Annotated in this window: 93 protein-coding genes and 1 pseudogene (1 of these 94 cut by a window edge); 48 read left to right on the top strand and 46 right to left on the bottom strand. The window is 65.8% G+C overall.

Annotated features, from left to right (window positions below; translation table 11 throughout):
* The 4 genes from H9639_RS00965 to H9639_RS00950 all read left to right on the top strand — a co-directional run.
* Positions 1 to 756, top strand: the 3' portion of a protein-coding gene (locus tag H9639_RS00965) for an extracellular solute-binding protein (protein WP_191806286.1). It extends 573 nt beyond the left edge of the window; only the last 756 of its 1,329 coding nucleotides appear in the window; its start codon lies off the left edge, out of view; the stop codon is at positions 754 to 756.
* A 109-nt stretch (positions 757 to 865) separates the two neighbouring features.
* Positions 866 to 1,729 carry a carbohydrate ABC transporter permease gene (locus H9639_RS00960; protein ID WP_191806844.1) on the top strand — a complete coding sequence of 288 codons (864 nt, stop codon included), beginning with the start codon at positions 866 to 868 and terminating at the stop codon, positions 1,727 to 1,729.
* A gap of 3 nt (positions 1,730 to 1,732) precedes the next feature.
* Positions 1,733 to 2,587 (top strand): carbohydrate ABC transporter permease, encoded by an 855-nt coding sequence (locus H9639_RS00955; protein WP_191806285.1) that lies wholly within the window; start codon positions 1,733 to 1,735, stop codon positions 2,585 to 2,587.
* 8 nt (positions 2,588 to 2,595) lie between these two features.
* Positions 2,596 to 5,610, top strand: coding sequence for an alpha-mannosidase (locus tag H9639_RS00950; RefSeq protein WP_191806284.1), 3,015 nt, complete (start codon positions 2,596 to 2,598; stop codon positions 5,608 to 5,610).
* A 14-nt stretch (positions 5,611 to 5,624) separates the two neighbouring features.
* Here the strand turns inward: H9639_RS00950 and H9639_RS00945 are convergent, their stop codons facing one another.
* A complete protein-coding gene (locus H9639_RS00945) occupies positions 5,625 to 6,776 on the bottom strand; it encodes an acetyl-CoA C-acetyltransferase (protein WP_191806283.1) in 1,152 nt (383 codons plus the stop codon).
* Between the two features lie 86 nt (positions 6,777 to 6,862).
* Positions 6,863 to 7,888 carry an amidohydrolase family protein gene (locus H9639_RS00940; RefSeq protein ID WP_225219042.1) on the bottom strand — a complete coding sequence of 342 codons (1,026 nt, stop codon included), beginning with the start codon at positions 7,886 to 7,888 and terminating at the stop codon, positions 6,863 to 6,865.
* 225 nt (positions 7,889 to 8,113) lie between these two features.
* Here H9639_RS00940 and H9639_RS00935 point away from each other — a divergent pair, with 225 nt between their 5' ends.
* The 9 genes from H9639_RS00935 to H9639_RS00895 all read left to right on the top strand — a co-directional run bounded on the left by H9639_RS00935 (position 8,114) and on the right by H9639_RS00895 (position 17,274).
* On the top strand, positions 8,114 to 9,742 hold the full coding sequence (locus tag H9639_RS00935) for a peptide chain release factor 3 (protein ID WP_191748628.1): 1,629 nt from the start codon (positions 8,114 to 8,116) through the stop codon (positions 9,740 to 9,742).
* Between the two features lie 20 nt (positions 9,743 to 9,762).
* On the top strand, positions 9,763 to 10,524 hold the full coding sequence (locus tag H9639_RS00930) for an ABC transporter permease (RefSeq protein ID WP_191806282.1): 762 nt from the start codon (positions 9,763 to 9,765) through the stop codon (positions 10,522 to 10,524).
* Positions 10,525 to 10,587: 63 nt separating this feature from the next.
* Positions 10,588 to 11,319, top strand: coding sequence for a VC0807 family protein (locus H9639_RS00925; RefSeq protein ID WP_191806281.1), 732 nt, complete (start codon positions 10,588 to 10,590; stop codon positions 11,317 to 11,319).
* A gap of 106 nt (positions 11,320 to 11,425) precedes the next feature.
* Positions 11,426 to 12,802, top strand: a complete 1,377-nt coding sequence (locus tag H9639_RS00920) for a DUF6421 family protein (protein WP_191806280.1) — start codon at positions 11,426 to 11,428, stop codon at positions 12,800 to 12,802.
* Positions 12,799 to 13,533, top strand: a complete 735-nt coding sequence (locus tag H9639_RS00915) for an SDR family NAD(P)-dependent oxidoreductase (RefSeq protein WP_191806279.1) — start codon at positions 12,799 to 12,801, stop codon at positions 13,531 to 13,533. Before H9639_RS00920 ends, H9639_RS00915 begins: the two co-directional genes overlap by 4 nt.
* Before the next feature lie 43 nt (positions 13,534 to 13,576).
* On the top strand, positions 13,577 to 14,641 hold the full coding sequence (locus H9639_RS00910) for a threonine aldolase family protein (RefSeq protein ID WP_191806278.1): 1,065 nt from the start codon (positions 13,577 to 13,579) through the stop codon (positions 14,639 to 14,641).
* Between the two features lie 124 nt (positions 14,642 to 14,765).
* Complete coding sequence (locus H9639_RS00905) at positions 14,766 to 15,392, top strand: DUF3000 domain-containing protein (protein WP_191806842.1); 627 nt, start codon at positions 14,766 to 14,768, stop codon at positions 15,390 to 15,392.
* Between the two features lie 55 nt (positions 15,393 to 15,447).
* Positions 15,448 to 16,722 carry an HRDC domain-containing protein gene (locus H9639_RS00900; RefSeq protein WP_191806277.1) on the top strand — a complete coding sequence of 425 codons (1,275 nt, stop codon included), beginning with the start codon at positions 15,448 to 15,450 and terminating at the stop codon, positions 16,720 to 16,722.
* 123 nt (positions 16,723 to 16,845) lie between these two features.
* Positions 16,846 to 17,274, top strand: coding sequence for an MmpS family transport accessory protein (locus H9639_RS00895; RefSeq protein ID WP_191806276.1), 429 nt, complete (start codon positions 16,846 to 16,848; stop codon positions 17,272 to 17,274).
* Positions 17,275 to 17,285: 11 nt separating this feature from the next.
* Here H9639_RS00895 and sigJ read toward each other — a convergent pair whose 3' ends face one another.
* Positions 17,286 to 18,209, bottom strand: coding sequence for an RNA polymerase sigma factor SigJ (gene sigJ, locus H9639_RS00890; RefSeq protein WP_191806275.1), 924 nt, complete (start codon positions 18,207 to 18,209; stop codon positions 17,286 to 17,288).
* The gene (locus tag H9639_RS00885; protein WP_191806274.1) at positions 18,152 to 19,279 is read right to left on the bottom strand and encodes an NAD(P)/FAD-dependent oxidoreductase; all 1,128 of its coding nucleotides are present in this window, start codon (positions 19,277 to 19,279) and stop codon (positions 18,152 to 18,154) included. The genes sigJ and H9639_RS00885 overlap by 58 nt, the downstream gene beginning before the upstream one ends.
* A gap of 234 nt (positions 19,280 to 19,513) precedes the next feature.
* Here H9639_RS00885 and H9639_RS00880 point away from each other — a divergent pair, with 234 nt between their 5' ends.
* The 8 genes from H9639_RS00880 to H9639_RS00845 all read left to right on the top strand — a co-directional run bounded on the left by H9639_RS00880 (position 19,514) and on the right by H9639_RS00845 (position 28,985).
* The gene (locus H9639_RS00880; RefSeq protein ID WP_191806273.1) at positions 19,514 to 20,884 is read left to right on the top strand and encodes a hemolysin family protein; all 1,371 of its coding nucleotides are present in this window, start codon (positions 19,514 to 19,516) and stop codon (positions 20,882 to 20,884) included.
* Positions 20,877 to 21,917 (top strand): hemolysin family protein, encoded by a 1,041-nt coding sequence (locus H9639_RS00875; RefSeq protein WP_191806272.1) that lies wholly within the window; start codon positions 20,877 to 20,879, stop codon positions 21,915 to 21,917. Before H9639_RS00880 ends, H9639_RS00875 begins: the two co-directional genes overlap by 8 nt.
* A 102-nt stretch (positions 21,918 to 22,019) precedes the next feature.
* On the top strand, positions 22,020 to 22,517 hold the full coding sequence (locus H9639_RS00870; RefSeq protein ID WP_191806271.1) for a hypothetical protein: 498 nt from the start codon (positions 22,020 to 22,022) through the stop codon (positions 22,515 to 22,517).
* A 98-nt stretch (positions 22,518 to 22,615) separates the two neighbouring features.
* Complete coding sequence (locus H9639_RS00865; RefSeq protein WP_191806270.1) at positions 22,616 to 23,242, top strand: DUF305 domain-containing protein; 627 nt, start codon at positions 22,616 to 22,618, stop codon at positions 23,240 to 23,242.
* Positions 23,239 to 24,096 carry a F510_1955 family glycosylhydrolase gene (locus tag H9639_RS00860; RefSeq protein WP_191806269.1) on the top strand — a complete coding sequence of 286 codons (858 nt, stop codon included), beginning with the start codon at positions 23,239 to 23,241 and terminating at the stop codon, positions 24,094 to 24,096. The genes H9639_RS00865 and H9639_RS00860 overlap by 4 nt, the downstream gene beginning before the upstream one ends.
* A 138-nt stretch (positions 24,097 to 24,234) precedes the next feature.
* Positions 24,235 to 25,476, top strand: coding sequence for a thiolase family protein (locus H9639_RS00855; protein ID WP_191806268.1), 1,242 nt, complete (start codon positions 24,235 to 24,237; stop codon positions 25,474 to 25,476).
* Entirely contained in the window at positions 25,476 to 27,614 is a 2,139-nt protein-coding gene (locus H9639_RS00850; protein ID WP_191806267.1) for a 3-hydroxyacyl-CoA dehydrogenase NAD-binding domain-containing protein, read from the top strand. The genes H9639_RS00855 and H9639_RS00850 overlap by 1 nt, the downstream gene beginning before the upstream one ends.
* Before the next feature lie 414 nt (positions 27,615 to 28,028).
* Positions 28,029 to 28,985, top strand: coding sequence for an FUSC family protein (locus H9639_RS00845; protein ID WP_191806266.1), 957 nt, complete (start codon positions 28,029 to 28,031; stop codon positions 28,983 to 28,985).
* Positions 28,986 to 29,141: 156 nt separating this feature from the next.
* On the opposite strand, the gene H9639_RS00840 is transcribed toward H9639_RS00845, so the two are convergent.
* Positions 29,142 to 29,687, bottom strand: a complete 546-nt coding sequence (locus H9639_RS00840) for an SRPBCC domain-containing protein (protein WP_191806265.1) — start codon at positions 29,685 to 29,687, stop codon at positions 29,142 to 29,144.
* Positions 29,688 to 29,782: 95 nt separating this feature from the next.
* Between H9639_RS00840 and H9639_RS00835 the strand changes: the two genes are divergently transcribed.
* Positions 29,783 to 30,865: a hypothetical protein gene (locus H9639_RS00835; RefSeq protein WP_191806264.1), complete on the top strand. Its 1,083-nt coding sequence runs from the start codon at positions 29,783 to 29,785 to the stop codon at positions 30,863 to 30,865.
* Between the two features lie 93 nt (positions 30,866 to 30,958).
* Positions 30,959 to 31,915: a ketopantoate reductase family protein gene (locus H9639_RS00830; RefSeq protein WP_191806263.1), complete on the top strand. Its 957-nt coding sequence runs from the start codon at positions 30,959 to 30,961 to the stop codon at positions 31,913 to 31,915.
* Positions 31,916 to 31,958: 43 nt separating this feature from the next.
* On the opposite strand, the gene H9639_RS00825 is transcribed toward H9639_RS00830, so the two are convergent.
* Positions 31,959 to 32,573: a dihydrofolate reductase family protein gene (locus tag H9639_RS00825; protein WP_191806262.1), complete on the bottom strand. Its 615-nt coding sequence runs from the start codon at positions 32,571 to 32,573 to the stop codon at positions 31,959 to 31,961.
* A 196-nt stretch (positions 32,574 to 32,769) separates the two neighbouring features.
* Between H9639_RS00825 and H9639_RS00820 the strand changes: the two genes are divergently transcribed.
* Positions 32,770 to 33,300: a DUF2231 domain-containing protein gene (locus tag H9639_RS00820; protein WP_191806261.1), complete on the top strand. Its 531-nt coding sequence runs from the start codon at positions 32,770 to 32,772 to the stop codon at positions 33,298 to 33,300.
* Here H9639_RS00820 and H9639_RS00815 read toward each other — a convergent pair.
* From H9639_RS00815 to H9639_RS00805, 3 genes are read right to left on the bottom strand one after another with little or no spacing between them, the layout of a single operon-like run.
* Positions 33,297 to 33,983, bottom strand: a complete 687-nt coding sequence (locus tag H9639_RS00815; RefSeq protein WP_191806260.1) for a DNA alkylation repair protein — start codon at positions 33,981 to 33,983, stop codon at positions 33,297 to 33,299. The genes H9639_RS00820 and H9639_RS00815 overlap by 4 nt on opposite strands.
* Before the next feature lie 31 nt (positions 33,984 to 34,014).
* The gene (locus tag H9639_RS00810; protein WP_191806259.1) at positions 34,015 to 34,530 is read right to left on the bottom strand and encodes a hypothetical protein; all 516 of its coding nucleotides are present in this window, start codon (positions 34,528 to 34,530) and stop codon (positions 34,015 to 34,017) included.
* Between the two features lie 24 nt (positions 34,531 to 34,554).
* Positions 34,555 to 35,529 carry an arsenic resistance protein gene (locus tag H9639_RS00805; protein ID WP_191806841.1) on the bottom strand — a complete coding sequence of 325 codons (975 nt, stop codon included), beginning with the start codon at positions 35,527 to 35,529 and terminating at the stop codon, positions 34,555 to 34,557.
* Positions 35,530 to 35,657: 128 nt separating this feature from the next.
* Between H9639_RS00805 and H9639_RS00800 the strand changes: the two genes are divergently transcribed.
* Positions 35,658 to 35,927, top strand: coding sequence for a hypothetical protein (locus H9639_RS00800; protein WP_191806258.1), 270 nt, complete (start codon positions 35,658 to 35,660; stop codon positions 35,925 to 35,927).
* A 36-nt stretch (positions 35,928 to 35,963) separates the two neighbouring features.
* Here the strand turns inward: H9639_RS00800 and H9639_RS00795 are convergent, their stop codons facing one another.
* The 10 genes from H9639_RS00795 to H9639_RS00750 form a co-directional block, all read right to left on the bottom strand.
* Positions 35,964 to 36,422 carry an RHS repeat protein gene (locus tag H9639_RS00795; RefSeq protein ID WP_191806257.1) on the bottom strand — a complete coding sequence of 153 codons (459 nt, stop codon included), beginning with the start codon at positions 36,420 to 36,422 and terminating at the stop codon, positions 35,964 to 35,966.
* 72 nt (positions 36,423 to 36,494) lie between these two features.
* Positions 36,495 to 37,262, bottom strand: a complete 768-nt coding sequence (locus H9639_RS00790) for a hypothetical protein (protein WP_191806256.1) — start codon at positions 37,260 to 37,262, stop codon at positions 36,495 to 36,497.
* Positions 37,263 to 37,286: 24 nt separating this feature from the next.
* Positions 37,287 to 37,883 (bottom strand): hypothetical protein, encoded by a 597-nt coding sequence (locus H9639_RS00785; protein ID WP_191806255.1) that lies wholly within the window; start codon positions 37,881 to 37,883, stop codon positions 37,287 to 37,289.
* Between the two features lie 166 nt (positions 37,884 to 38,049).
* The gene (locus tag H9639_RS17125; RefSeq protein ID WP_191806254.1) at positions 38,050 to 39,261 is read right to left on the bottom strand and encodes an RHS repeat-associated core domain-containing protein; all 1,212 of its coding nucleotides are present in this window, start codon (positions 39,259 to 39,261) and stop codon (positions 38,050 to 38,052) included.
* A 172-nt stretch (positions 39,262 to 39,433) separates the two neighbouring features.
* On the bottom strand, positions 39,434 to 39,862 hold the full coding sequence (locus tag H9639_RS00775) for a hypothetical protein (protein ID WP_191806253.1): 429 nt from the start codon (positions 39,860 to 39,862) through the stop codon (positions 39,434 to 39,436).
* A 489-nt stretch (positions 39,863 to 40,351) separates the two neighbouring features.
* Entirely contained in the window at positions 40,352 to 40,804 is a 453-nt protein-coding gene (locus H9639_RS00770; protein ID WP_191806252.1) for a hypothetical protein, read from the bottom strand.
* Positions 40,805 to 40,833: 29 nt separating this feature from the next.
* Positions 40,834 to 46,374: a DUF6531 domain-containing protein gene (locus tag H9639_RS00765; RefSeq protein ID WP_191806251.1), complete on the bottom strand. Its 5,541-nt coding sequence runs from the start codon at positions 46,372 to 46,374 to the stop codon at positions 40,834 to 40,836.
* Between the two features lie 245 nt (positions 46,375 to 46,619).
* Positions 46,620 to 46,901 carry a pyrophosphorylase gene (locus H9639_RS00760; RefSeq protein ID WP_191806250.1) on the bottom strand — a complete coding sequence of 94 codons (282 nt, stop codon included), beginning with the start codon at positions 46,899 to 46,901 and terminating at the stop codon, positions 46,620 to 46,622.
* 408 nt (positions 46,902 to 47,309) lie between these two features.
* Positions 47,310 to 49,808, bottom strand: a complete 2,499-nt coding sequence (uvrA, locus tag H9639_RS00755) for an excinuclease ABC subunit UvrA (protein WP_191806840.1) — start codon at positions 49,806 to 49,808, stop codon at positions 47,310 to 47,312.
* Positions 49,809 to 49,883: 75 nt separating this feature from the next.
* Positions 49,884 to 50,900 (bottom strand): oxidoreductase, encoded by a 1,017-nt coding sequence (locus tag H9639_RS00750; RefSeq protein ID WP_318241934.1) that lies wholly within the window; start codon positions 50,898 to 50,900, stop codon positions 49,884 to 49,886.
* A gap of 123 nt (positions 50,901 to 51,023) precedes the next feature.
* Here H9639_RS00750 and H9639_RS00745 point away from each other — a divergent pair, with 123 nt between their 5' ends.
* Entirely contained in the window at positions 51,024 to 51,458 is a 435-nt protein-coding gene (locus tag H9639_RS00745; RefSeq protein ID WP_191806249.1) for a winged helix-turn-helix transcriptional regulator, read from the top strand.
* Between the two features lie 22 nt (positions 51,459 to 51,480).
* Here H9639_RS00745 and H9639_RS00740 read toward each other — a convergent pair whose 3' ends face one another.
* From H9639_RS00740 to H9639_RS00715, 6 genes are all read right to left on the bottom strand, one after another.
* Entirely contained in the window at positions 51,481 to 52,458 is a 978-nt protein-coding gene (locus H9639_RS00740) for an aldo/keto reductase (protein WP_191806248.1), read from the bottom strand.
* A 135-nt stretch (positions 52,459 to 52,593) separates the two neighbouring features.
* Positions 52,594 to 52,911 (bottom strand): primase-like DNA-binding domain-containing protein, encoded by a 318-nt coding sequence (locus tag H9639_RS00735; protein WP_191806247.1) that lies wholly within the window; start codon positions 52,909 to 52,911, stop codon positions 52,594 to 52,596.
* A gap of 53 nt (positions 52,912 to 52,964) precedes the next feature.
* Positions 52,965 to 53,816 (bottom strand): SDR family oxidoreductase, encoded by an 852-nt coding sequence (locus H9639_RS00730; protein ID WP_191806246.1) that lies wholly within the window; start codon positions 53,814 to 53,816, stop codon positions 52,965 to 52,967.
* Between the two features lie 38 nt (positions 53,817 to 53,854).
* A complete protein-coding gene (gene dxs / locus H9639_RS00725; protein ID WP_191806245.1) occupies positions 53,855 to 55,828 on the bottom strand; it encodes a 1-deoxy-D-xylulose-5-phosphate synthase in 1,974 nt (657 codons plus the stop codon).
* 170 nt (positions 55,829 to 55,998) lie between these two features.
* Complete coding sequence (locus tag H9639_RS00720) at positions 55,999 to 58,824, bottom strand: aconitate hydratase (RefSeq protein ID WP_191806244.1); 2,826 nt, start codon at positions 58,822 to 58,824, stop codon at positions 55,999 to 56,001.
* Between the two features lie 306 nt (positions 58,825 to 59,130).
* A complete protein-coding gene (locus tag H9639_RS00715; RefSeq protein ID WP_225219041.1) occupies positions 59,131 to 60,450 on the bottom strand; it encodes a class I SAM-dependent RNA methyltransferase in 1,320 nt (439 codons plus the stop codon).
* Between the two features lie 155 nt (positions 60,451 to 60,605).
* On the opposite strand from H9639_RS00715, the gene H9639_RS00710 reads away from it, so the two are divergent.
* Positions 60,606 to 61,280: a potassium channel family protein gene (locus H9639_RS00710; protein ID WP_191806243.1), complete on the top strand. Its 675-nt coding sequence runs from the start codon at positions 60,606 to 60,608 to the stop codon at positions 61,278 to 61,280.
* Positions 61,277 to 61,951: a potassium channel family protein gene (locus tag H9639_RS00705; RefSeq protein ID WP_191806242.1), complete on the top strand. Its 675-nt coding sequence runs from the start codon at positions 61,277 to 61,279 to the stop codon at positions 61,949 to 61,951. Before H9639_RS00710 ends, H9639_RS00705 begins: the two co-directional genes overlap by 4 nt.
* Before the next feature lie 6 nt (positions 61,952 to 61,957).
* Here the strand turns inward: H9639_RS00705 and H9639_RS00700 are convergent, their stop codons facing one another.
* Genes H9639_RS00700 through dut form a run of 4 tightly spaced genes read right to left on the bottom strand, consistent with a single transcriptional unit; the run spans position 61,958 to position 64,286 of the window.
* Entirely contained in the window at positions 61,958 to 62,668 is a 711-nt protein-coding gene (locus tag H9639_RS00700) for a DUF3159 domain-containing protein (protein WP_225219040.1), read from the bottom strand.
* Positions 62,665 to 63,009, bottom strand: a complete 345-nt coding sequence (locus tag H9639_RS00695; protein ID WP_191806241.1) for a hypothetical protein — start codon at positions 63,007 to 63,009, stop codon at positions 62,665 to 62,667. Before H9639_RS00695 ends, H9639_RS00700 begins: the two co-directional genes overlap by 4 nt.
* 4 nt (positions 63,010 to 63,013) lie before the next feature.
* Positions 63,014 to 63,757, bottom strand: a complete 744-nt coding sequence (locus H9639_RS00690) for a DUF3710 domain-containing protein (protein ID WP_191806240.1) — start codon at positions 63,755 to 63,757, stop codon at positions 63,014 to 63,016.
* Positions 63,758 to 63,815: 58 nt separating this feature from the next.
* The gene (gene dut / locus H9639_RS00685; protein ID WP_404799697.1) at positions 63,816 to 64,286 is read right to left on the bottom strand and encodes a dUTP diphosphatase; all 471 of its coding nucleotides are present in this window, start codon (positions 64,284 to 64,286) and stop codon (positions 63,816 to 63,818) included.
* Positions 64,287 to 64,445: 159 nt separating this feature from the next.
* On the opposite strand from dut, the gene H9639_RS00680 reads away from it, so the two are divergent.
* Positions 64,446 to 64,910, top strand: coding sequence for a DUF3093 domain-containing protein (locus H9639_RS00680; RefSeq protein ID WP_191806239.1), 465 nt, complete (start codon positions 64,446 to 64,448; stop codon positions 64,908 to 64,910).
* 21 nt (positions 64,911 to 64,931) lie between these two features.
* Here H9639_RS00680 and H9639_RS00675 read toward each other — a convergent pair whose 3' ends face one another.
* Positions 64,932 to 65,231, bottom strand: a complete 300-nt coding sequence (locus tag H9639_RS00675) for a DUF4193 domain-containing protein (protein ID WP_066301157.1) — start codon at positions 65,229 to 65,231, stop codon at positions 64,932 to 64,934.
* Positions 65,232 to 65,554: 323 nt separating this feature from the next.
* Here H9639_RS00675 and sepH point away from each other — a divergent pair, with 323 nt between their 5' ends.
* Positions 65,555 to 66,781: a septation protein SepH gene (gene sepH, locus H9639_RS00670; RefSeq protein WP_191806238.1), complete on the top strand. Its 1,227-nt coding sequence runs from the start codon at positions 65,555 to 65,557 to the stop codon at positions 66,779 to 66,781.
* A gap of 81 nt (positions 66,782 to 66,862) precedes the next feature.
* Here sepH and H9639_RS00665 read toward each other — a convergent pair whose 3' ends face one another.
* The 4 genes from H9639_RS00665 to H9639_RS00650 form a co-directional block, all read right to left on the bottom strand.
* Positions 66,863 to 67,579, bottom strand: a complete 717-nt coding sequence (locus H9639_RS00665) for a thymidine kinase (protein ID WP_191806237.1) — start codon at positions 67,577 to 67,579, stop codon at positions 66,863 to 66,865.
* A gap of 2 nt (positions 67,580 to 67,581) precedes the next feature.
* The gene (locus tag H9639_RS00660; RefSeq protein ID WP_191806236.1) at positions 67,582 to 68,763 is read right to left on the bottom strand and encodes an alkaline phosphatase family protein; all 1,182 of its coding nucleotides are present in this window, start codon (positions 68,761 to 68,763) and stop codon (positions 67,582 to 67,584) included.
* Positions 68,764 to 68,767: 4 nt separating this feature from the next.
* Positions 68,768 to 69,439, bottom strand: coding sequence for a DUF5998 family protein (locus H9639_RS00655; RefSeq protein ID WP_191806235.1), 672 nt, complete (start codon positions 69,437 to 69,439; stop codon positions 68,768 to 68,770).
* An 88-nt stretch (positions 69,440 to 69,527) separates the two neighbouring features.
* Positions 69,528 to 72,299, bottom strand: coding sequence for a bifunctional acetate--CoA ligase family protein/GNAT family N-acetyltransferase (locus H9639_RS00650; RefSeq protein ID WP_191806234.1), 2,772 nt, complete (start codon positions 72,297 to 72,299; stop codon positions 69,528 to 69,530).
* A gap of 139 nt (positions 72,300 to 72,438) precedes the next feature.
* Here H9639_RS00650 and H9639_RS00645 point away from each other — a divergent pair, with 139 nt between their 5' ends.
* From H9639_RS00645 to H9639_RS00630, 5 genes are all read left to right on the top strand, one after another.
* Positions 72,439 to 74,934, top strand: coding sequence for a DNA gyrase/topoisomerase IV subunit A (locus H9639_RS00645; protein ID WP_191806233.1), 2,496 nt, complete (start codon positions 72,439 to 72,441; stop codon positions 74,932 to 74,934).
* A gap of 369 nt (positions 74,935 to 75,303) precedes the next feature.
* Positions 75,304 to 76,605, top strand: a complete 1,302-nt coding sequence (locus H9639_RS00640; protein ID WP_225219039.1) for a quaternary amine ABC transporter ATP-binding protein — start codon at positions 75,304 to 75,306, stop codon at positions 76,603 to 76,605.
* Positions 76,602 to 77,462, top strand: coding sequence for an ABC transporter permease (locus H9639_RS16725; protein WP_225219038.1), 861 nt, complete (start codon positions 76,602 to 76,604; stop codon positions 77,460 to 77,462). Before H9639_RS00640 ends, H9639_RS16725 begins: the two co-directional genes overlap by 4 nt.
* Positions 77,463 to 77,510: 48 nt before the next feature.
* On the top strand, positions 77,511 to 78,407 hold the full coding sequence (locus tag H9639_RS16720) for a glycine betaine ABC transporter substrate-binding protein (RefSeq protein ID WP_225219037.1): 897 nt from the start codon (positions 77,511 to 77,513) through the stop codon (positions 78,405 to 78,407).
* Between the two features lie 76 nt (positions 78,408 to 78,483).
* A complete protein-coding gene (locus H9639_RS00630; protein ID WP_318241933.1) occupies positions 78,484 to 79,152 on the top strand; it encodes a metal-dependent transcriptional regulator in 669 nt (222 codons plus the stop codon).
* An 80-nt stretch (positions 79,153 to 79,232) separates the two neighbouring features.
* Here the strand turns inward: H9639_RS00630 and H9639_RS00625 are convergent, their stop codons facing one another.
* From H9639_RS00625 to H9639_RS00610, 4 genes are read right to left on the bottom strand one after another with little or no spacing between them, the layout of a single operon-like run.
* Positions 79,233 to 80,225, bottom strand: a complete 993-nt coding sequence (locus H9639_RS00625) for a GNAT family N-acetyltransferase (protein WP_225219036.1) — start codon at positions 80,223 to 80,225, stop codon at positions 79,233 to 79,235.
* A 5-nt stretch (positions 80,226 to 80,230) separates the two neighbouring features.
* The gene (cydD, locus tag H9639_RS00620) at positions 80,231 to 83,641 is read right to left on the bottom strand and encodes a thiol reductant ABC exporter subunit CydD (RefSeq protein ID WP_191806230.1); all 3,411 of its coding nucleotides are present in this window, start codon (positions 83,639 to 83,641) and stop codon (positions 80,231 to 80,233) included.
* On the bottom strand, positions 83,638 to 84,654 hold the full coding sequence (gene cydB / locus H9639_RS00615; protein ID WP_191806229.1) for a cytochrome d ubiquinol oxidase subunit II: 1,017 nt from the start codon (positions 84,652 to 84,654) through the stop codon (positions 83,638 to 83,640). The genes cydD and cydB overlap by 4 nt, the downstream gene beginning before the upstream one ends.
* Before the next feature lie 18 nt (positions 84,655 to 84,672).
* The gene (locus H9639_RS00610) at positions 84,673 to 86,274 is read right to left on the bottom strand and encodes a cytochrome ubiquinol oxidase subunit I (protein ID WP_191806228.1); all 1,602 of its coding nucleotides are present in this window, start codon (positions 86,272 to 86,274) and stop codon (positions 84,673 to 84,675) included.
* Between the two features lie 228 nt (positions 86,275 to 86,502).
* Between H9639_RS00610 and H9639_RS00605 the strand changes: the two genes are divergently transcribed.
* Positions 86,503 to 86,874: a BlaI/MecI/CopY family transcriptional regulator gene (locus H9639_RS00605; RefSeq protein WP_191806227.1), complete on the top strand. Its 372-nt coding sequence runs from the start codon at positions 86,503 to 86,505 to the stop codon at positions 86,872 to 86,874.
* 21 nt (positions 86,875 to 86,895) lie between these two features.
* Positions 86,896 to 87,876 (top strand): M56 family metallopeptidase, encoded by a 981-nt coding sequence (locus H9639_RS00600; protein WP_191806226.1) that lies wholly within the window; start codon positions 86,896 to 86,898, stop codon positions 87,874 to 87,876.
* A gap of 112 nt (positions 87,877 to 87,988) precedes the next feature.
* On the opposite strand, the gene H9639_RS00595 is transcribed toward H9639_RS00600, so the two are convergent.
* Positions 87,989 to 90,115: a DNA gyrase/topoisomerase IV subunit B gene (locus H9639_RS00595; RefSeq protein ID WP_191806225.1), complete on the bottom strand. Its 2,127-nt coding sequence runs from the start codon at positions 90,113 to 90,115 to the stop codon at positions 87,989 to 87,991.
* A 269-nt stretch (positions 90,116 to 90,384) separates the two neighbouring features.
* Here H9639_RS00595 and H9639_RS00590 point away from each other — a divergent pair, with 269 nt between their 5' ends.
* On the top strand, positions 90,385 to 90,606 hold the full coding sequence (locus H9639_RS00590) for a DUF7455 domain-containing protein (RefSeq protein ID WP_191748532.1): 222 nt from the start codon (positions 90,385 to 90,387) through the stop codon (positions 90,604 to 90,606).
* A 251-nt stretch (positions 90,607 to 90,857) separates the two neighbouring features.
* On the opposite strand, the gene H9639_RS00585 is transcribed toward H9639_RS00590, so the two are convergent.
* From H9639_RS00585 to H9639_RS00570, 4 genes and pseudogenes are all read right to left on the bottom strand, one after another.
* The gene (locus H9639_RS00585; RefSeq protein WP_191806224.1) at positions 90,858 to 92,108 is read right to left on the bottom strand and encodes an RNA polymerase sigma factor; all 1,251 of its coding nucleotides are present in this window, start codon (positions 92,106 to 92,108) and stop codon (positions 90,858 to 90,860) included.
* Positions 92,109 to 92,418: 310 nt separating this feature from the next.
* Positions 92,419 to 93,627 (bottom strand): DUF4192 domain-containing protein, encoded by a 1,209-nt coding sequence (locus H9639_RS00580; RefSeq protein ID WP_191806223.1) that lies wholly within the window; start codon positions 93,625 to 93,627, stop codon positions 92,419 to 92,421.
* Positions 93,628 to 93,977: 350 nt separating this feature from the next.
* Entirely contained in the window at positions 93,978 to 95,336 is a 1,359-nt protein-coding gene (locus tag H9639_RS00575; RefSeq protein WP_191806222.1) for an MFS transporter, read from the bottom strand.
* A gap of 216 nt (positions 95,337 to 95,552) precedes the next feature.
* Positions 95,553 to 96,446 (bottom strand): annotated as a pseudogene (locus tag H9639_RS00570) (proteasome assembly chaperone family protein); the annotation flags it as partial.
* A gap of 229 nt (positions 96,447 to 96,675) precedes the next feature.
* Here H9639_RS00570 and H9639_RS00565 point away from each other — a divergent pair.
* The 5 genes from H9639_RS00565 to H9639_RS00545 all read left to right on the top strand — a co-directional run bounded on the left by H9639_RS00565 (position 96,676) and on the right by H9639_RS00545 (position 102,726).
* On the top strand, positions 96,676 to 98,202 hold the full coding sequence (locus tag H9639_RS00565; protein WP_191806220.1) for a leucyl aminopeptidase: 1,527 nt from the start codon (positions 96,676 to 96,678) through the stop codon (positions 98,200 to 98,202).
* A 193-nt stretch (positions 98,203 to 98,395) separates the two neighbouring features.
* Complete coding sequence (lpdA, locus tag H9639_RS00560) at positions 98,396 to 99,778, top strand: dihydrolipoyl dehydrogenase (protein WP_191806219.1); 1,383 nt, start codon at positions 98,396 to 98,398, stop codon at positions 99,776 to 99,778.
* Positions 99,779 to 99,898: 120 nt separating this feature from the next.
* Positions 99,899 to 101,641, top strand: a complete 1,743-nt coding sequence (gene sucB, locus H9639_RS00555) for a 2-oxoglutarate dehydrogenase, E2 component, dihydrolipoamide succinyltransferase (protein WP_191806218.1) — start codon at positions 99,899 to 99,901, stop codon at positions 101,639 to 101,641.
* Between the two features lie 145 nt (positions 101,642 to 101,786).
* A complete protein-coding gene (locus H9639_RS00550; RefSeq protein WP_191806217.1) occupies positions 101,787 to 102,134 on the top strand; it encodes a hypothetical protein in 348 nt (115 codons plus the stop codon).
* 163 nt (positions 102,135 to 102,297) lie between these two features.
* Positions 102,298 to 102,726 carry an OsmC family peroxiredoxin gene (locus H9639_RS00545; protein ID WP_191806216.1) on the top strand — a complete coding sequence of 143 codons (429 nt, stop codon included), beginning with the start codon at positions 102,298 to 102,300 and terminating at the stop codon, positions 102,724 to 102,726.
* Positions 102,727 to 102,782: 56 nt separating this feature from the next.
* On the opposite strand, the gene H9639_RS00540 is transcribed toward H9639_RS00545, so the two are convergent.
* Together H9639_RS00540 and H9639_RS00535 are read right to left on the bottom strand one after the other, a co-directional pair.
* The gene (locus H9639_RS00540; RefSeq protein WP_191806215.1) at positions 102,783 to 106,289 is read right to left on the bottom strand and encodes a S41 family peptidase; all 3,507 of its coding nucleotides are present in this window, start codon (positions 106,287 to 106,289) and stop codon (positions 102,783 to 102,785) included.
* A 10-nt stretch (positions 106,290 to 106,299) separates the two neighbouring features.
* On the bottom strand, positions 106,300 to 108,306 hold the full coding sequence (locus tag H9639_RS00535; protein WP_191806214.1) for a serine/threonine-protein kinase: 2,007 nt from the start codon (positions 108,304 to 108,306) through the stop codon (positions 106,300 to 106,302).
* A gap of 111 nt (positions 108,307 to 108,417) precedes the next feature.
* Here H9639_RS00535 and lipB point away from each other — a divergent pair, with 111 nt between their 5' ends.
* From lipB to H9639_RS00520, 3 genes are all read left to right on the top strand, one after another.
* Positions 108,418 to 109,131, top strand: a complete 714-nt coding sequence (lipB, locus tag H9639_RS00530) for a lipoyl(octanoyl) transferase LipB (protein ID WP_191806213.1) — start codon at positions 108,418 to 108,420, stop codon at positions 109,129 to 109,131.
* A complete protein-coding gene (lipA, locus tag H9639_RS00525) occupies positions 109,128 to 110,132 on the top strand; it encodes a lipoyl synthase (protein ID WP_191806212.1) in 1,005 nt (334 codons plus the stop codon). Before lipB ends, lipA begins: the two co-directional genes overlap by 4 nt.
* Before the next feature lie 100 nt (positions 110,133 to 110,232).
* Positions 110,233 to 110,985, top strand: a complete 753-nt coding sequence (locus tag H9639_RS00520) for a DUF4191 domain-containing protein (RefSeq protein ID WP_191806211.1) — start codon at positions 110,233 to 110,235, stop codon at positions 110,983 to 110,985.
* Between the two features lie 830 nt (positions 110,986 to 111,815).
* Here H9639_RS00520 and H9639_RS00515 read toward each other — a convergent pair.
* Positions 111,816 to 112,265, bottom strand: a complete 450-nt coding sequence (locus H9639_RS00515; protein ID WP_191806210.1) for an RDD family protein — start codon at positions 112,263 to 112,265, stop codon at positions 111,816 to 111,818.
* Between the two features lie 262 nt (positions 112,266 to 112,527).
* Between H9639_RS00515 and glnA the strand changes: the two genes are divergently transcribed.
* Positions 112,528 to 113,952, top strand: a complete 1,425-nt coding sequence (gene glnA / locus H9639_RS00510) for a type I glutamate--ammonia ligase (RefSeq protein WP_191806209.1) — start codon at positions 112,528 to 112,530, stop codon at positions 113,950 to 113,952.
* Between the two features lie 134 nt (positions 113,953 to 114,086).
* A complete protein-coding gene (locus tag H9639_RS00505) occupies positions 114,087 to 115,214 on the top strand; it encodes a serine hydrolase domain-containing protein (RefSeq protein ID WP_191806208.1) in 1,128 nt (375 codons plus the stop codon).
* Positions 115,215 to 115,343: the final 129 nt, after the last annotated feature.

Genomic DNA, 115,343 nt, shown 5'->3' with positions numbered 1-115,343 from the left:
GTGGTGCCGTTCAGCATGTACGCAGGCACCATGCAGAGTTTCTACGAGCTGCTCTACGGCACCGAAGACGGTGGCCTGTACAACGAGGAGGAACAGAAGTGGGTGGTCGGCTCGCAGGGCTTCGTCGATTCATTGACCTTCCTGAAGACCATCTACGACGAGGGCTTGGCTGTCTCGCCGGCGGAAGCCCTTGATCCCAACATCTGGCAGCAGATCGTGGGAGAAATGCTCCCGCAGGACCGGATGGGTGCCACCGTTGAAGGCTCCTATGCCCCGCAGTTCTGGCAGGAGGGAGCGGATTACGAATGGCCGGAGTACGGCGATGTTATGGCCACCGCTCCGTTCCCGACACAGGATGGACAGGGGCCCGGTGCCGTGAGCATGTCCGGCGGCTGGACCCTCGCCGTCGGTGCCGGGAGCAAAAACCCCGATCTGGCCGTGGAGTTTCTCAAGACGGCCATGAACTACGACAACTCACTGGCGTACACAGTGGACGCGTCGAAGATCGCCGTCCGTACCGATGTGGCCGAAGCTTCCGAGTACCAAGAGATGAACCCCTTCGCCAGTGAGGTCACCGAAGTCCTGAATGTGAGCAACTACCGCCCTGCGACGGCTGACTTTGCAGAAATCGACACTGCCGTACTCACCGCCACCCAAGAGGTGGTGGCTGGCGGCAAGAGTCCGGAGGAGGCCGCAGCCACCTATGACGAGACCCTGAAACGGATCGTCGGCGAAGACAACGTCATTGAAGAGTAGCCAGGCACCTTCAAGCGCTTCCCCCTCCCGGGCCTCCGCCACACCGGAGGCCCGGGCCCGGAAGCCGAAGCAGGCACCCCGGACGCGGCCGCCAGCAGCATCGGTACGGCTGCGGCGAAGCGCCCGCCTCCTGCCCCTGTTGCCGGCGGTGGTGCTGTTGCTGGTGTTCCTTGGCGGTCCCATCCTGTGGGCTCTCTATGGTTCCTTCACCGACGCGGGCCTCACGGGTGCGAGCGCCCGGAACCCGGAATGGATCGGACTGGAGAACTACCGCAGTCTATTCACCGATCCGCAGTTCCCGCGCTCACTGTGGCTGACTTTCCTGTTCGTTCTCGGATCCGCCGTCATCGGCCAGAATTGCCTGGGCCTGACCTTGGCCCTGGTGATGCAGCGCGCCAACCGCGTGGTGGCAGGCGTCGTCGGAACCTGTGTAGTTGCCGCATGGGTGCTGCCTGAAATCGTCGCCGCATTCATCGCCTACGCGTTCTTCTTCCGGGACGGGATGCTGAACCAGCTCACCGGCCTGGCCGGGCTTCCCGCCGTGGACTGGCTCTATGAATACCCCATGCTTGCCCTGGTCCTGGCCAACATCTGGCGGGGCACGGCGTTTTCGATGATGAACTACCAGGCTGCCCTGAACGACGTCCCGCCGGAGATCACCGAATCAGCAACCATCGACGGTGCCGGCGGACTGCAGCGGCTACGGTTCATCACGCTCCCCATGATCAAACGCAGCATCGCCACCAACCTGATGTTGATCACCCTGCTGACCCTGGGTACCTTCACGCTCATCTACGTGGTGACACGCGGCGGGCCGCTCAATGCGAGTACCACCCTGCCGATCATGGCCTACGAGCAGGCATTCCAGTACGGAGACATCGGCTACGGCACTGCGATCGCCGTCGTGATGCTGTTCATTGGAGCCGTGTTCTCTATCGCCTACATCCGCATGCTGCGGGAAAGGAAGGACTAGGCCATGACTGCCGTCGTCACCGCCCGCCCCGCCATGAGGGCGGCCAAAGCCCGCAGTGCGCGGACAGCCAATACCGCGCTGGTGTTGCTGGCTGCCTGCTTTGTGCTGCCGCTGACCTGGCTCCTGGCTGCCTCCGTCAATGCGGACGCCACCTACGAGCTCGCGGTGCCGTCCACGCTCACGCTGGAGAATTTTGGCGCCATCATGACCGCTCAGCAGACCTTCATTCCGCTGTTGAACAGCTTCATCCTCGCCGTCGGTTCCGCCTTCGTAACCGTCATTGCCGCAGTGCTGGCCGCCTATCCCCTCTCCCGCTACCAGATGCGGTTCAAGCGCCCGTTTATGTACACCGTCCTTTTCGGCACCTGCCTGCCGATCACAGCAATCATGGTCCCCGTGTACAGCCTGTTCGTGCAGCTGAACCTGCTCGATTCACTGGGAGGAACCATCTTCTTTATGGGTGCGACCTTCCTGCCGATCGCGATCTGGATGACGAAGAATTTCATGGACTCGGTGCCCGTGTCCATGGAGGAAGCCGCCTGGATTGACGGGGCTTCGTCCATGAAGGCGCTGTTCTATGTGGTGCTCCCGCTCATGCGGCCCGGACTTGGGGTCGTTTTCATCTTCGTGTTCCTTGAGGGCTGGGGTAACTTCTTCGTTCCCTTTATCCTTCTGTTCTCTCCGGACAAACAGCCTGCGTCCGTGAGTATTTTCCGCTTCTTCGACCAGTACGGCGGCGTCGCCTACGGCGAACTCGCTGCATTCTCCATCCTGTATTCAGTGCCGGTGATCGTCCTCTACATCGTTTCCCGCGCGATGGGCGGCTCGTTTGCGCTCAGCGGTGCCATGAAAGGCTAAGGTGCCAGATGCACGAGAACCGCGAACTTGTTGAAGCCCGGATCACACGCTTCCTGCGCGAACGGCTCGAGCCGGCTCAGTGGCGGGAGCGCCGCCCCCTGGAAATCACGGCGTGGACAGCCCCGGGTGAACCGGTGCCCTTCGCAGAGGCCGTCCGACAGGACTTCCTTCCTTTCGCAGCGGGCCAGCCGTGGGGCGCGCCGTGGGACACCACCTGGTTCCGGGTCAGCGGGACGGTTCCGGCGGACTGGGATGTGGGCGACGGAGTCCGGACAGAACTGGTGATCGATCTGGGTTTCGACGGCGAAGGCCCGGGGTTTCAGGCCGAGGGACTCGTGTACACGGCCGACGGGTTAATCGTGAAGGCGGTGGAACCGCGGAACCTGAGCGTTCCGCTCCCCCACCGTCCCGGCGAAGCCTTCACCTACTACATTGAGGCCGCTTCCAACCCGAACGTCATTGCAGGCTTCACTTTCGCGCCGACGCCGCTGGGCGACCGGACGACGGCGGGAGAGGAACCGCTGTACACCTTCCGCGCAGCGGACCTTGCCCTGCTGGATGTGCCGGCCTGGAACCTGGCCCGGGACTTCTGGACGCTGAACGGGCTGATGCACGAACTGCCGATGGACCTGCCCCGCCGGTACGAGCTCCTGCGCGCCATGGAACGCGCGGTCAATGCCGTTGACCCCGCCGACATTCCCGGCACGGCCAGTGCCGGACGTGCCGCGCTCGCCGCCGTACTGGAGAGCCCGGCGTACGCGAGCGCTCACCGGGTGCATGCCGTTGGCCACGCCCACATCGACAGCGCCTGGCTGTGGCCGGTCCGGGAAACCGTGCGGAAAGTCGCCCGGACTTTCTCCAATGTGCTGGAACTGATGGAAAAGAACCCGGACTTTGTCTTCACAGCTTCCTCGGCCCAGCAGTACGCCTGGCTGAAGGAACACTATCCGGAGCTGTTTTCCCGGGTCGCAGAAAAGGTACGCAGCGGACAGTTCGTGCCCACCGGCGGGATGTGGGTTGAATCGGACACCAATCTTCCCGGCGGTGAAGCCCTGGCCAGGCAATTCGTGGCCGGAAAGCGCTTTTTCCAGGAAGAGTTCGACGTCGACCCCGAGGTGGTCTGGCTGCCGGACTCGTTCGGTTACTCGGCCGCCCTGCCGCAGATCGCCCGGGCCGCCGGCGCCCGCTGGTTCCTGACGCAGAAAATTTCCTGGAACGAAACCAACACCATGCCGCACTCCACGTTCCTCTGGGAGGGCATTGACGGCAGCCGCCTGTTCACGCATTTCCCACCCGTGGACACATACAACTCCGAACTCTCCGGACAGGAACTGGCCCGCGCACAGCGCCAATACGCGGAGAAGGGCTTCGGGAACACCTCCCTGGTGCCCTTTGGCTGGGGCGACGGAGGCGGAGGCCCCACCCGGGAGATGCTTGCCGCCGCCGAACGCACAGCGGACCTGGAAGGCTCGCCAACGGTGCAGCTCTCCAGCCCGGAACGCTTCTTCACCGCAGCCGAAGCGGAGCTGGCCGAGCCTCCGGTCTGGTCCGGCGAGCTCTACCTGGAGTTCCACCGCGGCACCTACACCAGCCAGGCCAACACCAAAAGAGGCAACCGGCGCTGCGAGCACCTGCTGCGGGAAGCGGAACTCTGGGCCACGGCATCCGCCGTGCGGACCGGCACCCCGTACCCCTACGAGGCACTGGAGCAGGCGTGGCATACCGTCCTGCTCCAGCAGTTCCACGACATCCTGCCCGGAACCTCCATTGCCTGGGTCCACCAGGAAGCCGAGCACAACTACGCCCGTGTGGCGGCAGAGCTGGAGGCAGTGATCGACGACGCCGCCCGGGCCCTGCTGGGCACCGGCAGCACCACTGCGGTGCTCAACGCCGGCCCCTATCCGCAGCAGGGCGTGCCGGCAGGAGGTGCGGGACCGGCGGCTGCAGCAGCTTTCTCCGGCCACTGGAAACGCACCGAATCCGGCTGGCAGCTGGCAGGGCCCACGCTTCGGCTCACAGTGGACGAGTCCGGACTGTTTACCTCATTGCTAGCCGCCGGGCGCGAGGTATTCCCGCCCGGCCAGCCCGGTAACCAGTTCCAGCTCTTCCGCGACACCCCGAACCAGTGGGACGCCTGGGACCTGGACGCGCACTACCGGTTCAGCACCAGCGCCCTGATGCAACCCGACGCCATGGAACCGGAGGACGACGGGCGGACGCTGCGCATCGAGCGGACCTTCGGGTCCTCCACGCTCATTCAGCGGATCTCACTCAGCCCGGGCGGCACAGCCGTGGACCTGGTGGTGGACGTGGACTGGCACGAGCGGCAGAAGCTGCTGAAACTCGCTTTCCCGCTGCACGTGCACGCTGACCGCGCTGCGTCGGAGATCCAGTTCGGGCACCTGTACCGCCCCACCCACGCCAACACCTCCTGGGACGCGGCGCGGTTTGAGACCGTGGCGCACCGCTGGATTCATGTCGGTGAACCCGGCTTCGGCGTCGCCCTGGCCAACGACCGCACCTACGGACATGACACGGTCCGCAGCGACGTCGGCGGCCGGACCTGCACCACGGTCCGGTTCTCGCTGCTGCGCGCCCCACTGTTCCCGGATCCTGGCGCGGACCAGGGCGCCCACAGGTTCCAGTTCTCCCTGCGTCCGGCGGCCGAAATCCCCGAGGCGGTGGCCGAGGGTTACCGGCTGAACCTGCCGCTGCGCACGGTGTCCGGCGTCGGAACCGCCGAAGCCGCACCCCTGCTGACCGTGGACAATCCGGCGGTGGTGGTGGAGGCCGTCAAGCTGGCCGAGGACCGCAGCGGCGACGTCGTCGTCCGGCTCTATGAGGCATTCGGCGGGCGGGCGGCGGCCCGGCTCACCCCCGGGTTCGGTTATGCCGGGGTAACCGCAACGGATCTGCTGGAACGCACGGTGGAGTCCGGCGCCCTGCGCGTCTCCGGAGACGACGCAGTTGAGCTGTTCCTGCGCCCGTTTGAAATTCTTACCCTGCGGTTCCGGCGGAGTTGATAGAGCCCCAGCCCTCAGCCAAGCCGTTCGATGATGGTGACATTGGCCTGGCCGCCGCCCTCGCACATGGTCTGCAGCCCGTAACGCCCGCCGGTCCGCTCCAGTTCATGCAGCAGGGTGGTCATCAGCCGGGCGCCGGTGGCGCCGATGGGATGGCCCAGCGCAATACCGCCGCCGTTGACGTTGACCCGGGAAAGATCGGCGTCGAGCTCGCGCTGCCAGGCCAGAACTACGGATGCAAAGGCCTCGTTGATTTCAATCAGGTCCATGTCCGCCAGTGACAATCCGGTGCGTTTCAGCGCGTGCCGGGTGGCTTCGATCGGGGCGCTGAGCATCATCACCGGATCGTCCCCACGGGCGGTGATGGAGTGGATCCGCGCGCGGGGCCGCAGCCCGTACCGGCGTACCGCGTCCTCCGACGCGAGCAGCAGGACAGCGGCGGCGTCGGAAATCTGCGACGACGTCGCGGCCGTGAGTTTTCCGCCTTCCCGCAGCGGCGCCAGGGATTCGATCTTGGCCCGGTCCGGGGTCCTCGGCCCTTCATCGGCGCTGAGACCGGCGACGGGAAGGATTTCCCGGTCGAAGCGGCCCTCGGCCTGGGCCGCGAGCGCCCGGGTGTGGGATTCGACGGCGAAGTCCTCCAGCTCGCTCCGGAATAGACCCCACCGGTCCACCATCATCTCCGCGCCAATGAACTGGGAGATCGGCTGCGTCCCGTACCGCGCCTCCCAGCCGGCAGATCCCGCGAATGGATTGGGGAACCCCAGCTCCGCGGCCGCCGTGTTGGCGTACCCGATCGGCACGGCAGACATGTTCTGCACGCCCCCGGCCACCACCAGGTCCGCTGTTCCGCTCATCACGGCCTGCGCCGCGTAGGAAATCGCCTGCTGGCCGGAGCCGCACTGGCGTTCCACCGTGGTTCCCGGAACCCGTTCGGAGAGCCCGGCAGCCAGCCACGCAGTCCTGGCGATGTCCATCGACTGCGGACCCACCTGGTCAATGCAGCCGAGAATGACCTCGTCGAACTCTGCCGAGTCAATGCCGGTGCGCCGAACGGTTTCGCCGATCACCGCAGCGGCCAGATCGGCCGGGTGCACTCCGGCCAGACCGCCGTTGCGCCGGCCTACCGGTGTGCGGACTGCGTCAATGATGAAGGCTTCAGCCATGCGGGGAGACCTTTCGTCTGGGGAAGACGGCCGGGTGCCGTACCTCACAGACTAGGCCAACCCCGCCCCCGGCGGTCCCGTCGCTGTCAGGTTACCGGTGGAGACGATTCTTCTTCGGGGGTGGAAAGGCCGAAGAGTGCCCTGGCGTTGCCTGCCGTGAACTTCTCCCTGTCCGAGTCGCTGGCGAAAGCGTCCAGCAGGGTGGAGATATCCTGGCCGCCGGGCCGCTGGAACGGGTAGTCGGTGGAGAAGATCAGCCGGTCCGGGGTGGTGACCTCCAGGGCATGGCGAAGCAGCACCGGGTTCAGCATGCCGGAACAGGTGATGTGCACGTTGGAACGGACGTACTCCGAAATCGTCCGTTCCAGATGCGCGACGCCGGAGAGGGTGTCCGCCCGGTCCAGCCAGAACAGCAGCAGCTCCCCCCAGTGGCCCAGAATCAGCTGCAGGTCCGGGTGCCGGTCCAGTGTGCCGCGGACAATCAGCCGCAGGGCAGCGAGTCCAGCCTCCACATGCCAGCCCCAGCCGATAGTGGCGAGCGCCAGATCCGTAGCCGGGTCAAAACCGCTGTAGACGCTCTGCCGCAGAGTCTCCGATGGCGCCTGCGGGTGGATGAAGATTGGCTGGCCGAGCGCTGCCGCCACCCCAAAGAGGTCGTCGTACCGCGGGGAGTCCAGGGGTACGTCCCCGGTGCGGCCGTAGACCATGGCCCCGACGAAGCCGAGGCTGGCGGCGCGTTCCAGCTCAGTTGCCGCTGCTGCGGGATCGGGCATGGGGAGGGAAGCGAAGGCACGCAGTTTGTCCGGATGCTGCTGTACGGCTGCCGCGGCGGCGTCGTTGGCCAGCCTGCTCAGCTGCACGGCGTCCGCAGGATCGAGCGGTTGGGTTCCCGGGGGTGCCAGGGAAAGGACCTGCAGGTCCACCCCTTGCGCCGCCATGAACTCGAGCCTGCCTGCGCCGAGATCTTCGAGACGGGCTTTGTTTTCGCCCATCTCGTCGAAGGCGATGCTGGGATCGGACCGGTCCGCGGGCAGCGCCTTCACGGCAAGGGCCAGATCCGGCAGGTTCCAGTGTTCTTCGATCGCAATAAGTGCCACGGCAGGGAACTCCATCCCCGGGCAGGCTGGCTGCCCGGCGCGGTTCGTCGTTCCTCCTTTATACGCCGCAGGCCAGGCGCGCACACGGGGTTCGGGAGGGATTCACGGGCCCCGTAGCCCGCCCGGCAATGGGATCCGCGACTGACGGTAGAATGAAAAGGCTGTGTTGAGCACAGCCGGCTGCAGGGCAACTAGCAGTCCCCCTAAGCAGTACCAACCTCAGAGTCTGAAAGCAGCGGAGTGTCCCAACAGGTTTCCACCACCGTCAGCGCCACCGCCACCAAGGAGATCGTTAAGGAAGCCGCCCGCCGGCGGACCTTCGCAGTGATCTCCCACCCTGACGCCGGCAAGTCCACGCTCACCGAGGCGCTGGCACTGCACGCCCGCGTTATCGGTACGGCCGGTGCCACCAACGGCAAGGAAAACCGCCGGGAAACGGTCTCCGACTGGATGCAAATGGAGAAGGACCGCGGCATCTCCATCAGCTCCACCGCACTGCAGTTCGCCTACCGGGACACCGTCATCAACCTGCTGGACACCCCCGGCCACGCTGACTTCTCCGAGGACACCTACCGCGTCCTGGCCGCCGTCGACTGCGCCGTGATGCTCGTTGACGCGGCCAAGGGCCTGGAAACCCAGACCATGAAGCTCTTTGAGGTCTGCCGTGCCCGGAACCTGCCGATCATCACCGTGATCAACAAGTGGGACCGGCCCGGCCTTGATCCCCTGGCCCTGATGGACGAAATCACCGAACGCACGGGCCTGACCCCCATGCCCCTGACCTGGGCGGTGGGCATCGCCGGCGATTTCCGCGGCGTCTGGGACCGGACCAAGGACGAATACGTCCGCTTCACGCGGCAGAACTCCGGCGCATCCCTGGCGCTGGAGGAGCATTTCAGCACCGAGGAGGCAGCCGCCGCCGAAGGCGATGCCTGGGACGAATCCCTCGGCGAAGCGGAACTCGTCATCGACGGCCGCGAATTCGACCGCCAGGCCTACCTGGACGCAAAAGCGACCCCCATTCTCTTCTCCTCCGCAGCACTGAACTTCGGTGTGAAGCAGATCCTGGACACCCTGGTGGACCTCGCTCCGCCGGCCGGCCCCCGTGTGGACGACGCCGGAAACCAGCGCCCCGTCGAGGCACCGTTCTCCGGCTTCGTCTTCAAGGTCCAGGCCGGCATGAACAAGGCCCACCGGGACCATGTGGCGTTCATCCGGGTCTGCTCCGGCATCTTCGAACGCGGCATGGTGGTTACCCACTCGAACACCGGCAAAACCTTCGCCACCAAGTACGCCCAGCACCTGTTCGGCCGCGAACGCGAGGTGATTGACCAGGCGTACCCGGGCGACGTCGTCGGGCTGGTTAATGCCTCCGCCCTCCGCGTTGGTGACAGCCTCTACGTTGAGGAGCCGGTGCAGTACCCGCCGATCCCCTTCTTCAGCCCCGAGCACTTCCGGGTGGCCCGGTCCCAGGACCCCAGCCGGTACAAGCAGTTCCGCCGCGGGATCGACCAGCTCGAGCACGAGGGCATCATCCAGGTGCTGCGTTCGGACCGGCGCGGCGATCAGGCACCGGTGCTGGCCGCCGTCGGTCCCATGCAGTTCGAAGTGGTTGAGGACCGGATGACGCAGGACTTCAACGCCCCGATGCGCTACGAGCAGCTCTCCTACTCACTGGCGCGGCTCACCGACGCTTCGGCGGCGGAGAAACTGAACAATGTGCACGGCGCTGAGGTCCTGGTCCGCACCGACGGAGCCTACGTGGCGGTGTTCAACGACATCTGGGCGCTGCGCCGGGTCGAAAAGAACCACCCGGAGGTCCCGCTGGCCGTGATCGGAACCGAGTCCCCCAACAGCCGCGGCTACTAGACCGGACTTCCCGAACCGCCGTGGATTCGACCCTGCTGAGCATTGGCCCCGCGGCGTGGCTGCTGCTGGCGGCCCTGCTCCTGACCGCGGCGCTGGTCTCGGCTCTGCTCCTGGCCCGGTCGCCGTGGGCCGTGCTGGCCGCCGGCGCCCGGGCGGTGCTGCAGCTTGCGGTAGTCGCCCTGCTCATCAGCGAGCTGGCCGGGCACCCGGCTGCCGCCGCGGCATTTGTGCTGCTGATGTTCGGCGTCGCGTCCTTCACGGCCGGACGCCGCGTCACCACTGGACGCCGCGGACTGCTGATGGCCGTGCCGATTGCTGCCGGCGTACTGCCCGTGCTTGGCCTGATGCTCGCGAGCGGGGTCCTGCCGCTTTCCGCCCTGGCGCTGATCGCCGTGGCCGGCCAGCTGATCGGCGGCGCCATGACGGCCTCCACTCTGGCGGGGCGCCGTCTGCTGGGGGAACTCCGGCAGCGCTCCGGGGAAGTTGAGGCCGCACTGGCACTGGGCTTCCCGGACCCGGAGGCACGCACGCTGATCCTGCGGCCGGTGGCCGGCGAAGCCCTGATTCCGGCCCTGGACCAGACCCGGACTGTAGGCCTGGTGACGCTCCCGGGCGCATTTGTGGGCCTGATCCTCGGCGGTGCCTCCCCTGTCGACGCCGCCTTGGTGCAGCTGCTGGTCCTTGTGGCCCTTCTGGCCGTTGAAGCCTTGGCCATCGCAGTTGTGCTGCACGGCTGCGCGGCTGGCTGGTGGGCACCCGGGAATGCTCGCGCACGCAGGTAGCCCCCGCGGGGGTTTGCGTGCTGCCCCTAGCCGCGTGAACCCTGCCCGGCGTAGTTTGCTGCCATGGAACCTACGGGGACCGGCTCCTCCCGCAGGATACCGACAGCTTCCCGGTTAATCCGGCTGGCGCTGGACTTCCTGCTACCTGTGGGTCTCTTCTACGGCCTGCGGGCGGCCGGCATCGATGCCTATACGGCGCTGCTGGCGGGAACCGCCCTCTCAGTGGCGAGCTCGCTGGTGGACTTGATGCGGAGCCGCCGGATGTCTCCGTTCGCACTTTATGCCCTTTCCCTGATGGTCCTGAGCACCGTCGTCTCCCTCATCCCGGGGGACGAGAGGTTCCTCCTGGCCCGCGGCGCCCTGGTCATAGGAGTCTCCGGGCTGTGGTTCCTCATCAGCGCGGCTACGCGGCGGCCGCTGGTCTACGTCATGAGCAAACCGTTGCTTCAGGGCCGATTCGGCTGGCCCAGGGAATGGGACAGGCTCTGGGAACACCTTCCGCGCTTCCGCAGGGTGTGGCGGGTAAGCAGCATTCTGTGGGGCCTCGGCCTGTGCCTCGACGCCGCCCTGCGGATCATCATGGCGTGGAACCTGCCGGTGGACAGCGTCCCGGGCCTGACAACCGCACTGACAACGGTCATGGCCATTGCGCTCATTTTGGTCAACAACATCTACTACCAGGTCTGCGGAGCTGCCCGGGCCTGGTCGTACTTTTACGCGGACATTCCCGGCATGGTGGTGGACTACCCGCAGAGCCACTGGCCCAAACGGCAGCGCGCCCAGCGCGAAGCATAAGGATTACTTACTTGCCATGGGATCGAGCCTAAGAATAGGTGATTTGTGGCTACGCTGGGGACGTCAGCTTCCCGCTGGGGGATCCTGCTACCGGAAGGTCTCTGCCATGTCATCCACCACGCTGCATTCTGCGGCCACCCAGCTCGCGCCGGCCCCGGAGGATTCCGCAGCCTGGCAGCGGCTGAAGGGCGCCGCGACAAAGTTTGCGCAGCTGCAGGAGCCGGACGGCTCCGTCCCCGCAGAGCACCACGGCACCGCCGAACCGCTGCTGAAAACCGTCCGCGATGCCATCCGGGACCTCGCCCCGGGCTTCGCGCACGACGCCGAATACCTCCGGCTTGTGGTCCGGGACCTGGACCGCTGGCTCGACGCAGGGCTGGGCGTTCCGGACTTCCTGGATTCCCTGCTGGTCTTCGCGCCGCAGCAGAACCGCACCAACGGCTTGCTGCACCTGGTCATCTTCCCGATGTACACCCAGAATGGCTCCCGTTCCCGCCTGCTCGAAGCCGTGATCGTGGAGGTCATCTGGCCGGAGTTCATCGCCGGCCTCGAAGCCGGAGACTACTCCAACAAGCTCTTTGTCCCGATCCGCTTCCGCGACTTCACCCCCGGCTATGACACCAACTCCGCCGTCCTGTTCCCGGAAACGGTGGCGGTCCGCGAGACGCCGGCCTTCACCTGGGGCGCGATCTTCGCGGACCGGGAAGCCGCCCGCTTCCGCCGGGTGCTGGCCGCCGCCGCGGAGATCACCTCGCTGGAACTGCCGGAGGAAGCCGCCGAGTTCCTGGACAACCAGGCACTCACGGAAGAAACCTTCGTGATGTGGGACCTCATCCACGACCGCACCCACATGCGCGGCGACCTGCCCTTCGATCCGTTCATGATCAAGCAGCGCATGCCGTACTTCCTGTACTCCCTGGAAGAGCTGCGCTGCGATCTCACCGCCTTCCGCGAGTCGGTCCGGATCCAGCACGACGACGACGCCGACCCCCAGGCCCGCCGCACCGCCGCCCTGGTGCAGTACGCCGTGATCTTCGACCGGATCTTCCGGTTCGCGATCACCGGCTCCCGGGTCCGCAACTACGACGGCCTGGGGGGACAGCTGCTCTTCGCCTGGATGCACCAGCACCATGTGCTGCACTGGACCGACGGAAAACTGAGCATCGACTGGGACGAAGCCCCCGCCGTCGTCGTCCGCCTGGGCGAGGAAATCGAGGAACTTTACTGGCGATCCATCGACCGCCCCAAGACAGCACACTGGCTGGCTGCCTACGATCTGGTGTCAGGGACGCTGACCCCCAACCCCGCCTCGCGCTGGGCCAAGGGACCGGATGCCCTGCCGTTGGACGGTCCGCCGCGCGCGCTCACGGATGAAGTGCTCGACGACGAATTCCCGCTGTCCATGTTCTACGAAGCACTGTCCAGGAAGATGGCACCGGTGATCGAATCCACCGCCGGAATCACAGGGAGCAGCACGCTATGACCGCAGCCGGGGCCGAGGAAACAACCGCACTCCAGGGGCTAACCGTCCTCGTCGCAGGGGCGTCCTCGGCCTCCGGCAGGGCTGTCTGCGGGGCGCTGGCAGCCGGTGGTGCCACCGTGGTGGCCGTCGGCTCGGATGCGGCCCGGCTGGAGACAGCATTGGGCTCGGTACCCGGGGCGGAGCTGCGCACCTGCGACCTCAGCCGCCCAGGCGACGTGGGTAATCTCGCCGCGGACCTGCAGGAAACCCACGGCGGCATCGACGGCCTGCTCCACCTCGTCGGCGGCTGGCGCGGAGGCAAAACCCTGACCGGGCAAAGTGATGCCGACTGGGACTTCCTGCAAACCCACATCCTCACCACCCTGCGCAACACCAGCCGCAGTTTCTACGATCAGCTGGCAGCCTCCCCGCGCGGCCGGCTGGCGATCGTCTCCTCCACCGCCGTCGACGCTCCCACCCCCGGCAACGCGAACTATGCTGCGGCCAAGGCCGCGGCCGAAACCTGGGTGCAGGCCATCGCCGCCGGGTTCACCGGCACCGGCGCCGCCGCCGCCGTGTTTGTGGTCAAGGCCCTGGTGGACGAGGCCATGCGTGCCGCAGAGCCCGAGCGGGCGTTCCCCGACTTCACCGACGTTGCCGAGCTGGGCAGGGCCGCCGTCCGGCTGTTCACCACACCCGCCGAGCCGCTCAACGGCAGGCGGATCAGCCTGCTCCCTTCTGACTACGTCTGAGGCCTGTTTCCGGCCCTGCACCTTCGTAAGGAATACTGACACCGTGACTGAAACCGCATCCCTGCATGACCCTGCCCTCCGCGCCTTCGCCTCAGATAACTACTCCGGGGTCCACCCCGAGATCCTCGACGCGATGGCCGCCGCGAACCTCGGCCACCAGGTCGCCTACGGAGAGGACGCCTACACCGCCAAGCTGCGGGACGTCCTCACCGCACACTTCGGCAACCGGATGCGCGCCTTCCCGGTCTTCAACGGCACCGGCGCCAACGTCATCAGCCTGCAGTCCCTGCTGCCCCGCTGGGGCGCCGTCATCTGTGCCTCCACCGCCCACATCAACGTTGATGAGAACGGTGCCCCCGAGCGCGTCGGCGGCATGAAGCTGCTCAACGTCCCCACGCCGGACGGCAAGCTGACCCCGGAACTGATCGACCGCGAAGCCTGGGGCTGGGGCGACGAGCACCGCGCCCAGCCGCTGGCCGTGTCCATCACCCAGTCCACCGAACTGGGAACCCTCTACACGGTGGAGGAAATTCAGGCGATCTCCGAGCACATCCATGCACGCGGCATGAAACTGCACATGGACGGTGCCCGCCTGGGCAACGCCGCGGCAGCCCTGGGCGTCCCCCTGCGCGCCATGACCACCGATGCCGGCGTCGACATCCTGTCCCTGGGCGGAACCAAGAACGGGATGATGTACGGCGAATGCATTGTTGCCCTGAACCCGGACGCAGCCCCGGGCCTGGACTACCTGCGCAAAATGAACATGCAGCTCGCGTCCAAAATGCGGTTCGTCTCAGCCCAGTTCATCGCGCTCTACGGCACGGATCTCTGGCTGCGCTCGGCATCCACCGCCAACGCCATGGCAGCCCGGCTGCGCTCCGCTGTGGAGAAGATCGACGGCGTTACCCTCACCCAGGCCACCGAGTCCAATGCCGTCTTCGCCACCCTGCCGGCCGGCGTGGCGGATAAGCTCCGGGACAGTTTCCGTTTCTACGACTGGGATGCATCCACCGGTGAGGTGCGCTGGATGTGCACGTTCGATACCACCGAGGCGGACGTGGACGCGTTTGCCGCGGCCATCGCTTCAGAGGTTTCCGCCGCCCGCTAAAGGCCCGCCCCCTGTCGGCGCGCAGGTGCGGGTACGTAAGCTGTTGCGCGTAACGAATAGGACACTTCGGCGAGCCTGCACCGCTTAGGTAATCGGCCCGCCGTAATCTTCGAGGGTGAGTGCGATTGGTGACCTGTCTCAGGTTCCCCCGGAATTCCTGACAGCCTTGGGGGCGCTGCGCCGAGCCAAGTGCCGGCCGGAACTGCGGCTGGAGGAGATACCAGCCCCCACCCGGCTGGCGCCCTTCGCTGTGTCACTGGCGGCCGACGTCGTGTGCTCCGGTCCGCAGCCGACGGACGGAACCTTTCACGGGCCGGTGGGACAGGTGCTTCCGCAGGCCCAGGAGCTGGCCACCGGACGGTTCATCCTGCTCTACGATCCCGAGGGCAGCGACGTCTGGAACGGCAACTTCCGGATTGTCACCTACATCCGCGCCGAGCTGGAACCGGACATGGGCAACGATCAGATGCTCGGCTCGGTGGCCTGGGCCTGGCTGGTGGACGCCCTGCAGGAGCACGGTGCCCGGTATTCCTCCGCGGGCGGCACGGCAACCCGGATCCTCTCCGAAAGCTACGGGACACTCGCCGGGCGCAGCGACGCGATCGACATTGAGCTGCGCGCGTCCTGGACCCCGGACGGCGCCGATGTGCAGTCCCATCTGGAAGCCTGGTCCGACATGGTGTGCACTTTCGCCGGACTTCCTCCGCTTCCCGACGGCGTTTCCCCGCTTCCGCGCCGCCGGCTTAACTAGCTCCAGCGCCCCGGAGGACGGGACCACCCGCTGCACTCGATAGACTGGAAGCCTTATGACCGCGCAAACTTCCGGCAACGCCCTTTCCGAATCGCCCGCAGACGAGCCCGGGGCAGCAGTCCCCCTGCCCGTCCTCGAGACTCCGCGTGACGGTGTACCACTGGTCATCGACACCCAGTCGGGACTGGAACGGGCAGCTCGTGCCCTGGCCGCGGGAACGGGTCCGGCAGGCGTTGACGCGGAACGGGCCTCCGGATTCCGCTACGGCCAGCGCGCTTTCCTGGTGCAGATCCGCCGCGAAGGGGCCGGCACCTGGCTGATCGATCCCGAGCCGCTGCGCGATCTCAGCATCATCAACGAGGCGCTGAGCGGGGTGGAATGGATCCTGCACGCCGCCACCCAGGACCTGCCCTGCCTGTCCGAACTGGGAATGTGGCCGGACAAACTCTTCGATACCGAACTCGCCGCCCGCCTCGCCGGACTGCCGCGGGTTGGCCTCGCCGCCGTCATCGAACACCTGCTCGGCTTCAGCCTGGCCAAGGAACACTCGGCAGCAGACTGGTCCACGCGGCCCCTGCCGGAACCGTGGCTGCGGTATGCCGCCCTGGACGTCGAGGTCCTGGCGGAGCTGCGTGAAGAGCTGGTCAAACTGCTTGAAGCCGATGGGAAGCTGGCCTTCGCCGAGGAAGAGTTTGAAGCGATCCGCACCGCTGATCCCGCGCCGCCGCGCACCGACCCGTGGCGGCGCACCTCCGGGATGCACCAGCTGCGCGACCGCCGGCAGCTGGCAGCCGTGCGTGAGCTGTGGACGGAGCGTGAGCAGCTGGCCGAGCGACGGGACACCGCTCCCGGCCGGCTCATTCCGGACTCGGCGATTGTCGCCGCTGCCCGGGCCATGCCCCACACGGTTCCGCAGCTGCTGGGCACCCCCGGATTCCACGGCCGGGCGGCCCAGCGCGAAGCACCGCGCTGGCTGCGCTGCATCGCCGCCGCCCGGGACACCAAAGACCTGCCGGCGCTGCATGTTCCCACCCACGCCCCGCCGCCTCCGCGCGTCTGGGCGCGGAACGATCCCGCCGCTGCGGCGCGCCTGCAGACGGCCAAGCCGCGGCTGGCCGCGGTGGCCGAACGGTTGAACCTGCCGGTGGAGAATCTGCTGACCCCGGACCATTTGCGCCGGGTGGCGTGGCGTCCGCCGTCCGAGATCAACCTGGACACCATCAGCGCTGCCCTGCGGGACCTGGGTGCCCGGGAATGGCAGATCGACCAGACCGCCGCGGTGCTGACCGTTGCCTTCCTGGACCCGGACCCGCTGGTGGAGAAGGAGTAGGACACCGCGGTATCCCCGCAGGGCTCGGTCCGTCGACGGAGAGCAGCAATACCCGGCAAAACCTGCCGCTGCCCTTGTCAGTGATAGGGTTTTTTCGAACATTTCCGAGACCTGGGGGGATCCATGAAGAAAACACTGGCAACAGCTGCCGTCCTGCTCCTGACCGCTTCGCTGTCCGCCTGCGGCGGAGGGAACGAACCGGAGAACGCCGGTGCTGCGCCCTCTCCTGAAGGAAACAAGGAGCACACGGTTGTCTACGAAGTGACCAGCGACGCCGGGGTAGCCAGCACCATTTCATTCGTGACCGAGTCCTCCACCGCAAAGGCGGAGCGTGTCGACAACCCTCCGCTGCCTTTCACCAGGGAAATCAAGGACACCAACACCGGGGAGTATGACACGGTCTACCGCGTCTCACCCGGCCCGGCTGAGGGTGCGACGTCCCTCTCCTGCAAAATCACCGTGGACGGAGAGGTAATGGCCGAGGAAACCTCGAAGGACCCCCTGTCACCTCCCGTCTGCCTGGCTCTGCCGGATTATCTGGGTGGCAAATAAGGGACTGACCGCTACTGCAGCCCGACCAGTTTGTCGGGATTGCGCATCGCGAACACGCCGGTAATCTTTCCGCCCTCCGTGCTGGCCTGGAAAACGGTGGTCACTGTGCCGTCCTCGCGGAAGGCGACCGCCGGCAGCCCGTTAAGCTCAATAATCTCCGGAACGGTGCCGGCGCTGTATTTGCTGGCCAGTCCCAGCAGCAGTGCTGCCACCCGCTCCGGCCCGCGGACCGGTTTCCGGGCGGCCGTGACTTTGCCACCGCCGTCGGACACCAGCACCACATCCGGGGCCAGCACATCCAGCAGCGCCTGCACCTGCCCGGTCATAGCCGCTTCCAGGAAACGTTCGACGGCGGCCCGGTGCTCCGCTTTGTCCGGCACGGTTCTTGGTGTGCCCGCGCGGACCCGCTCCCGTGCCCGGTGCACCAGCTGACGGGCTGCCGCTTCGCTGGATTCCAGCGCGGCGGCGACCTCGGCGTAGGCGAAACCGAACACCTCGCGCAGCAGGAACGCCGCACGTTCGGGACCGGACAGGTTCTGCATCAGGACCAGCATGGCGGTGGATACCTCCGCCGCCGTCAGCGCTGCGATCTGGGGATCGAATCGCTCACCGCTGCCGGGGCCGGTGCGGAGGGGTTCCGGCAGCCAGTCACCGATATAGTCTTCCCGGCGCCGCGCGGAGTTCCGCACCGAGTTAAGCGCCTGCGTGGCTGCGGTCCGGGCGAGGTAGGCGCGCGGGTTGGCCACCGGCCCCGGCACGGCAGCGAACCGCAGGTAGGTTTCCTGCACCACGTCCTCCGCATCGGTGACCGTGCCGGTGATGTCGTATGCGACGGCGAACACCAGTCCACGATGGGCCAGGAAATCGGCTTCCCGGGTCAGCTCCAAAGCACCTGAGGGCTCGGCTCCGGCGTCATCCTGGGACCGGCTGGCCATGTGTAGGCTCCACTCTTTTTGGCTTCCCCGCGGATCCACCGCAGTGTCATTCGGCAGAGTACCTCCTTGAGCACCGCAGCGGAGCGGCCATGAAGGTGGAAACTCCGTGCCGTGTAGTCCGCTGTCAGGAACTGGACCGCTCCGTCCCGCCGTCCCAGGCTGACGCACTGGCCCAGGAACCCGCTGTTGTGGCGGGCCGGTGGTGTTCCGGCGGCGGAGCGCAGGATGTTCCCGGCGGCCTCGGCCCCCATGGGCATGGCGGAGGCACAGGTCATGGGCAGGTAGCCGTACCCGGGATCAGTGATCACCGCCGCGTCTCCGGCGCCGTAGATCCGGTCCTGCCCGGGCACACGCAGCGTGGCGTCCAGCGCCAGCCGTCCCGCGGCGTCGACCGGCAGTCCACTCCGGGCGGCCAACTGGGGAACACCGAATCCTGCACACCAAAGCACGACGCCGGCTTCCGGAAGCCGGTCCGGGTTGACCGTGCCGGTCTGGACCCTGACGCCGGCGCTGCGCAGGCCCCGCAGCAGACCCGCCCGCGCTCCCGCGGAGAAATGGGGCACCAGATTCCCCGCGGTGTACAGCGTGAGCGGGTTCTCCGGATAAGCCCCGGCCGTTTCGGCCGCCACCTCAACGGCAGTGAGACCGCCGCCAACGACGGCGATCCGCTCCCCCGGCGCCAGCCGCGAGAGCCGTGTCCGTGCTTCCACGGCACCGGAAAACCGGTCGGGTGCGACGGCGCCGGGCGGTACCCGGCCTTCGCCGCTGCCCACGGCATACACGAGGTACCCGTAATCCAGCCGCACGCCGGACACCAAACGCACGGTGCGGGTTACCGGTCTGATGGCTTCCGCCCGGCCGGCGAGCAGCTGGACCTTCGGGTTCAGCAGGGTTGCGTAATCCACCCTCGGGTCGGCCCGCGTTCCTGCGGTGTATTCGTGCAGCCGGATCCGCTGCGTGAACCGTTCGTCCGGGGTTACCAGCATGACCGGGTGCCCCTGCCCGGCCAGCCGGTTGGCGGCCATCACGCCCGCGTATCCGCCGCCGAGGATAACTGCCGTGGTGTCCATGAGGTGTCTCCCTTGCCGCTGAGTTCCGCCGGAATTTCCGGCCTGCCCATAAGACACCGCTGCGGCCGTTTTTGTGACAGGTCTGCAACAATTTCCTGCGAATGCGGCTGCCACCTGCGCTTTTCAGGAATCTCCAAGCCGGCCCCGTTATGCTTTTTCCTACTATGGACGACCCTTCTCATAAACCCATGCCCTCCTGTGCTCCAGTTGTTTTGGATCGGGGAGGGCAGCCCCATGAATGACTCCTATGAATGGATCATGGTCGGCATCGGCCTGCTCCTGACCGTTGGCACCGGATTGTTCGTTGCCTCGGAATTCGCCCTTGTCAACCTTGACCGCAACGACCTTGAGTCGCGTCAGGCGGCCGGTGAAAAGCGGCTGGGCCCCACCATCAAGGCCCTGAAGATCACCTCGACTCATCTGTCAGGTGCCCAGCTGGGCATTACTCTGACCACGCTGCTCACCGGTTACACCTTCGAACCGGCCATCAGCTCCCTGCTGCGCAGCCCAATGCTCGCTGCAGGTGTTCCCGAAGCCGCTGTCGGCGGTGTGGGCACCGTGATCGGCGTCCTGCTGGCCACCCTGTTCTCGATGATCATCGGCGAACTGGTGCCTAAGAACTTCGCACTGGCACTCCCCCTGGCCACGGCCAAGCTGGTTGTCCCCTTCCAGGCCCTTTTCACCACCGTCTTCAAACCCGTCATCCTCCTCTGCAACAACACCGCCAACGCGGTCATCCGCTCCTTCGGCATCGAGCCGAAGGAAGAGCTCTCCGGCGCACGCAGCGCCGAGGAACTCAGCTTCCTGGTCCGCCGCTCGGCGATGGAAGGCGTACTGGACCAGGACCACGCCGAGCTGCTGCACCGCACACTTCGGTTCTCGGACCACACCGCTGAGGACGTGATGACCCCGCGCGTGCGGATGGTCGGCATCCCCGGAACCGATTCGGCGGAAGAGGTTATCGCCACCGCCGTCTCCACCGGCTATTCACGCTTCCCGGTCATTGGCCGGGACTCGGATGACATCCTCGGTGTGCTGCACGTCAAGCAGGCGTTTGCCCTGCCGCTCTCCGAGCGGGCCACGACGACGGCTGCCGACCTCATGGTGGCGCCGCTGCGCGTCCCCGAATCAATGGGTGTGGACAGCCTGCTGGGCGTCCTGCGCGGCCAGGGACTGCAGATCGCGATCGTGACCGACGAACACGGCGGAACCGCCGGCGTCGTCACCCTCGAAGACCTTGTCGAGGAAATCGTGGGTGAACTCGAAGACGAACACGACCGCGCGAGGGTCGGCGTGGTCCGCACCGGACGCTCCGTCACCTTCGATGCCTCGCTGCGCCCCGACGAGCTCCTTGACCGCGCCGGAATTACCGTGCCTGAAGGGGAGGATTACGAGACGCTGGCCGGCTTCGTTACGCACAGCCTGGACCGGATGCCGGAGCTCGGCGACGAGGTGGAAGTCGACGACGGCGTCCTCCGCGTCGAACGTGTCCTCGGCACCCATGTCGAGCGGCTGCGCTACACACCGAATCCCGGCTCCGAATCACCGCGCAGTGCGCACGACCGCCTGGTCGACACCCTGACGAAGGACATCATCCATGAGTGAGTACCTGCCCGGCATTATCTGGCTGGTGGTGCTGCTGGCCGTCAACGCGTTCTTTGTCGGCGCCGAATTTGCCGTCATCTCTGCCCGCCGTTCACAGATTGAGCCCAAGGCCGCGCAGGGCAGCAAGGCCGCCAAGACCACCCTGTGGGCGATGGAACACGCCACCCTGATGCTGGCCACCAGCCAGCTCGGCATCACTGTCTGCTCGCTGCTGATCCTGAACGTCTCCGAGCCGGCCATCCACCACCTGCTGGAGATCCCGCTGGCCAACACACCGCTGACACCGGAAGCGATCAGTTTCACCGCGTTCATCGTGGCGCTGCTGCTGGTGACCTTCCTGCACGTGGTGGCCGGTGAGATGATCCCCAAGAACATCTCCTTCTCCGTTCCCACCCGGGCCGCACTGCTGCTCGCTCCCCCGCTGGTGATTGTGGCCCGCACTTTCAAGCCGGTGATCTGGAGCCTGAACGCCATCGCCAACACTGTGCTGCGCCTGTTCAAGGTGGAGCCGAAGGATGAGGCAACCAGCACCTACACTCTGGATGAGGTAGCCACGATTGTGGAGCAGTCCACCCGGGAAGGTGTCCTGGAGGATTCCAGCGGAACACTCACCGCGGCATTTGAATTCACCTCCAAGACCGTGGCCGACGTTGAGGTGCCGATCGGGGACATGGTTCTGGTGCCGGCCGGGGCCACCCCCGCCGACATCCAGCAGGCGGTTGGCAGCCACGGCTACTCCCGCTACATCCTGGCCGACGACGACGGCGATCTCACCGGCTACCTGCACCTCAAGGACGTGATGGACCTGGTGGAACCGGAACGCTTCCACGCTCCGGTTCCGGCCAAGCGCATCCGCCGCCTGGCCAGCGCCTACCGCGGCAGCGAGCTGGAAGACGCACTCGAAACGATGCGCCGCACCGGCTCCCACGTCGCCCGCGTGCTGGATGCCGATGGCACGATCACCGGTGTCCTGTTCCTGGAGGACATCATCGAAGAGCTGGTGGGCGAAGTGCAGGACGCCACCACCGTCTAGTTCGTTTGTGCTGACGCCGGGGAGCCGGGGCTGCCGTGGGGCGGTCCCGGCTCTCCGTGCCTGGGCCGACCCGTCCGCCCCCCTGTTAGACTGGCGCTCATTATGAGGGCAGGTATTCGGGCCGCAGCCGGCCATGCGTTGACCATACGGTCGACGCCGCAGCTGCTCACCACCGCCCTCGGCCTCCTGGCGGTCCTGGCCGGAATCCTCGGCATGCATATGCTCGCCGACCCCCATGCTGCCGCCGGTCACGCCGCAGGCCACCCGGCAGCCGCTCATTCGGCCGCCAGCCCGTCCGGCACCTCAGCGGACTCCAGCGGGACAGCCCTCCGTCACAGTGCCGATCCGGCAGCCGCAGCTGCTCCGGCCTCCGACGGCGGGCACAGTTCCGGAGCGTGCCCCGAATGCGGACCGGCCGGCTGTGCAGCGGGCCTCTGCATGATGTTCCTGGTGCTTCTCAGCATTACGGCGCTCATCGGTGCGCTGGTATCCCGCCGGCACCGGAACCCGGACCGTCCGGACCCGCCCTCGGCCGTTCCCGCCAGGCTGGCTCCCCCGGCTGCTCCTTCGCTCGTTCAACTCTGCATCAGCCGCACGTAAATTCCCGGCTCCACCATTCTCCGGAGCCCCCCTTTGCGTGCCTGCCCAGCGCGGCAGTGCTGATTAGTCAACGAACGTACTGACCGAAGGAAAACACCTTGAAGAAGAAGCTTGCCCCTGTTTCTGCAGCCGCCCTCGCCGCCGCCATCGCCCTGGCGGGATGCGCGGCCACCAGCAGCGCCCCGGATTCGAGCCCCGCGCCGGAGAGCAGCATGCCCGGCATGGACCACCACGGCAGCGGGGAATCCACCGATACCCCTGCTGCAGACCACAACAGCGCGGATACCATGTTCGCCCAGATGATGATCCCGCATCATGAACAGGCCGTCACCATGAGCGACCTCATGCTGGCCAAGGAAGGACTCGATCCCCAGATCGAGGAACTGGCCACCAAGATCAAGGCCGCCCAGGGACCGGAAATCGAAAAGATGGACGAATGGCTGGAAGCCTGGGACGAGCCCCGGGAAATGCCCGGACACTCCATGGAGATGGACGGCATGCTCTCCGACGAGGACCTGGCCGCGTTGGAAAGCGCCCAGGGAACCGACGCCGCCAAGCTGTTCCTCTCCCAGATGATCGAGCACCACGACGGCGCGGTGAAGATGGCCGAAGAGGAAGCTGCGTCCGGCTCCAACCCCACTGCCGTGAAGCTCGCCGAGGACATCATCGCCAGCCAGAACGCCGAAATCGCCGAAATGCAGAACCTGCTGCAGGGCCTGGCATGAGGCTGAGTCACGGCGTGCGCGCCGGCGCGGCTGCCGCCGTCGTCATCCTGACGCTGACCGCCTGCTCCCCTCCCGTTGACGCGCAGGACCAGGCGGCAGCACCGCCCTTCCCCAGTCATGTCCATGCCCTGGCCCTCAAACCCGGCACCACGGATGTACTCGTCGCCTCGCACGAGGGCGTCTTCGAGGTTTCCGGGAACAGCCTGGTCCCCAGGGGCGCCAACATCGACCTCATGGGCTTCGCCGTCGACGGCAACGGCGACTACCTAGCCTCCGGGCATCCTGGGCCCGGCGTTGACCTGCCCGATCCGGTCGGCCTGATCCGGTCCGCCGACGGCCATAACTGGACGCAGGAGTCGCTGGCCGGCGAATCCGATTTCCATGCCCTCACTGTCACCAGCGGCGGCATCATCGGCTTCGACGGGACCCTCCGGCTAAGTGAGGACGGCACGGCGTGGACCGATGCTCCCACGCAGCTCACTCCTTACAGTCTGGCCGGATCGCCGTCGGGCACGCTGGCTGTCGCCACCACGGAACAAGGCCCGTATCTGTCGGAGGATGCAGGCAAAAGCTGGACCCAGCTTCCCGACGCCCCGGTGATCATGCTGGCCGCGGTGACGGAGCAGTCCAGACTCGTTGGAGTGAAGCCCGACGGCGGCGTCCTCACCAGCACGGACCAGGGCACCACCTGGTCCGAAGCAGGAACCCTTGCCGGCTATCCGGTGGCAGTGACCGCAGCGGAGACGGCTGACGGGCTGCAGATCTGGGCCATGACCGATGCCGGCCTGGAACACTCCACAGACGGCGGGCAGAGCTTCACCGTGATCGTCGAGCAGCCTGCCGAAACACGATGATATTCGCGTAACGCCGCTGTAGTCTCCGGGGCGGGGGCGGCGGCGGACCCACCGCTCCCGCCCCGGGCCCTTGCAGCCTAAGTTACTGACGAGTAACATCGAGAGCGAGCTTGTCCACATCTCAAAGAGGAGCAGTACGTGAGCCCACAAAGCCGAGCACGGCAGATCAGGGACGTTGTTTTCGTAGACGGCGTCCGCACCCCCTTTGGACGCGCCGGCGAGAAGGGCATGTACGCCGATACCCGCGCCGATGACCTGGTGGTCAAGTGCATCCGCGAGCTCCTGCGCCGCAACCCGTCGCTGCCGCCCGAGCGCGTCGATGAAGTAGCCATCGCCGCCACTACCCAGACCGGGGACCAGGGCCTGACCATCGGCCGCACCGCAGCGCTGCTGGCCGGACTCCCCCGCAGCGTTCCCGGCTTTGCCATTGACCGCATGTGCGCCGGCGCCATGACAGCCGTCACCACCACCGCGTCCGGCATCGGCTTCGGCGCCTACGACGTCGTCATCGCCGGCGGCGTGGAGCACATGGGCCACCACCCGATGGGCGACGGCGCGGATCCGAACCCGCGGTTCGTCACCGAACGGCTGGTGGACCCCGCCGCCCTGAACATGGGCAATACCGCCGAGAACCTGCACGACCGCTTCCCGGACATCACCAAGGAACGCACCGACGCGTACGCCGCTGCCAGCCAGGAAAAGCTGGCCAAGGCCTACGCCGGCAACCAGATCCAGCCGGACCTGGTTCCCGTTGCCACCAAGAAGGCCGGCGCCGGCTGGACCCTGAGCAGCGTCGACGAAGGCCCCCGCCCCGGAACCACGGTCGAAGACCTGGCCACCCTGCGCACCCCGTTCCGCCCGCACGGCCGGGTCACCGCCGGCAACGCCTCAGGCCTGAACGACGGCGCCACCACGGCCCTGCTGGCGTCCGCCGATGCTGCGGAGGAACTCGGCCTGCCCGTGAAGATGCGCCTGGTCGGCTACGCCTTCGCCGGCGTCGAGCCCGAAGTCATGGGCATCGGCCCGGTCCCGGCCACGGAAAAAGCCCTGAAACAGACCGGCCTGTCCATCGAGGACATCGGCCTGTTTGAAATCAATGAGGCCTTCGCCGTCCAGGTGCTTTCCTTCCTGGATCACTTCGGCATCGCTGACGATGATCCCCGCGTGAACCGCTACGGCGGGGCAATCGCCGTCGGACATCCGCTGGCCTCCTCCGGCGTCCGGCTGATGACACAGCTGGCCCGCCAGTTCGAGGAAGATCCGTCCGTGCGCTACGGCATGACCACCATGTGCATCGGCCTGGGCATGGGCGCCACCGTCATCTGGGAAAACCCCAACCACCCCGAATACAACACCGAGTCCACGGAGGCATCGAAGTAATGACTGCTAGCGACTACCAGCGCCTCGCCGGGCTCTTCCCCAACGAGATTGTCACCCACTCCTACGTCTCCGACGTGGAACTGCCCGGAGGTGCCGGGACCTTCGCGCTGATCACGCTGGATAACGACGTCGATCACTCCCGCCCCACCACGCTGGGCCCGAACACGCTGCTGGAACTGGGCAGCGTGCTGGACTCCCTTCAGGAACGGGCCGGCCGGGGCGAAATCGTAGGTGTCGGCGTGACCGGAAAGCCGCACTACCTGGTGGCCGGTGCCGATCTTTCCGCCGTAAAGTCCCTGGGCGAGTACGACGACGGCGTGGCCATGGCCGCCCTGGGCCACGAGGTCTATGCCAAGCTCGGCAGCCTGGGCGTTCCCAGCTTCGCGTTCATCAACGGTGTGGCCCTGGGCGGCGGCCTGGAGATTGCCCTGCAGTCCGATTACCGCACGGTCTCCACCGGTGCCGGCGCCCTGGCCCTGCCGGAGGCGTTCATCGGCCTGGTGCCGGGCTGGGGCGGGGTCTACCTGCTGCCGCGCCTGATCGGTCCGGAGAACGCCGTCAAGGTGATGATCGAGAACCCGCTGAGCAACAACCGCACCCTCTCCGGGCCGGCCGCCTACAAGCTCGGTATAGCCGATGCCCTGTTCGAACCTGCCGACTTCCTGGAGCAGTCCCTCGCCTGGGCCTCCCTGGTCATCACCGGCGCCGAGACCGTGAACCGGCCGAACGCCGTCGAGCCTTCCGACGTCAGTGACCGCTGGGACGCCGCGGTTGCGGCTGGCCGGGCCTTCGTGGAAGCCCGCACCTCCAATGCCGCCCCCGCGCCCGCCAAGGTGCTGGACCTGCTCGAAGCCGGCAAGGACTGGACCCGCGAGCAGTCCCGCGAAGCCGAGTGTGACGCGCTGGCAGAGCTGATGCAGACCCCGCAGTTCCAGGCCACGGTCTACGCGTTCCTGGACCTGGTGCAGAAGCGCGGCAAGCGTCCCGCCGGTGCTCCGGATAAGAAGCTGGCCCGGCCGGTGACCAAGGTCGGCGTCGTCGGTGCCGGCCTGATGGCCAGCCAGCTGGCACTGCTGTTCGCGAAGAACCTGAAGGTGCCCGTGGTGATGACGGATATCGACCAGGCCCGCGTGGACAAGGGCGTGGGCTACGTTCACGCCGAGGTGGACAAGCTGCTGGGCAAGGGCCGCATCTCGCCCGACGCCGCGAACCGCACCAAGGCGCTGGTCACCGGCTCGGTGTCCAAGGAAGCCTTTGCTGACGCGGACTTCGTGATCGAGGCCGTGTTCGAGGAAATGTCGGTCAAGAAGCAGGTCTTCGCCGAGCTGGAGGCCGTGGTCTCCTCCGAGTGCATCCTGGCGACCAACACCTCCTCGCTCTCCGTCACCGAAATGGCCGCTGACCTGCAGCACCCGGAGCGCGTGGTCGGTTTCCACTTCTTCAATCCGGTGGCCGTGATGCCGCTGCTGGAGATCGTTCGTGCCCCGAAGACCGACGACGCCGTGCTGGCCACCGCGTTTGTCCTGGCCAAGCAGCTGAAGAAGACCGCTGTGCTGGTCAAGGACGCGGCCGCGTTTGTGGTCAACCGGATCCTGGGCCGGATGTTCGGCGAGATCACCAAGGTCTTCGATGAGGGCACCGACGCCGCCACCGCGGACAATGCACTGCGCCCGATGGGCCTGCCGATGACCCCGTTCAACCTGCTGGCCCTGGTCGGCCTGCCGGTTGGCCAGCACGTCCAGGAGTCCCTGCACGCTGCCTTTGGCGACCGGTTCCACGTCTCGGAGAACTCGCAGAAGCTGATCGACGCCGGCATCAAGTCGCTGTGGCAGCAGGACGCCGACGGGAAGCCTTATGTGCCGGAGGAAACTTTGGCGCTGCTGTCCTTCGGCGACTCGCCGTCCACCTCGGAGGAAGTCCTGCGCCGCACGCAGGATGCCCTGGCCGAGGAGATCGGCCTGATGCTCGACGAGGGCGTGGTGGCAGGTCCTGAGGACATTGACCTCTGCGTCATCCTCGGTGCCGGCTGGCCGATGCATCTGGGTGGCATCACCCCGTATCTGGACCGCGTTGGCGCCTCTGACGGGGTCAACGGCCGGCTCTTCAACGCCGGTGCTGTTCCGGTGGCTGCTGCCTAGCTCTTTCTCCGTTTCATTCGCTTGGCATGCGCCGGGCGGACCGGAACGGCGGCATTCCTGCCGCCTAACCAGGTCCGTCCGGCGCTTTCGTACGCTCCGCCGAGTTCGCGCCCAAAACGAGGTTCTCGACGGCGCTCATGCTGGCACCGGAACGGCTTCAGGTCTCCAGCGGCTCTCCCAGATCCGGATCACCTACCCGGTACTGGACCAGAAGTGGGCAGCTGCGGTGCGAGATGAATCACAAGGGTGGGTGCCGCGCTGGTGGAGATCGCTCTCATAGGGTGTAAAGGCGGCAATTTCCTGTTTGCTGCCGCAGCGAAAGGCTCCTAACCCGTGACGCAAGACCTCCGTGGCTTCTTGGCCGTCCCAGCTGGCCGGGGGCATCGGTTCCCCGCTGTGCGGGTGGCGGCAGGGATGCTCATCCCGCTGCTGGTGCTGATTCTGCTGGACCGCACCAACCTGACCATGTGCGCCATCTTCGGCTCGCTAACGGGTGTATTTGGTCGCTCGGAACCCCACTGGCGAAGGCTGCGGCATCAGACCCAGTCCGGCTTACTGATGTGCATGACTGTGGTGGCCGGAGTATCCATGTCCATCGCCGGGCGCAGTGACTGGGAATTGGTGGTCAGCGCCACCGTTGTCGCCTTGGTGATATCGCTGGTGGCAGACGTCCTGCGGATCCGGCCCGCGGGGCCCTTCACCTACATCTTCGCGTTTACCGCCACTGCTGCCGCACCGTTTTCAGGATCCATGGGAGAAGCAGCCCTAGCCGTGTCCGGAAGCGCCGCAACCGCCGTTCTGCTGGGAATTGCCGGCCGGGTGCATGCCCGCCGCCATACTCCGGTAATACTGCGCCCGCATGCTCCGCCGCCGAAAGCAGCCCGCGTCTTGGCCCATTCCGGAAGGTACGCTGCCGCCGTCGCAGCCGCCGGCTCACTGGCCCTGCTCTTGGGGCCGGGCCACAGCTACTGGGCGATGCTCGCGGCCTGTGCCCCCATTTCCGCCGCGGACGCCGCTCATGCTCCAGCACGGGCCGGACATTTCATTCTGGGAACTTATGGCGGCGTGCTGCTCTCCGCGCTGCTGCTGCAGCCCGATTGGAGTCCGGTGCAGCTGGCAATCCTGCTTGCAGCTCTCCAGTTTGGCGGAGAGGTATACGTCATGAGGCACTACGCTCTCGCCATGGTCTTCCTGACACCCGTGGCTCTGCTGATGACCGGATTCGTCTCGGCGCAGCCGGTGTGGGAGTTGACCCTGGACCGGGCGGTAGAAACCACCATCGGCGCACTGGTCGCCGTCGTCGTAATTTTTCTGACGACGGGCCGCGGCGCGGTTGGGGCACAGAAACTCAGACTGCACAGCGAAGAATAAACCGAGAGCAACCGCGATGGCGCCCGCCCATTCGGCCCAGTTCGGTCATTCCGTGGCCCGCGGAATATAGTTGCGATCTAGCACCTGCAGCCTTTACAGCCTCTACCGGTTTGACCTGGCTGATTAGCTCCAGGTCACTGAGTTCGCGGGTACTCCCTATCGCGTTAACGGCGGTAAAGGGGCCGCAGCTGAATACACCGTCGCATGGGTAGTGCCCGTGGCAGCGGGCCTTCTATCGTTGTAGAGCGCCTCGACAGTGGCGTGTAGCTGCCAGAACTGTGCCGTGACCAGTGGAGTGCCACTGATCGCGGCTTCCAGATACGTCAGATGCGTGATCCAGCCAGGACCGTAAGAGCCGACAAAGCTGCCCAGATCTTGGTGCGTGAGCTCCAACCTGGTACCCGGGTCCGAGGGGTGCAGTTCGAAGAGGAGCCGGGATTCGGGTTCATCGGGAAAGTTCCACGTCATGGCAAGCCTGTGCGGCGGATCTGCCTCCATGATATCGCTGTGGGATGCGTAGCCCTCCCCATGCTCGACGACGAGCCTCCCACCCGCCCTCATGTCGCATTCGATGGGCTGGCCCAACCACTGGGACAGCAGCGTCCGGTCAGTCAGCCCGTCCCACAGATCACGCGTGGGGCTCGGGAAGGACCAGCCGATGAGAAGGCTGTCCTCGTGGGTCGAGATGGATTCCAGCGGCATGGGCACGATTGTGGCACACCGACGCGGCGCCGGCTTCTTGGCCGGGCGTGGTCCTGGCACCCTTGGATCAGGGTCCGACGTGCAAGGATGAGCGGATGAATGCCGAACCGGAGTTGCTCCTTGACGGCCCCCGTGGCAGGCGCCTGTGCCTTGAACTCGCGGCGGAACTCAGTCCTGATGTCAGGAACGCCGCCTTCTCCCTGGCGTACGAACTCGACCCCGGCAAGGGAACCTCCACTGTTATGTTCGCCTTGTCGAGCGACGACTCCGGCGATCCTGGTTTCCCCGGTGGCGCCCCGTCGCTGGAAGATTTGGCAGCAGAACTCCAATCCATCGATGCTTCCAGTCTCACTTCGGGGCAGCTCGCGGCTGCACGTGAGTGCTCGGTCAGGAACGCCCGCTACTGGCAGGAACCCGCAGGGGAAGACGTACTCGCCAGCCTTCCGGCCGTCGTCGACGCTTTCCGCCCGCTTGCCGAGCAGGTCCTGGCCTCGCCCACCTGGCGGAGCTGGTCCCAGCCCCGCCGGCCTGAACAGTGGGCCATTGACTGGCGCTCAGCCGAGGACCCGGCACCGCTGCCGCGGGATCCGCACCAAGCGTTGAGTAGATGGGCGAAAGAGATACGCGCCGAGGAAGCCCAGGCCGCCCGCGATCGCCCTCAGAACGTTTACGCCAACTTCTCTGGCAACTGGTGGTCCTTCCCCGGCCGTCTCCTCCGGACAGTCGGCGCCATTCCGGCCGCTTTGAACCTAGTGGAGGATTCCTTCGGCGAGAAGCAGGCCACCGTGATTCCGGTCTACGGATCCGGCAGGACATTCGAGATCCAAACGGCGGAGGACTGGATCCTTCTCTGCCGCTCCTTCCCTCTGGAGGTCACGGCTTCCCGCCGGCACGACTGGTTCCACACCACCGGACGCGATGGCCGTTGGGTCATCCCGGATTGGCAGTTGCTTGCCGGGGAGTGGGACGCGGTGCACCTGACGACCGCCGGCTACCTGCACACCGCAGGCCGTGCGCTGCAGGTGGGTGCAGACACAGCGTCTGTGCTCGCTGGGTTGGATCCGGACAGTACGCTGTGGCTTGGGGACGTTGCCCGTGAAGCAGAGGCACCGCGGCAGCTATGGCGCCAGAACCCAAACAGCGACGACTGGAGTCTGGTACACAGCCCCGGGCGGTAACGTCGACCCGCAAGGCGGATCATCCCCACCCGGGTTTGCACCACTCAGAGTGCCTGCCGCACCACCGCGGGGGAACGGCACTATGTTGGGGGCATGACAACTGCACCCGAGGCACAGACCAGCGGAAACACCCTAAAGATCGGGATAGTGGGGGCCGGAGGCGTCGGCGCGTATTTCGCTGCCGCGCTGGCCCGCGCCGGCCACGAAGTCCACGTGGTGGCGACTCCGCGGCATATCGAGCCCATCCGGACCAATGGAATCCGCGTCACCAAAGGAGACGGGTCCGACGGGTTCACGGCTAGGCCGGCCAGCATCAGCACGGACGCGGCAGATATTGGTGTCTGCGATGCGGTCGTTGTTGCCAGCAAAGCCGGGCAGGTCCGCGAAGCGCTGTTGGAGGCCAAGGCCCTGGTGGGGACCGACACGGCTGTCCTCCCGCTGCAAAACGGGGTGAGCGCCACCCAGCAGATTACCGACGCCGTCGGTGCCGGGCATGCACTGGGCGGGGTCTGCCTCATCATCTCCTATCTGACCGAACCGGGGATTGTGCATCATGTGGGCGGCCAACCAAGCATCACCCTGGGAGAACTAAACGGGAAGGTGACCAGCCGGGTCGAGAGACTTGCAGCGGCGCTCTCGGACGCCCGGGTACAGACCACCATCTCCCAGCACATCGCTGCTGACATGTGGCGGAAGTTCATGCTCATCACCTCCTACGGCGGAGTGGGAGCCCTGTCCCGGGAACCGGTGGGTCGGACGCGTGCCAACCCGCTCAGCCGCAGCCTCGTCCGGGACGCCATGAGTGAAGTGGCCCACCTCGCCACGGCTGCCGGCACTCCCCTGGATGAAACCGACGTCGAGGCCATGATGCGGCAGTACGACACCTTCGATCCCAGCAGCACGTCCTCGATGCAGCGGGACCTGGCTGCCGGCAGGCCCTCGGAGCTGGACGAGCAGACGGGGGCGGTAGTGCGCATCGCCGCTCAATACGGAGTTCCGGTGCCGATCCATGACACGATCTACCGGGCCCTGAAACTGCGTGACGGCTGACCCGACTTCTTTCTCTGCTCCGGCCCCCGGCATCCGCGCACTGCTACTCCTGGCCGATAGTGATTCCCGTGATGGGGGTGCCCGCAAGTTCGTAGACCAGAGAGACCGCTCCCTTGGGGAAACCCCTGGGTGGCTGGGCGAGGGTGAAGGCCGCCGGCACCCCCGTCCCGTCAGCGAAAAGCCGTTTGCCGGTGCCGAAGGTCAGTGGATACAGGAAGAGGTTCAGCCGGTCTATCAGGCCATCCTTGAGCAGCGACCGGGCCAGGTCTCCGCTGCCAATAATGTGGATGTCGCTGAACCGATCCTTGAGCCGGGCAACATCCGCTGGTCCTGCCAGCACCTCGGTGCCTTCCCACGAGGGGTCGGCCAGGGACCGGGACACTACGAATTTAGGCATGGCGTTGAACTTGGCGGCGATGGGGTCATCGGGGCTTTGAACGGGCCAGAACGCAGCAAAGATGTCATAGGTTTTGCGGCCGAGAAGTAGGGCGTCCATGCTGTCGATGTTCGCCATGATGGACTGGCCTGCTTCGTCGTCGGAATAGGCAGCCTGCCAGCCGCCGTATTCGAAGCCTCCCTCCGGGTCCTCTTCGGGCCCTCCGGGCGCCTGGTAGACGCCGTCGAGCGTGATGAACAAGTCCAGGGATAGAGTTCCCACGGTGTGCTCCTTTGCCTGCGCGGCGGCCTTTCGCACAGACCGGTGGACCCGGCCAGGGATCGCCGCGCTTAGGGGTGCCACAATAACGGCGAAGGCCGTGGCAGGTCGAGGTTTCTACCCTGTGCAGCAGGCTCATGCGGAGGTATCGTCTGCTGGCGTGAACCGTCTTTCAAGGCCGCAGCGCTTCGTTCGGGCCGTGGGTGAAAGCCCCGCGGCCGAACGGGTGGCTGACGCCCAGGCCGCCTTCTACAAACCGGTTATTGACTGGGCCCGCCGGGGACCGCTGCACACGAACGTGCTTGGCTACTCGATCCATCCGGTACTCACGCACCTGACGCTCGGGTGCTGGGTTAGTGCCTCCATCCTGGATGTGACCGGGGGTGAGCAGGCACAGCGCAGTGCAGGGCTGCTCACCGGCGTCGGGGTCGCGGGAGGCCTGGTGGCGGGGTTTGCGGGCGCGGCCGACTGGGCTGATCTGACGGGAGCCGAGCGGCGCGTCGGCGCAATCCACTCACTGGGCACCGACGTGTCCATGTTCCTGATGATCGGCTCCCTGCTCGCCCGGGGGCGCGGCCGTCACGGAATTGGCATGGGCCTTGGCCTGGCCGGCAACGCTGCTGCTGCCGGAGCAGGGTTCCTGGGCGGCCATCTGGCATTCCGCCAGGGTGTGGCCCGCCGCGACGCTACGGTGATCGAGTTGCGGCCGGACCCGGACAGCGGACCTTAGTTCTCCTGCTGCCGGCGCACGATTTCCGTGATCCACACCGGAGCGTACGGCGAGGTGCAGTTTGCCGGTGTCGGGTAGTCCTTGAGGACCTCCAGCCGCTCCCCGATGCCGATGGCCTGGGAGCGAAGCTCAGGATGGGTGATGCCGATCTGGGCCAGGCAGTTATTCATCGCCCACTGCAGCCGGTCCGGAGCATCCTTCATCTCGGCTTCAATCGTGTCCAGCAGGCCGCGCAGATCCAGTCCGTCAGGACCCTTGGACACCCGCTCACCGGTCAACGCCCAGCCGGCACTGGCCACCACCGGGTCCGGGTCCTCCATCCAGGCGACCCGCAGTTCCTCTGCACAGGAACTCTTTTTTACGACATAGTTCACCAGCCAGTCGTGGACTTTGGGGACGCGTGCTTCGCGCAGCATGGTGTCGAGTTCGCTGCATTCGAAGGCTTTCGGCCGGCAGGTCAGTAATGCCACCAGCCGGGCCGGGGTATCGCCCGTCTTCCACAGCTCCCGGGCCAACTCCTGCTGGGTCTTCAACTGCTTGGCGACAGCGCGCAGCTTGCTCAGATTCACACCGTGATCGTCGCCGTGCTTTTCGTTCACGGCACGAACCTTCGGATCCTCCAGCGCGGCCAGCTGGGCCAGCACCTCATCCACCGTGGTGGCGGTCGTCCCTGTCACAGCCATTTGTGTGCTCTCCGATCGGTGAAATTCCAGCCTACCTTCGGTCAGCTTGCAGGGCGCCTTCGTTGTACAACGCCTCCACACTGCGCCGGCCCACGCCGACCTGCGGCGCCGGTGCAAGAGCGACGTGACCGTAAAGCTCGATCGAGTTTTCGCCAGGGGTCCAAAACGCCGAGTGGTTGCCGTTCGCGTCATCGCCTGAGTCCACAGGTGGACCGAATTCAGCACTGAGACGTTCCCGAACAGCTTCGAATCCAACTTCAGCTAATGCCTCCGAGTCCCGCCTGCCGGAGTAGAGGAAGAAGTTTAGGGAAAACAACTGCCCGCGGAACGCCGCCCATGACCCGTTCTCCAGGAAAATACTCTCGCAGCTGAAAGGGCCGCCGGCACTCCCCGGCACCGGATCGGTGTACTCCAGCGACTCCCCCGGGGTACACCCGAGCCGGTCAAAATAGGCCATGAAGGCGCCGGATTCCCGAGGCCAGGGCGCATCAACCACCCTGGCAATGAAGTGAACAACTGCCTCGGGGGTGGGATCGGTCAACTGCACCAGTGCGTCGCTCGTGGGAGCACCCTACGCCTCTGCTTTGCGCTCACAGGCACTCAGCGGCGCCTCGGGGACAAGCCGCGGGATGAGCCGCACCAAAAGCACCATTCCGGCGAGTTCTACCAGTGTTTGGGTGACGACGGCGAGCGGTGCCAACGCCAGCGGCGCCGGGAGGGCGAGGGCCAGCGGAAGGACCACCAGGGAATTCCGGGTCGCTCCGCTGAAGATGACGGCCCGGCTAGCAGGAACATCCAGCTTCAGTGCGCGGGCCGTTCCCAGCCCGATGGGAACCATGAGGATCAGGAAGGCCGCGTACAGAGGCACGACGGCGAGCAGAGACGGGAGTTCCCCGCCCACAGCACTGATCTGGGAACCAACCACCACGGCCAGGGTAAGCATCATGAGCGGCACCATCAGGTCCTGCACGAACCGCGCGAACCTCGCCGCAGTGCCTGATCTCCGGCTGGCCGACTGCGTCATCGCTGCCAAAGCCAGAGGAACGAGGATCAGCCACACCAGAGCGGCGACAAACGGCCCGGGGTCCAGGAGCGCGCCAATGTCCGGGCCCACAAAGACCAGCAGGTAAAGGGGCAGCAGAAGCATCTGGAGCACCATCAGGACGGGCGCGGCAGCCAGAAGCCGGTCACTGGAGCCACCAGCCAGGCCGGAGAACACGATGACGTAGTCGATGCAGGGGGTCAGCAGGACCATCGACATCCCGATCAGCAGTGCCTGCTCCCCCGCGATAAAGCGGGTCAGGCTCAAAACAACAACCGGTACCAGCAGGAAGTTCAGGACCAGGACGGCGGCCATAAACCTGCCGTCACGCACGGCCTCGATCAGCCTGCCGAAAGGAATGCCCAGAAACGTCGCGTACAACAGCGCGCCGAGGGCCGGGTTAACGGTGGACTCGAATACCGGCGCGGTCTTCGGGAGGAACCACCCGATCAGGGCCCCCGCGAGGAGCGCGCCGAGATAGAGCGAAATCTGGTGCCGATCCATGCGGTCAATGAGTCCGGGGAAGTTCACTCCCCTATCCTTCCACCTCAGTTCCACCCGGTCCGGCTGTGAGTCAGGGTTGCCCCTGCCACCTGCGTGACAGGGTTCCGCAACCGTCGTAGGCTCAGCCGATGAGCGAACCCGGAGAACGCGCTAAGGGCAGGCACACTACGGGCATGCTGGCTGTGACGGGGACCGGATCACTCGTCCTTTTGTGGACCAACAACCATTTCGCCGAACCTTGGAGCTGGGTTCTGCTCGGCGGCGGCATCATCCTGCTCGCCGCTACCATTGCACTCCTGGCACGGCTGGTTCTCCAGCAAAGGGACGACTACTGGCAGGAACGTGGCCGGGACCCAAGGCATCCGGATGCCCATCGGGTGGGTGACGAGGAGATGTAGCCTTCTGGCCCTGCGGAGAGTCCGGGTCAGGCGGCTTTAATACCCACGGCGAGCTCTGCGAGCGGAGAGTTTCGTTGCCGGTAAGTTTTGGTGGCCCCCGCCCAGCGGGTCAGTGATCCGGACCAGCCGGCCCCGGGAGTCGTACTCGAACCGGGTCCGCCTGCCCACACCGTTGAGGGTCTCGACCAGTTCCCCGACCGCGTTGTACTTAAACCGGCGGGTCCCGTACCAAGAATCCTGCGAGAAACTCAGCCGCCCGGCCTTGTCATACCCGTACCGGGCCACCCCGGAGCCGGAGCCGGGGCTGCGGCGCAGCACCAGCCACCCGCACGCGTCATAACCGAAGGACTCGGTGTCCCCGGTCGGCAGGATCCGGGCCACCACCCGCTGATCGACGTCGTACACCAGTTCCGTCACCGCACCCAGCGGGTCCACGGTCTTCCACGGCCGGCCGCAGTCGTCGTACAGCCCTCCCTCGCCGTCGAGCAGCTCCACCGGATTCCCGGCCGCGTCATACAGGTGGCTGCGCCTGCGCCACGACAGGACCCCAGCGGAAGGGGTGTCCGCCTAAACGGCCGATTCCTTGCCAGCGACACCGCGAACTCGAAGCGCTTTACCCCTATCAGGTTGGAGAACGCCCCGTTCTTTCCTGATTTTCGAGGCACGGTACTCATCACGGCAAAACACAAAAGCCGGGCGCCCACCATAAACGCACGCCACGGCGCCCACCGGCAGCACCCAGGCAGGGTAATTTTCACCGTCGCCCACAAAGAACATCACCGCACAAAAGACTGCGAATCCTAGGTAGATCGACGAAATGAGAATTCCGACGGGGAGTGATCGTAGGTTGTATGGGTCGTCGGAAGGCGAGACCTGCTCATCCTTGCGGTAGCTGTGCAGCGTTCCAGCAACAGTCCTCCGAAGGACCCGCTCCTCTCCCCGGGCAAGCGCTTCCCTGTGTTCGTCAAACACTGCCTGATCAGGGCGATGCCCTCCGTCGGGGGCCGCAGACGACCCGCCGGAACTGATCACAAAGGCAGGCCCGGCCTTCGCGATAATGGGACGCATCCCCGAGGCGGCGACGACGAATGCGATGGTGGCGACGTAGGCCGCCACTTCCGTATAGACAGCCAGCGCCAGTGCCCCACACAAGCAGGCCCAGATGACAGCCATCAATAGGGCTACCGCACCGACGCCTCTGGGCCGCATCTGCACCCGGACCCCAGCGATCTCCACCCGGCGTCGCTGCCAGACTTTCGCCAGATAGAGCACTAACAGGATCAGACCAAAGCCCACCACGGCGACAACAGTCGCCACCACCAGACCCTCCAGCACGCAATACCCCCCCGTGTCAGTGGATTACCCCGGAAGGGCTCCGCTCTCGATCATCAGCAATTCAGCCATCACAAACTGCCCGTACACCGCCCCAAGAAGCATCGGCGGCAGCAGAATGTAATAGCCTATACGTGACTTCTTGCCCATATGGTGCGCCCTGCGGCTGGTGCTGGGACGCACGAGGACGATCAGCGCCACCGGGATGACACCTATCGCGAAGGGCATAGGCATTCCGCTGCGCCCGAATCTGCCCGAGTACGGCAACCTCGTGTCCACAGGCACGTTTTGAAAAACGTATACGGCCATTCCTACACACACCACGAACGCGACAACGCCGAGGATAGTTACGATCCTTATCGCCCTCTTCCCCAACAGCAGGTCGCGCTCGGTCAGGGAACCACGCAATGCGCTGCTCCCGCCTTCGGAAACAACGTTTCGCCTAGTCACTAAAAAGTTCTCCTCAATGACGTACTTTCCGCTGTCAACAATAACGGCTGCATGTATTTCCGTATATGTGGAGGCAGCATGAGCGCCTCGGGGGGTACCGAGTTCAGAAACTGTCAGTCCACCGCCGGCGTCTAACAGCAGTCGTTCTGGACCGTACCCCTGACCGGATATCATTCCGTCAACGAAACCTCCAGCCGCAGAACTACCCGCCGTGGCTGTGTGCCGGATCGTTCTTTCAAAGTTCGTGCTGGAATGACCAAAGATGTGCTGAGCAGGCGCATTGGTCACGTTGCTGACGGCACCGTTGGCAGCTGCGCCCGCGAGACCCAGAGGACTCCTGTCATCCGCGGTGACCAGGTACTGCCCGGAATTGATGATTGCTCCAGTAGTACCATCGGCGATTGCGTGGTTCGCTATCTGGCCCGCGGGCACCCGTGCCACAGCGGCCCCTGCGCCGGGGCTGATGTGTGAAACGGCGGAAGTGACAGCGGTCCCGGCGCGGGACGCAGCACTTGAAATCGCGGTGCCGGTTTGAGAGGCGCACATACGGCCGAGTCCAGAAGTGACCATCCCGCCCACCTTTCCAGCCACCGGGCCAGCCATGAAGCCTACTGCGCCCGTAACCGCAACCTGCCCCCCAGTCCACCGAACCCGTCGTGGCCTTCTGAATGATCGTGTCTGCGCCAGCACTCATCAGCATTACCCCCAGCGCACTACCCCCACCGGTAGCGATGAGCAAACCACCGGCGAGCACCATGGCCCCGCCGATAACGTATTCGCCGTACTTCCCCCACCAATCCCCCGCAGCAGCCAGGAAGGCGCCCCTGGGATCGTCGAGGTTCTTCAGCTCCTCATCCGTCATCGGCCGCAAGCCCGTCGGATCGGTGGCGTTCAGCGGATTATTCCCCGCATACGCATACGGATTCCCGTCCCACCCCGCGCCGAGCACCGGGGCCAGAGGATCCGTGGAGAGGAAACCACGGGCCACGGGGTCATAGGCCCGGGCACCGAGCCATTCCAGGCCCGCGATTTCCAGGCCGCCGCCACCGGTCAGGCTCACCCCGGACGGCAGCATCCCCGCCCGCCCGGACAACCCGGACAACGCACCCGCAGCGCCCATCCCGGCAGCTGCACCAGGTTCCGGGACCATAGACATGCCCAGCACCGCCCACGGATCGGTTGCGTCCGTGGGTCGGGCGGCACGCCACCCCGGCGCCAGCCACGCCTCGCCGAAACCGGTGACGCCACCGGGCAGGTTCAACACCTGCTGATCGCTGATACCCGCCAGGGTTGGCACCGGGTTCGCGGTATCCCACCACACCGGGCACCCATCCACCGAGGCGAGTTCACCCAGGGCATCCACCCAGAGTTCATGCCCGGCGGTTTCACCGCCATCGGGGGTGCGGTCGACCGTGCCGCGCAGATACCCGGACTCACCCCAGACGTATTCCGTCCAGGACCCGTCCGGGCCAATCAGCCGGGAACGGCGTCCCAGCCCGTCATACACATACCCGGTCCGGGACCCGGTCCGGGACCCGTCCGGCTCCGGCACCGAGACCAAATATGGCTCTCGTCCGGGTACCTCCGGTCTTCTCTTCGCGATGCGCGGCAATGGGATTCTCTACGAAGACCTGCAATCTTTGACAGCTGACGTCAGCCGCTTGATTGAAAACAATAGCGGTGCCCATCGATATCGAGTCTATGACCGACTTGCCGGACACAAACTATCCGGGCAGGGCGCCGCCTTCGATCAATAGTGCCTCAACGAGAATCCACTGGGTATAGACAATCCCTCCGACGACCAGCGTTCCGAAGGTATAAACCCCAATGCGTGATCCCTTGCGCATGTGGTGGGCATCCGGCTTCCTACCTTGGCGCCACAGAACAAAGAGTCCAATCGGGGCAGGAGATACGGCAATTGGCATCGGTATACCGTTCCTGCCGTACTGTCCACTGTACGGAAGCATGGTAGCCAATGGAACACTTATGAATACATAGACCGCCAATCCGAGGGAAATAGTGAATGCGATTACGATGACGACGTCTATGAACCTCGATGCCTTCTTACCTAGAATTAAATCCTGCTCGGTAAGCGGGCTCGCAACGCCGCCCGTCCGTGACGAATCGTCTTTTTCATTTTCTACGGCAGCCATCCAATCTCTTCAAATATGAACTCTGAACTCTCTACAATAACGTCCTCATGGGCTCCACCATAGGCGGCCATAGCGTGCGTCCCCCATCCAGGATTTGGACTCAACTCTGAGGCTCCGGGGAAACGGGTCGGACCTCCCCCGGTCAAACATTGAAGCTAATATCGACAGCGGAGTACCCCTGACCTGAGAGGCCGCTATCGACGAATCCACCGGCAACCGAGCTTCCCGCGCCGATTCCGAACTGAATGATTCCGGAGAAACGCCCCGTCGTGGGAGCCAGATAGCCTCCAGGCCAGCCACCAGCACCGCTGCTTCCCGTTCCACATGGTCCTGAGACCCGGCACTTATGACCGCCACGGTTGCGGCCAACAGTACGACGCCGAAAACTAACATACCCCGGACCTTATACTGAGTACCTTTTCCCACTAATTCGACCGCTCCTCAAACTGCACCGATTTTGACCGAATTGCGCAAGTTCAAAAACCGGTCTCAGCCGACCTTCTCGAAAGACCATACTTTGGGAATTGTCCCGGTGACGTCAGTCAGCCAGCGAAGTGAGTTGGTCGCCTCCCCTATTTCAAAGGTATAGAGTCCGCCTTGGGCCAGCTCGGCAGCTATATCATCACGATTCGACTCAGTGATTCCCGAGGAAAGCGTCAGCGTTCCGCAGTCCGATGATTCAATCAGCACCTGAGACCAAGAGGCGGCGCCTCGTGCGCTGGCTGACGAAACGCCTCCGTTAGCATCCGTAACGGTGCACTCGATCCGCGTCCGATGGCCCTCGTCGTATTTTCCTATGGCCCAGGGGCCACCCACTACAAAAAGACCCAGAACGGGCACCACGGAAACGATTCCCCAAAATACCCATCGATCTTTACGTAACTGCTCCGGAGATTTACCACCCGGCAGACCGTTTGCATGGCCTTCGCTGAAATTACCCATATTCTTCTCCCGGCCCTTGTCTAGTGACTCTAAGGCGCTCGATGCACTCCCACAGTAGGACCGTCTGCTCCATTGATGAATCCTAGTGTGCCAGCGACGACGTAGTCTTCGAAACTTGAACCTCCCGGTCGAACGGCCTGATTAGCAGTTCCTCCGACCGCACCTATTACTCGGTCCAACCCCTCCGTGACCCCCGTTGTCCAGCGTGCGACGTTGGGCGCCACTGCGTGGCTACTCAGACCTTCAGGATAGACGGGGGTTATCGGCAACCGTGAGGCCGCAGCTGCGGTCACCTTGCTGCCTAAAATTCCGAAGCCGGCACTGGTTCCAAAGCCGGTTGCGGCATTTCCGAGGTATCCCATCACGTTTTTTTCCCCGATGTAGTTGTAGTGGTAGTCCGCAACGTTGGACGTAGCACCAGATGCCCCTGCTGCTGTTGCGGCCCGTCCTGTGCTGCTGAACGCAGAGCGAAGAACTGACTGCGCCGCTCCCGTCCCGGTTTTTGCCACTGACGGCGCGAACCTGGACATAACGCCTGCTGCCCCACCGCCGACGAAGCCGGACGCACCCCCAATGAGGGCATTCGTCCCCACCTTGCCCCAGTCCACCTGCCCGTTCACTGTTTTTTCCTTGGCAATCGTGACGCCACCACTGATCAACGCACCGGAAGCCGCACCAATCAGCGCCACACCCACCGGGCCACCCACACCAGTGAACATCAGCGCAACGCCGACAACAATCGCCGCCCCCGCAACCACATATTCCCAGTGGCTTCCCACCGACTTATCGAGGGCCTTCAGTTCCTCATCCGTCAACGGCCGCAAGCCGCTGGGATCCGTAGCGTTCAGCGGGTTGTTCCCGGCGTAGGAGTACGGGTTCCCGTCCCACCCAGCACCCAGCACAGGTGCCAGCGGATCCGTGGACAAGAAACCACGAACCATGGGGTCATACGCGCGGGCGCCGAGCCATTCCAGGCCCGCGATCTCCAGGCCGCCGCCACCGGTCAGGCTCACCCCGGACGGCAGCATCCCCGCCGGCCCGGACAACCCGGACAACGCCCCCGGGGTACCCATCCCGGCACCTGCACCCGGTTCCGGAACCACCGACACCCCCAGCACCGCCCACGGGTCAGCCTGATCGGTGGGTCGGGCGGCACGCCACCCCGGCGCCAGCCACGATTCTCCGACCCCGGTCACACCGCCGGGCAGATTCAGCACCTGCTCCGACCCGACCCCCGCCAGAGTCGGAACCGGGTTGGCGGTATCCCACCAGACCGGGCACCCGTCCACCGAAGCGAGTTCACCCAGGGCATCCACCCACAGTTCATGCCCGGCAACCTTCTCCCCATCCGGGGTCCGGTCCACCGTGCCGCGCAGATACCCGGTCTCACCCCACGCGTACTCGGTCCAGGACCCGTCCGGGCCGATCAGCCGGGAACGGCGGCCCAACCCGTCGTAGACATACTCGGTCCGGGACCCGTCCGGTTCGGTCACCGAGACCAGCTGGCCGGCCGCATCATAAGCAAACGATCGGGGTCCGGCCGGGGTGAACTCCCGCACCAAACGCCCACCGCCGTCGTACTGCCACTCCGAGACCTGTGTCCGGGCCGAGGACGCAGCACCGGACTCCCCCAAAGGCGTGGTCGCCGCATCCACCAGCTGCCCCGCACCGTCATACCCATACCGGGTCACCGCCCCGGCACGGGTCAGGCCCGTGATCCGGCCATCCTCGTCCCGGCCGATCAGCGTGACATCCGCTGACGCAGCAGAATCCGAAAGATCCGTGCGGGTGTGCTCGGCCAGGAACCCGTTCCGATACTCCCACTCCTGCACCAGCTCCCCCGCCGACACAGCGGTCAGGCGACCGGACGCATCATGGGTAAACGTTGCCTCGCCCAGCCGGGGATTGTGGACCGTCGTCACCCGGCCGGCAGCATCACGGGAATAGGTGGTCGTCGTACCGGTGGTGTCGGTGAACCCGGTCCGGTGCCCGTCCGCATCATAAGACCAGGACAACCCCTGCCCGCCCCTGGTCCGGGACGTCAGCTGACCGCGCCGGTCAAAACCGAGCTCGTGCTCCACGACCAGCCCGTCATCCCCGGTGTGATCAGTGATGACCACCCGCCGGGACATGGCGTCCCGGTCAACACTGCACAGCAGTCTCCCGTTGAACGACGTGCTCTTCTCCCGGCCCGCCGCGTCATACGTCCAGGTGGTGGTGTTGCCGGCCGGATCCGTCTGGGAGTGCTGCCGCCCCGCAGGGTCATAGGTTGCGGTGGTGACCCGGCCAAGCGGATCCGTCACCGAACCGACCTGATCCGTGTCCGTATACGTGCGGATGGTGACTCCGCCGGTTGGGTCGGTGATCCGGACCAGCCGGCCCCGGGCGTCGTACTCGAACCGGGTCCGCCCGCCCACACCGTTAACCGTCTCCACCAGTTCCCCGGCCTGGTTGTAAACAAACCGGCGGGTCCCGTACCAGGAATCCTGGCAGAAACTCAGCCGCCCGGCCTTGTCATACCCGTACCGGGCCACACCCGCACCGGGGCCGCGGCGCAGTACCAGCCGCCCGCACGCGTCGTAGCCGAACGTCTCGGTGTCCCCGGTCGGCAGGATCCGGGCCACGACCCGCTGATCGACGTCGTAGCTCAGTTCCGTGACCGCGCCCAGCGGGTCCGTGGTCTTCCAGGGCCGGCCGCAGTCGTCGTACTCGTATCGGGTCACCGCCCCCGAGGGGGAGGTGATCGTGGTGATCTTCCCGGCAACATCCCGGCCCAGGACGGTGAGCCCGCCCTCGCCGTCGAGCAGTTCCACCGGGTTCCCGGCGGCGTCATAGGTGACCAGCTCCGCGGTGCCGTCCTCGGACTCGGACCGGACGGGCCGCCCGTACTCATCGAAACTATAGGTCGCGGCGGAGAACGCGTCCCGGATCGTTGCGGTCCCGGCCGTCCGGTCCGTTGACGCATCGATCCGCACCCCGGTGGGATCCACGACCGCGGTCAGCGCCCCCACCTTGTCATACTCCCGGATCCAGTCATGCCCGGCCGGGTCCGTGATCCCGGTCAGCCGGGACAGTGTGTCGTGGGTGAAGCCCCAGCGGGCGCCGTCGGGCAGGATAGCGGCAGTGACATTGCCGAGCTCATCAAAGATCCGCTCAGTGCTCCGTCCCAGCGGGTCCGTGGTGCGCACCAGTTCGCCGTTGGCGGCGTACTCCAGGGCGGTCCGGCCGCCGTCTGGGGCGACGACGGCGGTGATCCGGCCGGCGGCGTCGTGCTCGAAGGACCAGGCAGCGTCGTCCGGGTCCTCCCGCCGGACCAGCAGCCCGGCAGCGTCATAGGTGAAGCGGGTCTGCGCCCCAGAGGGACTGATGGCTGTGACGGGCCGGCCGGCGGAGTCACGGACAATCCGTGCGGTATCCCCTGCCGCATTGGACGTGGCGGTCAGCTCCCCGTAAGCGTCGTACTCGAAGCCAACACTCACCCCGGCCGGATCGGTAACCCGACGCAACAGTCCGTCCTGCCAGGTCAGTTCGGTACGCCCGCCCAGGGGATCCAGGATGACCGCCGGGTCCCGGCTGAGCTCGTCCGCATACTCATACGTGACCACCGATCCGGACTCGGTAACCAGGGTGGTGATCCGGTCCTGCTCATCCCACCCGTAGGTCAGGTCCGCGCCCTCGGCCGTGACAGTCCGGGTCTTCCGGCCGCGCTCGTCATAGGCATGGACCGTGACGGAACCGTCCCGCTCGGTAAAGGAGACCAGGTTGCCCTGCGCATCGTAGGCCATGGACTGCCGCTGATCGTGGGAATCCAGCACCCCAACCAGGCGGCCCTTGGTATCAGCGATCCAGGAATTGGACCGGGTTCCGTCCTCATCGGAAACGACGGTGACCCGGCCGGGAAGGTACGCGAACCGGGTCCGCCGCCCGTGCTGGGTCACCTGCAGGACCACCCGGCCCTGCTCGTCATACGTGTTCTCCGCTTCCAGCACCCCGGCAGCCGAGTAGACGGCGTCGATCAGCCCGGCGTCGTTCCACCGGTAGGTGCGGGTGCCGGTTTCGGTAGTCACCGTGACCAGCCGGCCGGCGTCGTCGTACCCGTACTCCACCCGGCGTCCGTCCGAGGCCCGGACCACGGCCACGAGCCCGTCCACGTACTCCACGTCCAGGAACCGGCCCCGCACATGCTCCACACGGTTTACGACGGCGGTGGCCGCAGCGCCGTACACCTCACCGACACCTGCTGCGCCGATACCTGCCGTGTTCTCCCGCAGCACGGAAACGGTGCGGCCGGGCCCGGCCCCGGTGCCCAGCCACTGACCCGCCAGCGTGTAAGCCCACCAGGAGCCCTGGTTATCCCGGACCACCAGCACCTCGGTACTGCCCGCGGGCACGGACGTCAGTTCCCCCAGGACCGGCGCAGTCACCGGTTCCCGGGTCAACCAGTAATTCTCGCCCACACCGCGGGCCCAGCCCTCGCCGTCGCGCGGGAAGTCCACGGCCCGGCCGTCCGCCAGCACCCACCGGCAGCCCTCATCGGAGAGCACCAGGTGCTGATCCAGGACCGAAGCCCAGCCCGGACCAAACACACCCGGGGTTTCCAGCCCGGAGGCCAGCGAGTTATACATCCGGGTCAGCAGCAGGTTCGAAGCAGTCCCGGTGAACCCCAGATCCGCTTCCGGCTCAATGAAGTTACCCGTGGCGGTGTTCACCGGGTCATTAGCGTAGCCGGTGCTGGGCATCGCACCCGCGGCCGTGGGCGGATCGATAGACAGCCCGTCCCGGCCCACGCTCACCCCGGCCGCGGCCAGCGACGCCGCGAGGGCAGCGTCGGAGACCGTGGACACGTTCCCGGTACCGCCGGCCGCTGCGAACGCGTTCGCTACAATATCCGCCCACTCGGCATCTTTTCTGTTCGCTTCCAAGTACTCGCGATAAGCCCGGACCACTCCGGACGCATCGATCTTCCCCCAATCGCACGCAGATTCGAACCAGGAGATGCGGTGGTTGAGGTTGCCCTCGGAGGACGCCAACTCATCGTTCAACTCACGCGTCCTGGCAGCGAAGGCCCACAGATTATCCGGGCGCGCCGAGGAGGTTCCCCCGCCGTATCCACCGGCCCCAACCATCGGAGCCCGCGTCCCCACCACGGGATCTGAGGTGGGGAAGGAGGGGCCCGGAACCGGATCCATATTTGGCCGGTCTTCTCCGCCGGTCCACCAATCCTGGAACTTCTCCCACCCGTTGCGGTTGAGATAGTCCTGGACCCAGGCATTGTTCTCTTTGCGCCGCGCGTCTTCCTCCTCGGCGAGGGTAATCAAACGCCGCACCAATCCAGCAGCCTCCCGCAGTGCACCGGCTAAATCCGTTGCACTTGTGGCTGCGGTAACGGCGTTGTCGCTGAAGATCGTCGAGAAATGTCCCTGGAAGTCCGTTTTCGCGTTGGCGACCGCAGCCGCCCTGGCCCCGGCCTGTCCCTCGAGTCTGTCCGCCTCAGTGGTGAACGCCGACTCCAGCGCTTCGGCCGAGTCGTATCTGAACCGCCCACCGTAGCTGGCATCAGACTCCGGCAACAACCGCATTTTGACAGGATCATCCATAATCAGCGCCCCCCACTGAACAAAAAATGGAAAAGAAGAAAACAAAAACCGCGGCACTCGGCCGGGCAAAATCACCCAGAAAACAGCACCGGAACCCCAAAGCGGGGCGTCAAAGGAACGGCACCAACCCGACTACCGTCCCAAAGCCCGCTTAATGCCCGGGCAGCTGGCCGCAGCAATAGCTGCCCGGGCCTTGCGCGAAGAGAAGAGCGTGACGCCTAAGCGCCGCCACCGGCGGAGAAGATATCCTGCGAGATCTTCTCCAGCTGCGTGCGCAGCTCTTCGAGTTCCTGGCGGGCCTTATCCAGAGCGGCCTTCGTCTCAGGCCACGTGGAGCCGCGGAACTGTGCGGCCAGCGGGCCGTCCCACACGTTCGGGTCCGACAGGATCTTTCCCTGCGCATCCAGCGCCGAAATCTGGTCCGTAAAACCGCCGTTAATGATGGACTGGACCTGGCCAATGGCAGACTTTGCCTGCTCAGTAGACAACACACGCGACATAAGATTTCCCCCCATTTGTAAGATGACCGTGTATCCGCCGGCTGCAGCGCGCGCCCGGCGCCCGGACTACCGCACGATACCAAGATCACTGATTAATTCCAACAAATCAGAATTGAGGGGTCGATATCCGCAACCGCGCTGTCAAACCCCTGCGCGACACACACACTTTGTGCATCAGACGATCCATCGAATCCGGGGGGATCGCCATCTACGGAAATCTACAATTTTGGGCACCTGATTCTTCGCACGCCTGAACCGAACCGACCGAGCCAGCCACGGCTACCGGCGGCCGGAGGGTCCGGGTTAGGCGGCTTTAATACTCCCGGCGAGCCCTGCGGGCTGGGAGTTTCGTTGCCGCCGTTCCGGATCCTCCTGCCGCACCTCGGAATGAGGCAGAAGCAGGAGAGCTCAGCCCAGCCGCTTCAACGCAGCAGCAAGATACGGCGCCGTCCGCGACGCTTCGCATGCTGCCACCTCGTCGGCCGTTCCGGCGCAAATGATGCGTCCGCCGTCGTCGCCGCCGGCCGGACCCATATCGATGACCCAGTCCGCCGACGCCACCACGTTCATTGAGTGCTCCACCACCACCACGGTGTTGCCAGCGTCCACCAGCCGGTTTAGCTGGGCCAGCAGCAGCTGCACGTCCTGCGGGTGCAGCCCGGTGGTCGGCTCATCCAGCAGGTACAGCGTGTGCCCGCGCCGGGCGCGCTGCAGTTCCGTCGCCAGCTTGATCCGCTGGGCCTCACCGCCGGAAAGCTCCGTGGCGGGCTGACCCAGCCGCAGGTAGCCCAGACCGACGTCGAGCAGGGTCTGCAGGCTGCGTGCCGCCGCCGGAAGATCGGCAAGGAACTCGGCAGCCGTTTCCACCCGCATGGCCAGCACGTCGGCAATGGACTTGCCGCGGTAGGTGACCTGCAGGGTTTCCTCGTTGTAGCGCGCGCCGTGGCAGACCGGGCAGGGCCCATAGGTGCCGGGCAGGAACAAGAGTTCGACGGCGAGGAACCCTTCACCCTGGCAGGCCTCGCAGCGGCCGCCGGCCACGTTGAAGGAGAACCGGCCGGCGGTGTAGCCGCGTGCCCGAGACTCGTCCGTGGAGGCGTAGAGCTTGCGGACGGCGTCGAACAGGCCCGTGTAGGTGGCCAGGTTTGAGCGCGGGGTGCGGCCGATGGGACGCTGGTCCACCTTCACCAGCCGGTCAAGATGTTCCAGGCCGGCGATGCTGCGCACCTGGACGCGGGGATCCTGGTCCGGGACGCTTCCGGCCCCGCCGGATTCGTCAGAAACCGCGTCCTCGTCCGGTTCCGGCGGAGCGCTATTAACCTGGGTGCCGACCGCTTCGGCCAGCACCTGGCTGACCAGGGTCGATTTACCGGAACCGGACACACCGGTAACGGCCGTCAGCACGCCCAGCGGAATGTCGGCGTCGAGCTCCCGCAGGTTGTGCCGGGTGATGCCCTTCAGCGAGAGCCAGCGCTCGGCACGGCGGCGGGCAGGAACGGTGTCCTCCGATTCTCCGAAAAGGAAGGGACGGGTGGCGCTCTCCGCAACGTCGGCGAGTCCGGCCACCGGACCGCTGTAGAGGACCGTCCCGCCGCCGTCGCCCGCCTGCGGCCCGACGTCGACAATCCACTCGGCGCTGCGCACCACGTCCATGTTGTGCTCGACGACGAACACGGAGTTCCCGGCGTCCTTGAGCTCCTGGAGCACGGCCAGCAGCGGTTCGGCGTCTGCCGGGTGCAGACCGGCGGAGGGTTCATCCAGGACATACACAACGCCGAACAGCCCGGAGCGCAGCTGCGTGGCAATCCGCAGCCGCTGCATCTCCCCCGGCGACAGGGTCGGTGTGGCCCGGGAGAGGCTGAGATAGCCCAGGCCCAGGGAAATCAGCGCTTCCAGCCGGGACAGCAGGTCACGGGTAATGGTGACCGCAACTTCGGTGTCTTCGTTCGATGACGCAGACCGGGACGCGGTGCCCGCGGCTTTCAGCTCCGCCGTCGGCCGGATGATCTCCGCCAGTTCGCCCAGCGTCGCCCCGTTCAGTTCGGCGATGTTGCGGCCCGCGAAGGTCACGGCCAATGCCTCGGGCCGCAGGCCGGCGCCCCCGCACACCGGGCACGGGCCGGAGACCATGTACTCAAGCACGCGTTCACGCATCTTCGCGCTGCCGGAATCGGCAAGGGTGTGCAGCACATAGCTTTTCGCGCTCCAGAACCTGCCCTTGTACGGTTTGGCAACCCGGTCGCGCTGCGGGGTGATGGTCACCACCGGCTGCTCGTCGGTGAAGAGGATCCAGTCGCGGTCCCTTTTCGGCAGCTTCCGCCAGGGCACATCGACGTCGTAGCCGAGGTGAATCAGGATGTCCCGGAGGTTCTTGCCCTGCCACGCACCGGGCCAGGCAGCAATGGCGCCGTCCCGGATACTCAGCGACGGATCCGGGACCAGGGACTCTTCGGTGACGGTGTGCGCGATGCCCAGGCCGGAGCATTCACGGCAGGCGCCGGCGGCGGTGTTGGGCGAGAAGGCGTCCGAATCCAGGCTGCCTGGCTCGGCGTCGGCCGGGTAGGTACCGCCGCGGGAAAACAGCATGCGCATGGAGTTGGAGAGGGTGGTCAGCGTTCCCACCGTGGAGCGCGAGCTGGCGGTGCCGCGCCGCTGCTGGAGTGCGACGGCGGGAGGCAGCCCCGTGATGGCCTCTACCTTGGGATTGTGGCCCTGGGAGATCAGCCGGCGGGCATAGGGAGCCACGGACTCGAAGTACCGCTTCTGCGCTTCGGCATAGATAGTGCCGAAGGCCAGTGATGATTTGCCGGAACCGGAAATGCCGGTGAAGGCCACGATCGCGTCGCGGGGGATGTCGACGTCGACGCTGCGGAGGTTGTTCTCCTCGGCTCCGCGGACCCGGACCATACCGTTGCCGGCGGTGCTGTTGGTGTTGGGAGCGGACTGGACGGCGGGTTCAGGTTTGCTGCTCACCCTTCGACGCTAACAGGGGGTGCCGACGTGTGCCCGTCTTCTGTGCGGGAGTTCACCCACGGCGTTACTGCCGGACGCCCGCCCACCCCGGGCAGCTGCCCGGGGGTGGGCGGTCTGCGGCGTTCCTCGGTGGGGAATCTCAGTGCCGCTATTCTTCTCGCGCGATGCTGTTGAGCTCGCTGAGATCCTGTTCTGAGAGGTGGATGCCGGCGCCGGTGACATTTTCCGCAGGTGTGCGGCTGAAGACGTCCCCGCGATGAGAAGGATATTCGGGGAGCGTTGAAGCAACCAGGCGAGAGCGACGGACATCGGCCTGGAACTCAGCCGCGCTGCAACTGCCGAGAGGGTCTCCGACTGCAGGGGGCTGAAGCCGCCCAGGGGGAAGAACGGTACGTAGGCGATACCCTCCGCTGCGAGCCGGTCGATAAGGCTGTCGTCCTGCCGGTAGGCCAGGTTGTACATATTCTGCACACTCACGATCGGTGCGATCGCCTGAGCTTCTGCGACCTGGTCCGGCGTCGCGTTGCTGACTCCAAGGTGACGGATGAGGCCTTCCTGCTGCAGATCGACCAGGACCCGGAAGGCGTCACCGATACGTTCCGGCACCGGCCCCTCAGCATTTCCCACCCGCAGATAGACCAGGTCGAGTACGTCGAGACCGAGGTGCGTGAGGTTCTCGTCGATCTGCTGACGCAGCTGGTCCCGCCGGCGGGCGGTCGGCCAACCGCCGTCGGCATCCCGTTCCGCGCCGACCTTCGTCGCTATGCGCAGCGTGCCCGGGTAGGGGTGCAGCGCCGCCCTGATCAGGTCGTTGGTCACGTGCGGGCCGTAGGCCCCGGAGGTGTCGATGTGGGTAATGCCAAGATTGGCGGCTTCACGAAGGACCGCGATAGCTCCGTCATAGTCCACGGGCGGCCCCATGACCCACGGTCCGGTGAGTTGCATGGAGCCATACCCGAATCGGGTGACCGTCTGGCCGCCCAGCTTCCATGTGCCGCCGGGAAGAATCTGGGTATCCGGTGTCATTGACACGTTCCTTTCAGGGAGTGCTTGTGCCGTTCTCGGCAGTCCCTCATTGTTGGGGCAGTTGCTTCCCGTTAGGAAGTAGTTACCCACAAGTGCGTATGTATGCGAAAGGTAAACAAGACCATGGCAACAATGACGGCTGCCGCCCGGCGGGCTAAGGCAAAAGCGAACTACAACGCGTTCCTGGCCATGTGCCCGAGCCAGCAACTGCTTGACCGTATTTCCGATAAGTGGGTGCCGCTCGTCCTGTCGGCGCTCGGAAGCGGTCCCACCTGTGATGCACAGCCTGCCCCGATGCGGTATTCAGAGCTCGCTCGAGTCCTCGCCGGCGTGAGCCCGAAGATGCTCACCCAAACACTGAGGTCCCTTGAACGCGACGGACTCGTGACCCGGACAGCACTGCCAACGGTTCCCGTGACTGTTTCGTATGAGCTCACCGAACTAGGCCAGTCGCTGCACGGCACGGTCCGCGAGTTCAAGAGATGGGCAGAGGCACATATGGATGACGTCTTCGCCGCCCGGGCCGACTACGAGGCGTCTGAACAGCTCTCTCGTTGAGCCGTCGCGCGCAGGCGCAAACCTAGAACAAAGCAACCTTCGGTGCCCGCGGGAAGATCCGGTCCAGCTCTTCCAGGTCCTTCTCCGAGGGCACCCAGGAAGCGGCTTCGGCATTCTCACGGATCTGTTCCGGCCTGGTCGCTCCGGCAATCACCGAGGCTACTGACGGACGTGAGGCCAGCCAGGAGAAAGCCACCTGGATTTCCGTGAGTCCGCGTTCCTGAGCGAACTGCCCGAACTCACGCAGCTGGTCGAAGTCGGCGTCCTGCAGCAGATTCGTGCGGGAGTGGGTCAGGCGGCTTCCCTCGGGTGCCTTGCCTGCGCTGTATTTGCCGGTCAGCAGGCCGTTGGCCAGCGGGAAGTACGGCAGTACACCCAGCCCATAGGCCTCCGCAGCGGGGGTGACCTCTAGTTCAGCGCGGCGGTCCAGCAGGTTGTAGTGGTTCTGCGCAGAGATGAAGCGGGTGCTCCGGGCAGCCCGGGCAGTAAACTCTGCCTCGGCGATCTGCCAGCCGGCACGGTTGGAGTGCCCGATGTAGCGGACCTTGCCGCTGGTGACGAGGTCATCGAGCGCCGACAGTGTCTCCTCGATGGGGGTCAGCGGGTCCGGAGTGTGGAACTGGTAGAGGTCAATCCAGTCCGTTCCCAGCCGGCGCAGGGACGCCTCGACGGCTGTCATGATGTACCGCCGGGAGCCGCGGGCGCCGAAATCCGGACCGTTGACGCCGTTCATGTCCATGCCGAACTTCGTCGCCAGGATGACGTCGCCGCGCCGGGCGCCAAGCGCCTTTCCGAGTCGTTCCTCGCTCAGTCCAGGCACCGCCCCGTAGGTATCGGCGGTGTCAAAGAGGGTGATCCCGGCGTCGATGGCCGCATGCACGACGGCGTCGGTACCTTCCTGCGATTCGGTGGCGGTGCCTGCGCGGCCCAGGTTGTTGCAGCCAAGCCCGACGGTGGAAACGGTGAGACCGGACGTGCCGAGTCTGTTGTAGGTGGTCATCGTCCCACGCTATCAACTACGGCGGCGGTCCCTGCCGCCGGGGTCTGCCCCAGAATCCGACGGGATGAAAGGATACGGAAACGCGGAGGATGGAGGCTCCATGAGCCTTGCTGCCAAACGGGGAGGACACCAAAGCTAGAATCCCAGGGAGTTCAGGGGGCCGTTCAGGCTCGGCGCTTTGTCGGTCTCCAGGATGTACTGAATGGGAATCGGCCCGGTCGGGAGCATGCCGGGGTAGATGTTCTCATGGCGACGCCGCCGCAGCTCGTTGCCGCTCTCCTTGACCTGCCGTGAAAATTCGGACATCGACGCCGGTGACAGCTCCCCCTGCTCGCACCAGATGATGTACATCCCATACAGGTCCACAGCGGGCGTTGCCTCGGTTTCATCCAGTCCGGTGATGGTGCATTCCCGTAAAAAGTCCGCGACGGGGCCAACTAGTACCTGATTCATACTTCGACCCTAGCCACGGGTCCAGTGGTTGGGAAGGGTCCGGGAGATGAACACTACCTTCGGGTGCGCAGATGGTCTTCGAAGCTCAGCGGCGGCGTGCCGGTCAGCGCTGCCACGTCGTCACTGACCCGGGCGAGTTCACCGGTTGCTATGGCCGCGTAGCTGGTTGCCCAGGCCACTGCCTGCCACTCCGAGGCACCGGCGGCGCGGCGGGATTCGACAGCTTCATCAAGCGATTCGGCATGGTAGGTGACCTGTTGCCCGGTGACTCTGGTCAGGGTATCGGCAACATCGCGCATGCTGAGGGACTGCGGACCTGTCAGAGTGTAGGTGGCGCCGGCGTGGGGCTGCGGATCCCTGAGGATCCGGAAAGCGGAATCGGCGACGTCGCTGCGGGCGACCGGCGCGAACCTCCCGTCGGCCGCCGGTCCGCGGATCACGCCGTCGCGCCCCACAAAGGAGGGAAGGATGTCCTGATAGAAACAATCGCGGAGGAAGGTATGCTCCAGGCCACGGCTCCTGATGTGCTGCTCCGTGTCCCAGTGGTCCCGCCCGAGGGTAAACACGTCGTCCGGTCCCGCCCCCATGAAGGACGTGTACACGATGTGCTGTACGCCCGCATCCACGGCGGCATCCACGAACGTCCGCTGGTCCTGCGCCCGGTAGGGGTTCTCCGCGGCCGAGACCATAAAGAGGGTCTGCACCCCCTCCAGCGCCCTGACGGCATGGTCCCGGTCCGCATAGGACAGCGCGAAGACCGGTGTTTCCGGCGGAGCGGGAACCTTGGCCGCGTGCCGTGCCAGCAGACGGTGCGGAATGCCGGCCTCAGCGAGCTGCCGGGCAACAGCACCCCCCAGAGCTCCGGTGGCTCCGGTGACGGCGAGGGTTGGAAGGTCATTTGCCATGGTGGCCACTTCTTTCCTGCCCCGCCGGGCCGCGGAGCCTAGTTGATCTTCGGAATCTGTCCGGTGGGCGCCTGCTGGCCTGGGAGCGGACGGGCGAACGGCACCTTCGTGCCGAGGACCTGGGCGACGACGTCGTGGGCTATCTGCCGGGCGGTCAATCCCACCCGTTCAAGGACCTCGGCACGCGTGCCGTGGTCCAGGAACTCGGCAGGCAGGCCCACCTCGTTCAGGGCCGTGTCCACGCCGGCTGCCCGCATTTCCTGCCGGATCCGTGATCCAACGCCGCCGGCGCGGACGCCGTCCTCAATCACGATGACAATGCGGTGGGCGGCCGCCATGCTGATGATGGACCGCGGAACGGGGAGCACCCATCTCGGGTCAACCACTGTGGAGCTGATGCCCTGGGCGCCCAGCCGGTCGGCGACGTCCAGCGCCATCTCAGCCATGGCCCCCACACTGACAATCAGGACGTCATTGCGGGTATCGCCCGAGGGCCGCCGGGCCAGCACATCCACGCCGTCGTCAGTGCGCTCTTCAGCATCAACGTCGGCACCCACGGTGCCCTTGGAGAAACGCACCACGCTGGGGGCATCGGAGATCGCCACGGCCTCGCGCAGTTCCTCCCGCAGGCGGGTGGCATCACGCGGCGCAGCCAGGTGCAGGCCCGGAACGATCTGCAGCATGGACATGTCCCACATGCCGTGGTGGCTGGGCCCGTCCGGCCCGGTTACGCCGGCACGGTCCAGAACGATGGTGACGCCCGCCTTGTGCAGGGCAACATCCATCAGCAGCTGGTCGAAGGCACGGTTGAGGAACGTCGCATACAGGGCGACCACCGGGTGCAGTCCCCCGTACGCCATACCCGCGGCGGAAGTCAGCGCGTGCTGCTCGGCGATGCCGACGTCGAACACCCGGTCCGGGTGCTTGGCGGCGAAGCGGTGCAGCCCAACGGGGATGAGCATGGCGCCGGTGATACCGACGATGTCCTGGCGTTCGTCGGCGATCTCGGCGATCTCCGTGGCGAACACGGACGTCCAGGACTGCTTCCCGCCCGGGGCGACGGGCGCGCCGGTTTCGGGGTCAATGATTCCAACCGCGTGGAACTGGTCCTCGTCATTCGCCCGGGCCGGGGCGTAGCCGTGGCCCTTCTCGGTGATTGCGTGCACAATCACCGGACCGCCGTAATTCTTCGCGGTGATCAGCGCCTGCTCCACCGCGGCCAGGTCGTGACCGTCCACCGGACCGACGTACTTCATGCCAATGTCTTCGAACAGGCCCTGGGGTGCCCACCAGTCCTTGATGCCCTTTTTGGCGGCGTGCAGGCTGTGGTACGCGAACCGGCCCACCGGGCCGCCGCGCTGCAGCCGGCCCTTCCACCAGTCCATGGTGTTTTCGTACATGTGGTGCGTGCGCACGGTGTCCAGAGTGGGGCGCAGGGACGCCAGGTAATCGGCCACGCCGCCGATCGTGGGAGCGTAGGAGCGGCCGTTGTCGTTCACCACGATCACCACGCGCCGCCGCTGATCCGCCGCGATGTTGTTCAGGGCTTCCCAGGCCATGCCGCCGGTCAGGGCGCCGTCGCCGACCATGACCACGGTGTAGCGGTCGCCCTCACCGGTCAGCTGGCGGGCCCGGGAGATGCCGTCCGCCCAGGACAGTGAGGAGGAGGCGTGTGAGCTTTCAACAATGTCGTGCACGGATTCAGCCCGGGCTGGGTATCCGGACAGTCCGCCCTGCTGCCGCAGTGTTTCGAAGTTCTGCCGGCCGGTGAGCATCTTGTGCACGTAGGACTGGTGTCCGGTGTCAAAGACAATGCTGTCACGCGGGGAGTCGAAGACCCGGTGGATACCCATGGTCAGTTCGACGACGCCGAGGTTGGGACCGAGGTGACCTCCGGTCTGGGCCACATTCGTGATGAGGAAGGACCGGATCTCTCCGGCCAGGGCCGAGAGCTGGGAAGCGCTCAGTTTACTGAGGTCCCGCGGATCACGGATGGTTTCCAGAAGTCCCAAAAGGGCGCCTCCCTTGCGTCTTAGGCAACGGGCAAACGCACCGTCACAACCACTAATTCTAACGCCTGCGTCCGGTCCGGGATTTACCCCGGCACGCAAAACGCCCCGTTTCAGGGCTTCGATTACTCGAAAGCCTAGCGAAACGGGGCGTGATGCTGGTGCTGATTTAGCTACTTTGCCGAAATCTGGCGCAGAACGTACTGCAGGATTCCGCCGTTGCGGTAGTAATCGGCTTCACCGGGGGTGTCGATGCGCAGAACGGCGTCGAAGGTGACCGCTTCACCGTTTTCCGGTGTTGCGGTGACCTTAACCGTCTTGGGGGTGTTGCCGTTGTTGAGCTCGGTAACGCCCTCAACCGAGAAGGTCTCGGTGCCGGTCAGGCCCAGGGAATCGGCGTTGACGCCGGCCGGGTACTGCAGGGGAAGAACACCCATGCCGATGAGGTTGGAGCGGTGGATGCGCTCGTAGCTCTCGGCGATGACAGCCTTGACGCCCAGCAGTGCGGTGCCCTTGGCAGCCCAGTCACGGGAGGAACCGGAACCGTACTCCTTGCCGGCCAGGACAACCAGCGGGATGCCGGCGGCCTGGTAGTTAACCGAGGCGTCGTAGACGGCAGCCTGCGGTGCGTCGGGCTGGCTGAAGTCACGGGTGAACCCGCCCTCGACGCCGTCGAGCAGCTGGTTCTTGATCCGGATGTTGGCGAACGTGCCGCGGATCATGACCTCGTGGTTGCCGCGGCGGGAGCCGTAGGAGTTGAAGTCCTTGCGGGCCACACCGTGTTCCAGCAGGTAGCGGCCGGCCGGGGTGTCCGACTTGAAGGAGCCGGCCGGGGAGATGTGGTCAGTGGTGACCGAATCGCCCAGCTTCAGGAGCACACGGGCACCTTCGATGTCCGTAACCGGCTCCGGCTGTGCCTTCATGCCCTCGAAGTACGGAGGCTTCCGCACATACGTGGACTCCGAATCCCATTCGAAGGTCGCGCCTTCGGGGGTCGGCAGGGACTTCCAGCGGTCGTCACCTTCGAAGATGGTGGCGTAGCTGTCGGTGAACATCTGCTGGTCGATGGAGGCATCGATGATCTGCTGGACCTCGGCCGGGTTCGGCCAGATGTCCTTCAGGAAGATGTCGTTGCCGGCTTCGTCCTGGCCCAGGGCATCGTTTTCGAAGTCGAAGTCCATGGTGCCGGCCAGGGCGTAGGCGACTACCAGCGGCGGGGAGGCCAGGTAGTTCATCTTCACGTCCGGGTTGATGCGGCCTTCGAAGTTACGGTTACCGGAGAGCACAGCGGTAACGGCCAGGTCGGCGTCGTTGATCGCGGTGGAGATTTCGTCCTCGAGCGGACCCGAGTTGCCGATGCAGGTGGCGCAGCCGTAGCCGACCACGAAGAAGCCAAGCTTTTCCAGGTACGGAATCAGGCCGGACTTTTCGTAGTAGTCGGTGACTACCTTGGAACCCGGTGCAATGGAGGTCTTGACCCACGGCTGGGCGGTAAGGCCCTTTTCGACGGCGTTCCGGGCCAGGACGGCAGCGGCCATCATGACGGACGGGTTGGACGTATTGGTGCAGGAGGTGATCGAGGCGATCGTCACGGCACCGTGGTCCAGCTCGAAGCTGCGGCCGTCGGGCATCGTGACGGGCACGCTGTTCTCGACGCGGCCTGCGCTGCGGTCGGTGACGGAGACCAGGTCGTGCGGGGAATCCGCAACCTGGGTTCCGGCGTCCGTGTAGGTCGGGGAATCCGAGGCGGGGAAGGACTCTTCCAGTGCCTCGTCCACCGTTGCGCCGACTGCTTCGACCTCGTGGTCGACGTAGTTGCGCAGGTCCTTGCGGAACTGTGCCTTGGCGCTGGTGAGCTCCACACGGTCCTGGGGACGCTTGGGGCCGGCGATGGAGGGAACCACGGTGGAGAGGTCCAGTTCCAGGTACTCGGAGTACTTGACCTCGTTGGCCGGATCGTGCCAGAGGCCCTGTTCCTTGGCGTAGGACTCCACCAGGGCAACGCTGTCCTCGGACCGGCCGGTGAGGCGCAGGTAATCCAGGGTGACGTCGTCGATCGGGAAGATCGCGGCGGTGGAACCGAACTCGGGGCTCATGTTGCCGATCGTGGCACGGTTGGCCAGCGGCACGGAGGCAACGCCTTCACCGTAGAACTCTACGAACTTGCCGACCACGCCGTGCTGGCGCAGCATTTCGGTGATCGTCAGGACGACGTCGGTGGCGGTGGCGCCGGCCGGGATTTCACCGGTGAGCTTGAAGCCGACAACGCGCGGGATGAGCATGGAGACGGGCTGGCCGAGCATCGCTGCTTCGGCTTCGATGCCGCCAACGCCCCAGCCGAGCACGCCCAGGCCGTTGACCATGGTGGTGTGGGAGTCGGTGCCGACGCAGGTGTCGGGGTAGGCGCGCAGGACGCCGTCCACCTCACGCGTCATGACGGTGCGCGCCAGGTACTCAATGTTGACCTGGTGGACAATGCCCATTCCCGGGGGGACAACCTTGAAGTCATCAAACGCGGTCTGGCCCCAGCGCAGGAACTGGTAACGCTCGCCGTTGCGCTGGTATTCGATCTCCATGTTGCGCTCAAGGGCGCCGGCATTGCCGAAGGCATCGATCTGCACGGAGTGGTCAATGACCATTTCCGCCGGTGCCAGCGGGTTCACGCGCTTGGGATCGCCGCCAAGATCGGCAACAGCTTCCCGCATGGTTGCCAGGTCCACGATGCAGGGCACACCGGTGAAGTCCTGCATGATCACCCGGGCGGGGGTGAACTGGATTTCGGTGCTGGGCTCCGCCTCGGGATCCCAGCTGGCCAGGGCCCGCACGTGGTCTGCGGTGATGTTGGCACCGTCTTCGGTGCGCAGCAGGTTCTCCAGCAGGACCTTGAGGCTGAACGGAAGGCTCTGGGCGCCTTCGACGGAATTCAGCCGGAAAATTTCATACTCGTTCCCGCCGACGTTCAAGACGCCTTTGGAACCGAAGCTGTCCACATTACTCATAACAGGACTCCTCTCGCCACCGCTTTATCTTTGTCCAGTGATCCGCCGCACGCCAGTTAGGATTTCCTAACCGGCATAGCTGAAGGGGCCAGCCGGGGAATGGTGGGTGATTCCCAGGAAGGTCGGTTCCCCTGCCGTGCATAGCGCCCCAGCGGGAATCCCTACGGCACGGAGCCAGACAACTAATCCCCATCCTAGCCGGAAGCGGGTTCGGCGGCCCGGCCCACCGCGCCGGGCGGCAGCATTACGCTCGCCACACCCGGGCAGCAGGCCGGCCGGTCAGCCGAAGCGCTTCCGCCGGTATTCTCAGGGCCGGCGCAGGACCGCGAAGGACTCCATATGGTGTGTGTGGGGGTACAGATCAAAGACGCGGAGTGAATCCAGCTCCCAGCCGGCCTCCCGGAACCAGCCCAGGTCCCGGGCGAAGGACGCCGGGTCGCAGGAGATGTAGCCGATGACCCGCGGCTCAGCGGCGCTGATCTGACCGACCACGGTGCGGCCCGTCCCGGTGCGCGGCGGATCCAGCAAGACGACGTCGAGCGCGCCTTCATGGCTGCGCAGCACCTTGTCCACCCGTCCCTGGACCACTTCGACCTGCGGTGCGGCGAAGAGGTTCTTGCGGGCATCCCGGCTGGCTCCGGGGGAACCTTCGACCGAGAGCACATGCCCGGTCTCTCCGGCAGCATCAGCCAGCGGAGCGGTGAACAGGCCCGCACCGGCGAAGAGGTCCGCCACCCGCTCCCCCGGCTGCACGTCCAGTCCGTCGCGGACGGCGGACGCCAGTACTTCGGGGGCACTGTGGTGAATCTGCCAGAATCCGGCGCCGGTTACGCGGAAGTCATGCCCCAGGGCGGTTTCCCGGACCCAGGTGCGGCCGCGCAGCCGGGTCAGTACGTGCTCTTCGGGATCCCAGGCCGCAACCGATACGGTTTCCCCGGCGGCGGAGTCGGCAGCGCTGCCGATTTCACCGGCGATGCGGGCCAGCGTCCGCGGATGCGCTCCCGGGGACGGAATGACGAGGACCAGCGGCGCACCGCCGGCGGCTGGGGCGGCAACTTCCACCCGGTCCGCGCCGGTAAAGTCCACCTCCCACAGTTTCAGGGCGTTGATGGCGTCTGAGGCCAGGGGCATTTCCTGAACGGGAATCAGGTCTTCGGAGCGGTGCGGGTGCATGGCAAGCTTTCCGCCCGGAGCCACGGAGAAGCTGGCGCGGGTGCGCCAGCCCAGCCCGTCTCCGGTTCCCGGAGCGGCTTCGACGGTGACCTCGCGCTGGACGCCGCCAAGGCGCTGCAGCTGTTCAGCGAAGATTGCGCCCTTAATCCGGCGCTGCTCCGCAAGGTCAATGTGTCCGAACTCTGCGCCGCCTACGGGCAGCCGGTCCCGGCCGGCGGCGCGCAGCGAATCGGCCGGCGCCCAGAAGTGATCCACCCGGTGCGGTGAGGGCTCAAGGATTTCGACGGCGTCAGCCCGCCAGAACTTCGCCTTCTCCCCTGCATCGGTCAGCCGGGCCCGCACACGTTCACCGGGAAGCGCGTGGCGGACAAAAACCACCCGGCCCTCATGCCGGGCCACAAAGTGGCCGCCGTGGGCGGGTGCGCCAATGGTCAGTTCGATCTCGCTGGGCATGTTTTCCTGAAGCATGGTGCTGTGGGACTTCCGTGTTGGTGCCAAAACACCATCACACCACGATTTCAGCCCGGGGCCGGACTAAGCTGTCCCTTGGCCCAAAAACGGGTGCAGCAGCAGGCGGGGTATCCGCCGGAAATCCGAGGTGAAGCAAGGTGGCGCATTACGTGATCATGGGATGCGGCCGGGTCGGGGCAATGCTCGCCCATACCCTGGACAACGCCGGCCATTCCGTGGCCGTCATTGACCAGGAGCCCAGGGCTTTCCGCCGGCTGCGTCCAACGTTCGGCGGCGCGCAGGTGACCGGCGTGGGTTTCGACCGGACCACGCTGATGCAGGCTGGAATCGAAGAGGCCTTTGCCTTCGCGGCGGTGTCCAGCGGGGACAACTCCAATATCCTCGCTACCCGCGTGGCCCGGGAGACCTTTCATGTGCCGCACGTTGTTGCCCGCATTTACGATCCGGGGCGGGCGGAGATCTACCAGCGCCTGGGCATCCCCACGGTGGCCGCCGTCCGCTGGAGCGCCGACCAGGTGCTGCGGCGGATCCTGCCGGAGCAGAGCATCAACGGTGATTTCCGCGAGTCTTCCGGGCGGCTGATCCTGGGTGAACTTTCCCTGGACCCGTCCTGGCTTGGCCATCCCCTGCACACCGTCGAGGCCGCGGCGGGCGTCCGCATCGCCTACGTCACCCGGTTCGGGGAGGGCATGCTTCCGCGTCCTGATACCAGCTACCAGCAGGGCGACGTCCTGCACGCGATGATGAACGTGGACCGAACGGCGGAAATCAGCCGCATTCTGTCCCACTCCCCCGCTAAGGAGATCCAGTGAAAGTCGTGATTGCCGGGGCAGGAAGCGTCGGATCCACCATTGCCAAGGAACTGCTCTCCCACGGGCACCAGGTACTGCTCATTGATCCCAAACCCGAGACTGAGGGACGAAGCGGCCTCGACGGCGCCCGCTGGCTGATCGGCGACGCCTGCGAACTGACAACACTCAAGGACGCGAAGCTGGACGAGGCCGACGTCGTGGTTTCGGCCACCGGGGATGACAAGGTCAACCTGGTGGTCTCGCTGCTCGCTAAGACCGAGTTCGGTGTGGCGCGGACGGTGGGACGGGTGAATAACCCCAAGAACGACTGGATGTTCGACGATTCCTGGGGTGTGGACGTGGCCGTGAACACGCCCCGGCTGATGACTGCCCTCGTCGAGGAGGCCGTGGAGGTCGGGGATCTGGTACGGCTGCTGACCCTGCAGACCGGTGTGGCTTCCATGGTGGAGTTCACGGTACCGGCGGCCTCGCCCATGGCCGGTTCCCGGGTGGGGTCCGTGCCGTGGCCGCAGGACGCCACGCTTGTGGCGATCCTGCGGGACGATGCACCCATTACCCCCAGCCCCGACGATGTGATCGAGGGCGGGGATGAACTGTTCTTCGTGACGACTATCGCTGCGGAGGAGGACCTGCGTGCCCTGCTCTCGCCGTCCGCCGGGGGCGGAGCGTAGCCGGGTTCAGGCTTCTTGGCCGCGCACCGGCTGCGGCCGGGAAATCACCCAGGCGAGCCACAGGCCCAGGGCGTAGAGCGGAACGCCCATCGCCAGCCGCATGGTTCCCAGGGCAGCAACGTTGTCGGCGAGGTACAGCGGCAGCTGCACCGCCAGGCGCAGAGCAAAAACGGCGATGATGATCCAGGTGGCCAGCGCGTAGGCGCGAAGGCGCTTCGGGTCGGAACGCCACTCCAGGTTCTCGCCGCGGATGAATCCGAACAACAGTCCGGCGACCGGCCACTTCACCGCGATCGACACCACGAAGGCCAGGATGTACGCACCGTTGGTATAGAACCCGGGGACGAAGTACGTGGAGCCGCTGCCGCTGCGGAGGGCAAAGAAAGCACAGATGGCGACGCCGATGACGCCGGTCAGTGACTGCACCAGGGGCCGCTTCTGCACCAGGTTAGCGACCGCGAAGGCACCCGCGGCCACCACGGCAGCCCCGAGGGAAAGATAGAGGCCGCCGGTTATGGTGAAGAGCAGGGTGAACAGCAGGCCGGGAAGGATTGCCTCGGCCAGCCCTCGGACTCCGCCGATGGACTTCAGGACATCAATCTGGCCGTCGCCGCCGCGTTCGACCCCGGAGCGGGCAGCGTACTGGCCTGCCAGCTCACTCATCGAAGGCTGGGCTTTGTCCCTGTCCCTGCCTTCGTGTTCTGGGCTGGTGTTCATTGCTCGCCTTCCGGACGTCCCATGATTTCGTAGCGCGGGTTAAAAACGGTGGGGAATCCCTGGACGGTACTCACCATGCCCTCGAAGGTTACCTGGGTTCCCGCCACGAGCCCCGGGATGCGGCGCTGGCCAATCCAGACAAGCCGCACGCGGCGGCGGGCCTGCTCGGCGCCGGGATCACTGTAAACGCCCTGAAGCTCATCCAGCACTGCGCAGAAGCGGGGCGGAGCGCCTGCAGGAGCCAGGGTGACGGATCCAACGTAGCCGCTGCTGTGGACCCGGCCCCGGGACGGAAGATCGGCAATCCTGAGCAGGGCCGAAGCTCCTGCAGCCGGCGGCATCCGCCTAGCCAATGGTCGTGATTTCCGGGCCACGCTGCGGCGGCTCCGGCTTCGATGCATCTCCCGTTGCCTCGGTGCCGCGCCGGGGCAGCGGTGAGGCGTCCTTTGGCAGGGTCAGCTGCAGCAGATCGCGGGGCGGCAGGGGTGCGTCACCGCGGACCACGACGACGTTGCGGAACACTTCTTCGAGCGGCGCAGCGGCCTCCGGGTTCATGGCTGCCGGTCCGCCGAAGACGCCGCGGAGGAACCACCGCGGGCCGTCGACGCCAACGAAGCGCGCTACCCGGTAACCTTTGGACCCGTCCTGCGCCTGAGCCGGAACCCTGGCCAGAAGCTCGGTGCCAAGCCTGCCCTCGAGCTCGTCTGCCGTGCCGCCCTGGGATGAGACGGACTTGACGATCTGCGCGCGGATCTCATCCCAGAGGGTCTCCGACCGCGGCGCCGCGAAGGCCTGGAGCTGGAGGCTGGAACCGTCCAGATCCAGGGTCACGGCGACTACGCGCTTGGTTTTCTCCTCCACTTCGAGCCGGAGGGCCAGTCCCTGGGTTGCCGCGATGCGCAGTGCCCCAAGGTCCACGTAGCCCTCTTCTGAGGGCCGGTCCTCGGCGTCGAAGGGTCCATGCTCAGGCCCGCGGCCAGCGTTCCCCGCGGCATCCTTTCCCGTGCCGGCCGGGGGCACCGGTGCTTCGGCGGATCCTGCTGCGTCAGCGGATTGCGGGTTCGTTTTCTTACGGCGCCCAAATGCCATCGCCTAGTCCTCTTTCCTCATCTGGAGCCGGGCCGTTGCAGCCCGGGATGTGCCGGCACTAGGCCGGGGATGTGCCGAAGCCGCCGGTGGAACCGAAACCGCCCGCTCCGCGAACCGAGCCGGTGAGCTCGTCCACCGGTTCAAAGTCCGCGTATTCCACGCGCTGGATCACCATCTGGGCAATCCGGTCACCGCGCTTCAGGCTGATCGGCTCTGACACATCTGTATTTAACAGTGTGACGGAGATTTCACCCCGGTAGCCGGCGTCGACCGTTCCGGGTGCATTAACAATGCTCAGCCCGTGCTTGGTGGCCAGCCCGGAGCGGGGGTGGATCAGCGCCACGTAGCCGAAGGGCAGTGCGATCGACACGCCGGTGGGCACCAGCCGGCGTTCGCCGGGTGCCAGTTCGACGTCGATGCGGGAGCGCAGGTCCGCTCCGGCATCACCTGGGTGGGCGTAGGACGGCGCTTCGAGGCCGTCGTCGAGCATCTTCAGCTGGACTTTCACACTGGGTCCTGCTTGCTGCACAGCTGTCTCCGGGTTTCGTTGAGGGTTTGGTTCAGGGCCTATAACAGCACCTCTGCCACTTTAGCGCCTGGGCCTGCCCGCACCTGCCCCGGCGCGCAGGGAGTCCGGCGGGCTGAAGCCCAGGATGAAAAGAGCGCTCAAAGGTGGAAAGCTAGGAGTATGTCAACCCCTGCTGACCAGAGCCCTTCCCAGACCGTGCTGTACTCCGAGCGGCTGCTGCCCGCCGCCTGGATCTGGGTGGTCATAGCCGGTATCGCCGGAACCTTCCTCCTGGCTTTTGTGCCGATCAGCATCGAAGTGGGCATTGTGGTTGCCCTGGTTGCCGCCGTCGGCCTCACCGTCCTGCTGCTGTTGTCCACGCCCGTTATCCGGGTTACCGCGGATACGCTGCAGGTCGGGCGCGCCCAGATCGAACGCCGCTGGATCGGCGATGTTGAGGCCTTCCGCGGGGAGGACGCCACGCAGCAGCGCGGTCCGGCCCTGAACGGCACCGCCTTCATGTGCTTCCGCGGCTGGATCAGCCCGGTCGTGAAGATCGAAATCACGGATCCGGCGGACCGGACCCCGTATTGGCTCACCTCCACCCGGCACCCGGAGAAGCTGGTCGACGCGCTGCGTTCCTAGCCTCCCCGGAGAACCGCGGGGTCAGCCTTCACACTCAACGCAGTAGTAGAGGCCGTCTTTTTCCTTCGCTATCTGGGACCTGTGGCGGACCAGGAAGCAGGACGCACAGGTAAATTCGTCGGACTGTGCCGGGAGCACCCGGATCATCAGTTCCTCGCCGGACAAATCAGCGCCCGGCAGTTCAAAGCTGTCAGCAGCCTCGGCTTCGTCTTCATCCACCACGGCGGACTGGGTATTGGTCCGGCGGGTTTTCAGCTCTTCAATTGACTCTTCGCTGGCGTCCTCGTCGGCCTTGCGCGGCGCGTCATAATCTGTCGCCATAATTTTTATCTCACCATCGGTGTAGGTACTGAAAGGTATCTGCCAGCCGGTCCGCAGCTCCAGGAAGGCGTCTCCCCGGGGTCGCTAGAGCGGCTAGGAACTATCAACGCCGCGGACGTGCCGTTTGTGCCCGCCGGAGACAGATTTTTGCTGAGGGAGAACGAAATAGCCGGGCCAGGCCATTCCAGCCGCGGCGCCGGCGCCGGGAGCCAGGGCCCCGCAAGGTTGCGGATCCGCGCCACACCGGGCCAAACGATAGGAATTTGGAAGCCCGGGTGGCATTGTTTCAAGAAGGAGTTGCTATCGATAGCGAGGATTGTTTCATGCAGGATCTACGGCTTGTGGGGATCCACGAGGGCGGCGAACATCTACTGCTGAGCGGACGAGGCGGCGAGACCTTCCGGCTGCGCATTGATGAAGCCCTGCGTGTCGCCGCGTCCCGCCAGGGACGGCGGGCAGGTACCCCTGCAGAGCCCGAAGCCGGTCCCAGCATGACCCCGCGGGACATCCAGGCACGGATCCGCGCCGGCGCCAGTGCCGAAGAGGTCGCCGAACTCTCCGGACACGACATCGCCCACATCCACCGCTACGAAGGTCCGGTGCTGGCCGAGCGGGAATACATCGCCCGCCAGGCCCAGGGCGTGGAGGTCGCAGCTCCCATGTCCGCGGCCCAGGACAGCCACCGTTCGGCCTTCGGCGACTCACCCGTCAACCTTGGGGAGATGGTCAGCCACCGGCTCCGCGCGTTCGGCGTTGATCCCGAGACGGTGGAATGGGATTCCTGGCGGCGCCCCGAAGGTTCCTGGGACGTCGTCGCCCGCTTCAGCCTTGGGGAGGCGTCCCGGGTTTCGGTTGGCGAAGAACCGCCGGCGCGCTGGACCTACAACCCGCTGCGGCGTCAGGTCACCAACGCCAACCGCTGGGCGCAGCTGCTCAGCGAATTGGCCCCGGTCGACTCCCCCGTGCCGTCCCGGCGGCTTTCCGCCGTGGCTGACCGCGTGTTCGATTTCGAAGCCGAAGGTCCCGAACCGGACGCAGCTGCCGGAGTTACCGGGGAAGAAACCGATGAACTGCTGAATGTCCTCCGGTCCCGGCGCGGGCAGCGTCTGGGCACCGATGAGGACGGCGACGATGCCCTGGCTGCGCTCCTGGCCAAGGGCAGTATTCCTGCTGCCCATCCACGGGAGGGACAGGCCGAACTTGAAGAGGAGTCCAGTCTCCGCCCGCGGACCGGGAGGTTGAGCCTGGCTCCGGCTGCGCTGCCTCCGGCGCCCGAAACGGTGGGGAACGACACCGAGGCGGAGACTGACCCGCTGCGGCTTGATGAAGGGGTCAGCACTTCCACGCGCGAAATCAGTGTTCTGGTCCGGCCGGTGCGCGGCTCCCGTCCGGAGCCGGTGGAACCCGGCGCAGCCCGCGATGAACCCCGCGAAGATCACCCGCCGGCAGAAGAGACGCCCAAGGAACCCGTGGAGCGCCGCCCGATTAAACCCAAGCGCTCCTCGGTCCCCAGCTGGGACGAGATTGTGTTCGGACGTAAGGGCGACTAGCTGTACCCGGCTGCTCCCCTGCCCGCTGCATGCCTCCGCCACGCGGCATGCCGGGCGGGCGGAGACTAGGCGTATGAAGTGCTAGGGGTGCGGCGTATCAACGGCGCAGACGCCGGGATCTTCGCCAAGTTCCTTGAACCTGGCCGCCTGCTGGGCACCCATCCGGCGCATGTAGTGACGCCGGCACAGTGTTTCGTAACCAACAACGGGTGCCGCACCGGCTTCTTCCGGTGCGAAAAGGGCCTCCGGATCCGGCTCGGGGGAACGCTTCTCCACATCCCCCACCACCACCTGGTCTCCGGTCACGACCATGACTCCGTTTACGGTCCGGGCGTTGTGCGTGGCTCTGCGTCCGCACCAGCACAGTGCCCTGACCTGCAGGACCTCAATCCGGTCGGCGAGCTCAATCAGGCGTTGTGAACCGGGGAAGAGCTTTGTACGGAAGTCCGTGGCAATACCGAAGGCAAAGACGTCGATCCCCAGCTCGTCCACGATCCGGGCAAGCTGTTCCACCTGTTCTTCGCTGTAGAACTGCGCTTCGTCGCAGATGAGGTAGTCCACCCGGTCTCCGGCGCTGCGGCGGCGCACTGCCTCCTCCCAGAAGTCGGTGGTGTCGCGGACCTCCACGGCACGTGTGCGCAGGCCCAGACGGCTGGAGATAACAGACTCCCCGGCACGGTCGTTCCGGCTGAAGAGGATGCCGCCCCGTCCGCGGGCGCTGTGGTTGTAGTCCATCTGCAGTGCAAGGGTGGACTTACCGCAGTCCATGGTGCCGGAGAAGAAAACCAGTTCCGCCATCGCTATTTCCGCCCGCCCTTGGCCGGCTGCGCGAGTGTCAGGAGCGGAACCTCGCGTTCGGCACGGGTCAGGGACCCGTGCTGCCCGACCATCTGCAGAGCAGACGGATTGGTCCGCCGCATGTCATAGAGGGCAATGGGTTCCCGCGCCGCGATGAGCAAATCTCCGATGCGCGGCAGGACCTCCGGACGGACGGAACCAAACAGTCCCGCTTCGACAGCCTCGGCCCGGGTCAGGATCCAGGCCTTAGCACCATAGGCCTGCCGCCAGGCCGCCCTCAGGTCTTCCCGGGCGGCTGCCGGGGCGTCGGGTTCAAGATACAGGTGGACCATCCGCGGCTCCCCCGCGGTATGGCGCACCCCCTCCACCAGCCTCGGGTCGGAGGAGAAATCAAACCTGTCCTGGACTGCCGTATCCACCATGCCGTGGTCTCCGGTGAGGAGCACCAGAGTGTCCGGCGGCAGTCTGGTGCTGAACCGCTTCAGGGCGGAATCAATTTCCTCCAGCGCTCCACCCCATTCGGAGGACTGCGCACCGTACCGGTGCCCGGCCTTGTCCAGCTCATTGAAGTAGAAGTACATCAGCATGCGCTTCTCGGAAGCGAGCGTCTCCGCGGCGGCCTGGACCCGGGCATGGATGCCGGTTCCGGCAACGAAGGTTCCACCGCGCAGGGCCGCGCGGGTCATCGCCGAATCGCCGAACCTGGGCAGGCTCACGGTGGCAACGGGAAGATGCTCCGCCACACGCTCAAGCACCGTCGGGAACGGCTGCCACAGTTTAGGGTCCACCCCCGCGTCCCAGTTGCCGAGCATATTAACGACTTTGTCCTGGCCCGGATCGAGGACGTCATAGCCGACCATGCCATGCTGCCCCGGTGCCAGGCCGGTCCCCAGCGAGGCCAGGGAGGCTGCCGTCGTCGTCGGAAAAGCGGCACTGAGCGTGCGGCCGGTATGCATCAGCGAGCGAAGATACGGGGCATGCCCCGACCGCTGTTTGAGCAGGCTTCGCCCCAGACCATCCACCATGATGACGCAGACGCGGCGTGCGGCGGGAAGCCCCAGGGTGTTCGTGTAGCCGGGAACGCTGAGCGCCGCGGCCGCGCTGGTCAGGACCTCAGCGACGGAGCTTTGGCCGTATCCCGGCGCCTTGGGCAGCGGTTCCGCGGGAGCGGATGCTGATTCCATGCCCCTACCGCTGGTGGTGGCCGCGGTTGAAGCGGCTGCCGATGCCTGGCATGCGCTGCCTGTCTGCGGCGGCGTCAAAGGCACGCATGTTCACGGTGTCAGTGTTGACCTTGCGCAGGGCGCGGGCAAAGGCCTTCGCGTTCTGCACCGCCTGGATGCCGTCAGCCTCGGCGCTGACCCGCAGGACAATGTCCTCCTGGGCAATGGTGCCGGTGTAGCCGTGGTCGGCCTCGCACTGGGGATCGGCGCAGCCGGCCGGCCCCATGTCCAGCCGCTGTCCGCCGGACCAGGCGATGGCCAGGGTAAGTTCGCGGGCCTGGTCTGAGGGCTTGTAGTTCTGCGGCTGGGAATACATGTACCCGAGCACCACGGAGCGGATTTGGGAGACGGGAACGGATTCGGTGGAGACCTGGGCCATCATCTGCTCACCCTCCTCATCCAGCTGCTGGTCGTCCACATGGGTGATCACCAGCATGTCGTCGGTGAGGACCAGCACGGTGATGTGCCGGTGCACCTCGGTACGCTCGAAATGGGTTTCCAGATGGATGATGTGGGAGAGCGGTTCACGGCCGTCCAGGGCATCGTGGACCACGTCAGCCAGCAGGGTGGGATAAAAGCCGGCGCGTTCCATGGAGGCGTCAAGGCTGCGGCGTTCAGCGGAAAGTAGCGGCGACATGTATCCAGTTTCCCCCAGACCGGGCCTGAGCACCTAAAAAGGCACGCGCAATCTTACGGGCAGCTGCCGCCGGGCCCCGGCTGCAGGGCTAGTCCCGCATTGCGCGCCGGGCACTGTCGGTGCGCTGCTGGGGGTTTCCCAGCCGGATATCCGCGCTGAGCACGGTGACGCCCTGGACCGAGACCAGGATGGGGTTGATCTCCACGAGGGCAATCTCCGGGTGTTCATCCTTCAGCAGTGCCAGCCGGGAAATGACGTCCTCCAGGGCGGCAACATCCACTTCGGGCAGCCCCTGGTAGCCGAACAGCCGGCGGGACGCCCGGGGGGTGCGGACGAGGTCGGCGATGTCGACGTCGGTCAGCGGCGGAATGCCGTGCGCCCAGTCATCCAGCAGATTCACGGCGTCTCCGGCGATGCCGAAGGAGATCACCGGCCCCAGCAGGGGATCTTCGATGGCGCGCAGCACGCAGCCCTGGCCGGACGGCGCCATGGACTGCACTTCGAGTTCAAACCGGCCGTAAGGCTCCAGCGCGGCCCGCATCTCGGAAATGTTGCTGCGCAGCGACTGCGGCGAGGAAATGTTCAGCCGCACGCCACCCAGGTCCAGCCGGTGGCGCAGGTGCTCGTCCATCGTCTTCAGCACCACCGGCCAGCCCAGGCTTTCAGCTGCCGCCACCGCTTCATCTTCTGTGGAGAACGGCAGCGACGGAAGCAGCCGGACACCGTAGTAGCCCAGCAGTTCGGTGGTTTCCTCCGGCCCCAGGCGGAGCAGATCCGTGTTGGCCACCCGGGACATCTGCGCAGCAATAAAGGCGTGCGCACCGTCAATGTCCACACCGGCCGGATCCGCGAAAAGTCCGTGCTCCCGCCCCGCCCACTCCGTGTAGCGGACAATGGCGGACAAGGCACTTACTGCGGCCCCCGGACTGGAGAAACACGGGAGCCCCGCGGGGAGCCGGCCTGCGGGACCTCCCCCGTCCTCACCTGTTCCAGGCGTCCCGTCACCGTTTTCACCGGCGCCGGTTTGCCGGGCAGCCACTGCCGGCCTCTCGCGTTCCGCCAGGATCCCCTCCGCGGAGAGACTGGGGTCCATAATTCCGGTGAAAACGGCAATGACGGGCTTATCCGCCTCCGCTGCGCAGTCCAGCAGGCATTCGGCGATGTGTTCCGTGGTCAGCCCCGGTGAGGGCAGCAGCGTGACGACGGCGGAGTGGACCGCTTCATCGGCGAGCGCCTTCGCCACCGCGTCACGGAGCAGCGGCAGGGCCACGCTCATCCCCCGGTCCAGCTCCAGGTCCGTGCGCAGGTGCACCGTTTCCAGATCCAGCGCGCCCGAGGCGTCGGCAAGCACCCGGCCGAGAGCCACCGAATTACTCAGCACCGCCAGTCCTCTCCCGCGCGGCAGCGGCTGGGAGCAGGCAATCTGCGCCACGTCCATCAACTCTTCGTTCGTGTCCACGCGGATAACCCCGGACTGGCGCAGCATCGCGTCCAGCGCTCCCTTGGGCGCCTGCGTCAGCCGGACAGCATGCCCGGGAGGCAGGTGCAGTCCCGTGACGTCGGACTTCGCGACGATGACCGGTTTGCTCGATGCCAGGCGCCGGGCAATGCGGGAGAACTTACGCGGGTTCCCGACAGATTCCAGGTACAGCCCCACCACCTGGGTATCGGCGTCGTCCTCCCAGTACTGCATGGCGTCATTGCCGGAGACATCCGCCCGGTTGCCGGCGGAGATTTTGGAGGACAGTCCCAGCCTGCGACGCTGGGCTGCCGCGTACAGCAGCACCCCGATCGCGGCGGACTGGCTGAACAGGCCCAGCCCGCCGCGCCGGGGCAGGGCCGGGGCCATGGAAGCGTTCAGGGAGACATCCGGCCGGGTATTGATCAGCCCCAGGGACGCCGGGCCCACCACCCTCATGCCGTTGGCCCTGGCCCGCCGCACCAGGGTGCGCTGGCGGGCCAGGCCTGCCTCGCCGTCGTCGAACCCGGCACTGACCACCAGCAGGTGCTTCACGCCCGCAGCGGCGCATTCCTCCGCGACGCCGAGCACCTGTTCGTGCGGCACGGCGATGACGGCCAGCTGGACCGGTTCCGGGACCTCGGAGATTTTTCCGTAGGACACCATGCCCGCCAGTTCAAAGGCCTCCGGGTTCACCGCATAGACAGACCCGGTGAAGCCGCCCTCCACGATGTGCTCCATGAGCTGGTATCCCACGGTGCCCCACTCGCGGCTGGCCCCGATCACGGCAATGGACGACGGCGCCAGCAGGTCCGCGACGCTGCGCGCCTCGGCGCGGTGCTCACGGGCTTCCATCACGGCACGGGACTTGTCCGTGGGATCAATGTCGAAGTCCAGCGCGATCACGCCGTCGTCGAAGGCCCGCCGCACCTCGTACCCGGCGTCCGCAAAGACACCGAGCATCTTGCGGTTCTCCGGCAGCACCTCGGCACTGAAGCGGCGGATGCCGTTCTCCCGGGCAGCTGCGGCCAGGTGCTCCAGGAGGATCGACCCGATCCCGCGCCCCTGATGCTCATCCGAGATGTTAAAGGCAACCTCGGCCTCAGTGGGGTCATCAAGCCGGTCGTAACGGCCGATTCCGACGATTTCGGACCCGATTGTGATGACAAACGCAACGCGGTTCCGGTAATCCACGTGTGTGAAACGCTTCAGCTCACGGCCGCTCAGTTTAGCCTTGTAAGTGAAGAACCTCAGATAGATGGAGCTCTGCGACTGCCTCATGTGGAATGCCTGCAACGCCTCGGCGTCCCCCGGGGAGACGGGCCGGAGATGGCCCGTGCCGCCGTCCCGCAACACGACATCAGCTTCCCAATATTCGGGGTATTGTCCCTGCTCCGCCATAGACTCAGCGTAGTGGGCATCTTCCAGAACCCGCCACCGAACCGCCTGTGACCGTCACCGGGATTCCCAAGGGGACCGGCACCGGATCAGAACTGCAGGCAGAACCCCCAACCGACAACCGCAAGGACGCAACAACTCCATGGCCCGGCGCTCCGCCTCCGCACCCCCTCCCGGCGAACCGATCGCCGAGAACATCATCGACATCGATGTTTCCACCGAGATGGAGGAATCCTTCCTCGAGTACGCGTATTCGGTGATCTATTCCCGTGCCCTGCCTGATGCGCGCGACGGCCTTAAGCCGGTGCAGCGCCGCATCCTGTACATGATGGCGGAGATGGGCCTGCGGCCGGACCGCGGCCATGTGAAGAGCGCACGGGTTGTCGGCGAGGTCATGGGCAAGCTGCACCCGCACGGCGACTCGGCTATTTACGATGCCATGGTCCGCATGGCGCAGGACTGGGCGCTGCGCCTGCCCCTGATCGACGGCCACGGCAACTTCGGCTCCCTCGACGACGGACCTGCCGCGTCCCGGTACACCGAGGCGCGCCTGGCTGCTGCCGCGCTGACCCTCACTGACCACCTGGATGAAGACGTGGTGGACTTCGTCCCCAACTACGACAACCAGCTGCTGCAGCCGGAGGTCCTGCCCGCCGCGTTCCCGAACCTGCTGGTCAACGGCACCACGGGCATCGCCGTCGGCATGGCCACCAACATGGCCCCGCATAACCTCGGTGAGGTCATCGCAGCAACCCAGCACCTGATCAAGCATCCCGGCGCGTCCCTCGATGACCTGATGCGGTTCGTTCCCGGACCGGATCTGCCCACCGGCGGGCGGATCGTAGGCCTGGACGGCATCCGGGATGCCTACGCCACGGGCCGCGGATCGTTCAAGACGCGGGCCAAGGTCGAAGTGGAGCAGCTCACCGCCCGCCGCACCGGCTTGGTGGTCACCGAACTGCCGTACATGGTGGGACCGGAAAAGGTCATTGAGAAGATCAAGGACGCCGTCACGTCCAAGAAGCTGCAGGGCATTTCGGACGTCGTGGACCTGACGGACCGGATGAACGGCCTCCGTCTGGTGATTGAGCTGAAGAACGGGTTCAACCCCAAGGCGGTGCTGGCGCAGCTCTACCGGTACACCCCGATGGAAGATTCCTTCGGCATCAACAACGTAACCCTCGTGGATGGGCAGCCCCGGACGCTGGGCCTGGTGGAACTCCTCCAGGTCTATGTGGCGCACCGCCTGGGCGTGGTCCGCCGCCGGACCGCCTACCGGCTGGGGCGCAAAAAGGACCGCCTGCACCTGGTCGAGGGCCTGCTGATCGCAATCGTCGACATTGACGAGGTCATCCAGATCATCCGCAGCTCGGATGAGACAGCCGAAGCCCGGACACGGCTGATGTCCATCTACGACCTCACTGAAATCCAGGCCAACCACATCCTGGAACTGCGGCTGCGCCAGCTCACCAAGTACTCGCGGCTTGAGCTGGAAAAGGAACAGGATGAACTGCGGGCTGCAATCGGGGAGCTCCAGGCCATCCTGGACTCCGAGGAACGCCTCCGCTCGCTGGTCTCGGATGAGCTGGGCGAGGTGGCGGCCAAGTACGCAACTCCGCGCCGGACGGTCCTGCTCGAGTCCGAGGCCGTAGCGCCCCTGGCCGCCGAAGCCGCAGCGGTCAAGACAGGCAAGGGCGCCAAGGCAGTCCTTCCGCTTCAGATTCCAGACGATCCTTGCTGGGTGCTGCTTTCCGCTTCCGGCCAGCTGGCGCGCACCTCCAACCAGGAGCCCCTGGTGGAAGGCGGCCAGCGCACCCGGCACGATGTGTTCCGGTCCGTCGTGGCGACGACGGCGCGCGGCGAAATTGGCGCCGTGACCTCCGCCGGAAGGATGATCCGGGTCCAGGTCATGGATATGCCCGCGCTTCCGCCGACGAACGGGCTGCCGAACCTGGCAGGCGGCGTTCCGGTCAAGGACTTTATGACCCTGGCCAAGGGCGAGAAGCTGATCGGCCTGGTGCCGCTGAACACCGTCCTGGCGCTGGGAACGCGCAACGGCGTGGTGAAGCGGATCAACCCCGACTACCCGCTGAACCGGGACGACTGGGAAGCCATCACCCTCAAGCCCGGGGACGAAGTGGTCGGAGCCGCAGTGGCGGCGAACGACGAGGACCAGCTGGTCTTTGCCACGAAGGGCGCCCAGTTGCTGCGCTTTGCTGCTTCCCTGGTCCGGCCGCAGGGAAGAACCGCCGGCGGTGTTGCCGGAATGAAGCTGGGCGACGGCGATGAGGTTATTTTCTTCGGTGTTGTGGCCGAGTCTGACCCGGCTGCCGTCGTGGTGACCGTGGCCTCCGGCACCGAAACCCTGCCCGGGACACCCGGAGGGACGGTGAAGGTCACCGACTTCGCCGAATACCCGGCCAAGGGACGCGCCACCGCCGGTGTCCGGGCACACCGCTTCCTGAAGGGCGAAGACTCCCTGGTGGTGGCCTGGGCCGGTCACGGTCCGGCCAAGGCTTCTGCCGCGAACGGTGTGGCCCGTGCCCTGCCGACTGAACATGGGCGGCGGGACGGCTCCGGCGTGCCGCTGGCCAGCCCTGTGGACCATATCGGCCCCAGCCTCACCCCGCCGGAATAGGCGGGCCAAGACAGAACAGAGCTCCGCCTGCGCAGTCCGGTGCATCCACCGGACTGCGCGGGCGGAGCTCTTTCGTTTTCCGGCGGAGAATGCCAGCGGCACCATACCCCATAGGGGTATTTTAGGTCACGATGCCATAACTCCCCCGCTTCCCAGTCTGGGCGCGGGCTGCGGGCAGGCCCGACCGTGAGGCCCCCAGCCAAACCATACGAAATTGCGCTGATAGCGAACACGTGATTGTTAGGGTTGCCAACGACCTCTCCGGGTCCCTGCCCGCCGAATCCGGCCGTGGCAGGTGCTGAGCACAGAACCAGAACACCCATGCGGCCTGGCAGCTTCGGTGCAGGCACGCATGGAAAGGGAACGACATTGAGTGAGAACGACACCATCCGGGACACGGTCCTGAAGGTGGAGAACGTGTACAAGGTCTTCGGAAAACGACCAGCCGAGGCCGTCCGCCGCCTGAAAACCGGAGCCTCGCGTTCCGAGGTTGCGGGACTGGGCACGGCGGCCGTCATCAACGCCTCCTTCCAGGTCAAAGCCGGCGAAATCTTTGTGGTGATGGGACTCTCCGGGTCCGGTAAATCCACCCTGCTGCGGACCCTCAACGGACTCCAGCCCGCGACGGCAGGCTCGGTCACTGTGCAGGGCACCGACCTTTCCACCGTCTCGGACAAGGAGCTGCGCGCAGTCCGCCAGCGGCAGATCTCGATGGTCTTCCAGCACTTCGCGCTGTTTCCGCACCGGACCGTCCTGGAGAACGCCGCCTACGGGCTGGAAGTCCAGGGCATGGCAAAGTCCGAACGGCTCGAGGCCGCTGCCAAGGTGCTGGAGCTGGTTGGCCTGGGGAGCTGGGGCAGCCGCTATCCGTCGGAACTCTCCGGCGGAATGCAGCAGCGCGTCGGCCTGGCCCGAGCTCTGGCGTCTGAGACGGACATCCTCCTGATGGACGAGGCGTTCTCCGCCCTGGACCCGCTGATCCGCCGGGAGATGCAGGAGCAGCTCGTGACGCTCCAGCAGGACCTCGGGAAGACCATCATTTTTATCACCCACGACCTCAACGAAGCGATGTTCCTCGGTGACCGGATCGCTGTGATGAAGGACGGCGAGATCATCCAGATCGGCACCCCCGATGACATCCTGAGCCATCCGGCCAATGATTACGTGGCCCAGTTCGTGCAGGACGTTGACCGCACCCGGGTCCTGACCGCCGCCAGCGTCATGGAGCCGGCCCGTTCCGTTGTGACCCTCACCGGCGGGCCGCGGGGTGCGCTGCGCACCATGCGGGACCTGCAGACCTCGGCTGCGTTCGTCGTCGACCGCCGGCGCACTTTCCTCGGCACCGTCACCGACCGCGACGTGATGGCACTGGTTGAGCAGCGCAGTCCCGACCTTGCTCCGGCCATCCGCCCCGGCAACCCGGTGGACGGCGAGACCGCGCTGGCACAGCTGTTCGGCATGGCCGTGGAGAGTCCCGTGCCGCTGCCGGTCACGGACGCGTCCGGACGCCTCATCGGCGCCGTCCCCCGCGTGACGCTGCTGGCAGCCCTCGGCAACGTGCCCTCCTCCACCACGGATATTCCAGTGGTGGATGCCCCGCCGCCACCCCTGCCGGAACCACTCGTCACCGCAACCCTTGATTCTTCCGCCCGGGCAGGAGACCCAGCATGAACGGCTTCCGTATTCCCCTTGGCGACTGGATCGAGGTCGGCCTGGATTGGGTCACCGAGGTCTTCGCTCCGGTATTTAACGCCATCCGTACTGTTTTCCGGGGCGCTTACGACGGCCTCGAGTGGCTCTTCCAGGCTCCCCCTTTCTGGGCTGTCCTGATCATCCTGGCCGCACTGGCCTGGTTCCTCCGCGGGTGGAAACTTGGCGTGGGTACCGCAGCCGGGTTCGTGCTGATCTACGGCGTTGACCAGTGGGAGCACGCCATGGAGACCCTGGCCCTGGTTCTCGTGGCCAGCGCCGTTGCCATCCTGATCGGCATTCCGCTGGGCATCGTCGCCGCCCGCTCCCGGACGGCATCCAGGGTGATCCGTCCGGTGCTCGACTTCATGCAGACCATGCCGGCGATGGTCTATCTCGTCCCGGCCCTGATCATCTTCCGGGTCGGCGTGGTGCCGGGCATCGTCGCAACGATCATCTTCGCAATGGCTCCGGGTGTCCGTCTCACCGAACTCGGCATCCGGGGTGTTGACGCCGAAGTGGTCGAAGCCGGTGCAGCTTTCGGTTCCACGCCCGGCCGGATCCTGCGCCAGATCCAGCTCCCCCTGGCACTGCCCACCATCATGGCCGGCGTCAACCAGGTCATCATGCTCTCCCTGTCCATGGTGGTCATCGCGGGCATGGTCGGTGCCGGTGGCCTGGGCCAGGACGTGGTCGCCAGTCTGACCCGCCTGGATCCGGCTCTCGGCTTCGAAGCCGGCATCGCCGTCGTCATCGTGGCCGTCTATTTGGACCGCCTGACCTCCAGCGTCGGCAGCCGGGCGAAAAAGCGCGTGCCCGCCGGTGTCAGCGCCTCCTGACCTCACACAGCCTGTGCATCCTTGCACAGCCGCGAAAGGAAAGAACGAATGAAGAACCTCGCTAAACTCGCCGCCGCAGTATCGGTGGCAGCCCTGGCACTGACCGGCTGCGGTGCCGAAGCCGACGCCAGCTCCGGGCCGGACAACGGAGACAAGAAGGACCTCACCATCGGCGTCTTCAACGGCTGGGACGAAGGCATTGCCGCCTCGGAACTGTGGAAGGCGGTCCTGGAGGACAAGGGATACGACGTCGAACTCGAGTACGCCGATCCGGGGACCGTGTACGCGGGCCTGGCTGCGGGCGACTACGACCTGTCCCTGGACACCTGGCTGCCGCTAACCCACGCTGATTACCTCAAGAAGTACGGGGCAGACATGGTGGATCTGGGCACCTGGAACGAGGACGCCAAGCTGACCATCGCGGTCAACGAGGATGCACCCATCGACTCGCTCGAGGAACTCGCTGCCAATGCGGACCTGTTCGGCAACCGGCTGGTGGGCATCGAGCCGGCCGCCGGACTGACCCGGGCCACCACCAACGAAGTGATCCCCGGGTACGGCCTGGAGTCCATGGAGTACCTGACCTCCTCGACCCCGGCCATGCTCTCCGAGCTGAAGAGCGCCACGGCCAACGGAGAGAACATCGCCGTCACGCTGTGGCGTCCGCACTGGGCCTACGATGCCTTCCCGATCAAGGACCTTGAGGATCCCAAGGGCACCCTCGGTGACGCCGAAGGCATCCACTCCTTCGCGAGCACGGACTTCGAAGCCGATTTCCCGGCGCTGGCAGAGTGGATCAAGGGTTTCACCATGGACTCCGAGACCCTGTTCTCCCTCGAGAACGCCATGTTCAACAGCGAAGAGGGCGGCAAGGACTACGCCCCCGCCGTCAAGGCCTGGATGGAAGAGAACCAGGACTTCGTGGACTCCCTGACCCAGGACTAACTGGCCTGATCCACACCGGCGGCGCCCGTTACCTGGCTTCCCAGGGGGCGGGCGCCGCTGGCGTAAGGTGGGACGCGTGGGAAAGAAAGCACTGAGTACAGCCGGCGAGGATTACCTCAAGGTCATTTGGACTGCCCAGGAATGGACGGACAAGCCCGTCACCGTGTCTGCGCTCTCGGCCCACCTCGGTTTTTCCGCGTCCTCCGTGTCGGAGGCGGTCAAGAAGCTGGCTGCCCAGGGTTTCCTGACCCACGCCCGCTACGGATCCGTGGCTTTGACCGCTGAAGGCGAACAAGCGGCCGTGAACATGGTCCGCAGGCACCGCCTGATTGAGACCTTCCTGGTGGACTACCTGGGCTACGGCTGGGACGAGGTTCACGACGAGGCCGAAAACCTGGAACACGCTGTCTCCGACAAGATGGTGGAGGCCCTGGCCCTGCGGCTGGGCAACCCGGTCCGCGATCCCCACGGCGACCCGATTCCGGCCCGTGACGGCAGTCTGCCCCCACTTGAGGCCGCCAAGCTGAGCCAAAGTGAGACCGGCCGCCGCCTGCGGATTGCCCGCGTCTCGGACGACAGCCCGGAACTGCTGCGCTACCTGGGGGGCATCGGCCTGGGACTCGATGCCGAGCTCAGCATCGTGGACCGCCAGGCCTACGCAGGAACCCTCACCCTTGAGCGCAGCGGTGACCGCGTTGAGCTCGGTTTGCCGGCCGCTGAGGCCATCTGGGTGGTTCCCGCCTAGTCCCCGGCTCTTCCGGCGTCGCCGGCTCGTCAGCGTTAGCGCAGGTCAGGTAAGCGGCAGGTCAGCCAGCCTCGCGCAGATCAGGTAAGCGGCAGATCGAAAGTGATCTGGCGGGTCACAGGGGTGTAGCCCAGCTGTTCATAGATCCGCAGGGCACCGGAGGGGTTCTCCGTATCCACACCCAGGCCGGCGTGCTCCATCCCGGACTCCCGGAACCGGCGCATCGCCTCGGAGAGCATGGCCGGTGTGAGCCTCATCCCGCGCCAGTCCCGCAGCACCCCCAGCAGTTCGGTATAACCCTCCGTATAGCCGAAGATCTCCTTTGTCTCCGGATCAAAGCTGGCCAGCTGGTACGCGGCAATGCCGCCGGAGGCCTTTTCAACCACGGCAAAGCTCCAGTCGGCGCGGAACTGCGGGTGGGTGACCGTGAACTTCCAGCTCGCCGCGTCCCGCGGTTCACTGCCCCAGTGGTCCAGGAACGCCTCGTTGTGCGCCAGACGGAACCGTTCGGAGAGATCCTCCCGGAAGGTGACGAATTCCATGCCTTCGGGAAGCGGAACGTTGGGCAGCTCCCCGGTCAGCGGACGGGTCATCTCCGTGAAGTAACGGACTACCTTGGCACCGACAGAAGAGAGCAGCGCAACGTGTGATGCATTGTTTTCCTCGGCGAAACTGCGCAGCACGGACTCACCCTTTTCCTTACCGGTGAGCCGGGCACGGGCGCGGGCCGCCTGCCATTGGTAGACCGCTGTACCGATCCCCCGCCGGCGCCACTGCGGATCGACCCCGCCGAATCCGAGGACCCTTCCGGAACCGGGGTTGGCGGTCACAGAGCCAAAGGCACGGACCGTTCCCTTGCTGTCATGGCCCAGGAGGGTGTCACGGGCCGGATCGTCATTGGGGCGGGCGAGGATATGTTCGAGGTCCGCCCGGTCCTCCACCCATCCGGGCCGATCCGTTTCCGCCATCCGGCGGATCAGGGCGTGCCACTCATCCAGGTCCTCCGGAGTGATGGGACGCCAGATCAAACCGGTCTGCGGGCCAGGGCGCTCCACGTTTTCCGGGACAGTCATGCGCCCTAGCGTACGGCAAGACTCCGCTGCGCTGAACCCAGTTCGAGGTGCCGGCTGCACCACGCCGCGTCAGCAGGGTTGTGCGTCACCACCACCACCGACTTGCCGCCCAGGCCGCGCCGCAGGTCCGCCATCAGCTGTGCTCCCGCCGCAGGGTCCAGATGGGCAGTGGGTTCATCCAGCAGCACAACGTCCGCTTCCGTCAGCAGTGCCCGCGCGACGGCGAGGCGCTGGCGCTGGCCACCGGAAAGGAAATGACCTCCATTGCCGATTCGGGTATCCAGCCCGTCCTGAAGCTCCTTGATCAGCTGTCCGAGTCCAACGGCTTCCAGGGCATCCAGCATTTCCGTTGTGGAAGGTGCGTTTGCGCGGTCACGGGCCAGCAGGAGGTTCCCCCGCAGCGTTGAATCGAACAGGTGGGCCTCCTGCGGGCACCAGGCCATACCCCGGGCCTCCCGCGGGAATTCCGACGCCGGTTTGCCGTCGATGAGGAAGGTGCCGCGCTGGGGGGTCAGGAAGCCCAGCAGCACACCGAGCAGCGTCGATTTTCCGCTGCCCGATTCGCCGGTGACGGCAAGCCATTCGCCGGGCCGCAGGGACAGGTCCACACCATCCAGCACATCCGTGGAAGCACCCGGATACCGGTAGTGGATGCCGTGCAGCTCAAGGGTGCCAAGCTTCCGGGGCACGGTCCGCAGTCCGTTATCCGGCTCCCGGGAACCCTGCGCTGTTTCTCCGGCGTCCGGGACCGTTCCCGGGTCCACGTCGCTGGAGCCAAGATCGGGAAGTACCTTATCCCCGAGGATCCGCCAGGCACCGAGTTGCTGGATTGAACCGTTGACGGAGGCAAAGCACTCAAGCAGGGCCAGCTGCATCAACACAATCACCGCGGCGACCGTCGCAGGTGCACCCTGGGCAAGGAACATGACCCACAGGGCGGCTCCGGCGCAGGCCAGGGCCGTGACGGCATTGGCGAGTCCCTGGGCCCAGGCACTGCGGCGCACGGCGTGGGCAGCAGCCAAGTCGTAGCTCCGCTGCCGGTCAAGCACCGGGCCTGAGCTGCTGTTCGCTTCCAGGTCCGGGGCGGCCGTCAGTAGCTTGGTCATGCCGGCCATGGCGCGGGCCTGCAGGGATACTGTCCGGGCACGGGCGGAGGAATCGGCCCAGTGGGCCAGCAGCGGTGCGCCCACCAGACCCACCAGGCAGAGACCGATCTGAACCCAGATGGCCTCGGGGATCAGGATCCAGGTGGCGGTGCAGGCAGCCACCGCGGTGATCAAACCTGTCAGCGGCGCGAAGACCACCCGGGGCGCAATGTCCCGCAGTTCATCGACGTCGCCCACCAGCCGTTCCAGGGCTCCCCCGCCGCGGGACAGTCTGCGCCACCCCTCGGGGCGGTTCAACAGACCGTTCCAGAGCCTGATGCGCAGGGTATTGGTCGCCCGGAACACGGCGTCGTGCAGGTGCAGGCGTTCACGGTACCGCAGCACGGCGCGTCCGATTCCGAAGAACCGGACACCAACAATCGCTGTCAGCAGGTACAGGATGGGCGGCTGCTCGGAGGCCCTGACAATCAGCCAGCCGGACAGGGCGCTCAGCGCGACAGCGAAAACAGTGGCACCGGTGCCGTACGCCAGCGCCTGCAGGAACCGGCGGCTCCAGGGACGCAGGATGAGCAGATTTTTCCAGAGCGGCTGGCGTTTTACGCCGCTGGTATCGGCGGCAGCGGCGGTGGCCAGGCTGTCGGCCTCCTCCTGACGGATGGAGGCTGCGGCCGGCCCACCAACGGAGTGCCGGAGGACTCCCCCAGGATCCGCTCCACCCGAAACAGGGATAACGACGTCGGCAATGGCCGCCGTTTCCGGATCGTGGGCCACGAGCAGGACTGTGCATTCTCCACGCAGCCGGGACAGGGCTGCGCGCACCGCGGCCGCGCTGCGTGCGTCCAGATGGGCGGTGGGCTCGTCGGCCAGCAGGACCCGGACTCCGGGGCAGTTCTGAACCCGGGCTATGGCCCTGGCGACGGCGACCCGGCGCTGCTCACCGGGGCTCAGGTCACCCGACTGTGCCTGGAGCAGGTGTGCCGCGCCGATTTCAGCCAGCGCCCGGCGCGCAGCCCGGCGCCGCTCCCGGGGATCTGCCAGCCCGGAGTACAGGCCAATCTCCGCCTCAACCGTGTCTTCAACCAGCACGGGGTGCTGCGGTATCCAGGCAATCGAACTGCGGTCGATTCCCTCTGCTTCTCCTGAAATTTCGGTTCCGGACCCGCTGCGGCGCAGGCCGGCCAGGATTTCCAGAACGGTGGTTTTTCCGCTCCCGCTGGGGCCGGTCAGAGCCGCGATGCTGCCTTGGGGAACGGTGATGTCCAGCCCGTTGATCACCGGTTCGGAACGCCCCGGGTAGCGGACAGTCAATCCGTGGAGGCTCACCGCGGGTGCGGCCGCCTTTGCGGTGACGGCGGCAGCGGGCGTCAGCGGCCTGCTGGCGGGGGCGTCCAGGACGGTGTTGGTCCGCTTCAGCGCTTCCAGCCCGTCTTCACTGGCGTGGTGTGCGGTGCCCAGATCGCGCAGCGGCTGGTAGCACTCCGGTGCCAGGATCAGTGCCAGCAGGCCCATTTCCAGGGACATGTCGCCATGAACCAGACGGACGCCGATGAAAACTGCCACTACGGCTACGGAGATCGTCGCAATCAGTTCCAGTGCCAGGGAGGACAGGAACGCCACCCGCAGGGTCTCGAGTGTGGTGGTGCGGTAGCGCTCGGCGACGTCGCGCAGCGCCCGGGTCTGCGCCTTGGCGCGGCCCAGGCCCACCAGGACCGGAAGGCCTTTGGCCAGTTCCAGCATGTTGTCCGAAAGCCGGTTCAGCGCGTCGATTGCCTTAGCGGTTTTGTCTCCGGTGTGCAGGCCGATCAGCACCATAAACACCGGAACCAGCGGAACCGTGAGCACAATGACGACGGCGCTGATCCAGTCGGCAGCCAGGATGCGGGCACCCACCACCAGCGGCACGACGGCGCAGGTGACGAGCGCGGGCAGGTACTTGGCGTAATAGTTGTCCAGCCCGTCCAGGCCCCGGGTCACAAGGACGCTGAGCGCACCACTGCCCATTCCGGGAACCGAACCGCCGTCTTCCAGCACCCGGTTGGTGAGCTGGCTGCGCAGCTCATCCTTGACTCCGGCGGCGGCCCGCTGAGCCACGGTTTCCTGGGCCCACATCGCCAGGGAACGCAGCAGCGCACCGGTTACCCCGGTTGCTGCGACGTAGCCCCAGTCCGGTCCGCCGCCGGCCAGCCCTGCTATGCCGGCGGCAATTCCGGTGGCCAGCAGGACCAGCCCCACTGCCTTCACAGCCGCGAGCAGGCCCAGCAGGTAAAGGGCCCGGCGGCTGGTGGCGCTGACCGGAAGGACGGGTTTCACTGAGCGTTGACCTTATGGACGGCAGGTATGGACTCGGCGGAGACACGCTTGCGGAACACCCAGTAGGTCCAGCCCTGGTAGAGCAGCACGATCGGCAGGCCGAACAGGGAGACCCAGGTCATGACCTGCAGCGTGTACGGGCTGGATGAGGCGTTGTCGACGGTCAGGTTCCAGGCGGAATCCAGCGTGGACGGCAGCACCACGGGGTACATGGCCGCGAAAATCGAGACGGCTCCGGCCAGCAGGAACAGGCCCAGGAACGTGAAGGCCAGGCCTTCCTTGCCCAGGTGGGCCATACGCCAGGCAATCACCACGGCAACAACAGCGACAATCAGCGGGACCAGCGAGAAAGCGTCCCCGTTCAGGACCTGCACGCCGACGGCCCAGGCAGCCAGCGGCAGGATGCCCAGCGGAAGCCAGCGGACCAGGGCACGCCGGGCGCGGGCGCGGATTTCGCCGTCGGTCTTGAGCATGAGGAAGGCGCAGGCATGGATCAGGCTGAAGCCCACCACTGCGAGCCCGCCAACAACAGCCCACGGGGTCAGCCAGGCAAAGGCTCCACCCACGCGGTCCCCGTTGGCATTCAGCGGCAGGCCGGTGGAGGTGAGCGCCAGCGCGGCGCCGACACCGAATGCACTGACAAACGAACCCAGCGACATGGCCCAGTCCCAGCGGCTCCGCCAGCGGTCTGAATCGTGCTTGCCGCGGTATTCGATGGACACGGCGCGGAAAATCAACCCCAGCAGCACCAGTACCAGCGGCACGTAGAGAGCCGAGAACAGGGCTGCGTACCAGAAGGGGAAAGCCGCGAACGTCATGGCACCGGCGGTAATCAGCCACACCTCGTTTCCGTCCCAGACGGGGCCGATGGTGTTCAGCAGCACGCGGCGGTCGCGTTCATTGCGGGCAAAGAGCTTCATGAGCATGCCCACGCCCAGGTCGAAGCCTTCCAGGAAGAGGTAGCCGACCCACAGGAAGGCGATAACGATGAACCAGATTGTTGGAAGCGTCATTTTCGGTCTCCGGTGGCGCTAGTAGGCGAAATCAAGGACGTCGTCGGACTTCCGTCCGCCTGGTTTGTCCGGAGTATCCTCCGAATCCGGACCGTCACCGGACCCGCCGGCGTGGACCAGCTCAGGCATGGCTGAGGGAACTCCGCCCCGCACGTATTTGAAGAGCAGTCTCACCTCCACGACCAGCAGCGCCAGGTAGACCACCGTGAAGGAGATGACGGAAAACAGCAGCTCGGCTCGGCTCACTCCCGGCGAGACTGCCGCGGCGGTGAACATAAACACATTGTCGATACCCGTGAAGCTGGGGTTGGGCACAACGACGAACGGCTGGCGGCCCATTTCGGTGAAGATCCAGCCGGCGCTGTTGGCGCCGAACGGAGCCAGGATGCCGAACACGGCCAGGCGCATCAGCCACTTGGACTGCGGAACCGTGCCCTTGCGGGTGACCCAGAGGGCGACGGCGGCGGCGGCAGCAGCGATAGCGCCGAAGCCGATCATGATCCGGAAGCCCCAGTACGTCACGGACATCACGGGGAGATAGTTGATTTCGGCGCCCGCCTGCTCCCCGTACATCGGATCGTCCGGCAGGTGGGTGCCGTACTTTTCCTGGTACTCCGGAATGAGGGTGTTGACGCCGTCGACCTCGGTCTCAAAGTCGCCGTTGGCTAGGAAGGAAAGCAGGCCGGGGACCTCGATCAGGGTCTTGACATCCTCGCAGTTCTGCGCGCCGACATCGCCGACGGACAGGACGGAGAAGGAGGTGCCGTTGTGGCAGGCAGCTTCCGCTGCCGCCATCTTCATGGGCTGCTGTTCGAACATCAGTTTGGCCTGCAGGTCGCCGGTGATCGCTGTGCCGGCAAAGGCAACGACGGCGACGGCGGCGCCGACACGCAGTGCCTTGATCCAGACGTTGTAGTCGGTCTTGTCGCGTCCAATGGCGGCGTTTTCGCCCACCACGACGCGGCCTTTCTCATCGACCGTGTCGATTCCGTCGCGGCGCCGCTTCCACAGGTGGTACCAGGAGATTCCCAGCAGGAAGCCGCCGGCGACGGCGAAGGCGCCGGTAATGGTGTGGGGGAAGGCAACCAGCAGTGTGTTGTTCGTGAGGACAGCCCAGATGTCCGTCATGACGGCACGGCCGTCGACCAGTTCAACACCTACCGGGTGCTGCATCCAGGAGTTGGCAGCGAGGATGAAGTAGGCGGACAGGGCCGAAGCGCCGGTGGCCAGCCAGATCGTGGCCAGGTGCAGTTTTTTCGGCAGCCTTTGCCAGCCGAAGATCCAGAGTCCCAGGAATACGGACTCGGTGAAGAAGGCGAGCAGGGACTCCAGCGCCAGCGGGGCGCCGAAGACGTCGCCGACGAACCGGCTGTACTCACTCCAGGCCATGCCGAACTGGAATTCCTGCACCAGTCCGGTGGCTACACCCATGATGAAGTTGATGAGGAAGAGCTTCCCCCAGAACTTGGTAAGGCGGAGGTACTCTTCCTTGCCGGTGCGTACCCAGGCGGTCTGCAGCGAGGCTACAACCAGCCCGAGCCCGATGGTCAGTGGAACCATCAGGAAGTGATAGACGGTTGTGATGCCGAATTGCCAGCGGGCAATCTCCAGTGCTTCCACGTGAGGAATCCTTCAGTTGAGGCAAGTTCTACAAGGAGTAGAAAAGGTTCTTCTACAGATCGTAGAACACTTTGGAGACTTATTTCTACAAGACGTAGAGACTAGTCCTAAAAGCCGGTATTGTTAACCCTCTCGTCACAATGATCTGGGTCTGGCTTCGGCGGATATCCAGTCCGGGGATGCCCCGGCGGGGACCCAACGCAGGACCGAATAACGAAGGAACAGAACATGGCGACTCTCGGAGAGCTTGAACGGGCGATGATGGACCTGCTGTGGGAGTCCCCCGAAGCGGCCACCGCCAATGAGCTGAGGGAACAGCTGGCGCAGAATGACGCCGGACGCACCGAGGCGAAGGGCCTTGCCGTCACCACCGTGCTGACCGTGCTGTCCCGGCTCGAGAAAAAAGGGCTGGTGGCGCGTGAACGCGACATCCGTCCGCACCGCTACCGCGCTGTGACGTCCCGCGCGGAGCACACCGCTGAGCTGATGCATGAGGTCCTGGGCTCAGCCAACGACCGCGAGGCCGTCCTGGCCCGGTTCGTCGGCTCCGTGTCCGCAACCGAAGCCCAGACTCTGCGCAAGCTCCTGGAAGGCGCCTAGTCCGGCAGGGCAGCGCGCCATATGTTCTGGGCTTCCTACCTTCTTGCCGGGCTGGCAATAATCCTGGCATGGCCCGTGCCGGTGCTGCTCTCCCGCGCCAAATGGCCGGCCCGCTCCCCCTTTACCGCCATGGTGCTGTGGCAGGCGATCGCTCTGGCCGGCGGCCTGTCCATGATCGGTGCCATGCTGACGTGGGGCCTCGAACCGATCGGTGACAACCTCGCTCAGGGCATTTCAGCCCTCTGGGACATCCTGATTCAGCGCCGGCCCGCCGAGACCCTCGGCCTGGTCCACGTTTTCGCTATCAGCGCAGCCCTGCTGCTCTCCGCCCACCTGGTCTTCACGCTGCTGCTGACCTTCTACCGGATCCAAGGCGCCCGGCGCCGCCACCGGGACATGCTCAATCTGCTGAGCTCCCCATCCCTTGACGCACCGGCAACCCTCGTGATCCCGCATCCTTCACCCGTGGCGTACTGCCTTCCCGGAGGTGCGCAGTCCGTCACGGTGCTCTCCGATGGGCTGATGGACATTCTTACCGAGTCGGAACTGTCCGCGGTCATGACACACGAGAAGGCGCATCTGAGCCAGCGTCATCATCTGCTGCTGTGGGCTTTTGCGGCCTGGCGGGCGGCGCTTCCCTGGCTGCCGACGTCCCAGCTTGCCCAGCGGTCAGTCAACGAGTTGATCGAGATGCTGGCCGATGACGAGGCGCTGAAGAAGGTGGACCGGCCAACCCTCATCCGTGCCGTGGCCATCGTCGGGTCCGGCGCTGGCTCGGTTTCCGGGACCGAGTCCGCCGCCGGCATCCCGGCGGCCAGCACGGCAACGGTCACCGGCGGTGGCAGCGCCGGGGAGGGAGTGGGCATGGCCGGGAGGCTGAGCCGGCTGCTGACGCCGCAGCCGCCGCTCCCCCAGTGGGCCAAGGCCCTGGTCCAGGCGTGCTCCGTGCTGCTTTTGGCGGTTCCCACCGTGCTCCTGTTCGCACCCGGCCTGATTCACTGAGCCGGATCGATTCACTGGGCTGGACCGGTTCACTGAGCCGGATCGATTCTGAGGCAGGCGGGCTGACGCTCCGCCGGAGCCCCAGCCCGCCTGGAGCGGGCACTTTCCCCGGCTATGCGTCGATTCGATCCCGGTCCAGCATGGCAGCCCCCGCGATGATGAAGTCCTTGCGGGGAGCCACGTCGCTGCCCATGAGCAGTTCGAAGGTGGCCTCATCCACGTGCTGGTTGGCCTCCGCCGCTTCACTGAGGCGGATCCGGCGCAGGGTGCGGTGGCGCGGATCCATGGTGGTCTCGGCAAGCTGATCAGCGTCCATTTCACCCAGGCCCTTGTAGCGCTGGATCGGCTCCTTGTAGCGCTTGCCTTCCTTTTCCAGCCGGGCAAGGAGCTGGTGCAGCTCCTTCTCGCTGTAGGTATAGACCATCTCGTTAGCCTTGGACCCGGAATTGATGACTTCAACCCGGTGCAGCGGCGGGACTGCGGCATACACCCGGCCGTCCTCCACAAGGGGCCGCATGTACCGGAAGAACAGAGTGAGCAGCAGAGTACGGATGTGCGCGCCGTCGACGTCGGCGTCGGTCATAAAAATCACCTTGCCGTACCGGCGCGCATCCAGCTGGAAGCTGCGTCCGGAACCGGCGCCGACCACCTGGATCAGGGCCGCACATTCGGCGTTGGAGAGCATGTCCGCCACGGAAGCCTTCTGCACGTTCAGGATCTTGCCGCGGATGGGAAGCAGCGCCTGGTAGTCCGAGGACCGGGCCATCTTGGCGGTACCCAGCGCTGAGTCACCTTCCACGATGAACAGCTCTGAACGCTCCGGGTCATCGATGCGGCAGTCAGCCAGCTTGACCGGCATGGAGGAGGTTTCCAGCGCATTCTTCCGGCGCTGGGTCTCCTTGTGCACGCGCGCAGAGATGCGTGACTTCATTTCCGAGACGACTTTTTCCAGCAGCTGGGCTGCCTGGGCCTTGTCTCCGCGGGCGGTGGAATTCAGCCGGGCCGTAATTTCCTTTTCAACGACTTTGGACACGATCGCCCGGACGGCGGAGGTACCGAGGATTTCCTTGGTCTGTCCTTCGAACTGCGGTTCGGCCAGGCGGACAGTGAGAACCGCGGTGAGGCCCGCGAACACATCGTCCTTCTCGATTTTGTCGTTGCCGGCCTTGAGCTTGCGCGCGTTGGCTTCAATCACCTTGCGGAAGGTCTTCAGCAGTGCCTGCTCAAAACCGGCCTGGTGTGTGCCGCCCTTCGGTGTAGCGATGATGTTGACGAAGCTGCGCACATTGGTTTCGTAGCCGATCCCCCAGCGCAGGGCGATATCGACCTCGCAGTCCCGCTCCACTTCGGCGATCTGGCTGTGTCCGCGCTCATCCAGGACCGGAACGGATTCCTTGAACTTGCCGGTTCCGTGAAGCCGCCAGATGTCCGTGACCGGAGCGTCCGCTGCGAGGAACTCGACGAACTCGGAGATGCCGCCGTCGTGGTGGAATACCTCCTCCACCGGTCCGTCCTCACCTGGAGTGCCCGGCAGCCGGCGTTCGTCGCGCAGCGTGATGCGCAGGCCAGGCACCAGGAAGGACGTCTGGCGGGCCCGTGCCTCCAGCTCCTGGTAGGAGAACTTCGCGTCGAGGGTAAAGATCTGCCGGTCGGCCCAGTACCTGATCCGTGTGCCGGTGACTCCGCGCTTGGCCTTGCCGACCACTTCCAGTTTGGAGCTCTCGAGGAAGGGGGTGAACTTGGCGTCCGGCGACGGCTTGGATCCGGTGTCCGCGAAAACACCGGGCTCCCCGCGGCGGAAGGTCATCTGGTAGGTCTTGCCGGCCCGGTCCACCTGGACGTCAAGCCGGGAGGACAGGGCGTTGACCACGGAGGCACCAACCCCGTGCAGGCCGCCGGAGGCCGCGTAGGAGCCGCCGCCGAACTTGCCGCCGGCGTGGAGTTTCGTAAACACGACCTCAACGCCGGAGAGACCCGTTTTGGGTTCGATGTCCACGGGGATGCCGCGGCCGTCGTCGTGGATTTCCACGGAGTTGTCCGCGTGCAGGATGATCCTGATGCTTTGGCCGTAACCTGCCAGGGCCTCATCCACAGAGTTGTCGATGATTTCCCACAGGCAGTGCATCAGCCCGCGGGAATCGGTGGAGCCGATGTACATGCCGGGCCGTTTGCGAACGGCTTCAAGGCCTTCGAGCACGGAAAGGTGTCGGGCGTTGTACTCAGTATCCAGGGGAACCACGTGTGCTGAACTCCTCGGGCCGGGGTGCGGCCTGTTGTGATGCGGATAGCCTTTCGGCTGGGCGGCGGAAAGAAAACCGGCCTCTCTCTAGGTTAATGCCCGGCGGTGACAGTCGCCGTCAGCGACTCAGCGCCGGAGGCAACAGGTGCGTCACGCCGGCGGGTGCAGCAACGCGGTTCCTACGCGCAGAGCGAAAGACACGGCATGATGGAAAGGCTTCCGGCACAAAGGTGGTTATATGAGGTATCAACACCCCTAAGGAGGCACTCATGACAGCAGCAGTTGCTACCCGTCATCTCAACACGCTGGACCGCTGTGACCGCTGCGGTGCGCAGGCATACGTTCGTGCGGTACTCGAATCCTCCGGTGGGGAACTGCTCTTCTGCGCTCATCATGCCCGGGCGGTGGAGGCCAACCTTCGGCCCCTCACCTCTGAGTGGCAGGATGAAAGCGCACGCCTGCACCAAAAGGCCGGCGCTTCGGAAGAGTAATTCCGCACCGGCATTTCCAGACTTGACGAAGGCCCCTCCCCCTGGGAGGGGCCTTCGTTCTGCCCGGATCAGGACCAGACTGCAGGCGCTTGGCACGGGTTCGACGATGCGTGCCAGGGCGTTCCGCAGGGACACTGGCGGGTTGAGAAACACCGAGGGCCTGAGACCGGTGGATTACCGGACTCAGGCCCTCGGGGCTGTGCTTATGTGATTTTGCCTATGTGATTGTGCCTGGGGACTGCCGGCCCGGATTAGTCCAGGTAGTCGCGCAGGACCTGTGAACGCGAGGGGTGGCGCAGCTTCGACATGGTCTTGGACTCGATCTGGCGGATCCGCTCACGGGTCACGCCGTAAACCTTGCCGATCTCATCCAGCGTCTTGGGCTGGCCGTCGGTGAGGCCGAAACGCATGGCCACAACCCCGGCTTCGCGCTCGGAGAGCGTGTCCAGCACAGAGTGCAGCTGTTCCTGCAGCAGCGTGAAGCTCACTGCGTCTGCCGGCACCACTGCTTCGGAGTCCTCAATCAGGTCGCCGAACTCGGAGTCGCCGTCCTCGCCGAGCGGAGTGTGCAGCGAGATCGGCTCACGGCCGTACTTCTGCACCTCGACGACCTTTTCAGGCGTCATGTCCAGCTCCAGAGCCAGCTCCTCGGGAGCCGGTTCGCGCCCAAGGTCCTGCAGCATCTGGCGCTGGACACGGGCAAGTTTGTTGATGACTTCAACCATGTGGACCGGAATACGGATCGTACGAGCCTGGTCAGCCATGGCACGGGTGATCGCCTGGCGGATCCACCAGGTGGCGTAGGTGGAGAACTTGAAACCCTTGGTGTAGTCGAACTTCTCAACTGCACGGATCAGACCCAGGTTTCCTTCCTGGATCAGGTCAAGGAAGAGCATGCCGCGGCCGGTGTAACGCTTGGCCAGGGACACGACCAGACGAAGGTTTGCCTCGAGCAGGTGGTTCTTGGCGCGTTTGCCGTCGTGGATGATCTGCTGCAGATCCCGCTTCAGCTTCGGATCCATATCCGGATCCGCTGCGATCTTTTCTTCGGCGTACAGGCCTGCCTCGATACGCAGCGCCAGATCAACTTCCTGCTCCGCGTTAAGCAGTGCAACCTTGCCGATCTGCTTCAGGTAGTCCTTGACCGGGTCCGCCGTGGCACCGGCAGAAACAACCTGCTGGGCCGGGGCGTCGTCGTCGTCAGCGTCGGAATAGACGAATCCCGAGCCGGTGGGCGCAGCTTCAGGGGCTTCAGCCGCATCGGTGTCAACGTCTGCGGGATCAACCTCAGCCTCTTCAGACTGGGTGTCGGCGTCCTCAGCTGCCTTCTTCGCTGCCGCGGTCTTGGCGGCAGCGGACTTGGCCGGAGCCTTGCGGGCAGCCGGCTTGCGGGCTGGTTTGGCGGCCGTCTTGGTGGCTGCGGCTGTGGCTGCCTCGGCAACCTCGGGTGCGGCAGTCACAGTGTCAGTCTCTTTGACAGCAGTTGTCTTTCTCGCGGACACAGAAAACCTTTCAATACGGCGGGCTGCGGCGCCACCATGGGGGCAACACCACTATGACCCTGTCAAGTCCGTGCTAAAACCAAATGGTCGGTGCGCGGGGTGCTTTCTATGAAAACGCACCGCGCCCGGTTCCTTATTCCCTCCGTTTGTCAACGAAAGGTGTGGAACGACACTTGATACACGAACCCAACCGGGTCTCGGTTCCCATTGTCGCATGTTTTCGGTCAACCACCAGCACTACGGCGCGGCCGCCGTGTACCGTGTCCGGCAGCATGTGAACGCTGACGAACGCATGGATGAAGCGGAATCACTAAGCAGCGCCTCCGCCCCGCCACGCTGTCTTCGGCGACTGCGCCCATTCGGGTAATTCACCGCGCATCAGGAGGGCTTGGAGCAGCTGGGCCAGCCGGTAGCCCGGATGCACCTGCAGGGCCCCGGACAGACAGAGATTTGCACGGGAACTGCGTCCGCGGGCCCATTCCAGCCAGCCAAGCAGCGTCAGCAGGGCCGCCGCCGGTTCACCGGACGCAGAATGCAGCAGTGAGGTCAGGGCATCATGGGCGCGGTCCAGACGCTCCCAGTCCGGAACGAAACGGCTTCCCCGCCCGATCAGCACACTGCGGAAGACACTGCCCGCTTCCGGGGAGCTGGCCCAGCTGCGGCCCGCAGTGGCTCCGCCCGCCTCCTCGCCACCGGCGGCACTCCCGTCCGCACTCAGCCAATACCGGGACCCGGCAACCGCTGTAGACAGATCCGCCGCAGCCAGCACCAGCACCGCATCCCGGATGGGTTTGGCTTCCAGACTCGCCAGAAGCAGGCCATCCCGCGCAGGGCTGCGGGTCCCCTCAAAACACCGTTCCCAGGCCTCCATCGTCCGGCTGAAATGCTCGGGCTGCGTCCATTTTCCGGCCAGGCGCCGCCGGCTGGCAGTCAGTGCCCTGGCCGTTTCCGGATCGGGGGCGCTGCTGGCGGGAAGGCCTGCAGCAGGCAGTCCCACAGCCGTCTGCAGCGATGAAGAATAGGAGCTGCCCCGGAAGACCAGTTCCGCATTGAGCCTGCTTCCCGCGATCTGGTCCAGGGGGAAACCCGGCCAGGGACAGCATTCCTGCGACAGGCAGAAGTAGTCCCGCCAGTGTCCGTCTCCGGACAGCCAGCCGTCCCGCAGTTCCAGCCCTTCCGCCGCCAGATCCCGCCGTAGCCGGTGGACCAGCCTGTTGTAGGGCGGCGGCTCCCCGGCCATCCAGTGCTCCCGGGTGTAGATGACCATCAGCACGCCATCGGCCTCCTGGTCTCCGCCGAGGACACTGCAGATCCGGGCGCAGTAGTCTGCTTCAAACCTGCTCTCAGCCCGGGGCCGCGCCCGCCCCCGCCCATTGTCCCTCCTGCCCGGGAGGTCGAGGCGCAGCGTGGCTCCCAGGCTGCGTCCGCGGAGCGTCATCAAAACCAGCGATTCCTCCGGAACAAACCCCAGGCAGTGCGGCACAAACGCCAGGATGTCCTGCGGGGATCCGGCCCTCAACCCGGAGTTCTCCGCTCCCGCCTCTCCAGCTTGGAAGGACGGCCAGTCTGCGGCGGACCGGGTCTGATGAGGAGCGTCTTCTGCTGCACAACCGTCTGGCGCCGTATCCGGACCGGCGGCCGGGTCTGCGGCGTCTGGGTCTGCGGCAGCTGGGTCTGCGGCGGCTGGGTCTCTGCTTGTATTTTCTGCCGCCCGCCCTGCCACGGGATGCCTGGAGCTTTGGGATTCGTTCATCGGGCCAGCCTGCCCCGGACCGGCCAGGATCAGGCCGCGCCCGCAGCAGTTGTGGACCCCGGCCGTTCCAGCCGCCGCCGGCCAGCTGTTGTGGAGGGCTGGTGGATGTGGAGGGACTACTCCCGGCCGGCCGTGTCCTGTCCGGTGCTGCCGCGGGTCTGCCGCTCATCCCGCCGGCGCTGACGTTCCCGGGCAAGGGCCTCCCGGAGCGGCGGAAGCCGCAGCCCTTCACCCGCCATCCGGGCCCGGACGATCCGGCGGCTCCGCAGGATTCCGGCGATGCCCAGGCCCATCACGACGAACTGGACGGCCAGGGCAATACGGAAGGACGAGAGGTCGTAGAGGTCCCCGTTGGAGTATCCACCCGAGTTCAGAACATCCAGCACCAGGCCGATGAGGTACATCGAGATCAGGGACGCCACGAACCCGCCCATATTCACGATTCCGGTCGCGGTTCCAAGCCGGTTGCTGGGGTTGAACGTCCTGGCAAAGTCGAAACCGATCATGGATCCCGGGCCGCCGACGGCGAGCATGGCCACCAGAACCGCCAGCAGCCAGACCGGTGCCGGGCCAGGCCAGAGCATCACAGCCAGCCATGCCGCAGCCATGCCCACGGCAATGAGGAGGACCATGGTGGACCTGCGCATGGGATGGCGGCCTACCCAGGTGCCCAGCCAGGGCCCGCAGAGGATGGCAATGGCGACGAACAGCGTCATGAGGAGCGAGGCGGTGGCCGGAGAAACCTCTTCGCCGCTGACCAGATAGGGGTAGCCCCACATCAACACGAAGACCGTACCGGGGAACTGGATGGTGAAGTGTGTCCAGAGGCCCAGCCGGGTCCCGGGCTGCCGCCAGGCTGCTGCGAGCGAAGCGCCGCCTGCCGCAGCGGCAGCAGCGGCAGGCCGTGAGCCGCCGGGATAGTTGCGGATCAGCGCTGCGGCAAGGACGAGGGCCAGTACCGAGAGCGCCGCGCCACTGAGGAAGGCGGTGTTCCAGCCGTAACTGCGCAGTACGAACGCGAACGGTATGGCGCTGGCGATCTGCCCGAGCTGCCCAATGATTCCCGTCCACTGCGTCAGAATGGGAACTTTGGGTGCCGGGAACCAGGCCGGCAACAGCCTCAGCACCGATATGAAAGTCAGGGCATCTCCCGCTCCAACCAGGGAGCGGCCCGCTATACCGCCGGTTACGGAATCCGCAACGGCCAGCTGAAACTGGCCGGCACACATCAGAGCGGCGCCGGCGGCGATCAGCAGCCGTGGGCCAAACCGGTCCACAAGCATCCCCACCGGGATCTGCAGTCCCGCGTAGACCAGCAGCTGCACGACGGTAAAGACGGACAGTACGGAGGCTGTCGCGGAGAACCGCTCCGTCGCTTCCACCCCGGCCACGCCAAAGGAGGTGCGCTGGGTAACGGCCACCATGTAGGCAAAAACACCGACTCCCCAGACCAGCCAGGCTCCCCTGTGCTTCATGCTGCCCTCCCCGCAGCGTTGCAGGGATTACCCGGCCGGGGGCGTCCCCGCTCCCCCGGAACGTCCGGGGTCTTCGTCCCTGCCGGGAAGCGCAGTGGGGCCATTCGGTTCAACAGTTTCCTCGTCCTTCGTTACCTGCTGCGGATCGGGCTCTTCCTCGGATTCCTGACCCAGCGCATCCAGCAGCGCTTCCGTCTCTTCCTCGGCCTGCGGGCTCGCCAGGTAGGCCTCCACCGCGGCACCAAGTTCCTCGGCGTCGGGAAGCTCATCATTGTCCTTGACCAGCAGCGAACGCCGGGAGGTGCTGCCGGTGAACTCGTCGTACCGGCTTTCCAATGTGGCGACCACACCGCGGACCTCCGCGGAAGCTTCGACCTGTTCGGCGATCTGCCTTTCGACCTCGCGCCCGGATTCCCGGAGCCGGTCGGTGGGCAGGACCAGGTTCGCGGCCGCTCCGAGATATTCAAGCGCAGCCACGGCTGCGGGCGGGAACTCTGCCTCGGAAAGATAGTGCGGTACGTGCACCACGTGACCAACGACGTCGACACCGGCTTCGGTGAGCCGAAGCTCCAGCAGGTGGCCGACATTGGCCTGGATCTGGGCGGTCGGCTTCCAGGAGCTGATGCCCTCAATGAGGTCCGGACGGTTACCGTGCGCCGTGACGCCGATGGGCCGGGTGTGCGGCACCGGCATGGGCACGGAGTGCACCCAGGCCACGAGCGAAACCTCCAGCATTTCCACGATCCGCAGGACGGCCGCCGTGAACCGTTCCCACTGGAAGTCCGGTTCAAACCCGGTGAGGAAGAGGAATGGCTCCCCCAGCCCGTCATAGAACCGGTGCAGTTCGATCCGGGGAGGCTCGTATCCGGTGAAGTGGTCTTCCACGAAAGTCAGCTGCGGGCGGCGCGCCCGGTAGTCGATGAGCTGATCGGCGTCGAATGTCGCCACCAGCTCGTGTTCGAGATTCTCGAAAAGTTCGTCGCGCACCTGGGTGACGACGTGTCCTGCCTCGCCGAAACCGGTGAACCCGGCGATCAGCCGAAGGCCCCGCAGGTCAGCGGATTCGGCCAGTTCCGGGTTCAGGTTAAACAGGGTCAGCGGATCAAGCATGTTCTTACCTTCCTGCAACTCGTCCCGTTTGGTCGGCGGGCGGCGCTGTTTAGAACAAACGCGTTAAAACAAGCGCGGTGTTGTCAATCCCTTACTACAGGGTAAACGTCAGCGGGGACCTGATTCATTCCGGGCCCCGGGCGGCGTCCCAACTCTCCCGCCCCGGAGAGACTACGATCGGTACAGCAGAGCATTACCAAACAGATTCAAGACGTGAGGATGAAGCTTCGTGAGCAAAGCCAGTGAGCCGGACCTGCAGGTGGTTTCCCGGGATGCGCGCAAGGTAGCAGCGCAGGCCCTGGTGGTGGGGGTTGGGCAAAGCCCGGACGGTCCCGTGCTCGTTGACAGCCCGCTCTCGCAGAAGGCCTCCTCGGCCCTGGCCGGCTCCTTTGCCCTGCTCGGGGTTACCGGTGCACCCGACCAGGTGATCCGGATCCCCGGCCTGCCCGAACACGACGCCCAGTTGCTGGTTCTTGCCGGGCTTGGTCCGGTTTCCGCCGGTGAGTCCCTGAGCCCAGAGGCCCTCCGCCGGGCCGCCGGGTCCGCGGTCCGCCAGCTCGCCGGAACCGGCAGCGTGGCCCTGGCACTGCCTGCCGCCACTGTCGAGGACGCAGCCGCCGTGGCCGAAGGCGCCCTGCTGGGCGCGTACAGCTTTACGGAATTCCGCAGCACCCACGCCGCAAAATCTCCCGCCCCGGTGTCCGCGATCACCGTGGTCACCTCTGCAGCGGGTGATGCAGCACTGAAGCCCGCCGTCGAACGGGCACGCATCCTGGGCCGGGCAGTGAACGCAACCCGGTCCCTGGTCAATCAGCCGCCCAGCCACCTCTACCCCGAGACGTTCGCCGCGGCCGCCCGCGAAGCTGCACGGTCCCTGCCGGTCAAGGTCACCGTCTGGGACGAGAAGAAGCTCGAACGGGAGGGCTTCGGCGGAATTCTCGGCGTCGGCAAGGGTTCAGCCCGCCCGCCCCGCCTGGTCAAGGTGGAGTACTCCCCCGCACGGGCCAAGGCCAAGCTGGCCCTGGTCGGCAAGGGAATCACTTTTGACACCGGCGGTATCTCCCTGAAGCCCGCCGCAGGCATGCAGGCCATGAAATCGGATATGGGCGGCGCCGCCGTCGTCCTGAATGCCCTGCTGGCCGTGGCCGAGCTGGGCCTGCCCGTCAAGGTGACGGCCTGGCTGTGCCTGGCCGAAAACATGCCCTCGGGTACCGCCCAGCGTCCGTCCGATGTGCTGACCACCTACGGTGGGCGCACAGTCGAGGTGCTGAACACCGATGCCGAGGGCCGCCTGGTCATGGCGGACGGCCTCGCCGTCGCCAGCGAGGAAGAGCCGGACGTGATCATCGACGTCGCCACCCTCACCGGAGCGCAGATGGTCGCCCTGGGCAACCGCGTTTCCGCTGTCATGGGCGAAGACGGCGTTCGTGACGCCGTAAAGTCCGCTGCGGACCGCGCCGGGGAACTGTTCTGGCCCATGCCGCTGCCGGAGGAACTCCGCGCGAGCCTGGATTCTCCCACCGCGGACCTGGCGAATATCGGTGAGCGCTTCGGCGGGATGATGACCGCGGCGGTGTTCCTGCGTGAGTTCGTCGGCGAGGTCGACGGAGTGAAGATCCCCTGGGCGCACCTGGACATTGCCGGTCCCGCGTTCAACGAGGGCGCCCCGTACGGGTACACCCCGAAGGAGGGCACCGGCGTTGCCGTGCGGACCCTGGTTTCCTACGCGGAAGACGTTATTTCGCGTTCGGTATAACACCCATTGCTGTTACCTGCGCAACGTATTAGGCAATTGTTGCGCGTGTTCCTGCTTACATTCCTTATTCCGCTGCCTTAGCTGAGTGGCTGAGGAACAAAGTGGGAGATAGTGTGAGACCTGATCACAACCGCCCAAATCACTAACCGACGCGCTCGATGTGCGTCAACCGATTACGCGAGGGAGCGTCCACGTGGCCGATAAGGCAACTGCGCAAGAATTCGACATCCTGATCCTCGGTGGAGGCAGCGGCGGATACGCCGCAGCTCTCCGTTCCGTGGAGCTTGGTTTTTCCGTTGGCCTCATCGAGAAGGGGAAGCTCGGCGGCACCTGCCTGCACAACGGCTGCATCCCGACCAAGGCCCTGCTGCATTCGGCGGAGATCGCCGAAAACGCGAAGACGGCGGAGAAATACGGGATCAAGGCCACGTTCGACTCCGTGGACATGAATGCTGTGAACTCCTACAAGGACAACATCATTGCGGGCAAGTTCCGCGGCCTGCAGGGTCTGATTAAGTCCAAGGGCATCACCGTGATCGAGGGCGAAGGCCGTCTCACGAGTGAAAAGACCATTGAGGTGAACGGCGAAACCTACACGGGTTCCAACATCATCCTCGCCACGGGTTCCTACTCCCGCTCGCTTCCGGGCCTGGAAATCGGCGGCCGCGTTATCACTTCCGACCAGGCATTGACCCTGGACTACGTTCCCAAGAGCGCCATCATCCTCGGCGGCGGCGTCATCGGCGTCGAATTTGCCTCGGTGTGGAACTCCTTCGGTGTTGACGTGACCATCGTTGAGGGCCTGCCCTCCCTGGTCCCCAACGAGGACGCCGCAATCATCAAGAACCTGGAGCGCGCTTACAAGAAGCGCGGCATCAAGTTCAGCACCGGAATCTTCTTCGACAAGGTTGAGCAGAACGACGACGGCGTTGTTGTCACCCTCGCTGACGGCAAGACCTTTGAAGCTGATCTGCTGCTCGTTGCCGTCGGCCGCGGTCCCGTCACCGCGAACCTGGGCTACGAAGAGGCCGGCCTGACCATGGACCGCGGTTTTGTCATCACCAACGACCGGCTGCACACCGGTGTCGGCAACGTCTACGCCGTGGGTGACATCGTTCCCGGCCTGCAGCTGGCACACCGCGGTTTCCAGCAGGGCATCTTCGTTGCCGAGGAAATCGCCGGCCTGAAGCCCGTTGTTGTTGAAGATGTCAACATCCCGAAGGTCACCTACTGCGAGCCCGAAATCGCTTCCGTGGGTCTCACCGAGGCCAAGGCTAAGGAAAAGCTCGGCGCCGAGAACGTGCAGGTCCAGGAATACAACCTGGCCGGCAACGGCAAGACCTCCATCCTGGGCAGCTCCGGCCTGATCAAGATGGTCCGGGAAAAGGACGGCCCCATCATCGGCGTCCACATGATCGGCGGCCGCATCGGTGAGCAGATCGGTGAAGCACAGCTGATCGTGAACTGGGAAGCATACCCGGAGGACCTGGCCGGCCTGCTCCACGCACACCCCACCCAGAACGAAGCCCTCGGCGAGGCTGCCATGGCCCTGGCCGGCAAGCCGCTGCACGGCTGACACACAGCAAGTATTCCCTGGTGCACCCGGCAGCGCTGCCGCCGGGTGCACTAGGCTTCAAACCAACCAGCACCAGCGGCACGGCTGGTCTAAGAACTAACAAGGAGAAACGGGGACAATATGTCTGAAACCGTGAACTTACCCGCGCTTGGTGAGAGCGTCACCGAAGGCACCGTTACCCGCTGGCTGAAGCAGGTGGGCGATACCGTCGCCGTAGACGAGCCCCTGCTCGAGGTTTCCACCGACAAGGTCGACACCGAGATCCCCTCCCCCGTAGCCGGTGTTATCGAGGAGATCCTCGTCGCCGAAGACGAGACCGCAGAGGTTGGCGAGGCACTCGTCCGCATCGGCGACGGATCCGGCTCCTCCGCGTCCTCTTCCGATGCCCCGGCAGCGGAAGAGCCGGCCAAGGAAGAAGCTCCGGCCCCGGAAGCCCCCGCAGAAGAGGCCGCTCCGGCCCAGGACTCCGGTTCCGCCGACTCCGGTTCCGCCGAAGGCACCGAGGTCACCCTGCCCGCACTCGGTGAGAGCGTCACCGAAGGCACCGTTACCCGGTGGCTGAAGGCTGTCGGCGACGACGTAGCCGTGGACGAGCCGCTGCTTGAGGTCTCCACCGACAAGGTTGACACCGAGATCCCCTCCCCCGTAGCCGGCAAGCTGCTGGAGATCCGGGTGAACGAAGACGACACCGCGGAGGTTGGCTCCGTGCTGGCCGTCATCGGTTCCGGCTCCGCCGCGCCCGCCAAGGCAGAGCCGAAGGAAGCCGAGCCGGTTGCCGCCGCGCCGTCGACGGAACGCGAAGAGCCGGTCGCCGAGCCGAAGCAGGCAGCTGCCAAGGAAGCCCCCAAGGCCGAAGCTCCGAAGGAAGCCCCCAAGGCAGCCCCCAAGCAGGAGTCGCCGAAGGACGAAGCCGCAGGCTCCGAAGGCACCTACGTCACGCCGCTGGTCCGCAAGCTGGCCAACGAGCACGGCGTGGACCTCTCCACCGTCAAGGGCAGCGGCGTAGCCGGCCGCATCCGCAAGCAGGATGTGCTGGCCGCGGCCGAAGCCAAGAAGGCTGAAGCACAGGCTGCTCCTGCCGCTTCCGCCTCCTCGGGCAAGGCTGCACCGGCCACCAAGATCAGTGAGGAAAGCGCCAAGCTGCGCGGCACTACGGTCAAGGCTCCCCGGATCCGGCAGACCATCGCACGCCGGATGGTCGAGTCCCTGGATACATCGGCACAGCTGACCCAGGTCCACGAAGTGGACATGACCCGCATTGCCGCTCTGCGCCAGCAGGCCAAGGCCGGGTTCAAGGCACAGAACGGCGCCAACCTGACCTTCCTGCCCTTCATCGCCAAGGCAGTCGTCGAGGCACTGAAGCAGCACCCGGTGCTCAACGCTGCCTACGATTCCGAGAAGCAGGAGATCACCTACCACGACGCCGAACACCTGGCGATCGCGGTGGACACCGAAAAGGGCCTCCTGGTTCCGGTCATCAACGATGCCGGAGACCTGAACATCGCCGGCCTGGCCAAGCGCATCGCCGACGTCGGGGCACGCACCCGCAACAACAAGATCGGCCCGGATGAGCTGTCCGGCGGAACGTTTACGATCACCAACATCGGCAGCGTCGGAGCCCTCTTCGATACCCCGATCATCAACCAGCCGCAGGTCGGTATCCTGGGCACGGGCGCGATCGTCAAGCGTCCCGTGGTGCGCACCGATGCGGACGGCAATGACACCATTGCCATCCGCTCGATGATGTACCTCTCGCTCACGTACGACCACCGCCTGGTGGACGGTGCCGACGCCGGCCGCTTCCTGCAGACCCTGCGGGCACGGCTGGAAGAAGGCAACTTCGAGGCAGATCTGGGCCTCTAAGCCAGCGAACGACGGCGGGCGGTTCCCTCACGGGGCCGCCCGCCGTCGTCGTTAAGCACCGGCAGACCCCCCCCTTTTCTACCTGTTGTAGAAAAGTTATCCCGCGGATTGCGTGTCGCTGACATAGTGTCGGTAAGATCGAAGCATGGATTTCCTTCACAGCTTCCTTGTTTTCCTGCACATTCTTGGCGCGGCGATGATTGTCGGTCTCTGGATCGCACGGATCAAGAACCCGACCGTTTTGCCCGGCCAGTTCCACGCCGCACTGCTGCAGCTGGTTACCGGCATCCTGCTGGTTGGGCTGAACGAGATGGGTGACGGGGACGTCAACCAGATCAAGGTCGGCGTCAAGCTGCTGATCACCCTGGTGGTTGCGGTCCTGGCCTTCATCGGCCAGCGCAAGTACAAGAAGGATGAGCCCGTGTCGCGCACCCTGGCCAACGGCGTCGGCATCCTGGCCGTGGTGAACATCGCCGTGGCGACCATGTGGTAACAGCGGTTTCTCCGGTGCCCACGCACTAAACCTCGGGTTCCTCCTCTCCGCTTCCGGAGAGGAGGAACCTTTTTAGTGGGTCTGGTCCCGGCACGGATGACCTGCAAGGATGGGCCGCAGCGCCCGGGACACCGAACGCGCCCATCCCGATTTAGGAGCATTCATGGCTACTGTCCGCGCAGCCCACACCGTCTGGCACGGCGACCTCCTCCACGGCAAGGGTGAAGTCACCCTCGACTCGTCCCATCTGGGCACCTACGACGTCACCTGGAAAGCGCGGGCGGAGGAGGCCGGGGGCCGCACCAGCCCGGAGGAGCTGATCGCCGCCGCCCACTCAGCCTGTTTTTCCATGGCCTTCAGCCTGGCCCTGGCAGATGCAGGCAAGACTGCCGAGCGCATCGAGACCTCGGCTGAAGTGACCTTCGTGCCGGGAACCGGCATCACGGGCAGCCATCTGCGGGTTTCCGCGGCCGTTCCCGGGCTGACCGCCGAAGAATTTGCTGATCTGGCGGATTCCGCCAAAACCGGATGCCCGGTATCCCAGGCCCTGGCCGGCATCAAGATCACCATGGACGCGTCGCTGGAGGCTTAGACGACAGAGGACCTCTTCCCATCCGGGAAGAGGTCCTCTGGAATTCCGGAAGCCGGCTAGGACTTCGCGGCCGCGTCCTGCGGCCGCGGCGGCAGCGATGCGGGCCGGAGGCTGGGATAACCCTCCCTGGCCGGCGGCTGGTCTGTCGGGAGCTCGGAAAGCATCTCCTTGAGAATTCCCACACCGTGTTCCAGCTGCGGGTCCTCCCCTGCGGCGTAAGCATGCGGAGGATACGGAACTTCGATATCCGGCTCAACGCCGCGGTTCTCCACTCCAAAGCCGATACCGCCGGTGAACCAGTAGGCGTAACGCGGCTGCGTCACACCCGTGCCGTCCGCCAGCGCAAACCGGCCGTCAATCCCGACGACGCCTCCCCAGGTCCGGGTGCCGATCACCGGACCAATGCCACGCAGCTTCGCAACCTGGGTGACGATATCGCCGTCGGACCCTGCGAACTCATCAGCCAGGAGGACCACGGGCCCGCGCGGCGACTGAGCCGGATACGTTCCCGGCTGTTCCCCGCGCGGAAGGCTCCAGGCGGTCACCTTCCGGCCGATCAATTCCGCCACGAGCTGCGATGTGTGGCCGCCGCGGTTATGCCGGACGTCGATGATCAGTGCGTCCTTCGCAGCTTCGCTGTCCAGGTCGCGGTGCAGCTGGGCCCACCCGCTGGCGACCATATCCGGAATATGAAGGTAGCCGAACCTTCCCTCCGAGGCGCTGCGGACCGCCCTGCGGTTCCCGTTGACCCAGTTCTGATAACGCAGACGTTCTTCGCTGCGCAGCGGAATGACAGCGATACGGCGCTGCCTGGGAGCTGCGCCTTCCTCGGGCCGGACAACACTCAGTTCCACTACCCGCCCTGCCGCACCGATCAGGAGGGCTGCCGGGCCCTTGTCTGCCGGTACCGGCAGACCGTCCACAGCGGAGATGATGTCCCCCGGGCCGACGTCCGCTCCCGGGGCGCTGAGCGGGGAAATAGCCTGCGGATCGGATGACTCCGGGTCCAGGATCCGCACCACTTCCCACCCTCCGGGGCCCGGCCGCAGGTCGGCGCCCAGGAATCCCTGTGCGCCGGCGCCTGGTTCGGCGACCGGTGCCGGGGTGACGTAGGCATGGGAGGTGCCCAGTTCCCCGTGCAGTTCCCACAGCAGGTCCACCAGGTCGTCATGGGAGCCGAGGTTCTCCACGAGCGGCCGGTAGCGTGCATGCACTGCGTCCCAGTCCAGTCCACCCATGTCAGGGGTCCAGAAGAAGTCCCGCTGCAGCCGCCATGCCTCGTCGAAGGCCTGTCCCCAGACTTTTACCGGTTCCAGCAGGACCCGGATACGGGCCAGGTCGATGTCGGTGCTCTCGGCGGAGTCTTCGTCTGCGCGGGCGCCGGCGGGAACCGCACGCAGCCGGTGCTCGTGCTGCAGCACCACGGTGCCGCCGTCCCCGCTGAGTTCATAGTCCCCCAGCGCCGGCACCAGGACGGACACGTCCTTCTTCCCCAGGTCGAAGCGTTCCAGCCGCTTGCCCGGGTCGCGGTCTGCGGAGTGTGCCCGGCCGTCTCCGGTTACACCGTAGACATCCTCGGCAAGCCACAGCAGGGCGCCGTCTGCCGCCCGCAGTTTGGAGTAGCGTCCCTGCGGAACCGGCACTGCAATGAGCCGCTCGGACAAACGGTCCACGTCGACGCGGACTTCCTTGGGCGATGCGGTTCCGGAGCTTTCGGGATCATCTGATGCAACCGTTCCTTCCGGTTTCGGCTCCTCCACCACGTGAGCAGCGGGCCCGAAGGGAGACGGAGTCGCCGCAGCCAGCGCCACCATAAACGGCTTGGTGGAGGTAGGGAACCCAAGATCGAAACCATGGGTGTCGTAGACCGGGTCGAAGCTGCGCTCGGAGAGGAAAGCCAGGAAGCGGCCATCAGGAGTGAAGGACGGACTGTGGTCATGGAACCGCCCGTCAGTCACGTCCCGGGTTTCAGGAGCGGAACCGGACGTTTCGCGCAGCCGGATCCGTGAGCGGGCGCCCTCGCCGACCACCGGTTCCGCCCAGGCAAGCCAGCGTGAGTCAGGGCTGAACGCAAGCTCCTCGACAGCGCCGTGCCCCTCGTCCGCAATAAGTTGGAGCTCCCGTGCGTCGACATCCAGCAGGTAGACCTGCCCCTTTTCCGTGGCCACGGCCACCAGCTTCCCGTCCGGGCTCGGAAGCAGTTCCGCTGTGCGGGTGGGTGTGTCGAAGGGGATCCGGAAGGTGCCGGTCTCCATCGCGGTGTCCTGCGAGGCCAGAACGGCCTCTGACGCGCCGCTGGCCGGACCGGTGTCCGTGTCCTTCCCGGTCCGGACGGAGGCGTCCGTGCCGGCGGCCGCGGCCTCCGCTGCGCCGTGCGCCCGTCCAGCAGCGGACACCGGTTTGGGCAGCTCCAGTTCCGCCGCCGCCGGTGCCTCAGGTGCGGCCGGTGCGGGAGCCGGGCTGCCGGCAGGCAGGGAAGCGAAGACATCTTTGATGAACAGGGCTTCTTCGTTGCCCGGATCAGCGACGAAGACAGCGCGCCCGCCGGACAGCGGACGGCCCAGGCGGGCCCGCACTCCGGACGTGGCCTCGATGACGCGGGAAGGACCGTCCTTATGGGCCAGCCAGTGGAGGGTTCCGTGGCTTTCCACAACGCTGGCCGTGCCATCCGCGGCGGGCATCGCTGCGCTCAGGCTTCGGGCTGCATTCAGCGGGCGCGGCCGGCGCCCCGTCCCCGCAGAGCCCAGGCGGATGTCCAGCCGTACGGGCTCAGAGTCCAGGGTTTCCAGCAGCCACAGCTGCCCGGCGGATTCGAAGACGATGCGGGTCCCGTCGCTGGACGGATGCCGCACGTAGAAGTCCTGGAAGTCGGTGTGGCGCCGCAGCCCGGTGCCCTGGGGCGTCACCGAGTAAATGTTGCCGTAGCCTTCATGGTCGGAGAAAAAGGCGATCCGGCCCTGCACCCACATCGGATAGGCCAGGTTGCCGTCCAGCTCCGGCATCAGCCGGATGAACTCGCCGTTACCGTCGGCGTCGATCCAGAGCTTTCCGGCTGTTCCGCCGCGGTAACGCTTCCAGCGGGCCGGCTCCCGGCTGAGAACCGAACCGATGACCACGGGACGTTCGTCTCCCAGCGCCGGACCCTCGGCGAACGTGTCGAGCGGCCCGTAGGGCAGGCGCACGGGCGCGGAACCGTCCAGCGGCACCTCATAAGCCCAGCGCAGCCGGAAATCCTCAAATTCGAAGGGGCTGGTGGCAATGACCCTGCCGGCGGCGCTGAAGCCGCGCACCCGGGTGTTCTGGTTGCCCCAGAACGTCAGCTGCCGGAAATCCCCTCCCTCGGTGTCCGCGGTGACCACTTCAGGGGCACCGCCCTGCACAACCGTCCAGGCAATCCGGGACCCGTCAGGGGAAAACTTCGGGTTCCGGGCGGGCAGCTGCAGGGAGGAAACACGCCAGGCCCGGCCGCCGGAAAGCGGAGCAACCCAGACGTCATCCTCGGCCACAAACGCAACGCGGTCGCCGTGGAGATCGGGATAACGGAGGTAAGGAGAAGAACTCATACTCCCGATCCTATCTTTGTGCACCTCCGCGCCGTTCGAGCCCCGCCGCGGCAGGAAGCACCCTTGCAATCCTCCACCCCTGCTCCGTCCGGACCAGCTCAAGCACGAGTTCCTGCCGGGCAGAGGCTCCCGGAGCGGCTGACGGGACTCCGTCTGCGCCGACCTGTTCGTACGCCGAGTTCTCTGTCGTGACTGCCACCTGCTCCCCCGGATCCGTCCCGATGAGCAGACTGCCGAGCCGCTCCGCCTGAACCAGCTCCACCGTGAACCCTGCGAGCCGCTCACCCTGACGTCCGAGACGTCCAACACCGGCCAGGTCGGCCGCTTCCGCAGCAGAGTCCGGCTGGTTGACCCAGGCGAGAAGCCCCGGATTCCCCTCCGCATAGGCCCGGGCACGGAGGGTGGACAGTATCCGCACGGCGGCGACGGGGTCCTCGCCCGTCAGCACAGCCAGTTCCGTCTCCGCCGGGCCGGATACCGCCGATTCGGCTGCCGGTCCGGGATTCGCAGCCGGAGCTTCGGCCCCGGTATTCACTGCCGGGTCCCCGGCTGCCGGATTGCCGTCGGCGGCGCCGTCTACGGTTCGTGGTTCACCGGAACCGGACTCACCCGCGGAAGCCTCACTGGAAGCGGGCACCCTCACCTCGCCCGGGGTGCGGAGCGCTTCCGGAGCCAGGACGGCGACACCGCCAAGCCCCACAGTCAAAGCCACCAGGACAGAGGCCGCGCCCAGCCACACCGGCCTCCGGGCTGGCCGCCGGGCCGGCCGCCGGATGGAACGGTGCCTGCGTTTCCGCTCCGCCGGTGCGGTGCCCGGGGCGGGTGCCGGCGCCAGGGGCCCGGGCCCGGGCCCGGAGAGACCAGGTCCCGCGAAGACTGCAGGTCCTGCGAACCGGCGCCTCCGGGGACGTCGGGTATCCTCCCAGGGCACCTGCCTCGAGCGGCGGCCTTTGCCTAGGTGCCGGTGCCTTTTGACTGCCTTGCCCTGCTTGGATGGCTTGCCCTGCTTGGATGGCTTGCCCTGCTTGGACGGTTTGCCCGGGGCCAGGACGCTGCGCCGTGTCCGCAATTCAGGACGCACACTGGGATGCACCGCGGCCAGGAGATCGATCGGCTCGGCCGGCCAGGCCCGGAATACTTCGGCCGCAAACGTCTCCGCACTGGGACGCTGGGCCGGGTCCTCATCGAGGGCAGCGTCCAGCAGCCGCCGCAGTGCTTCCGGCAGCCCGGGCAGCACCACCCGCAGCGGTGGGCGCAGGCCCGGCATCAGCGCACGGCCGGTCAGCATAAACCAGCCCAAAGCGCCCAGTGCGTAGACATCTGATTCCAACGCGGTGCCGCCTGCCCGCCCGCCCCTCTCCATCGCAGGAGCCTCGAATCCAGGCGTTCCCGCGCCCGCGTCCCGGGTTTCGCCGAGCATCCGGCCGGTCCCAAAATCAGCCAGCAGGGGCTTGCCGTTCGCCGTAAACAACACGTTTCCCGGTGACACGTCTCCATGCGCCGATCCCTCCGCATGAAGGCAGGCCAGGGCGCGTGCCACAGCAACCAAGACCGTAACGGTCTCACCTTCACCGAGCGTTTTCCGGACCGCCACCAGACGGGCGAGGCTGTCGCCGGGAGCGTATTCCAGCAGCAGGCCCGGTCCGTCGGCCGTAGCCAAAAGACCATGAACCTCCAGCAGGTTCTCGTGCCGGACCCGGGAACGAATCGCGAGCTCGCGCCGCAGCTCAAACTCGTCAGCCGCCGCACCATAGGGCATCTTCAGAGCGAACCGGGCGCCGTCAGCGCTCCGTTCCGCAAGCCATACGGCCGCCATGCCGCCCTGGCCAAGACACCTGCCGATTTTCCAGCCCGGATCGGGTACCGACGGGCGGCGCGCTTCCGCCGCGGACCCCGCGGCTCCCTCCGCCTCCGGCGTACCTCCGGCAGACCGGTTGACCGACCGCCCGGTGTTCCGGCCCTGTGCGCTTTCCCAGTCCTGCCCGCTTTCCCAGTCCTCGCGCCCTGCTGTTTCCATGCCGACAGTTCTAGCGCGGACCGCCGAATCCTGCAGAAGTTATCCACAGCGCGATTTCATGTGACACGACTCATGCGGTTTCCGGGTGTGACAGGCGCTACGCTGACTCCTATGGAGTTGGAGTTTCAGCGCGTTGGATTTGCCCCGGATTATGTCGATTATCAGGACGGCTGGGATCTTCAGCGCCGGATACACGCAGAAGTAAGCGCCGGCACCCGGCCCGGTACCGTCCTGATGCTGGAGCATCTCCCGGTTTACACGGCAGGGCGGCGGACCGAGGAACACGAGCGGCCCTTCGACGGCACTCCCGTCATCAGCGTGGACCGCGGCGGCAAACTGACCTGGCACGGGCCGGGACAGCTGGTGGGTTACCCCATCCTCCGTCTGCCGGATCCGGTTCTGGTGGTTGACTATGTTGCCGCCCTGGAGGATGCCCTGATTACGGTGCTGGCCGACTACGGGCTTCACGGAGAGCGCGTTGAGGGACGTTCAGGCGTCTGGATCCGCGGTGACGGCCTGCGCCAGGACCGGAAGATCGCCGCCGTCGGCATCCGGGTGGACCACGGGGTCACGATGCACGGGTTCGCTTTGAACTGCAGCAATGACCTCAACCCCTACGGGCAGATCATCGCCTGTGGCATCACCGACGCCGGAACCACATCCATCAGTGCCGAAACCGGAACGCCGGTGCCGCCGGCAGCCATCGCGGATCAGGTGGAAACCCAGCTCATCCGCAGCTTGGGAGCCCTGGCAAACCGGCCGGGGTCATCCCCCGCAACCGCAGCAGAAGCCGGCGCAGTCCGGAACGAAGGAGCCTTGAAGTGACACTCGCCCCCGAAGGCCGCCGCCTCCTGCGGATCGAGCAGCGCAATGTCGCCGTGCCCGTGGAACGCAAACCCGACTGGATCAAGGCCAAGGTCAACATCGGCCCCGAGTACGTCCAGCTCAAGGGTCAGGTCAAGAAGGAAGGCCTGCACACGGTTTGTGAAGAGGCAGGCTGCCCCAACATCTTCGAGTGCTGGGAAGACAAAGAGGCCACGTTCCTGATCGGCGGCTCCGACTGCACCCGCCGCTGCGATTTCTGCCAGATCGACACCGGGAAGCCGTCCCCGCTGGACCGGATGGAACCGATGAAGGTGGCGCGGTCCGTCCAGTCCATGAGCCTGCGCTACGCCACGGTCACCGGCGTCGCCCGTGATGACCTGGAAGATGAAGGCACCTGGCTGTACGCCGAGACGATCCGTCAGATTCACGCCCTCAACCCGGGCACCGGCGTCGAAATCCTGATCCCGGACTTCTCCGGGAAGCCCGAACACATCCAGGCCATCTGCGACGCCGCCCCGGAGGTCTTCGCACACAACGTCGAAACGGTTCCCCGGCTGTTCAAACGGATCCGCCCGGCGTTCCGCTATGAGCGCTCCCTTGACGTGATCACGCAGGGGCAGGCACTGGGCATGGTGACCAAATCCAACCTGATCCTGGGCATGGGCGAAACCCGGGAGGAAATCTCGGGAGCGCTGCGGGACCTGCGCGACGCCGGCTGTGACCTTCTGACCATCACCCAGTACCTCCGCCCCAGCGAACGCCATCTGCCGGTGGACCGCTGGGTCAAGCCGGAGGAATTTGTTGAACTCAGCGACGAGGCCACGGAACTTGGGTTCCTGGGTGTGATGAGCGGGCCGCTGGTCCGGTCCTCGTACCGTGCCGGACGGCTCTGGGCCGGCGCGATGCGCAAAAAGGGGCGCGAGCTTCCCCCGAATCTGGCACACATCGAGGATTCCGGCACGGCAGCCCAGGAAGCGTCCTCGATCCTGGCGCGGCGCTGACCGCACATCTCCGCCAGAGAAAAACCCGCTGCAGCCCTCGCCGACTACCCGTGTCACAGGGAGAAGATGCCGCGCCTCCATCACGTAGAATTGACTTATTATGGCCAACAGCACTGATTCCGACGCATCCAAGGGCGCCCGCCGCGGCCTCTTCTCCCGCAAGCCGAAGGCGGAAAAGAAGAACAAGCAGCCCGGCCGCATGAAACAGATCGCCGATGTCTTTAAGATGACGCGGCGCAACGATCCCAGCGTGGTCTGGTGGATGGCTGGTGCCTTCCTCGGCATCATCGTCCTCGGTCTCGCCATTGGCTTCCTGATCGACAACTGGGTCACGATGCTCATCATCGCTATCCCGCTGGGCCTGCTGGCCGCTGTCTTCATCCTCTCGCGCCGTGCGGAGCGCGCTGCGTTTTCGCAGATTGAAGGCCAGCCGGGTGCATCCGGCGCAGCCCTGAGCGTTCTGCGCCGTGGCTGGATCCTGGAAGAGCAGCCGGTTGCAGTGAGCCCGCGCACCCAGGACGCAGTTTTCCGCGCGATCGGCCGCCCGGGTATTGTGCTGGTCACCGAGGGTCCCTCCAACCGGGTCCGTGCGCTGGTTGACGGCGAACGCCGGAAAATGAACCGCATCGCACCGAACGTTCCGGTCCATGTCATCCAGACTGGCCGCGGGGAAGGCCAGGTGCCCCTGCAGCAGGTGGCCAAAAAGGTCCGGAAGCTCAAGAAGTCGCTGACCAAGCAGGAAGTCCAGGCCGTCAACAAGCGCCTGTCGGCCCTGGGCCAGCGCCTCCCGATCCCCAAGGGCATTGACCCGTACAAGGCCCGCCCGGACCGCAAGGCAGCACGCGGACGGTAGCCGGAGTCCGGGAAACCGGTAGCTGAACATCGAAAAAGGGCCCTCTTCGAGGGCCCTTTTCGTGTGCAGTATGCAGGGTATGGACGGGTGGGCGGGGAAGTCCGGGTGTGGGTGACGCTCAGCGGCGGGTCGCGCCGGGCGACGACGGGCGACGACGGGCACGCCCGGCAGGTCGGGCGTCGTTGGGAGCTCGGCGACGGCGGGCACGCCCGGCAGGTCGGGCGTCGTTGGGAGATCGGCGACGTCGGGCGCATCGGGCGCGACCGGGCGGCACCAGGCGCATCGGGCGCGACCGGGGCCGATGCCCGGACGGCACACGGCGGAACCGGCTGGGGGCGCGCCGGAATCCTCCGTTGGGGGACTTCCCTGCCACTTTGGGACTTTCCTGCCGCGGCGCCACGGCAGGAAAGTCCCAAACCCTCCGGTTTGTCCCAAAACGGAGGAAAACACCGCCGCCCCTGGTCCACCGCGGCACAGGCTCCCAGCCAACGTTTCTGTTGGGGCTGGTGTGACCACAGGAAGAAACACCTGTCACGCAGAGTGGGAACCTGTGCACACGGACCTGCCATCGCCGGAACTGCTGCGGGCTGAGAGAGCCCGGCTTGAAAGTGTTCGCCTTCGTCCAGGCGGCAGGAAGGGTGGGCTGGCGCAGGAACGGTCGGCTGGCGCAGGAAGGGTGGGTTGGCGCAGGCGCGATCGGCCGCCGGACAGACCTGGTTCGGCAGAGCGTGGTCGGCCGTCAGGCGCCAGGAGCTAGCAGCTACCTGAACATACAAAGAGGGCTTCTCCAGAGAAGCCCTCTTTGGGTGTGCACCTTTGACGCCAGGTGCCTATCGACTGCCGTGCTTCACCCGCACCAGAACGGTGTTCATTGCCTTGTCATGCAGGCCGCGCTGGTCGGCGTCGAAAATCAGTGCCGGAATGACTAGGCAGATCAGAATGGAGCGGACGGCGCCGGCCAGGGGGCCGGCGGCGGAACCGTTCAGCTTTTGAACCTGGAGGCTGAAGACCCGGTGGCCGACGCTGTAACCGAGCAGCCCTACGAGGATGATCTGCTCTGCCGCGAACACCAGAAGGTTGGCCGTTGCCGTTCCCCCGAAGAACGCGTAGGAAATCAGTGACGCCAGCGCCCAGTCGATAATGAGCGCGCCGAGCCGCGGCCCTACGCGGGCGATGGATCCCGGACCTGTCCGGGGGCGGCCGAGCCGGCGCCCGGGCCAGTTTTCCTCATCGGACGGCGGGCCCTGGAGCCATGAACCTAAGCTTCGTCTGTCAACCACGGTTTAAGACTACCGGCTGGCACAGGTCCCCGATTGCGCCGTCATGACAGGCCACGGTGTGCTCCGGTGACCGGGCACACGCTAGGGTGGAAGAAATGGCCCGGCGTATGTAACGTCGCCGAAACATTAGCGACACGGGCGGGTAATCGGGCCCGCCTAGAGTTACTGGAGTTACCGGATCGAGCGGATTTTCCGCCCGGTGCGTGGATAGGTCCACCGCCCGGGGCCTTTCCTCTCAACCTTTATAAGGAGCATAGACACGATGTTCAAGACTGCGGACGAGGTCCTCAAGTTCATCGCTGACGAAGATGTGAAGTTCGTCGACATCCGGTTCACCGATCTCCCCGGTGTGCAGCAGCACTTCAACGTGCCGGCTAAGTCCGTCGATGCAGACTTCTTCGTTCACGGCCAGCTGTTCGATGGTTCTTCCATCCGCGGTTTCCAGGGCATCGCCGAGTCGGACATGCAGCTCATCCCCGATGTCACCACCGCATTCCTGGACCCGTTCCGCATCGAGAAGACCCTCGCCCTGAACTTCTCCATCGTGAACCCGCGCACCGGTGAGCCGTACCTGCGGGATCCCCGCGGCGTCGCCGAGCGCGCCGAGGCGTACCTGGCCTCCACCGGCATTGCCGACACCGCTTTCTTTGCTCCCGAGGCCGAGTTCTTCATCTTCGACAACGTCCAGTACGAATCGGCTCCCCAGGGCAGCTTCTACAAGGTTGACTCCATCGAGGCGCCCTGGAACAGCGGCCGCGAAGAAGAAGGCGGCAACCTGGGCAACAAGACCCCCTTCAAGGGCGGTTACTTCCCGGTCGCCCCCGTGGACAAGCAGGCGGACCTGCGCGATGCGATCTGCGTCGAGCTGGACAACGCCGGCCTTGAGGTCGAGCGGTCCCACCACGAGGTGGGCGGCGCCGGCCAGGCCGAGATCAACTACAAGTTCACCACCCTGACGCACGCCGCCGACGACCTGCAGAAGTTCAAGTACATCGTCAAGAACGTTGCCGATGCGTGGGGCAAGTCCGCGACCTTCATGCCGAAGCCGGTCTTCAACGACAACGGCTCCGGTATGCACTGCCACCAGTCGCTGTGGAACGGCGGCGAGCCGCTGTTCTACGACGAGAAGGGCTACGCCGGCCTTTCCGATCTGGCCCGCTGGTACATCGGCGGCCTACTCAAGCACGCCTCCGCCGTCCTGGCCTTCACCAACCCGACGGTCAACTCCTACCGCCGTCTGGTCAAGGGCTTCGAAGCTCCGGTCAACATGGTTTACTCGCAGGGCAACCGCTCCGCCGGTATCCGCATCCCCATCACCGGTTCCAACCCGAAGGCCAAGCGCATCGAGTTCCGCGCTCCGGACCCCTCCTCCAACCCGTACCTCGCCTTCGCCGCGCAGCTGATGGCCGGCCTGGACGGCATCAAGAACCGCATCGAGCCGGCTGACCCGATCGACAAGGACCTCTACGAGCTCCCCGCCGAAGAAGCCAAGCACATCCAGAAGGCTCCCGGTTCCCTTGAGGAGGCTCTGCTGGCGCTGGAAGCCGACAACGAGTTCCTGCAGGCAGGCGGCGTGTTCACCCAGGACATGATCGACGCCTGGATCGCGTACAAGCGCGAGCAGGAAATCTTCCCGCTGTCGCTTCGCCCGAACCCCTTCGAGTTCGAGCTCTACTACGGCGTCTAAGACTCCGAACGCACCAGGGCCCGTACACCTGCCGGAAACGGCAGGTGTACGGGCCCTTCTGCATGCCAGGACTCAGGCGGCGTGGACGCCCCGCAGCGGTTGACCACATCTTTGCACTGGTGGAGGGTGGACGCATGCCTGAATCCTCCGCCAGCCTGCGGCAGTCATTGCAGGCCCAGGTCGACGCCGGCTGGTGTCCCGGCCTGGTGGCCGGCGTACGGCTGGGCGGCCGGAGGGAAATCCTGGCGCTGGGCAGCTACGGGTTTGACGATCCGCGGCCAATGGACGCACAGACACCGTTCCGGATCGCTTCCCTGAGCAAGCTGATGGGCGGCGCGCTGACGCTGAGCCTGGTTGCGGACGGCACGCTGGAACTGCACGACGACGTCGCCCGCTGGCTGCCCGAACTCGCGGGGCTGCGGGTGCTGGCGTCCCCGGAAACGCCACTGACTGACACGGTTGATGCCCGCGGGCCGGTCATCGTCCGGCATCTCCTGACCCTCACCGCAGGTTTTGGGCTGGATTTCGGCCAAACGCCGTACGCTGCCGCGACCCGGGATTTCCTCTGGGGACCCAACCCTCCCGGGATGACCCCGGATGAGTACCTCGCCCGGCTGGGCGGACTGCCGCTGGCAGCACAGCCGGGGAGCCGCTGGATGTACCACGCCGGAGCAGACGTACTCTCCGTACTGCTGGCAACGGCCTCGGGACGCTCGGTGGGCGAGCTGCTGGCAGAGCGGATCACCGGTCCGCTCGGATTGACCCGTACAGGTTTCCCGACGGGCAGCGAACAGCTGCCGGCCATCTACGAACCCACGGAAAACGGGCTAGTGGAAGCCGCCGGTTACCGCGATGCCTTCGCCGCACCCCCACGGTTCGAATCGCTGGCGGGCGGTCTGGTCTCCACAGTGCCCGACTACCTGACATTCCTGGCGGCGCTGGCTGACGATACCCTGCTGCCCTCCGGACTCCGGGAAGAAATGACCAGCGACCAGCTGGAGGGCAGCCAGCGCGAAGGCTTCACCGAAATGGCCGGTCCGGAGGAGTCCTGGGGCTACCTGAGCGCCGTGCAGACCGGCACCGGCGCCGGCTGGTCGGAACCCGGGATGTGGGGCTGGGCCGGAGGCTCCGGGACCAGCGCCGCAGTTTATCCAAACGGGGACATCGGAGTCCTCTTCACGCAGCGCTTCCTCACCGGGCCCACCGACGGCTTTGACTACTTCTGGGAGCCCTTGGGCGCGATGCGCACAGCGCGGCCCTGACACCGGGCCAGAACACCGGGCCAGAACACGGTGCAGGAACACCGCCCCAGAACACCGCCCCAGAACACGATGCAGTGACAGAGCGACGACGGGGGGGGGGGCCCCCGGGGGGGGCCCCCCCCCCCGCGG

Source organism: Arthrobacter gallicola (assembly GCF_014836775.1).
In the GTDB taxonomy this organism is placed as follows: domain Bacteria; phylum Actinomycetota; class Actinomycetes; order Actinomycetales; family Micrococcaceae; genus Arthrobacter_B; species Arthrobacter_B gallicola.
Note: the sequence above shows the minus strand (reverse complement) of the source record. Positions and strands in the feature narration are given on the sequence as shown.

Bases quoted from the DNA above. Each gene is read 5' to 3' on its own strand.
- H9639_RS00955 (WP_191806285.1), top strand. From the start codon at position 1,733: ATGACTGCCGTCGTCACCGCCCGCCCCGCCATGAGGGCGGCCAAAGCC.
- H9639_RS00950 (WP_191806284.1), top strand. From the start codon at position 2,596: ATGCACGAGAACCGCGAACTTGTTGAAGCCCGGATCACACGCTTCCTG.
- H9639_RS00945 (WP_191806283.1), bottom strand. From the start codon at position 6,776: ATGGCTGAAGCCTTCATCATTGACGCAGTCCGCACACCGGTAGGCCGG.
- H9639_RS00940 (WP_225219042.1), bottom strand. From the start codon at position 7,888: ATGGAGTTCCCTGCCGTGGCACTTATTGCGATCGAAGAACACTGGAAC.
- H9639_RS00925 (WP_191806281.1), top strand. From the start codon at position 10,588: ATGGAACCTACGGGGACCGGCTCCTCCCGCAGGATACCGACAGCTTCC.
- H9639_RS00920 (WP_191806280.1), top strand. From the start codon at position 11,426: ATGTCATCCACCACGCTGCATTCTGCGGCCACCCAGCTCGCGCCGGCC.
- H9639_RS00915 (WP_191806279.1), top strand. From the start codon at position 12,799: ATGACCGCAGCCGGGGCCGAGGAAACAACCGCACTCCAGGGGCTAACC.
- H9639_RS00900 (WP_191806277.1), top strand. From the start codon at position 15,448: ATGACCGCGCAAACTTCCGGCAACGCCCTTTCCGAATCGCCCGCAGAC.
- H9639_RS00895 (WP_191806276.1), top strand. From the start codon at position 16,846: ATGAAGAAAACACTGGCAACAGCTGCCGTCCTGCTCCTGACCGCTTCG.
- sigJ (WP_191806275.1), bottom strand. From the start codon at position 18,209: ATGGCCAGCCGGTCCCAGGATGACGCCGGAGCCGAGCCCTCAGGTGCT.
- H9639_RS00885 (WP_191806274.1), bottom strand. From the start codon at position 19,279: ATGGACACCACGGCAGTTATCCTCGGCGGCGGATACGCGGGCGTGATG.
- H9639_RS00880 (WP_191806273.1), top strand. From the start codon at position 19,514: ATGAATGACTCCTATGAATGGATCATGGTCGGCATCGGCCTGCTCCTG.
- H9639_RS00875 (WP_191806272.1), top strand. From the start codon at position 20,877: ATGAGTGAGTACCTGCCCGGCATTATCTGGCTGGTGGTGCTGCTGGCC.
- H9639_RS00870 (WP_191806271.1), top strand. From the start codon at position 22,020: ATGAGGGCAGGTATTCGGGCCGCAGCCGGCCATGCGTTGACCATACGG.
- H9639_RS00860 (WP_191806269.1), top strand. From the start codon at position 23,239: ATGAGGCTGAGTCACGGCGTGCGCGCCGGCGCGGCTGCCGCCGTCGTC.
- H9639_RS00850 (WP_191806267.1), top strand. From the start codon at position 25,476: ATGACTGCTAGCGACTACCAGCGCCTCGCCGGGCTCTTCCCCAACGAG.
- H9639_RS00845 (WP_191806266.1), top strand. From the start codon at position 28,029: ATGCTCATCCCGCTGCTGGTGCTGATTCTGCTGGACCGCACCAACCTG.
- H9639_RS00840 (WP_191806265.1), bottom strand. From the start codon at position 29,687: ATGCCGCTGGAATCCATCTCGACCCACGAGGACAGCCTTCTCATCGGC.
- H9639_RS00835 (WP_191806264.1), top strand. From the start codon at position 29,783: ATGAATGCCGAACCGGAGTTGCTCCTTGACGGCCCCCGTGGCAGGCGC.
- H9639_RS00830 (WP_191806263.1), top strand. From the start codon at position 30,959: ATGACAACTGCACCCGAGGCACAGACCAGCGGAAACACCCTAAAGATC.
- H9639_RS00815 (WP_191806260.1), bottom strand. From the start codon at position 33,983: ATGGCTGTGACAGGGACGACCGCCACCACGGTGGATGAGGTGCTGGCC.
- H9639_RS00805 (WP_191806841.1), bottom strand. From the start codon at position 35,529: ATGGATCGGCACCAGATTTCGCTCTATCTCGGCGCGCTCCTCGCGGGG.
- H9639_RS00800 (WP_191806258.1), top strand. From the start codon at position 35,658: ATGAGCGAACCCGGAGAACGCGCTAAGGGCAGGCACACTACGGGCATG.
- H9639_RS00785 (WP_191806255.1), bottom strand. From the start codon at position 37,883: ATGATATCCGGTCAGGGGTACGGTCCAGAACGACTGCTGTTAGACGCC.
- H9639_RS00775 (WP_191806253.1), bottom strand. From the start codon at position 39,862: ATGGCTGCCGTAGAAAATGAAAAAGACGATTCGTCACGGACGGGCGGC.
- H9639_RS00770 (WP_191806252.1), bottom strand. From the start codon at position 40,804: ATGGGTAATTTCAGCGAAGGCCATGCAAACGGTCTGCCGGGTGGTAAA.
- H9639_RS00760 (WP_191806250.1), bottom strand. From the start codon at position 46,901: ATGTCGCGTGTGTTGTCTACTGAGCAGGCAAAGTCTGCCATTGGCCAG.
- uvrA (WP_191806840.1), bottom strand. From the start codon at position 49,808: ATGGTCCGGGTCCGCGGAGCCGAGGAGAACAACCTCCGCAGCGTCGAC.
- H9639_RS00750 (WP_318241934.1), bottom strand. From the start codon at position 50,900: ATGACACCGGATACCCAGATTCTTCCCGGCGGCACATGGAAGCTGGGC.
- H9639_RS00745 (WP_191806249.1), top strand. From the start codon at position 51,024: ATGGCAACAATGACGGCTGCCGCCCGGCGGGCTAAGGCAAAAGCGAAC.
- H9639_RS00740 (WP_191806248.1), bottom strand. From the start codon at position 52,458: ATGACCACCTACAACAGACTCGGCACGTCCGGTCTCACCGTTTCCACC.
- H9639_RS00735 (WP_191806247.1), bottom strand. From the start codon at position 52,911: ATGAATCAGGTACTAGTTGGCCCCGTCGCGGACTTTTTACGGGAATGC.
- H9639_RS00730 (WP_191806246.1), bottom strand. From the start codon at position 53,816: ATGGCAAATGACCTTCCAACCCTCGCCGTCACCGGAGCCACCGGAGCT.
- H9639_RS00720 (WP_191806244.1), bottom strand. From the start codon at position 58,824: ATGAGTAATGTGGACAGCTTCGGTTCCAAAGGCGTCTTGAACGTCGGC.
- H9639_RS00715 (WP_225219041.1), bottom strand. From the start codon at position 60,450: ATGCCCAGCGAGATCGAACTGACCATTGGCGCACCCGCCCACGGCGGC.
- H9639_RS00700 (WP_225219040.1), bottom strand. From the start codon at position 62,668: ATGAACACCAGCCCAGAACACGAAGGCAGGGACAGGGACAAAGCCCAG.
- H9639_RS00695 (WP_191806241.1), bottom strand. From the start codon at position 63,009: ATGCCGCCGGCTGCAGGAGCTTCGGCCCTGCTCAGGATTGCCGATCTT.
- H9639_RS00690 (WP_191806240.1), bottom strand. From the start codon at position 63,757: ATGGCATTTGGGCGCCGTAAGAAAACGAACCCGCAATCCGCTGACGCA.
- H9639_RS00680 (WP_191806239.1), top strand. From the start codon at position 64,446: ATGTCAACCCCTGCTGACCAGAGCCCTTCCCAGACCGTGCTGTACTCC.
- H9639_RS00675 (WP_066301157.1), bottom strand. From the start codon at position 65,231: ATGGCGACAGATTATGACGCGCCGCGCAAGGCCGACGAGGACGCCAGC.
- sepH (WP_191806238.1), top strand. From the start codon at position 65,555: ATGCAGGATCTACGGCTTGTGGGGATCCACGAGGGCGGCGAACATCTA.
- H9639_RS00665 (WP_191806237.1), bottom strand. From the start codon at position 67,579: ATGGCGGAACTGGTTTTCTTCTCCGGCACCATGGACTGCGGTAAGTCC.
- H9639_RS00660 (WP_191806236.1), bottom strand. From the start codon at position 68,763: ATGGAATCAGCATCCGCTCCCGCGGAACCGCTGCCCAAGGCGCCGGGA.
- H9639_RS00655 (WP_191806235.1), bottom strand. From the start codon at position 69,439: ATGTCGCCGCTACTTTCCGCTGAACGCCGCAGCCTTGACGCCTCCATG.
- H9639_RS00650 (WP_191806234.1), bottom strand. From the start codon at position 72,299: ATGGCGGAGCAGGGACAATACCCCGAATATTGGGAAGCTGATGTCGTG.
- H9639_RS00645 (WP_191806233.1), top strand. From the start codon at position 72,439: ATGGCCCGGCGCTCCGCCTCCGCACCCCCTCCCGGCGAACCGATCGCC.
- H9639_RS16725 (WP_225219038.1), top strand. From the start codon at position 76,602: ATGAACGGCTTCCGTATTCCCCTTGGCGACTGGATCGAGGTCGGCCTG.
- H9639_RS16720 (WP_225219037.1), top strand. From the start codon at position 77,511: ATGAAGAACCTCGCTAAACTCGCCGCCGCAGTATCGGTGGCAGCCCTG.
- H9639_RS00625 (WP_225219036.1), bottom strand. From the start codon at position 80,225: ATGACTGTCCCGGAAAACGTGGAGCGCCCTGGCCCGCAGACCGGTTTG.
- cydB (WP_191806229.1), bottom strand. From the start codon at position 84,654: ATGACGCTTCCAACAATCTGGTTCATCGTTATCGCCTTCCTGTGGGTC.
- H9639_RS00605 (WP_191806227.1), top strand. From the start codon at position 86,503: ATGGCGACTCTCGGAGAGCTTGAACGGGCGATGATGGACCTGCTGTGG.
- H9639_RS00600 (WP_191806226.1), top strand. From the start codon at position 86,896: ATGTTCTGGGCTTCCTACCTTCTTGCCGGGCTGGCAATAATCCTGGCA.
- H9639_RS00590 (WP_191748532.1), top strand. From the start codon at position 90,385: ATGACAGCAGCAGTTGCTACCCGTCATCTCAACACGCTGGACCGCTGT.
- H9639_RS00575 (WP_191806222.1), bottom strand. From the start codon at position 95,336: ATGAAGCACAGGGGAGCCTGGCTGGTCTGGGGAGTCGGTGTTTTTGCC.
- sucB (WP_191806218.1), top strand. From the start codon at position 99,899: ATGTCTGAAACCGTGAACTTACCCGCGCTTGGTGAGAGCGTCACCGAA.
- H9639_RS00550 (WP_191806217.1), top strand. From the start codon at position 101,787: ATGGATTTCCTTCACAGCTTCCTTGTTTTCCTGCACATTCTTGGCGCG.
- H9639_RS00545 (WP_191806216.1), top strand. From the start codon at position 102,298: ATGGCTACTGTCCGCGCAGCCCACACCGTCTGGCACGGCGACCTCCTC.
- H9639_RS00540 (WP_191806215.1), bottom strand. From the start codon at position 106,289: ATGAGTTCTTCTCCTTACCTCCGTTATCCCGATCTCCACGGCGACCGC.
- H9639_RS00535 (WP_191806214.1), bottom strand. From the start codon at position 108,306: ATGGAAACAGCAGGGCGCGAGGACTGGGAAAGCGGGCAGGACTGGGAA.
- lipB (WP_191806213.1), top strand. From the start codon at position 108,418: ATGGAGTTGGAGTTTCAGCGCGTTGGATTTGCCCCGGATTATGTCGAT.
- H9639_RS00520 (WP_191806211.1), top strand. From the start codon at position 110,233: ATGGCCAACAGCACTGATTCCGACGCATCCAAGGGCGCCCGCCGCGGC.
- glnA (WP_191806209.1), top strand. From the start codon at position 112,528: ATGTTCAAGACTGCGGACGAGGTCCTCAAGTTCATCGCTGACGAAGAT.
- H9639_RS00505 (WP_191806208.1), top strand. From the start codon at position 114,087: ATGCCTGAATCCTCCGCCAGCCTGCGGCAGTCATTGCAGGCCCAGGTC.